Source organism: Variovorax endophyticus (assembly GCF_025376855.1).
Classification (GTDB): domain Bacteria; phylum Pseudomonadota; class Gammaproteobacteria; order Burkholderiales; family Burkholderiaceae_C; genus Variovorax.
Genome location: NZ_JAHUTH010000016.1, coordinates 1 through 109,524, shown reverse-complemented (window position 1 = coordinate 109,524; position 109,524 = coordinate 1). Strand labels below are relative to the sequence as shown.

The following is a 109,524-nucleotide window of genomic DNA, read 5'->3' as shown; positions in this document are numbered from 1 at the left end:
GCTCGAAATGCGCGTGAAGGGCGTGTCGGTGTTCCCCGGCTACCGTGGCGCGCCGCGCGAGACCGCGCAGGCCTTCGACGAAGAGGGCTACTACCGGCTCGGCGACGCGGGCTTCCTGGCCGACCCCGCCGATCCGGTGCGCGGCGTGATCTTCAACGGCCGCGTGGCCGAGGACTTCAAGCTCTCGACCGGCACCTGGGTCTCGGTGGGCACGCTGCGCGTGAAGCTGGTGTCGCTGCTGGCGCCGCATGCGCAGGACGTGGTGCTCACGGGCCACGACCGCGACGAGATCGGCATGCTGGTGTTCGCGAGCCCGCAGGGCGCGGCGCTCGCGCCCGAGGCGATGGCCGAGCGCATCGCGGGCGTGCTGCGCACCTTGCGCGCGGAGGGCGCGGGCTCCTCGCAATGCCCGGCCTGCGCGCTGGTGCTGAGCGAGCCGCCGAGCCTCGATGCGGGCGAGATCACCGACAAGGGCTACATCAACCAGCGCGCGGTGTTGGTGCGGCGCGCGGCCGAGGTGCAGCGGCTGCATGCGCGCGTTGCGGGAGATGCGCAGGTGGTGCGGTTGAGCTGAAACGGGATCGGACAGCCGAACGCAGAGGGCGCGAAGGTTTCGCAGAGGTCGCAGAAGGAACAGCCAAATTTTGGAGTTCTCCTTCTGCGACCTCTGCGCGCTTTGGTCTTCCTTCTGCGTTCGGCTGTCCGATCCCGATCCTCAAGACAGCGCCAGCCACTGCCGCCACAGCTGCCGCGCCGTGTCCTGGTAGCGGCGCGTGACCGCGAGCAGCTCGGCGCGCGGCTCGGGTGGCATCAGCTCGGCCGGCAGCAGCGGGTCGCGGATCAGGTGCGCGATGACCGCGCGGCCCAGCAGCAGCGACTCGCGCACCGCCGTTTCGAGCGGCCGCGTGCGCAGCCGCTGCTCGCTGCGCTCGAGGCCGGCCTGCAGGCGGCGGCATTGCGCGGCCAGCGCGCGCACGTCCCACAGCCGGCGCGCGCTCGCCTGCGCCACCTCGTCGAGGTCGGCGAGCCGGAACACCGGCGCGCCCGGCGAGAGCCCCAGTTCCTTGAGCTTGCGGCGCTCGGCCTCGAGGCCGCCCGCGAGGTTGTCGGGCCGGATCTGCAGGCCGGGCCGCAGCGGCGCGAAGCCGCGCAGCGAGAGCGCGAGGCCGTGGCGGCGCCAGGCGGTCTTGTCGGCGCGCGCCACGCCGGCGTCGTGCACGGCCAGCCAGTCGCCGCGCCAGCCGACGGCCTGCGCCTGCTTGTGCAGCCAGCCGTCGACCGCGCGCGACAGCGCCGGGCCCTCGCGCTCGAGCCGGTAGTTGCCGCGCTCGCCGCGCGCGATCTTGCCCTCGGCCGCGAGCCGCGTGAGGCCCACGCGCATCGTGGTCTCGCCGATGCCCAGCAACGCGCCCGCGCGGCACAGCGCCTGCGAACTCAGCGTGCCGCCGTCGGCCACCAGCAGGTCGAGGATCAGGTCGGGCGCGCTCGGCAGGCTGACGGAGACATTACATATCTTGTCCATGTTTGCGAAATGATGAAATGTTTCCTACGATGACCGGGACCGATCCATTCCGTAATTTTGTGTCCGAAGGAGCCCGTCCATGGCATCCGAACAAACCCCCTGTGTACGCGCCGAATCCGATGGCGCCATCCTGACCGTCACCATCGACCGGCCTGCTCGGCGCAACGCGGTCGACGGCGCGGTGGCCGCCGAGCTGCGCGCGGCCTTCGAGCGCTTCGAGGCCGACGACGCCCTGCGCGTGGCGGTGCTGACCGGCGCGGGCGGCCACTTCTGCGCCGGCGCCGACCTCACTGCCGTCGGCGACCCCGCGCGGCGCAACGAGCTCGACCCCGCGGGCGGCGGCAGCGGCCCGATGGGGCCCACGCGCATGGCGCTGTCCAAGCCGCTGATCGCCGCGATCAACGGCTACGCGGTGGCCGGCGGGCTCGAGCTGGCGCTGCTGGCCGACCTGCGCGTGGCCGACGAGGACGCGGTGTTCGGCGTGTTCTGCCGCCGCTGGGGCGTGCCGCTGATCGACGGCGGCACGGTGCGGCTGCCGCGGCTGGTGGGCATGGGCCGCGCGCTCGACATGATCCTGACCGGCCGCCCCGTGGGCGCGGCCGAGGCGCTGGCCATGGGCCTCGCGAACCGCGTCGTGCCGCCCGGCGGCGCGCTGGCCGCGGCGCAGGAACTGGCGCGCCAGATCGCCGCCTTCCCGCAGCAATGCATGCTGGCCGACCGCCGCTCGGCCTTCGAGCAATGGGACCTGCCGCTGGCCGAGGCGCTGCGCCGCGAGGGCGCGCGCGGCGTGCCGATCGTCGCGGCCGAGGGCGAGGCGGGCGCCGCGCGCTTCGCGGGCGGCGCGGGCCGGCACGGCGAGTTCGGGCGCTGAGCGCGCCCCCACCCGAAGAACACACAGGAGACACGGACTTGCACCAAACCACCTACCTCGAACTGATCCGCCGCGGCGCGCTGCAGCACGGCCCGCGCACCGCCATCGTGTTCGGCGAACGCAGCCTGAGCTTCACCGAGGTCGACCAGCTCAGCAGCCGGCTCGCGCAGGCGCTGCACGCGGCCGGCGCGGCGCCGCGCACGCGCGTGGCGCTGCTGCTCAACAACGGCCTGCACAGCGTGCCGCTGGACTTCGCCTGCGTGAAGGCCGGCATCAACCGCGTGCCGCTCAATGCGCGGCTCTCGCTGGCCGAGCATGCGCGCATGCTGGCCGACACCGGCTGCACCCACCTGGTGTTCGGCCCCGACCTGGCCGAGCGCGCGGCGGCGCTGCGCGACGCGGCACCGGGCCTGGCCTGCCTGGGCATCGGCGCGGCGCTCGAGGGCGCGCCCGACCTGCTGGCGCGGGCGGCGACGCTGCCCGCCACGGCGCCCGACTTCGAGCCTTCGCCCGACGACGTGGTGCTCACGCTCTTCACCTCGGGCACCACCGGCACGCTGAAGGCCGCGCAGCACACGCAGGCCTCGTACGCGGCGATCTGCCGCAACGTGCTGCTGAACCTGCTGAACGCCACGCCCGAGGACGCGATGCTGCACGCGGCCTCGCTGATCCATGCCAGCGGCGTGTTCGTGCTGCCGTTCTGGCTGCGCGGCGGCCGCACCGTGATCCTGCCGGGCTTCGAGCCGGGCCTGTTCCTGCGCACGCTGCAGGCCGAGCGCATCACGGCGATCAACCTGGTGCCGACCATGCTGCAGATGCTGTTCGAGCACCCGGAGCTGGCGGCCACCGACGTGAGCGCGCTGCGCTACGTGATCTACGGCGCCTCGCCGATGCCGCGCAGCGTGATCCAGCGCGCGATGGCGGCCTGGGGCCGGCACCGCTTCTGGCAGTACTACGGCCAGACCGAGGTGCCGCTGTGCCTCGCGGTGCTGCGGCCCGAGGACCATGTCGACGAACTGCTGGGCGCCTGCGGCCAGCCCGCGCTCGAGGTCGAGATGCGCCTGGTCGACGAGGCCGGCAACGAGGTACCCGCCGGCACGCCGGGCGAGATCGCGGTGCGCGCGCCCTCGGCCGTGGCGGGCTACCACGATGCACCCGCGCTCAATGCCGAGACCTTCGTCGCGGGCGGCTGGGTGCGCACGCGCGACGTCGGCGTGTTCGACGCGCGCGGCTTCCTGCACCTGAAGGACCGCACCTCCGACATGATCATCAGCGGCGGCTACAACGTCTACCCGCGCGAGGTCGAGGATGCGCTGATGACGCACCCCGCGGTGCGCGAATGCGCGGTGATCGGCCTGCCGCACGAGAAGTGGGTGGAGGTGGTCACGGCGGTGGTGGTGCCGCGCGCGGGCCAGGCCGTCGACGAGGCGGCGCTGATCGCGCACGTGGCCGGGCGGCTCGCCTCGTACAAGAAGCCGCAGCGCGTGATCTTCGCCGAGGAGATTCCGAAGACAGCGGTCGGCAAGCTCAATCGGCGCGCGCTGCGCCAGCGCCACCGGGGCTGATCAGCCGCCCACGCGCTTGAGCGTGGCGCGCATCGCCTTCGCGAAGCGCGGGTCGGCCATGGCGCCGACGTTGAAGCGCGACCAGCGCGAGAGCTGCGTCGAGTCGACGCTGAAGATGCGGCCCGGCGCCATCACGATGCGCCGCGGCAGCAGCTCCCTGGCGAAGGCCAGCGAGTCGGCCACGCCCGGCAGCGCGGCCCAGACATAGAGCGACTGCGGGCTGCGCGCGAACACCTCGGCGCCCACCGCATCGAAGAAGCGCAGTGCCTCGCGCGTGGCCTCGCCCAGGCGGTTCTGCAGCCGGTTCAGGTGGCGCTGGTAGTGGCCCTCGCTGAGGATCACGTCGACCGTGCGCTCGGCGTATTCGGAACTGCTCACGTGGATCAGCGCCTTGAGGTCGGCGAGGTCGCTCGCGAGGTCGGCGCCGCAGGCGACGAAGCCCACGCGCAGCGCGGCCGAGAAGGACTTGGAGAAGCTGCCGATGTAGATGGTGCGCTCGAGCTGGTCGAGCGCCGCCAGGCGCGGCAGCGCGGTGGGCTTGAAGTCGGCCAGCGGGTCGTTCTCGACGATCAGCAGGTCGTGCTTCTGCGCCAGCTGCAGCACGCGGAAGGCCTTGGCCGGCGAGATGTCGGAGCCGGTCGGGTTGTGGGCCAGCGACTGCGTGAAGAACAGGCGCGGCCGCTCGGCCACCAGCAGCTGCTCGAGCACCTCGAGGTCGGGCCCGTCGGCCAGCCGCGGCACCGCGAGCATCTGCGCGCCCGCGAGCTTGAGCTTGCCGAACAGCGGGTAGTAGCCGGGATCGTCGACCAGCACCTTGCCGCCGGGCGGCACGAAGTAGCGGATGACGATGTCCATGGCCTCGTTGGCGCCGTGCGTGAGCACGATCTGCCGCGGCTCGGCGCCGATGCCGAAGTCGGCCAGCTTGCGCACCAGGTGCTCGCGCAGCGGGCCATAGCCGAAGCGGCTGCCGTAGCGGAACAGCGCGCCGAGCCCCGTGCGCACCACCTTCGGGTGGTACTTGTCCAGCCGCACGTCGGCCAGCCATTCGACCGGCGGGAAGCCGTCGCCCACGGCCACCGCGTCGGGTTCGGTCTTGAGCTGCTCGCGCATCAGCCACACGATGTCCATCGCGCGGCCCAGGCTGCCGGCATCGTCCTCGGGCGGCTTCGCGCCCGCGGGCTTCGGCTGCGCGCGCACGAAGTAGCCCGAGCCCCGGCGCGGCTCGACCAGGCCGCGCGAGACCAGGTTCTCGAAGGCCGCCACCACGGTGTTCTTGGCATAGCCGTGCAGCTGCGCGAGCTCGCGCAGCGAGGGCAGCTTGTCGCCGGCCTTGTAGGCGCCGCTGGCGATCTGGCGCGCGAGGGCCTCGGCGAGCGAATCGGCGATGGGGGCGGCGCGCGGGCCGCTTCGAGAGAGTGCGCTCATGACCGGCGACTGTGACACAGCGGGCACTGGACGCGCCGCACTGTCCCGACTGTCCCGCGAAACTGTGCCTGCCGAGGCTGGTACAGCGGGCCTAGATTCGCACGCTTCCGAATCCACCCCTTGCACGAACCGAAGCACGAACGATGGTCGCCGACGCCCGCCTCCCCAATTTCCGAGCCCTGACACCCGCGCAGCGCCTCGATCACATCGCGCAGGCCGCTGCGCTCACGCCCGAGGAGAAGGCGCTGCTCGCCGCGCCCGGCGCGCTCGGCATCGAGCGCGCCAACGGCATGGTCGAGAACGTGATCGGCACCTTCGAGCTGCCGCTGGGCGTGGCCGGCAACTTCACGGTCAACGGCCGCGAGTACCTGGTGCCGATGGCGGTGGAGGAGCCCTCGGTGGTGGCCGCCGCCTCCTTCATGGCCAAGCTGGCGCGCGAGGGCGGCGGCTTCGAGGCCTCGAGCAGCGAGCCGCTGATGCGCGCGCAGGTCCAGCTGCTGGGCCTGGGCGATCCGCACGGCGCTCGGCTGGCGCTGCTGCGCGCGCGCGATCGCATCCTCGAGGTGGCGAACAGCCGCGACAAGGTGCTGATCGGCCTGGGCGGCGGTTGCCGCGACATCGAGGTGCAGGTGTTCGAGGACACGCCGCGCGGTGCGATGGTGGTGCTGCACCTGGTGGTCGACGTGCGCGACGCGATGGGCGCGAACACGGTCAACACCATGGCCGAGGCGGTGTCGCCGCTGGTCGAGCAGCTCACGGGCGGCACGGTGCGGCTGCGCATCCTCTCGAACCTGGCCGACCTGCGGCTGGCGCGCGCCCGCGTGCGGCTCACTCCCGCGGTGCTGAAGACCGCGGAGCGCAGCGGCGAGGAGATCGTCGAGGGCGTGCTCGACGCCTACACCTTCGCGGCCGTCGACCCCTACCGCGCGGCCACGCACAACAAGGGGATCATGAACGGCATCGACCCGGTGATCGTCGCCACCGGCAACGACTGGCGCGCGGTCGAGGCGGGCGCGCATGCCTATGCCTGCCGCCATGGCCGCTACGGCTCGCTCACCACCTGGGAGAAGGACAAGAGCGGCGCGCTGGTCGGCACCATCGAGATGCCGATGCCCGTGGGGCTGGTCGGCGGCGCCACCAAGACCCATCCGCTCGCGCGGCTGGCGCTCAGGATCCTCGGCGTGCAGTCGGCGCAGGAGCTCGGCGAGGTGGCGGTGGCCGTGGGCCTGGCGCAGAACCTCGGCGCGCTGCGCGCGCTCGCCACCGAGGGCATCCAGCGCGGCCACATGGCGCTGCATGCGCGAAACATCGCGCTGGTGGCAGGTGCCACGGGCGACGAGATCGATGCGGTCGCCAAACAGATGGCCACCGAGCACGACGTGCGCACCGATCGCGCGGTGGCGCTGCTCGAAGCCCTGCGCGCCAAAAACTGAATCTCACGGATCGCGGGAAGGTCCCGCACCACGGACCGCGGCCGATACCGCGGCGGCACGCGGGGCGCGTGCCGTCACACCAGCAAGAACGGAGACAAGCAATGAACCCGAACGGCACGACGCAGGCGCGATGGCGCCTGGTGGAAATCTGGGGCGACACGGCGGACCTGCGCCATCTCGCGGGCGCGATCGCGATCGGCATCGCCGTGAGCCTGGCCGGCTTCCTGCTGGCCAACCGCCTGCTCGCGGGCGCCGTGCGCTCGCCCGAGCTGGCGCGCGCCTACGCGATGCTCGCGGGCCTCGCGGGCTGCGTGATCGCGGGCCTGATCTGCGCGCTGCTGTTCGCGCCCAAGCGCGAGGTGGTCGAAGGCGGCGCGGCCGATCCGCGCTGGCGCGAGGAGGTGCTGGCCGAACTGGCCGGCGAGCACGGCGAACTTGGCGCGATGAGCGACCTGCCGCCCGCCGCGCTGCGCGAGCTCCAGGAGCTGGGCCTGCACGACCTGTTCGCCAACCACCGCCCGCGCACCCGCGCCGCCGCCGAAGGAGCCGCCTCGTGATCGACGCCGCACTGCTGAACCAGATCCTCGTCGCCACCGGCATGGGCCTCGTGGGCGCCGTGGTGTTCGCCGCCATCGGCCTCGTGTCGGGCACCGACGAGACCACCACGCTCGCGCCGCTGACCCTGCTGGTGGTGCTGCTGGGCGTGCCGCCCGCGGGCGTGTTCACCTTCTTCCTCGCGGCCGCGGTGGCCAAGCACATGACGCACGCGGTGCCGACCGCGCTGCTGGGCATTCCGGGCGACACCATGGCCACGCCGCTGCTGCAGGACGCCAACATGCTGCGCAACCTCGGCGTGCCGCACATCGCGCTGCGCAAGATGGTGTCGGGCGCGATCATCGCGGCCTTCGTCGCGGTGCCGCTGGCCGTGCTGTTCGCGGTGCTGCTCGCGCCCTACGGCGCGGCCATCACCAAGGCGGCGCCGTGGATCTTCGTGGTGGCGGCGGTCGCCATCGCCTGGTTCTCGAGCGGGCGCTGGGCCTCGGTGGCGACGCTGGTGCCGTTCGTGATCGTGATCGTGGCGCTGCAGTCGCTGACCGCCAAGTACGGCGTGAAGCTCAGCATCAGCTACTTCCTCGGCATCGCGATCGGGCCGCTCGTGGCCGACCTGTTCTCGGTGCTGTCGCCGACGGCCAGGGCGCGCATGGCGCGCGAGAAGGTGCGCACCTTCTCGCTGGCGCCCGACGTGAAGGGCTGGAGCGGCTACTTCCCGAACCCCTTCAAGGTGCTCGACCGCGGCCAGGTGAAGTGGACGCTGGCCACCGCCACCATTTCGAGCGCCACCTTCGTGTTCAGCCCGGTCGCGATGACGGTGGTGCTCGGCGAGCTGGTCGGCTCGCGCATCAAGCATGCCTACCACCGGCTCACCACCACGCTGGCCGCGCGCAACGGCGTGACCGAGGCCACCTACGTGGCCGAGGCGCTGATCCCGCTGATCGCGATCGGCCTGCCGCTGAGCCCGGTGGCCGCGGGGCCGGCCGCGCCGCTGTTCAACGCACCGCCGGTGTTCACCATCGACGCCGCCACCGGCCAGACCCACAACCTGCACAACCTGCTGAGCCACTGGGAGTTCCTGGGCTACGGCATGCTGGCGGTGGTCCTCGCGGCGCTGGTGGCCTATCCCTTCACCATGAACTTCGCGCGCCGCGCGGCGCTGTTCGTCTCGCGCAAGGTCAGCCACGAGGCGATCATCGCCACCTTCGTCGGCCTGATCGTGGTGATCAGCGTCTGGGAAGGGCAGCTGCTGGGGCTGTTCGTGATCCTCACCATGGGCCTGCTCGGCGGGCTGCTGTCGCGCGCCATCGGCTTCAACACCGGGGTGCAGTTCATGGGCTACTACACGGCGGTGCTGACGGTGCCGGCGGTGCTGAAGGCGATCGGCTAGGGTTTCGGTTTCTTCTTCGAGCCGGGCGGCTCGTCGAGCCCGAACAGCCGCTCCACCTGCTGCCCCACGCGCGCGCCGATCGCGGTGCCCACGCCCGGCAGCACCGCGCTGCCGACGGCCGCGCCCGCGAGCGCGCCGCCGGTCAGCGAGAGCTCGGGATCGCTCATGGTGCCGCCGATCTTGAGCGGCACGCCGACCACGCCGTCGACGATGTCGACCGCGGCATCGCCCTGGATGCGCCGGTTGAACAGCCGCACGTTGCCGCTGGCGGTGAGCACGCCCGAGCGCGCCTTGAGGCCGGTGTAGCGCAGCACGGTGCCGTCGGGCGTGGCCTCGGTGTCGAGCGTGCCGCTGAGCTCGTCGAGCACGGTGCGCCCGCCGCGGCTGATGCCGGCGGTGCTCACGGCCTTGGCGAGGTCGAGCTTGGTCAGGGTGGCCGGGCTGACCGAGAACACGGTGCGCGTGCGCAGGCCGCGCATCAGGGCGCCGGCCTTGTCGGCCTCGGCCGTCAGCGTGGTCTGGCCGTGCAGCTTGCCGGCGACGAAGGTGCGGCGCCCGAAGGTCTGGACCAGCGCCTCGATGTCGACATCGCGCGGCACGAGCTCGGCCGACACGCGCAGGCGGCCGTTGTCCAGCGACTCGAAGCGGCTGACGCCGTTCCAGCTGCCGCCCGCCACGTCGATGCGGGTCTGCCAGCGGTCGTTGCGGCCCTCGCGGTCCAGCCGCAGCCGGGCCGGCGGCGAGGCACCCGCGCGCTCGGCCAGCGCATGGCGCGGGCGCCAGCCGGGGTCGAAGTCGATCTGGCCGTCGTAGGCGAGCTCGATGTCGCGCCGGTCGATCCAGCGCACGTCGCGCCAGCGCAGCCGCTCGAGCGGCGTCTCGGCCAGCGTCCAAGGCGCGGGCAGGGCGATCCGGCCTTTCTCGATGGTCTCGGGCGCGCGGCCGCGGAAGGCCCGGATCGCCTCGCCCGGCAGCACCGCGCCCTCGACCTCGAGCGAGTCGGCCGCGACCACGCGCTTCCACAGCGGCGCGAGCTGCAGCCGCAGCGCGATGCGGTGCACGGTGACCGGGCGCGGCTGGTCGGTGGCGACGTCGGTCAGCACCAGCACCGGCATCGGCAGCAGCGACCAATGGGCGCCGCCGATCCTGAGGCCGATGCCGTAGTGCTTCTCGAAGCCCTCGGCGATGCGCTGCGACACCTCGGCATCGCTGGGCAGCAGCCAGCGCGCCGCCCCCCACAGCGCGAGGGCGCCCGCCAGCAGCACCAGGGCCGAGCCGGCGAGCCAGAACCGGACGCGCCGGGAGGGGGATTTCATGGGCCCAACGTAGCACGCCTGGGCGACTACCGATGTCAGCCGCCGTCGCCAGGGCCTGTTAACTCTATAGAAGGGGTCGCGCTGCTTCGCCAAGGGGCTGGATGCAAGGCGCCCGCGCGCAGCAAGGCGTCCGCCTTGCAAGCGCGGGCAACGCCGCAGACGGCCCCTTTGCGGGGCAACCCGGAGGGAAGCTCGCCAAAGCCCGCCCCTCGGCGTTGCGCTCCTAGCGTGTGCGGACGCACACGCGTCGTCGCGCGCCTTGATGGGCGGGCTATGGCAAGCTTCGCGACCCCTTCTATAGAGTTAACAGGCCCTAGTTTCCGCCACCCTTTTCGAAGCACACCAAGACGAAAGACGAGCACGCCATGCGCATCTGGAAGAAAGACATCTCGGTCGAAGCCCTGACCCAAAGCCACGTCGGCACCACCGTGGAACACCTGGGCATCGAATTCCTCGAGGTCGGCGACGACTTCATCCGCGCACGTTGCCCGGTCGACAACCGCACGCGCCAGCCCTACGGCATCCTGCACGGCGGCGTGTCGGTGGTGCTGGCCGAGACGCTGGGCTCGTGCGGCGCCCACTATTCGGCGCCCGAGGGCGACCGCGCCGTGGGCCTGGACATCAACGCCAACCACATCCGCTCGGCCTCGAGCGGCTGGGTGATCGGCACGGCCCGCCCGGTGCACCGCGGGCGCAGCACCCAGGTCTGGCAGATCGACCTGACCAACGAGACGGGCGAGCTGACCTGCGTTTCGCGCATCACAATGGCGGTGCTCCAGCCCAAGGGCTGAGCACGACCGGCAGCCTACAAGCCTGGACCACGACACGAGGAGACAAGCCATGAGCAATCCATTCACCTGGCGCGAAGTCGCCGCCACCGAGGGGCGCGTGGTCGCGCCCGACGAACGCCTGCCCTGGGTCCAGACCGGTTTCATGGGCGTGCAGCACGTGATCGCGATGTTCGGCGCCACCGTGCTGGCACCGATCCTGATGGGCTTCAGCCCCAACATCGCGATCCTGATGAGCGGGATCGGCACGCTGATCTTCTTCCTGATCACCGGCGGCAAGGTGCCCAGCTACCTGGGCTCGAGCTTCGCCTTCATCGGCGTGGTGATCGCGGCCAGCGGCTACGCCGGCAAGGGGCCCAACGCCAACATCGCGGTGGCGCTGGGCGGCATCGTGGCCTGCGGCGTGGTCTACATCCTGATCGGCGCGATCGTGCAGGCCGTGGGCACGGGCTGGATCGAGCGCTTCATGCCGCCGGTGGTGACCGGCGCGGTGGTGGCGGTGATCGGGCTCAACCTCGCGAACGTGCCGATCAAGAACATGGCGGCCGGCAACTTCGACGCCTGGATGCAGGCGCTGACCTTCCTCTGCGTGGGCCTGGTGGCGGTGTTCACGCGCGGCATGGTGCAGCGGCTGCTGATCCTGGTGGGGCTGATCCTGGCCACCGTCGTCTATGCCGTGCTGACCAACGGCATGGGCCTGGGCAAGCCGGTGGACCTCGGCGGCATCGCCGCCGCGGCCTGGTTCGGCGCACCGGCCTTCACCGCGCCGGTGTTCACGGCCAACGCGATGCTGCTGATCGCCCCGGTGGCGATCATCCTGGTGGCCGAGAACCTGGGCCACCTGAAGGCGGTGACGGCCATGACCGGGCGCAACCTCGACGGCTACATGGGCCGCGCCTTCATCGGCGACGGCATCGCCACGGTGGTCAGCGGCGCGGCCGGCGGCACCGGCGTGACCACCTATGCCGAGAACATCGGCGTGATGGCCGCCACCCGCATCTACTCGACGGCGGTGTTCGTGGTGGCGGCGGTGATCGCGCTGGTGCTGGGCTTCAGCCCCAAGTTCGGCGCGCTGATCCAGGCCATCCCGCTGCCGGTGATGGGCGGCGTGAGCATCGTGGTGTTCGGCCTGATCGCGGTGGCGGGCGCCAAGATCTGGGTCGACAACAAGGTCGACTTCTCGCAGAACAAGAACCTGATCGTGGCGGCGATCACGCTGATCATCGGCACCGGCGACTTCACGCTGAAGTTCGGCGACTTCGCGCTCGGCGGCATCGGCACCGCCACCTTCGGCGCCATCATTCTTTACGCACTGCTGGGCCGCACGAAGAACTGAGCCGCTTCCGGGGGCCTGTGCAAGCCCCCAAAGTGAAACCTCGTGCAATAAATGTGCTTCCAGGGCGGCCCGGGCCGCGGCGCACCACCGCCGCGCGGCCCGCGCCCGTTAGACTCCCAGGCTTTTCGCACCGACGTTTTCCAGACGTTTCCCCAATGGCCGATGTCTCCGCCGCGCGCACCAAGGCGGTATTCGAATTCAAGAGCGCCACGCTGCCGCTGATCGCGGTCATCCTCAAGACGACCGATCTGGGCGTGCTGGCCGAGGCGCTCGACGCCCAGCTGGCGGATTCCCCCGATTTCTTCGAGCAGGAACCGGTGGTCATCGATCTCTCGCAACTGCCGGAAGCCTCCGCCGAGGCCGGGGCACTCGATTTCGAGGCGCTGCGCGGCCTGCTGGCGCGCCACCAGACCCAGCCGATCGCGGTGCGCGGCGGCAGCGAGGCCCAGCACGCCGCGGCCCGCGCCGCCGGCCTGGTGGTGACCGACATGCCCGCCGCCCCGGCCCCGCGCCCGGCCGAGCCGCCGCCGGCGGCCCCGTCGCCCGCGCCGCAGATCGTGCGCGAGGTGCCGGTGCCGGCCAACGGCACGCTCCTGATCGACCGGCCGCTGCGCTCGGGCCAGCAGGTCTATGCCCGCGGCGGCGACGTGATCGTGACGGCCGTGGTGAGCCATGGCGCGGAGGTCATCGCCGACGGCAACGTGCACGTGTACGCGCCGCTGCGCGGCAAGGCGATCGCCGGCGCGCGCGGCAACACCGAGGCGCGGATCTTCTCGACCTGCCTCGAAGCCCAGCTGGTGGCGGTGGCCGGCATCTACCGGACCTCGGAAGTGCCGCTGCCCGACACGGTGCTCGCGAAGGCAGCCCAGATCCGGCTCGATGGCAAGAAAATCGTGATCGAGCCCATTGCCTGACGGCAAGCCGGGACAACGCGGCAGCGATCCAGCAACAACCGAATCGAAACAAGAAGGAATGGCCATGGCCAAGATAGTGGTGGTGACCTCGGGCAAGGGCGGCGTCGGCAAGACGACCACGAGCGCCAGTTTCTCCTCGGGCCTCGCGCTCGCGGGCAAGAAGACGGCCGTGATCGACTTCGACGTGGGCCTGCGCAACCTCGACCTGATCATGGGCTGCGAACGCCGCGTGGTGTACGACCTGATCAACGTGATCCAGGGCGAGGCCAACCTGAGCCAGGCCCTGATCAAGGACAAGCAGTGCGAGAACCTGTTCGTTCTCGCCGCCTCGCAGACGCGCGACAAGGAAGCGCTGACGCAGGAAGGCGTGGAGAAGGTGCTGGCCGACCTGGCCGCGATGGACTTCGACTACATCGTCTGCGACTCGCCCGCGGGCATCGAGACCGGCGCGATGATGGCCATGCACTTCGCCGACGAGGCGCTGGTGGTGACCAATCCCGAGGTCTCGTCGGTGCGCGACTCGGACCGCATCCTGGGCATGCTCAGCAGCAAGACCAAGCGCGCCAAGGACGGCGGCGACCCGGTCAAGGAACACCTGCTGATCACGCGCTACAACCCGAACCGGGTGGCGGGCGGCCAGATGCTCTCGCTGGAGGACATCCAGGACATCCTGCGCATTCCGCTGATCGGCGTGATCCCCGAGTCGGAGAGCGTGCTGCATGCCTCCAACCAGGGCGTGCCCGCGATCCACGACAAGGACACGGACGTGGCCCAGGCCTACAGCGACGTGGTGGCGCGCTTCCTCGGCGAGGACAAGCCGATGCGTTTCGTCGAGGCCGAGAAGCCGGGCTTCTTCAAGCGGATTTTCGGAGGCAGATAAGGCATGTCGTTCCTCTCGTTCCTCCTTGGCGAGAAGAAGAAGACTGCAAGCGTTGCCAAGGAGCGCCTGCAGATCATCCTCGCCCACGAGCGTTCCAGCCTCAGCGGCAAGAAGCGGCCCGACTACCTGCCCGAGCTCCAGCGCGAGCTGGTGGCGGTGATCTCGAAGTACGTGGCCATCAATCCCGACGACATCAAGGTCCACCTGGAAACCCAGGACAACCTCGAAGTGCTCGACATCAAGATCGAGCTGCCCGACCCGGCACCCACGCCGGCGCGCTGAGTCAGCGCTCGAAGAAGCGGAAGCGGACCGTCGGGTCCGCGACCACGCGCGCCGACAGGGCGCGCTCCCACGCCAGGTAGTCGGCCCAGGTCGGGTCGCGCCGCGGCCCGAACACGCGCATCACCGAGCCCCAGTCGTCGTCGAACGGGGTCAGCAGGCGCGCCGGATCGAGCGTGGTCGACAGCGGCCGCCCCGAGGCCTTCCAGGCCTGGGTGCCGCCCGCGAGCCAGCCGAAGCGCGCGCCGGCCCCGGGCCAGCGGCGTTGCGCATCGCGCGCCACGCGGCTCGCCGCGATGCCGTCGGGCGAGGTGAAGACCAGCGTGCGGCCCGGCACGATCCATGGAGAGAGCGGCGCCAGCGAGGCCGGCAGCAGGTAGAGCGCGCACTGCAGGTGGCCGCGCTCGTAGTCGAGGCTCGGACCGACGTCGACCACCGTGGCGCCTTCGAGCGCCTCGGCATCGATGGCGGGCGGGGCATCGGCGATCGCGGCCGAAGGGGCCGGCGGCAGGCCCTGGGAGGGCAGCGGGCCATCGAACACATGCACCTCGGCCTGGCCGAGCTGCGTGAGCCAGAAGCTCGTGATGGCGGCGCGCAGCCGGTGCGCCGGATCGTCGATGAGCACGATGCGCGCGCCGCGCGTGCCCACGAGGTTCTCGAAATGCATCAGCAGTTGACCGCCCGGCACTTGCTGCACGGCCGTGCCCGCGAAGGCCGGGTCGGGCTGCGGGCGCACGTCGAACAGGTAGAGGCTGCGCCGCGGGTCTGCCTGCCAGCGCGCGAGCTGCGCGGCATCGGCCAGCGGCAGGCGGTGGCGCGCGATCAGGCCGTCGGCCAGTTCGCGCAGCCGCTCGGGCGACTCGGCCGGCAGCAGGTCGGCCGGCGCGGCGTTCTGCACCACGGGGCCGCCGTGCAGGCCCCAGTCCATCACGCCGTCCTCGACGAACACCGCGTCGCGCGCGCGGCCCAGCAGCCGCAGGGTGGTGGCGCCGACGATGCCGCGCGTGCGACTGAAGCAGTTGATGGCCCAGAGATGGTCGGCAGCGGCGGGCGCCTCGAAGCGCCGCAATGCGAGCTCGGTGCCGGGGTGATTGCGCGCGCCGGGCAAGGAGAGGAACTCGAATTCGGCGCGCGGCCGCGCATCGACCAGGGTGGTGGGCCGGCCGTCGCGCAGCCGCTCGCGCAGCGCCTCGACGCCGACCGAGGGCGTGCCGAAATGCAGCCGCGCGCGGTCGCCGAAGGCCTTGACCAGCGTGCCGTAGCCGTCGATGACGGGCAGCCCCTGCGCGGCCCAGGCCTCGATGCCGCCGGCCAGCAGGCGCACATCGGTGTAGCCCAGCCGTTCGAGCACGGCCGCGGCCTCGTGCGCGGGGCCACCGGGCGCGGCGCGGTCGTCGTAGAGCACGATCGCCGTGGAACGGCGCGGCACCAGCGTGACGACCTGCGGCTCGAGGCCGCTCAGCGGCGCATTGCGCGCGAGGTTCGGATGCCGCGCGACGTAGTGGCGGGTCTCGCGCACGTCGAGCAGCGCGAGCTCGGGGCCGTCGGCGGCCAGCAGCAGCGCATGCAGCGCCGCGGCGTCGAGGGTGGGGCGGTCGTGCGCGCTCATCGTCAGTTCGGCTGGATGCCGGCCTGCTTCACCACCGCGGTCCACTTGACGGTCTCGGCCTGGATGAAGCGCGCGAACTCCTCGGGCGAGCTGCCGACGGTGAAGGCGCCGATGTCGTCGTAGCGCTTGCGGAAGTCGGCCGACTGCACGATCTCGCGCAGCTCGCGCGAGAGGCGCTGCACCAGCGGCGCGGGCGTGCCGCTGCGCACCACCACGCCGTACCACGAGGTGACCTCGAAGTCGCCGAGGCCGGCCTCGGCGGCGGTGGGCACCTCGGGCAGCCAGGGCGCGCGGCTGCGGTAGGCCACGGCCAGCGGCTTGAGCGTGCCGGCCTTGACGAAGGGGATCGCGGTCACGACCTCGTTGAAGATGAACTGGGTCTGGCCCGCGAGCAGGTCGTTGAGGGCGGGCGCGCTGCCCTGGTAGGGGATGGGCGTGAAGTCGGCGCCGGTCCGGGACTTGAGCAGCTCGCCCGCGAGGTGCGAATAGGCACCCACGCTGATGCCGTAGTTGACCTTGCCGGGGTTCTTCTTCGAGTAGTCGATGAGCTCGCGCGGGCTGTCGACCGGCACCTTGGGATTGACCAGCAGCAGCTGCGGCGTCTGCACCAGCAGCGACACCGGCGTGAAGTCGCGCGCGAGGTCGTAGCTCAGCTGCCTGAACAGCGCGGGCTGCACCGTGAGGTTGGAGGCCGGCGCGAGCAGCAGCGTGTAGCCGTCGGCCGGCTGGCGCGCCACGTAGTCGAAGCCGATGTTGCCGGCCGCGCCGCTGCGGTTCTCGACCACCACGGGCTGTTTCAGGCGCTGCTGCAGCTGCTCGGCAACCTCGCGGCCGATCTTGTCGGCGATGCCGCCCGCGGGGTAGGGCACGACCACGCGGACCGTGCGCTGCGGATAGTCGTCGGGCGCGGCGGCCCGGGCCGGCAGCACGGTCGACAGGGCGAGCAGCAAGGCGGCGAGGCCGCGCGAGGGGAGGGTGTTCATGGGACGACGCAAAAAGCCAGCGAGCCTAGGGCGCGAGGGCGGCGGCGCGAACGAAGTTTCGCACCCTTGCTTATGCGGAATGGGCGCATGCGATGCGGCCGGGGCTTCCTAGCATCGCAGGCCGGACCGCCTCCTCATGAACACCGCCGCCCGCACCTCCACCCAGCCGCTGCAACCCCCGCCCGCCGTTGCGGTGGCCCCCGCGCGGGGCCGCCGCCACTGGTGGTGGCACTACGAGGTGCCCACCCTGCTGCTCGCGGGCGTGCTCTACCTGGCCTGGGCCGCGCTGGTCTGGTGGCATGCGGCGCTGCCGGGCTGGGCGCTGTTCGTCGCGGGCGGCTACCTCGCGCAGCTGCACTTCTCGCTGCAGCACGAGAGCATCCACGCGATGCGCCAGTTGCCGCAGTGGCTGCGCTGGGCCGTGGTGTGGCCGCCGCTCAACCTGTGGCTGCCGTACCCGTTCTACAACCGCGGCCACAGCGCGCACCACGTCAACTTCCACCTCACGCATCCCGAGCGCGACACCGAGAGCGCCTACCACTCGGCACCGGCCTGGGCCGGCTACGGACGCTTCTGGCGCTGGATCTACCTGGCGAACCAGACGGTGGCCTTCCGCGTCGTGCTGGGGCCCTTCCTGCGGCTGTGGAAGCTGGTGCGCTTCGAGACCGGCCGGGTCGCGGCCGGCGACTTCTCGCGCTTGCCGACCTGGGGCTGGCATGCGCTGAGCGTGGCGCCGGTGCTGTACTTCGTGATCGGCGTGGCCGGCATGAGCCTGGGCGAGTACCTGCTGTGCTTCGTCTATCCGGGGATGATGCTGGGCTCGCTGCGCACCTTCACCGAGCACCGCTGGGCCGACACGCCGCACGAGCGCGTGGCGATCGTCGAATCGAACGCGGTGTTCGGCCTGCTCTACCTCTTCAACAACCTGCACCACGTGCACCACCGCGCGCCGACCATGCCCTGGTACGAGATCCCGGTGTACTTCCGGCGCCACCGCGCGGCGGTGCTGGCGGCCAACGGCCACTTCTACTACCGCGGCTATGGGCAGATCGTGCGGCGGCACCTGTTCCGGCCGGTGTTCGTGCCGGTGCATCCGGCTTGGTAACGGGCCCTAGCCTGCGACGAAGCCCAGCACGCGCTCGATCACCTCGGCCTCCTTGAGGATGCGGCGGTGCCCCAGCCCCTGCGTGGCGACGAGCCGCGCGCCCGGGATCGCATCGCGGTAGGCCTCGCTGTCGGCGAAGCGGTTCACGCGGTCGTCGCGGTCGTGCACGATCAGGGTCGGCCGTGCGATGCGCGGACCGACGGCGGGCGGCTCGAATTGCGGCATCAGGATGCCCTCGCGCGATTCGATGCGCCGCTGCATCGCGGCGCGCGTGCGTTCGCGCAGGCCGAACACGTGGGCGAAGTAGCGCGTGTATTCGCGCGGCGAGGCGGGCGGCGCCAGCAGCACCAGCCGGTCGGCCGGCAGTCCGCGCGCCGCCGCGTAGGCCAGTGCATTGCCGCCCATCGAGTGCGCGATGGCCGCGCGCAGCACATGGCCCTCGGCCGCGAGCCGCGCCGCGACGTACTCGAGCGCGCGCGCGAACTGCGGCAGGTTGCTGGCCCAGCCCGCGCTGCGGCCGTGCGCCGGCAGCTCAAGCAGCACCGGCCGCAGGCCCGCCGCGGCGATGGCCTGGGCCAGCGGCAGCATCTGGCCCGCATGGCCGCCCCAGCCGTGCATCAGCAGCACCACGGGCGTCTCGTCGACGGCCGAGGCCTGCGAGGCGAGGTGGTAGAGGCCGAGGCTGCCCTGCTCGAAGGCCCAGGTCTCGCGCCGCCACTCGGCGCCCGGCCCCTGGCCGCGGTAGAGCCACTTGGGCGGCAGCGGCGTGCGGAACACGCGGCTGGCCGCGCGCACGCCGAGCGCGGGCCAGAGGCGCTCGATGGCGCCGAGCGTCCAGCGCACGGCACGCAGCCGGAGGCTGGCGCCGTAGTAGCCGGAACGCGCGGCATGGGTGGAGGCCGAAGGCGTGGCGCTGCTCGTCATGCGCTGCGCTCCTTCAGTACCAGACCCAGTCCTGGTTGCTGCCGGGCAGCGCACGCAGGGCTTCGCGCAGGGTTTCGATGCCGAGGGCCAGCGCGTAGACGGCCAGGCAGAGGACGAGGATCAGCATGGTGTTTCTCCTTTTTTATCGCACGACTGTGCGAAATATGAACGAGCAAAGACGAAGGGCATGCACCTGGGACCTGCCTCAGGCGCGGTAGTCGGAAAGGATGCGCCGCCAGCTACGCGCGGCATGCTCGCCGGCCAGCGGATCGCGCAGGAAGCGCGCGTCGTGCAGCAGGGTCATCACGAGGCCGTTGAGCTCGCTCACCAGCAGCGCGGCATCGGTGCCGGCCTTGAGCTCGCCGCTGTCCACCGCCTGCAACACGGTGCGGCGCAAGGCGGCGCGCCAGCGCGTGATCTCGGCGAGCAGCAGCTCGCGCAGCTCGCCCTCGCGGTCGTCGTACTCGAAGGCACCGGCCATGTAGAGGCAGCCGGTCTGGCTCTCGACGTCGCGCGTGCGCGCGATCCAGCGCTCGACGATATCGGTCAGCCGTGCCAGGCCCTTGGGCTTCTGCATCGCGGGCACGAACACGTCGGCCAGGAAGCGGCGGCCGTACTCCTCGATGACGGCCTTCTGCAGCGCCTCGCGCGATCCCACGCGCGAGAACACGCCGCTCTTGGACAGGGCCAGCCGGCTCGCGATCGCCTGCAGCGTGATCGCCTCCAGGCCCTCGGCCAGCGCGAGATCCATCGCCGCGCCGACGATGGCGGCGCGGGTCAGTTCGCTCTTCTGGGTCTTGGCGTCCATGCGGCGCACTTTAGCACAATCGTGCGAAATGACAATCCACGCGGGAACGGCCTTGTCGGAGGCTCCAAAGATGATTTGCTCATGTGAAACCAACAAACGCATCGTTCCCCGCATAAGCCGTTGTGCAGAGAATTCGCGGTCCGTCCCGCTCCGGGACATGACCCTTTCCGCGCCAGATGAACTTCCAACAACTGCGCTCGGTACGCGAGGCCGTTCGTTGCGGCTTCAACCTGACCGAGGTCGCCCATACCCTCCACACCTCGCAGCCCGGCGTGAGCCGGCAGATCCGCGAACTCGAGGAAGAGCTCGGCATCGAGCTCTTCGTGCGGGCCGGCAAGCGGCTCACCGGCCTCACCGAGCCCGGCGGCCACGTGCTGCCGATCATCGAGCGCATGCTGCTCGAGAGCAGCAACCTGCGCCATGCCGGCCAGGAATTCGTCGCGCAGCAGAGCGGCCTGCTGTCGGTGACGGCCACGCACTCGCAGGCGCGCTATGCGATGCCGGTGGCGGTGCAGGAATTCCGCGCCCAGTTTCCCAACGTGAAGCTGCACCTGCACCAGGGCTCGCCCAAGCAGATCGCGCAGATGCTGATCGACGGCGAGGCCGACGTGGGCATCGCCACCGAGGCGCTGGGCGACTATCCGCAGCTGGTCGCGCTGCCCTGCTACCGCTGGACCCATTCGGTGATCGTGCCGCCGGGCCATCCGCTGCTCGACGCGCCGCTCACGCTCGATGCGCTCACGCGCTATCCGCTGATCACCTACGACACCGGCTTCACGGGCCGCTCGCGCATCGACGAGGCCTTCGCGCAGCGCGGCCTCACGCCCAACATCGTGCTGGCCGCGATGGATGCCGACGTGATCAAGACCTACGTGCAGCTGGGCATGGGCGTGGGCATCGTGGCCGGCGTGGCCTACGAGGCCGAGCGCGACACGCAGCTGCGCGCGATCGACGCGGGGCGCCACTTCGGCATCAACCTCACGAAGCTCGCGGTGCGGCGCGGCAACTACCTGCGCAAGTACGTCTACGCCTTCATCGAGTCCTTCGCGCCGACCCTCACGCGCGCTGTGGTGGAAAAGGCACTGACCGACGAAACCCGGGCTTCGCACTACGAAATCTGAAAAGCGTGGCCCGACAAGGGCTTGGCGCATGGACTTCGCACGGCGGATGCGAGGCTTTGGTCACGATGTCGACCAAAGCAGCAAGACTTCCGTACGAAAGCATGAAAAAGCTGCCAGTTGCTTCACACAAGGAGCGTACATTCGCATTCATCCCAGCTTTCCGGAACGGATCAGCAATGGCATCGATTTCGCAGCAGCAGAATTCCATGGCGAAAGCCAAGGCCCTCAGGGCCGCCGAAGCCAGCGAACAACGCGAACGCCTGCGACGCGCGCTGCCCGCCACGGTGGAACTGCTGCAGCAACGCCATGCCGACCGCATCGACGACAGCGACATCGACGCCTACGTGAACCTCAACTGGCTCGAATGGCACGGCGGCGGCCTGCGGCTCACGATCACGGGCCGCAACGTCTGCGCGCAGCTCGCGCCCACCGCGCTCGTCTGAAGCCCCTCAACGAAAAAGCCGCCGCGGCCTGAGCCTGCGGCGGCTTTTGCGCGGGCTGCTCGCGCAACCCACTGGCAGTGGGCACTTATTGGCCAGCGATGATCTGCGCGATCACGCCCGTGGCGATCGCGGCCAGCACGAAGTCGCCGCCCACGCCCATCCACTGGTAGCCACGCGGCGGCGGCTGCAGGCGGTAGGCGCGGTAGTCGTTGACCACGTAGTTGCGCGTGCGGTACTCGCTCGGCACGCGGCCACCGCGGCGCCATTCGGCGTGCGGCTGCGGGAAGCCGCGGCGATCGAACTGGCGTCCGTCGCGGAAGTCCTGGTTGCCCCAGTGGCCGGGCGGCGGGCCGCGATGATCCATCCGATGGCCGGGGGGGCCGCCGCGATGATCGTCATGACCACGGCCCTGCGCGAAGGCGCTGCCTGCCGCCATGCACATCGCGAGCGCCGCGGCGGCCACGGCCATGCCCTTCGTCTTGTTGATGAACATCTGGAACTCCTTCGTTTGTTGTGATGACGAGTCCATTGTGTGCGGCCCGTGTGTCGGTCAGCCGGTGCTCAGGTAGGCGCGAAGTGAAACAAGGTAAGCGGTGGTATCCGCGTCTCCTGTGCTCCTACAGCCGCGCGGCGCCATGGTGCCGTTTCAGGGCAGGCCCGGCACGTAGCGGTTGACGACGATGCCGCATTCGTAGGCATCGGAGCGCAGCAGCGCGAGCCGGTGGCCCTTGCTGCGATCGTTGAACACCGAGAGCCCGCCGCCCACCGCGGCCGGATTGACGAAGAACTGGAACTCGTCGACCACGCCGGCCTCGACCAGCGCCGAGGCGAAGCCCACGCCGCCGATCGAGAGGATGTCGCCGCCCTCCTCGCGCTTGAGCGTCTCGACCGCCTCGGCGAGGTCGCCATGGACCACCGCCGTGCGCTCCCAGCGCGAAGCCTCGAGCTTGTTCGACAGCACCACTTTGTCGGCGTTGACGATCTTCTGCGCGAAGGCGTAGTGGCGGTCGGCGGGAAAGCGCATCGCGGCGCGGCCCCAGTGGTCGATATAGCCCTCCTCCGCGATCTTGCGGCTCAAGAGGATGGTGCCCACGCTGTCGAACACGGTGTTGAAGTCCTGCTTGAGCCGCTCGTCCCAGGGCCAGGGATCGCCCCAGCCCCAGAGCTGCCAGCGCAGGTCGGCGTGGGCCGCCGCCACGTAGCCGTCGACGGACATCTGCATCTGAAGGATCAGCTTTCTCATGCGCGTTCTCCGGGTGGGTCGTGAAGGAATCGAGGCGCCAGACTGCTTGTGAATCGCAATCGGTTTTGGCGCGCGGTTGCAGTGTCTTCCGACCGGTGCAAGAATGCAAGCGGTTTCGAAAGAGAAGCGTAGGAGAGCGCGCCATGGCATCCCAGGAAAAATCCCTCTGCCCGATCAACCTCGCGCTGGAAGTCTTCGGCGACCGCTGGAGCCTGCTGATCGTGCGGGACATGATGTTCGCGGGCAAGCGCCACTTCCGCGAGTTCCTGCAGTCCGACGAAGGCATCTCCACCAACATCCTCACCGAGCGGCTCGGCAAGCTCGTCGAGCAGGGAGTGCTGCGCAAGAGCGACGATCCCACGCACCGGCAGAAGGCGCTCTACAGCCTCACGCCGATGGGCATCGACCTGCTGCCGGTGGTGGCGCAGATCGGCATCTGGGGCCGCAAGCACACGCCGGTCACGAAGGACAGCGCGGCCGACGCCGCCGCGCTCGAGAAAGGCGGCCCCACGCTCTGGAAGAAGCTGCAGGCGGAACTGCGCCGCGCGCATGCCGAGGGCCGTGCGGCCTGAAGCACGGCCGTCACCTCCGGTCACCGGCGGTGCGCAGGGTCGCTGGCAGAATGCCGCCCCAACGCAGCAACCAGCACCGAGGGGATCCGGATGAGCGAACACACCGTCGCGGCAGCCGTCGTCTACGCCAAGGACGTGACACGGCTGAGCAGCTTCTACACCCATGTCGCGGGGCTCTCGCTCGCCCACGCCGAAGGCGGCTTCCACACGCTCGAGTCGCCCGCGCTGCAGCTGTTCGTGGTCGCGATGCATGGCGACATCGCGGCCCGGGTCCATGTGACGCAGCCGCCGGCACGGCGCGAGAACACGGCGCTGAAGTTCGTCTTTCCGGTCCCGAGCCTGCACGATGCGCGGCGCGCGGCGGCCGAGCGCGGCGGGGCCTTGAAGCCAGCCGAGGCCGAATGGGCCTTCGGCGGCCATCGCTATTGCGACGGGCACGACACCGAGGGCAATGTGTTCCAGCTGCGCGAGCGCACGGTGGCCACGGGCGGCGAGGCGAACGATTGAACGGGCGCGGCAAGCGCCGCATGCCGCGGGCGCAAGCCCTGTACGGTCTTTCGCCCATCGATGGAAACGGCCGCTAAGCTGGCGCCCGCCTCAACGCGCCCTCCTCCTGCCTTCATCCACGCACCCATGAACCGACGCCACCTGCTGCAGCTCCTCGCCGGCGGCATCGCCGCCTCCACGCTCGCGGCCTGCGGCCGGCGCAAGGCCTCGGAGCCGGCGCTCAAGGCCGATGCCAGGCTGCTCGCGCTGGGCGACAGCCTGACCTTCGGGTACGGTGCCCCGCCCGGCGAGGATTGGCCCGCGAGGCTCGCGGCGCTCACGGGCTGGCAGGTTGTCAACGAGGGCGTCAACGGCGACACCTCGGCCGGTGCGCTGAAGCGGCTCGATGCGCTGCTCGCGGCCGACAGCTATGACGCGGTGCTGGTGGGCATCGGCGGCAACGACATGCTGCGCGGCGTGCCGCTGCAGACCACGCGCGACAACATCGCGGCGATCGTGCGGCAGGCGCGCACGCACACGCCGCGCGTGGCGCTGATCGCCACGCCCGCGCCCGAACTGCTGCGCGCGACCATCGGCGCGCTCGGCGACGCGCCGCTCTACGAAGAAGTCGCGACCGCCGAGCAGGCGCTGCTGATTCCGGCGGTGTATGCGGGCGTGCTGTCCGATCCGGCGCTGCGCTCCGACCGCATCCATGCGAATGCGCAGGGCTACGAGAAGATCGCGCAGCAGATCGCCGACCAGTTGCAGAAAGCCGGCTGGCGCTGAGCGCCGCGGCCGATCAGGGTGCGTTGCCCTGCGGGCCGACCGGCGGCGGCGCGGCGCGGCCGCTGGAGCCCGGCGCGAGCTTGCGGCCGAAGGCCTCGCCCACGTTGCGCACCGGGCGGCTCGCGCGCTGCGACACCTTGTCGACACCGCGCCGCGTGGCATCGTCCGCGCGATCGATGCCACGGCCCGCGGCGTTGGTGCCGCGCTGCACGCCGCCGATCACCTTGCTGTCGCGCGGCGGCGGCTTGAGCGTGTGGGCGCGCTGCGCGCGCGGCGGGTTGTCGGCGCTCTGCGCCTGCACCGAAGCGGCCGGCAGCAGCATCAGCGCGGCCAACGACGCGGCGGCCGCGAGACGGAGTCGGGGACGAAGGGTCATCGGAGATCTCCTCGAAGCATCGGGTTCGTCATCAAGCGGGCTCGTCGCCCGCGGCCGCGGCGCGCGCCATGCGCTCGCTCTTCCAGTAGACGTCGTCGCCGCCATCGACACGGTTGAGCACGCGCGCGAGCACGAACAGCAGGTCGCTCAGGCGGTTGAGGTACTGGCGCAGCGTGTCGTTGAGCGTGGCCGAGGCGCCGAGCGCGACCACGGCCCGTTCCGCGCGGCGCGCGATGGTGCGGCACACATGGGCCTGCGAAGCGCCGCGGGTGCCGGCCGGCAGGATGAATTCGGCCAGCCGCGGCAGCGTGGTGTTGTGGTCGGCCAGCGCGTTGTCGAGCTGCAGCAGGGCTTCGGGCTTGAGCAGCGCATAGCCGGGCATCGAGAGCTCGCCGCCGAGGTTGAACAGCTGGTGCTGCACGTCCACCAGCAGCTCGCGCACCGCCTCGGGCAGCGGCTCGCACAGCAGCAGGCCGATGTGCGAGTTGAGCTCGTCGACGTCGCCCATGGCGTGCACGCGCAGGTGGTCCTTGGGCACGCGCGTGTTGTCGCCGAGGCCGGTGGTGCCGTCGTCGCCGGTGCGCGTGGCGATCTGCGAGAGTCGGTTGCCCATGGTGTGTTCGTTCCTATGCCGAGGGGGTGGAGGCGGCCTGCGCCTCGATCTTGCCGCGCAGCCATTGCAGGCCCGCGAGGTGCTGCTGGTCGTGGCTGCACAGATAGTGCACCAGGCTGCGCAGCGTGAGCGGACCATAGCCTTCGAACACCGCGGTGCGCGCGAGCTGCGCGGCATCGAGCGTGCCCAGCAGCGCCAGCGTGTGGGCGCGCGCGGCGCGGAACTCGGCCAGCGCGCGCTCGGCATCGGCCGCGCCGTAGGGGCGCTGCGCATTCACGGCCTCGCTGTCGATCGAGGCCAGCAGCGGTTGCTCCTCGTCGAGCGTGCGGCGAAAGCGCAGGTGGTAGCCCTCGACCTCGATGTCGCGCACATGGCAGACCTGCTGCAGCGGCGTGAAGGGCTCGCTCGGCACGCCCTCCCACGAGGCCGGCGCGAAGTCGCGCGCGGCGGCGGGAATCGCGGCGTAGTGGGCTTCGAGCTGGGCCGGAAAGGCGGCCAGTGCCTGCAGGGTCGTGGGATCGATGGTCATCGCGGCACGCGGCCCGTGCTTCGCGGGCCGCGGAGAAAGGCGGGAGCAGGATTTTGCGGCATCGGCATCCAGGTCAGGGCCGCTTAACCCCCTCGCCCGACTGCCGTACGGGGATCGGCCCGATGCCGGTTCGCGCCCCGCTTCGTAGAATGGTCCGTTCGCCCCCGCCCCTCTTTTCCCCTCTTCCACAGCCAGGAGACCTCCGATGAACGCCCCGACCTCGACCTCGCATCTGCTGCCGGAGCTTCATCTGCGCGAGGTGCCGGCAGTGCTGATCGATGCGCTCAAGGCCCGCTTCGGCGAACGGTGTTCCACGGCGCTCGCGGTGCGCACGCAGCACGGTCGCGACGAATCCTCGTTCGATGCGCCGCCGCCCTCGGCCGTGGTGTTCGCCGAGAGCACGCAGGACGTGGCCGATGCCGTGAAGCTCGCGAGCGAGCACAGCGTGCCGGTCATCCCCTTCGGCGTGGGCTCCTCGCTCGAAGGCCACCTGCTCGCGGTGCAGGGCGGCATCAGCATCGACGTGTCGCGCATGAACCGGGTGCTGTCGGTCAATGCCGACGACCTCACGGTCACGGTGCAGCCGGGCGTCACGCGCAAGCAGCTCAACGAGGAGATCAAGAGCACCGGCCTGTTCTTCCCGATCGACCCGGGCGCCGACGCCTCCATCGGCGGCATGACGGCCACGCGCGCCAGCGGCACGAACGCGGTGCGCTACGGCACGATGCGCGAGAACGTGCTGGCGCTCGAAGTGGTGACGGCCGCGGGCGACACGATCCGCACCGGCACGCGCGCGAAGAAGTCCTCGGCCGGCTACGACCTCACGCGCCTGATGGTGGGCAGCGAAGGCACGCTGGGCGTGGTCACCGAGATCACGCTGCGCATCTATCCGCTGCCCGAGGCGGTGTCGGCCGCGATCTGCTCGTTCCCGAGCATCGAGGCCGCGGTGCGCACCACCATCGAGACCATCCAGCTCGGCGTGCCGATCGCGCGCGTGGAGCTGATCGACGTGAACACGGTGCGCATGGTGAATGCCTACGCCAAGCTGAACCTGCGCGAGGAACCGATGCTGCTGATGGAGTTCCACGGCTCGCCGGCGGGCGTGAAGGAACAGGCCGAGACGGTGCAGGAGATCGCGAGCGGCCACGGCGGCAATGCCTTCGAATGGGCCAGCACGCCGGAAGAACGCACGCGCCTGTGGACCGCGCGGCACAACAGCTACTTCGCCGCGGTGCAGTCGCGCCCGGGCTGCCGCGTGATCTCGACCGACACCTGCGTGCCGATCTCGCGCCTGGCCGACTGCCTGCTCGACTCGGTGGCCGAGGCCGATGCCAGCGGCATCCCCTACTTCCTCGTCGGCCACGTGGGCGACGGCAACTTCCACTTCGGCTACCTGCTCGATCCCAACGTGCCCGAGGAGCGCGTGAAGGCCGAGGCGCTCAACCACGCGCTGGTGAGCCGCGCGCTCGCGCTCGAGGGCACCTGCACCGGCGAGCACGGCGTGGGCCTGCACAAGATGGACTTCCTGGTGACCGAGGCCGGTGCCGGCGCGATCGACATGATGCGCACGATCAAGCGCGCGCTCGATCCGAAGAACATCATGAACCCGGGCAAGATCTTCCAGCTCTGAGCGCACGCCGCGCATCCGGCGAAAAGCCCGGCGGCTTCGAAGGAAGCCCCGGGCTTTTTTGCTGGGCGGGGCCCGAAGGCCCTGCGTCCGATTACTTGCGGCGGCGCGCCGGCTGCTGCGGCTGCTCGGCCGGCACGTAGGTCTGCGACGGCGCCGCGCCGCCATCCACGCCGAGCCGGCCACCGCCGCCCAGGCCCTGGCCGCGCACGGTCTGGGCCTTGTAGTTGCGCAGCGAACGGACCATCTGGTTGAAGGCGTCCATGAAGGCCGCCGCGATCACCTTGCCCTGCGCGGTGTTGGTGTAGCCGCCGAGGCCACCGCCGGCGCTGCGGCCGACGATGGAGCCGAAGGCGCCGAAGTCGGTCTTGGAGGCGCTGCCTTCGGAGGCCGCGACCTGCACGCCCGAACGGTTGTCGATCAGCGTCAGCAGCGCCGAGGCTTCCTTGGTCTGCATGCTGCCGCCGATCGCGGCCAGCGCGCGGCCGCGGTTGCCGCCCACCAGGCCGCCGAGCGAACCGCCGAGGCCGCCCGCGTCGCTGTTGCTGAACACGATCTCGGGCGACAGGCCGTAGTCCGACGCGACCATCTGGCCGCGGCCGAAGTTGCTGCCGCCACGCATCTCGCCCGACTGCTGCAGCGCGCGCTCGCGCGTCATCGCGTTCATGCCGGCCGCGCCGCGCTCGACCACCACGAAGCAGTTCGACTGCTGCACCAGCAAACGCAACAGGTTTGCAGTAGGCGGCAGGCGGTATTCGCCCGTGAGGATGGTGTACCAGCCAGCGTTGACGTTCTCGATCAGCGAGACGGTGCCCAGCGGCGATTCGCAGCGCTCGAGCTGGCTGCTCTCGCCCGAGGTGGCGCCGCCGGCGGCGCTGCCGGTGGCCATGGTCTTGGCCGACTGGCTGCCCATCTGCATGTCGGTGGTGGCGCAGCCCGTGAGCAGCAGCGCGCCCACGGCCACGGCCGCGAGCGGGAAACGGGTGGTGAAGAACTTCATGGCGGGCTCCCTCTCTCGAGATCGTCGGGTGGAAAAAAGCTGCGGCGAGGATACGCGCAATGGATGACCGGAACAATCAAGCGGACGTCGGAGGACGCCGCGACACGGCTTAGGCCGTTCGGCGGATGCGCTCGATGAGGCCGTTGAGCGCGTCGATCGAGCCGAAATGGATCGCGAGCTCGCCGCTCTCCTCGATCTTGCCGCCGCGCTTGCTGCGCTTCTTGATCCGCACCTCGACCTCGGCGGTCAGCAGGTCGGCCAGTTCCTCCTCGACCCGCTCGAGGTCGCGCGATTTCTCGCCGTTCTGGCCGCTGCGCCGCGGCGCGGCCGTGAGGCTGAATTCGGCCGCGAGCTTCTTCACCAGCGCCTCGGCCTCGCGCACCGACATCTTCTTGGCGGCGATCTGGTTGGCCGCCGTGATCTGGGTGCCGCGGTCGAGCGCCAGCAGCGCGCGCGCATGGCCCATGTCGATGTCGCCGGCCATCAGCATGGCCTGCGCGGGCTCGGCCAGGTTGAGCAGGCGCAGCAGGTTGCTGGCGGCGCTGCGCGAGCGGCCCACGGCCTGGGCGGCGGCCTCGTGCGTGAGGCCGAACTCGCTGACCAGGCGCTGCAGGCCCTGGGCCTCTTCGAGCGGGTTCAGGTCCTCGCGCTGGATGTTCTCGATCAGCGACATCGCCGCGGCGGCCTCGTTGGGCACGTCGCGCACCAGCACCGGCACGCTCTCGAGACCGGCCAGCCTGGCGGCACGGAAGCGGCGTTCGCCCGCGATGATCTCGAACTCGGCGTTCTTGGCGGCGGCGGACTCCTCGTCGAGCCGGCGCACCAGGATCGGCTGCATGATCCCCTGCGCCTTGATGCTCTCGGCCAGCTCGTAGAGCGCGCCCTCGTCCATGCGGGTGCGCGGCTGGTAGACGCCGGCCACCATCTGGTCGAGCCGCAGGCTGCTCGGGTTCTGCGGCGCTCCGTTCTCGCCGGAGCCGCCGTCGCCGGCGTTGTCGCTGGAAGGGGCGGCCGTCGGGCCGAGCAGCGCTTCGAGGCCGCGGCCCAGGCCCTTGGGTTTCTTGGTCGCCATCAGTTCTTTTCTTTCGACACGTCGTTCAGGAGTTGCCGGCCCTCGGGCCAGTCGCCCAGGCCGGATTCGGCATTCAGGTGGCCACGCGCGCCCGCGTCGACGAAGCGCGCCCCCCAGTCGCTCGCCATCTGGCGCGAGCGGGCGGCCTCGCAGTACGGGTCGTCGTTGGCGGCGATCAGCACGGCGGGAAAAGGCAGCGGCCGGCGCACGATGGGCGCCCAGCCCGGGATCATCTGGCGCACGTCCTCGCGCTCGAGGTCGCCGGGCGCGACCAGCAGCGCGCCGCGTACCCGCGCGGTGTGGCGCGAATGGGCGGCCCAGGCGGCCACCAGGATGCAGCCCAGGCTGTGGGCGGCGAAGACCACGTCGCCGGGCGAAGCCAGCACTTCCTCCTCCAGCCGCACCGACCAGTCGCCGCGCAGAGGCCGCATCCATTCATGCTGTTCCACGCGGTGGTCGTGGTGCTTTTCTTCCCAGAGGGTCTGCCAGTGGCCGGGGCCGCTGTTCTGCCAGCCTGGCAGCAAAAGGACACGAGGTTCAGTGCTCATTTGCTATTATTTTTATAGCTAACTATATAAGCTGTATCAGGGTCAGGCGTTGTTTTCGCTGCTGGACTTGGGCTCGCCCACCGGTGCCAGCACGTCCTCGGGAATCGGCAGGTCGGGCGAAGTGCGGCCCGGTGCCGGCGGCGTGCTGGGCGCCACCGCGCCCGAGGCGAAAGCGCTCGCCGGGGGCATCTTCGCGATCAGCTCCTCGGCGAAGGCGATGAAGGCCTGGCTGCCGCGCGCCGCCGGATCGAAGACCACGCCCGGCAGTCCGTAGCTCGGCGCCTCGGCCAGGCGCACATTGCGCGGGATCACGGTGTCGAACACCTTGTCGCCGAAGTGGGCCTTGAGCTGCTCGCTGACCTGCTGCTGCAGCGTGATGCGCGGATCGAACATCACGCGCAGCAGGCCGATGATCTGCAGGTTCTTGTTGAGATTGGCGTGCACCTGCTTGATGGTGTTGACCAGGTCGGTCAGGCCCTCGAGCGCGAAGTACTCGCACTGCATCGGCACGATCACGCCATGCGCCGCGCACAGGCCGTTGAGCGTCAGCAGGCTCAGGCTCGGCGGGCAGTCGATCAGCACGAAGTCGTACTCGGCACCGACCGCGGCCAGCGCGGTGCGCAGGCGCTTCTCGCGGCGGTCGAGCGCAACCATCTCGACCTCGGCACCGGCCAGCTCACGGTTGGCGCCCAACACATCGTAGGCGTAGCCGCCCTCCGCCAGCTTGTCGGCCCTGACCCGCGCCTCGGCCACCGAAGCCGATTCGAGCAGCACGTCGTACACCGTGGTTTCGAGCTGGCGCTTGTCGATGCCCGAACCCATGGTGGCATTGCCCTGCGGGTCGAGGTCGATCATCAGCACCCGCTGGCCCACCTTGGCCAGGCCGGCGGCGAGGTTGACGGTGGTGGTGGTCTTGCCGACGCCGCCCTTCTGGTTGGCGATGCAGAAAATCTTGGCCATGGAGGAGGATCAGTTCGAGGCGGCGAGCTTGACGCCGAAGGCGATCAGGAAGACACCGGCCAGCTTCTCGAGCACGGCCGAGATCCGCGGATTGGCGCGGATGCGCTCGGCCAGGAAGTGGGTCAGCAAGGTGGAGGTCAGGCCGTAGAGGAAGGTCAGCGCCGCGATCGTGACCGCCATCGCGCCGAAGGTGACCAGGCCCTGGTGGCGGGCCGGATCGACGAACAGCGGGAAGAAAGCCATGTAGAACACGATCGCCTTGGGGTTCAGCAAGGTGATCATCAGCGCCTGCCGCATGAAGTGGCTCGGGCGGATGTTGAGGATAGGCGCCGAGCCGGGCTTGGCGCGCAGCATCTTGAAGCCCAGCCAGGCCAGGTAGCCGGCGCCGAGCCACTGCACCGCCTTGAAGGCGGCCGGATAAGCGGCCAGCACGGCCGACACGCCGGCCACCGCGGCCCACATCAGCACCTGGTCGCCGGCAATCACGCCCAGGGTCGCCGCCAGGCCGCCGCGAATTCCGCCTTTGCTGGTCGACGTGATCAGTGCCAGGTTGCCCGGGCCGGGAATCAGGAGGAACAGGATGATGGCGGCGACGAACGCGCCGTAGTCAGCGATGCCGAACATGGGAATTGCCTCGTGGAAAGAGGGAAAGGGGAGCCGTCGAGTCTAAGCGAGGCAGGTGGCGCGGCGATTGGCCGAACGGCCGGTTTTGCGCGGCCCGCGCGTTTCTTTTGGCAAGACGGCGGGCGCGGCCGTCTTGCCGGGCACGGATCAGGCCTGCTTTCGTGCCCAGACGATGCAACGCTCGGCGTCGAGGCCGGGCACCGTCAGTTGTTCCACGTGAAACACCGCGACTTCGGCCGGCAGTCCGGCGAGCTCATCGGCCGGATTCTTGCCCTTCATCGCGAGCCATTTGCCGCCGTCGGCCAGCAAGTGCGAGGAGCCCGAGAAGAAATCGGGCAGCGACGCGAAGGCGCGCGAGCTGATCAGGTCGAAACGGCCTTCGAGCTTTTCGACCCGGGCGTGAAGCCCGCGCAAGTTCGGCAGCACCAGTTCGCCGGCCACCTGCTGCACGAAAGCCATCTTCTTCGCGACCGCATCGAGACAGGTGACGTCGAGATCGGGCCGCAGGATCGCAATGACCACCCCCGGTAATCCAGCCCCCGATCCCACGTCGAGCAGCTTGCCCTGCCCTGCCCACTCGCGCTGCAGCGGCGGAATCACGGCGAGGCTGTCGAGCAGGTGGTGGGTCAGCACGCTGTCGGGATCGCGCAGCGCCGTGAGGTTGTAGACCTTGTTCCACTTGAGCATCAGCGCGCCATAGGCCGTGAGCTGCTCGGCCTGGCGTTCGGACAAAGCCACGCCCAGCGTCTCTGCGCCCGCGCGCAGCCGTTCGATCGTCGCCGTCATTCGGCCGACTGCGGCTCGGTGGCTGCTTCCTTGGTCGCGGAAAAGGCCTTGTGGCCGCCCTTGCGCAGGTGGATCAACAGCAGCGAGATGGCCGCCGGCGTCACGCCCGAGATGCGCGAGGCCAGGCCCAAGGTCTCGGGCTTGTGCTTCGCAAGCTTCTGCCGCACCTCGAAACTCAGGGCCTTGACCTGGCCATAGTCGAAATCGGCCGGCATCTTGAGGCTCTCGAAGTGGGCGGCGCGCTCCACCTCGTCGTTCTGGCGCTCGATGTAGCCCGAATACTTGGCCGAGATTTCGATCTGCTCGATCTCGGTCTCGCTGAGCGGGGCCTCGGCGCCGTACTTGCCGCCGTCCAGCGACATCAGGGTCTGGTAGTTCACATCGGGCCGGCGCAGCAGGTCGGCCAGGTTGTACTCGTGCTCGATCGCCTTGCCGAGCACCCGCACCGACTCGGTCGCCGGCAGGTTGCGCGGGTTCACCCAGATCGACTTGAGCCGCTCTGTTTCACGTGAAACAGCGTCGCGCTTGCGGCTGAAAGCATCCCAGCGCACGTCGTCGACCAGGCCCAGCTTGCGCCCTGCTTCCGTCAGGCGCATGTCGGCGTTGTCCTCGCGCAGCTGCAGCCGGAACTCGGCGCGACTCGTGAACATGCGGTAGGGCTCGGTCACGCCCTTGGTGATCAGGTCGTCGACCAGCACGCCGAGGTAGGCCTCGTCGCGGCGCGGCAGCCAGGCGTCTTCGCCCCGGCATTGCAGCGCGGCGTTGATGCCGGCGAACAGGCCCTGGGCCGCCGCCTCTTCGTAGCCCGTGGTGCCGTTGATCTGCCCGGCGAAGAACAGGCCCTGGATCGCGCGGGATTCGAAGCTGCTCTTGAGTTCGCGCGGATCGAAGTAGTCGTACTCGATCGCGTAGCCGGGACGCAGGATGTGGGCGTTCTCCAGCCCGGGCATCGAGCGCACCAGCTGGTACTGGATGTCGAAAGGCAGGCTGGTCGAGATGCCGTTCGGGTAGTACTCGTTGGTGGTCAGGCCCTCGGGCTCGAGGAAGATCTGGTGGCTGTCCTTGTCGGCGAAGCGGTTGATCTTGTCCTCGACGCTCGGGCAGTAGCGCGGACCGACGCCGTCGATCTTGCCGGTGAACATCGGGCTGCGGTCGAAGCCCGAGCGGATGATCTCGTGCGTGCGCGCGTTGGTATGCGTGATCCAGCACGGCATCTGTTGCGGATGCATCTCGACCTTGCCGAGGAAGCTGAACACCGGCATCGGCCCTGCCCCGCCGGGCATGCCGTCGCCGGGCTGCTCGGTGCACTTCGAGAAGTCGATGCTGCGGCCGTCGAGCCGCGGCGGCGTGCCGGTCTTGAGCCGGCCCTGCGGCAGCTTGAGTTCCTTGAGGCGCGCCGACAGGCTCACGGCCGGCGGATCGCCCGCGCGGCCGGCCTGGTAGTTGTCGAGGCCGACATGGATACGGCCGTCGAGGAAGGTGCCCGCGGTCAGCACCACGGTGCGCGCGCGGAAGGCGATGCCGACCTGCGTGACCGCGCCCACCACGCGGTCGCCCTCGACCATCAGGTCGTCGACCGCCTGCTGGAACAGGCTCAGGTTCGGCTGGTTCTCGAGGCGGCGGCGGATCGCCGCCTTGTAGAGCACGCGGTCGGCCTGGGCGCGCGTGGCGCGCACGGCCGGGCCCTTGCTCGAGTTGAGGATGCGGAACTGGATGCCGGCCTCGTCGGTGGCGATCGCCATCGCGCCACCGAGCGCGTCGACCTCCTTCACCAGGTGACCCTTGCCGATGCCGCCGATCGAGGGGTTGCAGCTCATCTGGCCCAAGGTCTCGATGTTGTGGGACAGCAGCAGCGTCTTCGCGCCCATGCGGGCGGCAGCGAGCGCGGCTTCGGTGCCGGCATGGCCGCCACCGACGACGATCACGTCGAATTCTTCGGGATAAAGCATGAGAGGGGGCGCACTGACGCGTGCGCGGCGCAAAGGAGGGCCATGATTTTAATCGGCCCTCCCTGCTCGCGCCCACTGTGGGGACAAGCTGGTCGTGCAACTCTAAAAGTCCGCCAAGCCTCTATGGGACTCGATAGTTTGCTATGTTTTTAATAGCAAACCATCCACGGAATCAAGCGGAGGTGGCGAGCTCCACCACCGGCACCGGCTTCTCGATGCCCACGAGCGCCCCGCTGGCTGGCGGTTCCACGGGCGGTGCCACGCTCTGGTCCTGCAGCTCGGTCACCACGATCTGCTTGTCCCGCATGCTCACGCTGCCGAAGATGGTGCAGAAAGCCACGTCCTTCGCGTCGCGCCCCGTGCCCACGCGCACGAGGCGGTCGACCGGCGCCATGCGCGTGGCGTCGAACAGCACCCAGCGCCCGCCGAGCCAGGCCTCGAACACGGCATGGAAATCCTGCGGCGGTTCCTCGAAGGCCACGTAGCCCACGACCAGCCGCGCCGGGATGTTGAGCGCGCGGCAGAAGGTGATGCCCAGGTGCGCGAAGTCGCGGCACACGCCGGCGCGCTGCACGAAGACCTCGCGCGCCGTGGTGGTCGAGTCGGTGCTGCCCGACTCGTAGGTGATGCTGTCGTGGATCCAGTCCACGATCGCCTGCACGCGGCCGATGCCCGGCGGCAGGTCGCCGAAGAGCTGGAAGGCGCAGCGCGCCATCAGATCCGACTCGCAGTAGCGCGTCGGCATCATGTAGTGCAGCACCTCGTCGGGCACTTCGTTGACCGGCACTTCGGGCAGGTCGTGCGGCACGTCGACCTGGGTGCGCTGCACGGTCGCGGTGTAGGCGATCTTCAGCGGCCCCGGCGCCGCGTCGAAGCGCAGGAAGCGGTTGCCGCTGGCCTCGTCGCAGAACACCTGCACCTCGGCCGCCGGCTCGATCGTGAGCGTTTCGCGGATCACCGCCTGCGCGCCTGCGCGGGCCGCCTCGATGTTCAGCAGCAGATGGGCCGGCGCGCCGACTTCGTAGTCCAGCTGCGCCTCGATGTGCGAGATGTGCATGTGGCTCCCCTTCCCTTCTTCGCCTGGCTCAGGCGCGCCTTCGGCGCGAACGGTGCTCGGGCAGCTGCCAGTGCGCCTGCGTCACCAGCAGCACCCGCAGCACGCAATGCGCGGGGCTCTGCAGCAGCTGGCCCAGCGAGCGCGTGCGCGGCCAGCGCACCGACCGGTGCCGGTGCATCAGTCGAGCGCCTTCTTCACCGCGCCCACGCCCAGCGCGGCGAGCACGATGAAGATCACGGCCAGGATCAGGAACAGGCCGAACAGCACCTTGGCAATGCCCGCGGCACCGGCCGCGATGCCGCCGAAACCCAGCAGGCCGGCCACCAGGGAGATGACCGCGAAAATGATGGCGTACTTCAACATCGAGTGACTCCTTTGCCGCGGGTCGCAGCCCTCGGTGCCCGAAGAATAGAAAGCGGTGCTCGACGCCCCGATAGTCAGCGAGCCCAAGCACCCGTAGGACAAACCCGCGCAGCCCAAACCCGCTAGCATCCGGTGCGTTCCAAAGAACCATTTCAACGATCGATTGGAGTTTTTCGCATGAAGCTGTACTACTCGCCGGGCGCCTGCTCGCTCTCGCCGCACATCGCGATGCACGAAGCCGGCCTCGCCTTCGAACCGGTGCTCGCCAGCACCAAGAGCCACAAGCTGCAGGACGGCACCGACTACTACGGCATCAACCCGCTGGGTTACGTGCCGATGCTCGAGCTCGACGACGGCACGCGCCTGCGCGAAGGCCCCGCGATCCTGCAGTACATCGCCGACCTCGTGCCGACCAAGAACCTCGCGCCCGCCGCCGGCACCATGCAGCGCTACCGCCTGCAGGAGTGGCTGACCTTCATCGGCACCGAGATCCACAAGGGCTTCAGCCCGCTGTTCAACCCGGCCATGCCCGAGGAAGCCAAGACCATCGCGCGCGACAAGCTCACTTCGCGCTTCACCTGGCTCGACGGCGAACTCGCGAACAAGCAGTACCTGATGGGCGACCAGTTCAGTGTGGCCGACGGCTACCTGTTCACCGTGACCAACTGGGCCAAGCCCACCGGCGTGGACCTCGCGGGCTTCGCGAACCTCCAGGCCTGGCGCGCGCGCGTGAGCGAGCGTCCCGCCGTGCAGGAAGCGATGAAGGCAGAGGGTTTGCTGAAGTAACTCCGCACCGCCGGAGCGCAACACCGCGCTTCGCCCTTCAACGGCCGGCAACTCGCCGGCCGTTCGCTTTCTGGCGGGCCGCCCGTGCAATGCCACCCGATTGCATTTGCAGCGCCGCAACGCCTAGCACCAAGACTACAACCCCGTGGCAGCAGGGTTGAGGCCCCGCCCCTACCCTTGCGCTTCCTTCCGCTGTTCACACCTTCCTTCTCCCACCATGTCCACCCTTTTCGACCCCGTCCAAGCCGGCGACCTGAAGCTCGCCAACCGCATCGTGATGGCGCCGCTCACGCGCAACCGCTCGCCCAATGCCATCCCGACCGCGCTCGCGCCCACCTACTACGCGCAGCGCGCGAGCGCCGGCCTGCTGATCACCGAGGCCACCGCCATCAGCCAGCAGGGCCAGGGCTACGCCGACGTGCCCGGCCTCTACGGCACCGAGCAGCTCGACGGCTGGAAGAAGGTGACCGACGCCGTGCACGCCCAGGGCGGAAAGATCGTGGTGCAGCTGTGGCACGTGGGCCGCGTCTCGCACACCAGCCTGCAGCCCGGCAACGGCCAGCCGGTGGCCCCCTCGGCCATCACCGCCAAGACCAAGACCGTGCTGATCCAGGACGGCGTGCCGACCTTCACCGAAACCTCCGAGCCGCGCGCGCTCGATGCCGGCGAGATTCCCGGCATCGTCCACGGCTTCGCCACCGCCGCACGCAATGCAGTCGAGACCGCGGGCTTCGACGGCGTCGAGATCCATGGCGCCAATGGCTACCTGCTCGACCAGTTCCTCAAGGACGGCAGCAACCAGCGCAGCGACGACTACGGCGGCAGCATCGAGAACCGCGCGCGCTTCCTGCTCGAGATCGCGCGCGCCGTGGCCGACGCCGTCGGCGCGCGCCGCACCGGCATCCGCCTGTCGCCGGTCACGCCCGCCAACGACGTGCACGACAGCAACCCGCAGCCGCTGTTCACCTACGTGGTGAAGGAACTGGCGAAGCTCGACCTGGCCTACATCCACATCATCGAAGGCGCCACCGGCGGCCCGCGCGAGATCGCCGACCGGCCCTTCGACTACGAGGCGCTCAAGGCCGCCTACCGCGAGGCCGGCGGCAAGGCCGCCTGGATGGTCAACAACGGCTACGACCGCCCGCTCGCGGAAGAAGCCGTGAAGGAAGGCGACGACCTCGTGGCCTTCGGCAAGCCCTTCATCTCCAACCCCGACCTGGTGCGCCGCCTGCGCGAGCACGCGCCGCTCAACGAGCTCGACAAGGCCACCCTGTACGGCGGCGGCGCCAAGGGCTACACCGACTACCCCGCGCTGGCCTGAGGCTGCCGGCGACCGGCGCACGGTGCTTTCGGGTACCGTTGCGCCATGTCGCAGATCGAGAACCAGCTGGCCGCGCGCGGCCTCGTCCTTCCGCCCGCCGTCCAGCCGCCACCGGGCGTGGTGCTGCCCTTTCGCTTCGTACGCATCGTCGGACGGCGCGCCTTCGTCTCGGGCCACGGCCCGCTCAATGCCGACGGCAGCATCGCCGCGCCGCTGGGCAAGCTCGGGCGCGAGCTCGACGTGGAACAGGGCTACGCGGCCGCGCGCCTCACCGCGCTCGCGATGCTCGGCAGCCTGCAGCGCGCGCTCGGCGATCTCGACCGCATCACGGCCTGGACGCGCGTGTTCGGCATGGTCGCCTCGGCCCCGGGCTTCGACCGCCAGCCCTCGGTCATCAACGGCTTCTCCGACCTCGTGCTCGAGCTCTTCGGGCCCGAGGTCGGCGCGCATGCGCGCAGCGCGGTCGGCATGGCCGAGCTGCCGTTCAACATCCCGGTGGAGATCGAGGCCGAGGTGGAGATCGCCGAATGAGCGAAGCACCGCGCTGGACCCTGCGTCGTGCCGAAGCGGCCGATGCCGAAGCGATCCGCGACTGCGCGATCGCCGCCTTCAGCGTCTATCTGCCGCGCCTGCCGATCGTGCCGCTGCCGATGAGCAAGGACTACGCAAGCGCCATCGAGTTGCAACAGGTGTGGGTCGCCGCTCATGCTCAGGATGCCGCGGATGCCGCCGAGATCGCGGCCGCGCTCGTGCTCGACATCACCGACGAAGGCTTCCTGGTCGACGTGATCGCGGTGCGGCCCAGGCACCAGGGCAGCGGCGCGGGCCGCGCGCTGCTCGAGCTCGCCGAGCGCGAGGCGCTGCGCCAGGGCTTCGATTCGATCTACCTGTTCACCAACGAGAAGATGAGCGAGAACCGCGCGCTCTACGCGCGCATCGGCTATGTCGAATACCGGCGCCTGGTGCTCGAGAACCGCACGCGCGTCTTCCTGCGCAAGGCCTTGCGATGAGCGGCACGCCCGGGCTCGCGCGCATCCACCATGCCGCGATCATCTGTTCCGACTACGCGGTGTCGAAGCGCTTCTACAGCGAGGTGCTGGGCCTGCGCATCGTCGCCGAGCACCTGCGCGCCGAGCGCAACTCGTACAAGCTCGATCTCGCGCTGCCCGACGGCTCGCAGCTCGAGCTGTTCTCCTTTCCCGATCCGCCGCCGCGCGTCTCGCGCCCCGAGGCGCGCGGGCTGCGCCACCTGGCGTTCGAGGTGCCCGACGTGCGTGCCGCGGCCGAGGCGCTCGAGGCGCACGGCGTTGCCGTCGAGCCGATCCGCGTCGACGAGTACACGGGCCGGCGCTTCACCTTCTTCGCCGATCCCGACGGACTGCCGCTCGAGCTCTACGAAGCTAGCCCTTGCGCGTGAAGTCCACGCTGACCTTCAGGCCCGTCGGCTCGGCCGCCGCGAGCCGAAGCTCGGCCCCGAGCAGCTCCGCATAGCGCGCCACGATCGACAGGCCCAGGCCCGAGCCCTGCCCCAGCTTCTGCCCCGCGGGCCCCTGCGCCCAGCGCTGCATCAGCAGGCGCTGCGCGTCGAGCGGAATGCCGGGTCCGTCGTCGATCACGCTGAGCACCTCGCCGCTGACCTCGACCGTGATGGTACGGCCGCCATAACGCAACGCGTTGTCGATCAGGTTGTCGAGGATGCCTTCCACCAGCGCCTCGTTGGCCTGCACCGTCACGCTGTCGTCGAGGCCGCGCGCGCCCAGGTCCACGCCACGCGCATCGGCGCGCGCGAGATGCCGCAGCACCGTCTGCTCGGCCAGTGCATCGAGCCGCACGGGCGCGGTCTCGAGGCTGGTGCTGGCCTCGTCGGCCAATGCGAGCGCGAGCAACTGGTCGATCAGGTGGCTCGCGCGCTCCTGGCTCTTGGCCACCTGTTCGAGCTGCTCGCGCCATACCGAGGGCTTCTGCTGCGCGAGCCCGTAGTCGGCCAGCGCACGGATGCCCGCGAGCGGCGTGCGCAGCTCGTGCGCCACGTTGCCCACGAACTCGCGCTGCCCGCGCACGCTGTGGCCCAGCCGCTCGAACAGTGCGTTGACCGCCTCGCCCAGGTGCTGCAGCTCGCGCGAGGTCCGCACCACCGTCACCGGCGAGAGGTCGCGCACGTCGCGCCGGTCGAGGGCCTGCTGCAGGTCGCCGAGCGGCCGCAGATCGCGGCGGATGCCATGCCAGAGCCACACGGCGAGCAGCATCAGCAGCAGCACCTGTGGCGCCAGCGCATAGCCCAGCAGCTGCCGCACGAGCGCCGTGCGGCTCAGCGTGGTCTGCGCGATCACCACGCGGTAGGGCATCGAGACGCCGGGCTCGGCATCGTGCTCGAGCACCACCGCGCGCATCGGCTTGCCCTGGTAGGTGACGTCCGAGAAGCGGTAGCGCGCGCCGCCCACGGGCAGTGGCGCCTGCAGGTCGTCGGCACCCGAGATCAGGGTGCCGTCGAGCCGCTGCACCGAGAAGTTGACCTTGTCGATCTGGTCGAACAGCACCGTGGCCACCTCGCGCGGCGTGAGCAGCAGCTCGATGCCGCGCTCGCCCGCCTGCACGTTGGCCGACAGCGCATAGGCGTCGTCGAGCATGCCGCGATCGAAGGCCTGCTCGGAGAAGTAGTTCGCGATCACCAGCGCGATCACCGCGCCCACCATCCAGCTCAGCGCGAGCGGCACCAGCACGTTGCGCAGCACGCGCCGCGTGAGCGTGGACACCGCGCGCGGCGGGCTGGGCGTGATCCGCGCTGGCGCTGCTTCGCTGTCGCTCACGGTCGCGGCGCGCTCAGACTTCTGCTTCGAGCAGGTAGCCGATGCCGCGCAGGGTGCGGATGCCCGCGCCCGAGCCGACCAGCTTCTTGCGCAGCCGCGAGATGAAGGCCTCGAGCGCGTTGTCGCCCAGCGATTCGTCGAAGCTCGAGAGCTTGTCGGACAGCGCACGCTTGCTCACCGTGCGGCCCGGCGGGCTCATCAGTTCCCACAGCACCTCGAACTCGCGCGCCGGCAGGTCGAGCGGGCCGCTCGCGGTGGAGAAGCGCCGCGCCTTGCGATCGAGCTTCAGCTGGCCCAGCAGCACGATGTCTTCCGTGCCCTTCGCGCGGCGCACCAGCGCGCGCAGGCGCGCCTCGACCTCGGCCAGGTCGAAGGGCTTGCCGAGGTAGTCGTCGGCGCCCGCGTCGAGGCCCGCGATGCGTTCCTCGGTGCGGCCGCGCGCGGTGAGCACGAGCACCGGCGTGCGGTCGCCGCGCGCGCGTGCCTGTCGCAGCGCGGTGAGTCCGCTCGCGAGACCGCTGGTCGCGCTCGCGGTGGCGGGCAGGTTCAGATCGAGCAGCACCGCATCGAAGGGCTGCACGCGCCACAGGTGGTCGGCGTCCTCGACGTTGGTGGAGACATCGACGCGGTGACCAGCGTCCGCGAGGCTGCGAAGCATCACGTCGCGCAGCACGGCATCGTCTTCGACTAGCAGGATTCGCATGATTTTCGAGTGGGTTGAAGTGCCTATTCTTGCTCGCGGGAGGGTCAGCAGGCGGTCAGTACGACACGCGATAAACACGGCATGAGCATACGACAGCCCATCGCCGCACGGGCCCTTTTCATCGGGGCCGCATCGTCATGAGCGCACGCGAACCTTCCAGCCTGCTGAGCTTCGTGCACCCCGCCGTGCAACGCACCGCGGTCGTGCTGCTGCATGGTTTGTGCAGCACACCTGACGAACTGCTGACCGTGCAGTCCGCGCTGCGCGACGGCGGCTACGCGGTGCACCCGATGTCGATCCCCGGCTACTCCTTCGACGCCAATGCGCCGATGCAGCAGGCCGCGCCCTTCCAGCAGTGGCTCGACAGCATCGAGGCCCAGGTCGCGGCCCTGCGCGAGACGCACGAGCGCGTGCTGCTCGTGGGCATCTCGGCCGGCTCCTCGCTCGCGCTCGGCGCCGCCATCCGCTGCGGCGACGCGGTCGATGCGCTGGTGCTGATGTCGACCACGCTGCGCTTCGACGGCTGGGCCATCCCGCGCACGCAGATGCTGCTGCCGCTGGCCTACTACACGCCGCTGGGCCGCCTCTGGCAGTACCGCGAACGCCCTCCCTACGGCGTGAAGAACGAACGCGTGCGTGCCTGGATCGAGCGCGAGCTGCGCCACCGCAAGGTCTCGCGCGCGGGCAGTTCGGTGATCGGCGTGGGCCACCTGCGCGAGCACCATCGGCTGATCCGCCACGTGCGCGCCAACCTGCATCGCGTGCAATGCGACCGCGTGCTCGCGCTGCATGCGCAGCAGGACGAGGTGGCCAGCGTCGCCAACCTCGAGATCCTCGCGCGCGGCCTGCGCTGCCGGTCGTTCCGCAGCGTGGTGGTGAGCAACAGCTACCACATGATCACCATCGACAACGACCGCCAGCAGGTGGTGCGCGAGACCGTCGCCTTCGCCGACGAGGTCGCGCACGGCACGGGCGCCGATGCCCCGTCCTTCTCTCTGAAGGCTTCCTGAAAAGGAACGCGTTCGCCATCGCGATGCCCTCGATCCCACCCCACAATGAACCGTGCAAGGCGGTGTCGCGACGCTCGCCTTCCCCGCAACTGCCGCGCCGACCGATGGCACTCCCGCACGACGATCGTGCACCACGCTTCGCCTGAAAGGAACCAGCCCCATGTCCACCTCGCCCACCTTCAACAGCATCGCGCGCATCCTCGAGAACGACTTCCGCGTCGAGGCCAGCCTGGTCTCGCCGCAGACCGCGCTCGCCGACCTGGGCCTCGACTCGCTCGCGCTGATGGAGTTCGTCTTCGCGGTCGAGGATGCCTTCCACCTGCGCATTCCCGAGGACCGTCTCGATCCGCGAGAAGCGGGCATCACGCTGCAGCGCCTGTGCGAAGTGATCGATGCGGAGAGCGCTGCCGCGATGGCGAACACCGCGAACGCGCCTGAGGCGGCTCACGCATGAGCAGCGGTGTCGAACACGCGGTGATCGCTGCTTCGGCGCAGCGCATCGCGGCGCCGCCGGTGCGCGTCAGCGGCGTCGGTTTCGTCACGCCGATCGGCCGCACGCTCGAGGCCTTCGACGATGCGCTGTTCCATGGCCGCTCGGCCGTGCGCTCGCACACGCTCGCGATCCCCGGCATGGACAGCGTCGAGATTCCCGTGGCCGCCTGCGACTTCGATTCGAACGGCGTGCGCAGCATCTCGCGCCTGCCGCTGGACCGCGGCACCGCGATGGCCCTCGCGGCCGCGCAGGATGCCGCGGCGCAGGCCGGACTGGCGCGCGACAGCGTCGACCCCGAACGGCTGGGCATCTTCTGGGGCAGCGGCCTCGCGGGCGCGGGCAGCTTCGACAACACCACGCAGGCGCTCTATGCCGAGCAGCGCCGCATGCGGCCGACCACCGTGCTCACCGTGATGCCCAATGCGGCGGTGGCCGAGCTCGCGCTGCACTTCGGCGCGCACGGCGCGGCCATCGCCTATGCCTGCGCCTGCGCCTCCTCGGCAGTGGCGATCGGCGAGGCGATGCGCGCCATTCGCGGCGGCTGGATCGATGTCGCCATCGTCGGCGGCCACGACGCCATGCTCACGCCCGGGGTGATGGCGAGCTGGCAGGCGATGCGCGTGATGGCCGCGCCGCCGGCCGGCGCGCCCGAGACCGCATGCCGTCCCTTCTCGGGCGACCGCGCGGGCTTCGCGCTCGGCGAAGGCGCCGCGGCGCTGGTGCTCGAATCGGAAGCGCATGCGCGTTCGCGCGGCGCACTCGACACGGGCGATGGTGCGTCCTATGTGCTCGCCGGCTATGCCACCAACTGCGACGGCACGCACATCACGAACCCCGACAGCGCGGGCCAGGTGCGCGCGATGCGCGCAGCCCTGCGCGACGCGGGCATCGATGCCGCGCAGATCGGCCATGTGAACGCCCACGGCACCGCCACCATGGCCGGCGACGCGGCCGAGGCGGCCTCGGTGCGCGAGGTGTTCGGCAGCGCGATGCCGGTGTGCGCCACCAAGGCGATCCACGGCCATGTGCTCGGCGGCGGCGGCGCGATCGAACTGGTCGCGACCTTGCGCGCGCTGGCGCACGAGGCCGTGCCGCCGATCGCCAACCTGCGCGAGCCCGACGCGGCCTTCGAGCTGGACTTCGTGCGCGGCGAGGCGCGCGCCGTGCCCGGCATGCGCTGGGCGATGTCGAATTCCTTCGCCTTCGGCGGCACCAACGCCGTGCTGGTCGCTGGACGCATCGACGCCCCATCCCGCTGAGACTTCGCTGAAGTTTTTTCGCGCGCAGGAAGGCTCAAGGCAGGCAGTGCATCGGCTGGTGGTTCTCGTCGTGCCGGTGTTCGTGCTGCTGATGGCCTGGGAATTCGCCTGGGGCTGGCTCAAACAGCGCAACACCTACCGCTTCGCCGACACCGTCGCGAGCCTGAGCCAGGGTCTCTTGAGCCAGGCGCTCGCGGTCTGCACGCAGCTGTTCCAGATCGGCCTCTACGCGCTCGTCTATCCGCATGTCGCGCTGTGCACCGACGCGGGCTTCTGGAACAGCGCGCTCGGCTGGATCGCCGCGGTGCTGCTGTTCGACTTCTGCGACTACTGGCTGCATCGCGCGGGCCACGAGTCGGCGCTGTTCTGGGCCGCGCACGCGGTGCACCACCAGAGCCGGCGCTTCAATTTCTCGACCGCGCTGCGGCAGGAGAGCATGGTCGCCTTCCTCGGCTGGGCCTTCTACCTGCCGATGGCCGTGGTGGGCGTGCCGCCCGAGCAGTTCGGGCTCGCGGGGCTGATCGTGCTGGTCTACCAGTTCTGGATCCACACCGAGCACATCGGCAAGCTCGGCTGGTTCGACCGCGTGTTCTCCTCGCCCTCGAACCATCGCGTGCACCATGCCGTCAACGACGGCTACCTCGACCGCAACTACGGCGGCATGCTGGTGGTGTGGGATCGCCTGTTCGGCACCTTCGCCGAGGAGAGCGAGCGCTGCGTCTACGGCACGCGCAAGCCGCTCGCGGGCTTCGATCCGCTGCGCGCCGTGCTCGGCCCCTATGCGCCGCTCGCGCGCGATGCCTGGCACACACGGCGCTGGCGCGACAAGCTCGGCGTGTTCTGGCGATCGCCGGGCTGGCGGCCGGCCGACGTGGCGGCGCGCTTTCCCGAACCCGACTTCTCGCTCGAGGCGGCCGCCGCCCTCGACGATCCACCGGCCGGCCGTGCGCGCGCGATCGCGGCCACGCTGCATTTCGCGGGCTGGGTCGGCATGACGCTGGCCTTTCTCTGGCGCGCGGACGACATGGCTTTTCGCACCGGGCTCGAACTGCTGGCGCTGACGATCGCGGGTTTCTGGGCCGTGGGCGCGGTGCTCGATGCGCGGCTGCGCTTGCGCTGGGCCTGGCTCGCGCAGGTGCTGCTGCTGGCGCTCGCCGGCGCCCTCGTGTTCGCGGCCGGTTGAGCGGCTGCGCGGGATTGCTATCCTGCGGGCCCCTGATTGACCTCGACCATGGAGCCGCCGTGCGCCGACTTGCCACTTCCCACGACCTCGCCGCCGTCCATGCCCTCTACATGCACGAGAAGGTGGTGCGCTTCCTCGGCTACGACCCGATGCCGCTCTCGGACTTCCGGCCGATCCACGAGGAGCTGGTGCGCAGCGGCTGCTTCCACATCTGGGAAATCGAGGGCCGCATGGCCGGCTTCTACCGCGCCACGCGCTATCCGGGCCGCGTGGCGCACGTCGCCTGCCTTGGCACGCTCGCGGTGGACCCGGCCTTCCATGGCCGCGGCGTGGCGCTGGCCATGGTGAGCGATGCCATCGAGCAACTGCGCACGGCCGGCGTCAAGCGCATCGAGCTCTATGCCGAGAGCGACAACGCGCCCGCGCTGCGCTTCTACGAGAAGCTGGGCTTCGTGCGCGAGGGCACGTTGCGCAAGTTCTACAAGCGCGCCGGCGAGGCCGACTACATCGACGATCACCTGATGGCGCTGCTGCTCGACTGACAGGGTCTTAGGAACCCTTCCAGCGCCGCAGCAGCAAGGCATTGGCCATCACGCTCACGCTCGACAGCGCCATCGCCGCCCCGGCCACCACCGGGCTCAGCAGTCCGAAGGCCGCCAACGGAATCCCCGCCACGTTGTAGGCGAAGGCCCAGAACAGGTTCTGCCGGATCTTGGCCACGGTGCGTCCCGAGAGGTCGAGCGCCTGCGCCACCAGCGCGAGATCGCCGCGCATCAGCGTGATGCCCGCGGCCTCCATCGCCACGTCGGTGCCGCCATCGGCCGGTGCCATCGCGATGCCCACGTCGGCGGCCGCGAGCGCGGGCGCGTCGTTGGCGCCGTCGCCCACCATCGCGACCACGTGGCCGTCGCGGCGCAGCGCGCTCACCTGTTGCGCCTTGTCGGCCGGCAGCACCTCGGCGCGCACGTCCTCGGCCGCGATGCCCAGCCGCGCCGCCATGGCGCGCGCGGCGCGCAGGTTGTCGCCCGAGATCATCACCACGCGCAGGCCGCGCGCGCGCAGCGCGGCGACGGTCTCGGCGGCCTGCGGCTTGGGCTCGTCGGCAAAGGCCAGCAGGGCCAGTGCCTCGGCCGCGCCGGCGGCATCGAAGCGCAGCAGCGCCGACACCGTGGCGCCCTGCGCCTGCAGCCGGTCGACCTCGGCCGCGTCGACCTCGGCATCGAGCTCACGGCACCAGCGCAGGCTCGCGAGGGCCCAGGCACCGGCGAATTCGCCCTCGACCTCTCCGCGCACGCCGCGGCCGGGCATGGCCTGCATCGAACGCAGCGCCGGCACCGCCAGTTTCTTGTCGGCGGCGGCCACGAGCACGGCGCGCGCCAGCGGATGTTCGCTGCCGCTCTGCAGGCTCGCGGCCACGGCCAGCAACCGGTCGGCCTCGCCGCCATCGGCCAGCGGCACGAGCGCGGTCAGCACCGGCCGGCCCAGCGTCAGCGTGCCGGTCTTGTCGAAGGCCACGGTGTCGACGCGGTGCGCGAGTTCGAGCGAACGCGCGTCCTTGATGAGGATGCCGCGCCGTGCCGCCACGCCCGTGCCCGCCATCACCGCCACCGGCGTGGCCAGGCCCAGCGCGCAGGGGCAGGCGATGACCAGCACGGCCACCGCGTGGATCAGCGCGGTCTCGATGTCGGCGCCGCCGAGCAGCATCCAGCCGCCGAAGGTGAGCAGCGCGATCACCAGCACCACCGGCACGAAGATGGCCGCCACCTTGTCGACCAGCCGCTGGATGGGTGCCTTCGCGGCCTGCGCATCCTCGACCAGCCGGATGATGCGCGCGAGCACGCTCTCGGCACCGACCGCGCGCACCTCGACCACCAGCCGGCCGTCGCCGTTGACGGCACCGCCGGTCAGCGGGTCGCCCGGTCCCTTGGGCACGGGCAGCGGCTCGCCGGTCAGCATCGACTCGTTGACCTCCGATTCGCCCTCGACCACGCGCGCATCGGCCGGCACGCGTTCGCCGGGACGCACCGCGAGGCGGTCGCCCACCATCACCTCGGCCAGCGGCACGTCGCTCTCGCCGCGCGGGCCGACCAGGTGCGCCACCTCGGGCCGCAACTGCTGCAGCGCGCGGATCGCCGAGGTCGCCTGGCGCTTGGCGCGCGCCTCGAGCCACTTGCCCAGCAGCACCAGCGTGATGACCACCGACGAGGCCTCGAAGTACAGGTGCGGCACCATCCCGTGGCCCGCGTGCTCGCCGGTGGCCGAACGCCACCAGAGCCACAGCGAGAGTCCGTAGGCCGCGCTGGTGCCGAGCGCGACCAGCAGGTCCATGTTGCCGGTGAGCGCACGCGCCGCATGCCAGCCCGCGCGGTAGAAGCGCGCGCCGAGCCAGAACTGCACCGGCGTCGCGAGCAGCAGTTGCAGCCAGGGATCGAGCATCCAGTCGCGGCCGAAGAACTCGCCGACCATCGGCAGCATCAGCGGCGCCGACAGCGCGAGGCCGACCGCCACCGGGCCGAAGCCGTGCCAGGGCGACAGCGCCGCGGCTTCCTCCTGCGCATCGGCCGCGGCGCGCGGCTCGTAGCCGGCGGAGCGCACCGCGCGGCGCAGCCTCGCATCGATGTCCTCGCCGCCCTGCGCCTGCGCCACCACGCGCGCCGATTCGGTCGCGAGGTTCACGCTGACGTCCTGGACGCCGGGCACGCCCTTGAGCGCGCGCTCCACGCGCATCACGCAGGACGCGCAGGTCATGCCGCCGACCGAGAGGTCGAGCGTGAGATTCGGCAGAGGCCGTGCTTGTACGTTTTCCATGCTGCGAAGGCTAAAGCTTCACACCATGGCAAGGTCAAGCGCGGCAGGAAGAGTCCCTGGACTGGACATTGACATCGTGGCAAGGTTCAGACTTCGGTTTCCGAACGGGCCAACGCCCACCTTGTCATCCACGAAGGAGCAGAAACGATGAGCCAGAAATTCCAGGTCGCGGGCATGAGCTGCGGACATTGCGTGAACGCCGTGCAGAACGCGGTGCAGACGGTCGACCCCGAGGCCCAGGTCACGGTCGACCTCGAGACCGGCCATGTGGACGTGCTGAGCCAGCAGCCGCGCCAGGACCTGGTGGCGGCGATCGAGAACGCCGGCTACCGGGTGCAGTGACGGTGCCGGTCACGCACGGCCCCGTGGCGATCGGCGAGGCCGCCCGGCTGTCGGGCGTGTCCGCGCGCATGGTGCGCCACTACGAGGGCCTGGGCCTGCTGAGCGCGGTGGCGCGCACCGACAGCGGCTACCGCCAGTACGGCGATGCCGACATCCACACGCTGCGCTTCATCAAGCGCTCGCGCGACCTCGGCTTCTCGATGGAGGAGATCGCCGAGCTCGTGGGCCTGTGGCACGACCGCCGGCGCACGAGTTCGAGCGTGAAGCGCATCGCGCAGAAGCACCTCGAGGAACTGGAGCAGCGCATCGCCGACATGCAATCGATGCGCAGCACCCTGGCCCACCTGGTGCACTGCTGCCACGGGGATGCGCGGCCCGAGTGCCCGATCCTCGACGACCTGTCGAAGACCGCCTGACGGCTCAGGCGCCCCGGACCAGCGACAGCACCTTGCCCGCATCGAGCGTGCGGGCCTTCTCCTGGATCGCCGGCAGGTAGCGCGACTGCAGGCCCTGGCCTTCCTGCACCACGCCCGAGAAGGCGTCCTTGAGCATCTGCGTCGACAGCGTGCGGCCGCCCGCGTAGTAGCGCTTGGCGACATGGCCCAGCGCATAGGTGGTCGCGAAGCTCATGCCCGAACTCACGGCCTGCTTGCCGACGCCGCGCAGCAGGCCGCCGCCCACCTTGCCGAGCAGCCCGCCCAGCAGCTTGCGCCCGGCCTGCTCGAGGTACTGCGAGGTCAGGCCCACACCCACGGTGGCGATGAAATCCTTGACGTGGCCGCTGTCGAGCTCGTAGCCATGCGCCTTGCCGATGCGGTAGACCAGCTTCATCTGCAGCGGAATGATCGCCATGGTCGACAGCGTCTCGGGCAGCAGCTCGAGCGCGCCGTTGAGGATGGCGGCATTGAGGATCGACTTGTCGAGCTCGGCGCTGTCGGGCGTGAGCGGCGACGCGCCCGCCGCGACGGCCGGTACCGGCGCCGCGGCCACCACGGCTCCCGCGGAGGCACCGGCCACCGCCCCGGCCGCCGCGATCTCCTCGGCCTGGTTCGAGAACTGCGCCGCCGAGGCATCGAGCCCGAGCGAGGTGCGCACGTCGGCCAGGAACATCCGCTCGGCCTGCGACTGCGCGCCGTCGGCATCGCACACGCACACCGCCATCTCGTAGGCGAGCTGCTTCGCCTCGGTGCTCTGCAGCTGCGCCGCCACCGACGGCAGCGAGACGCGCTTCATCAACACGTCCTGGTAGAGCGTCGGCAGGTTCAGGCCGTCGGTTTGCGACAGCCCTTCGGCGATGCGCTTGATCTCGGCGCGCTCGCGTTCGTGCTTTTCGCCGTCGACGAAGGCGGCCAGCAGGCTGAGGGTCACGATGGCCTGGGTTTCGGAAGGTGTCACGGCTGGAATTTCCACAAGGTGAAGGACGAAGTTCGGTCGGATGACCGGGGGAAGGTTCCGCCGCGCGTTCTCCCCACAAAGCGGGTGCAACTCTGTGGATAACCACAGAACTACTTTGTAGGGGCGCGGCAAGTTATTGATTTTTATGAGGAATCTACAGACCGCTTAAAAATTAGGCAATGAATTTCCTCACCCGAAAAACGCCTTTCGCAGATTTCCGGAGGGCTGTCAAAGGACAACTCTGGGGAGAGTTCTGGCACAAGCAGGTGGTTATCCACAGCGCCGGACGGATGCGCCAGGTTGTCCCTTTGGCCGCGACAGCACAAAAGCACGGCTGCGCACAGTGACCGCTGTATGACAAGTGCTTGTCACATAACGAAAAAATCGGCCTGTCCACAGAAGGGGCGGACCCTTATCTACTACTACTAATTTGAATAAGAAGAATAAGAAATAGAGAGAGACCAAAGGTCGCGCCCGAAAAAAAGTCCGAAGGCCGCGCCTCGTTGCAACGCCGTCGACGTGGCTGGCGTCCGCCCCGTGGCGCTCGCTACCATCGCCGGATGAGCTTCAAACCGCGGATCCTGATCGCCGAAGACGAATCGGGCATCGCCGACACCCTTCAGTACGTGCTCAAGAGCGACGGCTTCACGCCCGTCTGGTGCGCCACCGCGGAAGACGCGCTGGCCCAGTTCGCGCAGGAAGCGCCGGCGCTCGCGATACTGGATGTGGGATTGCCCGATATGAACGGCTTCGAGCTGTTCAAGCGGCTGCGCACGCTGAACCAGGCCATGGGCGGACCGGAGGTGCCGATGCTGTTCCTCACGGCGCGCAGCGACGAGATCGACCGCGTGGTGGGGCTGGAGCTCGGCGCCGACGACTACGTCGCCAAGCCGTTCTCGCCACGCGAACTGGTGGCGCGCGTGCGAACCATCCTGCGGCGCAGTGCGCGTGGAGGCTCGCCAGGAGGCACAGGAGCGTCCGCGGGCGGCGGGCAGGGGGTCCCCCATGCGCTCGCCCCCCAGACGTCGCCTGCGCCCGCTCAACCGCCCGCAGCGCCACCATTGCCCTTCATGCTCGACCAGGAGCGCATGCAGATCCGCTACTACGGCCGCCTGCTCGAACTCTCGCGCTACGAATACGGCCTGCTGCGCCTGCTGGTGCAGCGCCCGGGACGCGTGTTCACGCGCGACGAGCTGCTCGAGCGGGTCTGGGACGATGCCAGCGAGAGCTTCGACCGCACCGTCGATGCCCACATCAAGACCCTGCGCGCCAAGCTCAAGGCGATCGCGCCCGAGGTCGAGCCGATCCGCACCCTGCGCGGCACCGGCTACGCCCTCAACGAAGAACTGCCCGCCAGGATCTCGTGACCCGGCGCACGCGCATCTTCATCGGCATCCTGCTGATCTACACGGCCGGCATCGCCTTCCTGCTGTACCGCGTCGTCTCCGACATCGATCCGCGCTACCGCGAGTCGGCCGAGGAATCGCTGGTCGAGACCTCGCAGCTGGTGGCCAGCCTGGTCGAGCAGGACGTGATCGCGGGCGCCATCAACACGGCGCGGCTCGAGCCGCTGTTCCGCACGCTCTATGCGCGCGAGTTCTCGGCCCAGATCTACAACCTGCACAAGAACCGGGTCGAGTTGCGCGTCTACGTGACCGACCGGGGCGGGCGCGTGATGTTCGATTCGCTCGGCCGGCACCTGGGTGCCGACTATTCGAAATGGAGCGACGTGAGCCGTACGCTGGCCGGGCTCTACGGCGCGCGCACCTCGCGCGACGTCGACGTGGATCCGCGCACTTCGGTGATGTACGTGGGGGCGCCGATCCGCTGGAACAACGAGATCGTCGGCATGGTCAGCGTGGGCAAGCCGGTGCAGAGCTTCGGCCAGTTCGTGGAGGATGCGCGGGCGCGCACGATCTGGGTCGGCGTGGGTTCGGCGCTGGCGCTGCTGCTGCTCGCGGTGATCGTCTCGGTCTGGCTGGTGCGGCCCTTCGGGCTGATCCGCGACTACTGGGGCTGGGTGCGCGCGCAACGCAGCCTGAGCCTGCGGCGCATGGCGCGGCGCGCGGTCGATGCGGTGCGCAGCGGCTTCAGCGAGATGCGCGACACGCTGACCGGCCGCAACTACGTCGCCGACTACGTGCAGACCTTCACCCACGAGGTGAAGAGCCCGCTGTCGGCGATCCGCGGCGCGGCCGAGCTGCTGCAGGAACCCTCGATGCCGCACGAGGAGCGCGAGCGCTTCCTCGCCAACATCGCGCGCGAGACCCAGCGCATCCAGGAGATCGTCGACCGCATGATGGAGCTGACCGCGCTCGAAACCCGGCACGCGCTCGAGCGCACCCAGCCGGTGGCGCTGGCGCCGCTGATCGAGGACATCGCGACCGGCGCGCAGAGCGCGGCGGCCCAGCGCAACATCCGGGTGCAGGTGCACGTGCGCGAAGGCACGGGCGCGAACGCTTCGGTCGAGGGCGATCCTTTCCTGCTGCGCCGCGCGATCAGCAACCTGCTGGACAACGCCATCGATTTCTCGCCCACCGGCAGCGAGGTGCTGATCAACCTGGAAACCACCTCGCGGCTCGCGCGCGTGAGCGTGCGCGACCGCGGGCCGGGCATTCCCGACTACGCGCAGGAGAAGGTCTTCCAGAAGTTCTATTCGCTGGCGCGGCCGCACAGCCAGAAGAAGAGCACCGGGCTGGGCCTGGCCTTCGTCAAGGAGATCGCCGCGCTGCACCACGGCCGCATCGAGCTCGGCAACGCGACGCGCGGCGGCGCGGTGGCCACGCTCACGCTGCCGCTGCTGCCGGCCTGAGCTACTGGCGCCCGATCAGCGCGAGGTAGTCGCGGCGCGTGCCTTCGCTGACCGAGGCGATCAGCTGTTCGTACGGGGTCTTGTGGCGCGCCAGCATGCGCGCCGAGGCCACCATCTTCGACTTGCAGAACCAGTGGCAGGTGTGCTGCATCAGGAACAGTTCGGCCGAGAGCATGTAGGCCTTGTCCTTGGGACTGCGGCCGGCGCGGTTGTGCATCACCTCGTCGATGCCGCGCGCATGGATCGCGAAGGCCGCGCGCAGGTCGAAGGTCTCGCGCGGAAACAGCAGGTGCGCATAGGGCAGGGTCGCCAGCGGCGAGGTGCTCACGCGCGCCTGCGCGGCATCGACGCGCGCGAACTCGGCGGCGAAATTGGAGAACTGGGCCGCGAGCCGTGCCTCGGTCGCGTCGAGCACGCCCCAGATCTGCTGGCGCCGCTCGGGATCGTCCTCGCCGAGGCAGCGCAGGTAGCCCTCGGTGAGGTTCTCCATCAGCTTCTCGATCTGGTAGTTGCCCAGGTGGTGCGCCAGCAGCGCGATGCGCCGGCGCTGGTCGTGGGACTTGAGGAAGTAGGCGCCGATGGCGATCAGTGCCACCAGGGTGAGGATTTCCATGGACTTGGGAACGGGCGAACGGGAAGGAAGGGAGTGCGCCGAGTGTAGAGACCCCGGCGCGGCCCTTGTCGCCCGCCGTCCTAGCGGAAGAAGTCCAGGATGCGGTTGCGCTCCTCGGGCTGCGGCGGCGCGCCGATCGGCACGCCGGTCAGCACCTCGACCGGCTGCGGCGCCACCTCGGGCTCGAGGCCCAGGCTCGCGACGCCGCGGCCTGGTGCGTAGTCGTCGAAGTAGAGTTCGCCGTCCACGTGCACCAGGCCGGGCGGCTCGGGCAACTGCGCCACCGGCACGCCGCGCAGCGCGGTCTGCATGTAGCCGGTCCAGATCGGCAGGCTCAGGCTGCCACCGGTCTCGCCGCGCACGCCGAGCTGGCGCGGCGTGTCGTAGCCGATCCAGGTCACGCCGACCATGGTGGGCTGGAAGCCCGCGAACCAAGTGTCGAAGGAATCGTTGGTGGTGCCGGTCTTGCCGAACAGGTCGTCGCGCTTGAGCGCCTGGTAGGCCTTGAAGCCGGTGCCGTTGCGCACCACGCTCTGCAGCAGCGAGTCCATCAGGTAGGCGTTGCGCGCGGGGATCGCGCGGTTGCTTTCGTCGAGCGCCGGCGGCTCGGTTTCCATCAGGACCTTGTCCTTGGCATCGGTCACGCGCGTCACGAGGTAGGGATTGACGCGGTAGCCGCCGTTGGCGAACACCGAATAGCCGGCGGCCATCTGCAGCGGCGTGACCGAGCCCGCGCCGAGCGCCATCGGCAGGTTGGCCGGATGCTTGTCCTTGTCGAAGCCGAAGCGCGTGATCCAGTCCTGCGCGTAGTCGGTGCCGATCGACTGCAGCACGCGGATCGTCACCAGGTTCTTCGATTTCATCAGCGCGGTGCGCAGCGGCATCGGGCCTTCGAAGCCGCCGTCGAAGTTCTTCGGTTCCCAGGGCTGGCCGCCGTTGGCGCCGGGCTCGAAGTACAGCGGCGCGTCGTTCACCACGGTGGCGGGCGTGAAGCCCTTCTCGAGCGCGGCCGAGTAGATGAAGGGCTTGAAGCTCGAGCCGGGCTGGCGCCAGGCCTGCGTCACGTGATTGAACTTGTTCTTGCTGTAGTCGAAGCCGCCGACCAGCGCCTTGATCGCGCCGGTGCGCGGGTCCATGCCGATGAAGGCGCCCTCGACCTCGGGCAGCTGCGTGATCTCCCAGCTGTTCTTGGCCGTGCGCGCCACGCGGATCACCGCGCCGCGGCGGATCTTGATGTTGGGCTGCGCCTTGACCGCCAGGCCCGACTGCGCGGGGCGCAGGCCTTCGCCCGTGATCTCGATCGCCTCGCCGTTCGCGCGCACCGCGCTGACCTGCTTGGACGAGGCATCGAGCACCACGGCCGCGATCACGTCGCCGTTGTCGGGATGCTCGGCCAGCGCGTCGTCGACCGCCTCGTCGACTTCCTTCGGGTCGTCGGGCAGGTCGACGAACTTCTCGGGGCCGCGGTAGGGCTGGCGGCGCTCGTAGTCCATGATGCCGCGGCGCAGCGAGCGGTAGGCCGCCGACTGGTCGGCCGCCACCAGCGAGGTGTAGACCTTCATGCCGCTGGTGTAGATGCTGTCGCCGTACTGCGAATGCATCATCTGGCGCACCGTCTCGGCCACGAATTCGGCATGCAGCCGGTTCGGGTCGGCGGCATCGCGCAGGTGCAGTTCTTCCTTCTTCGCCTCGGCCGCCTGCTCGGCGGTGATGAAGCCGGTCTCCTGCATGCGGTCGATCACGTAGAGCTGGCGCGCGCGGGCGCGGCGCGGATTGGCCACCGGGTTGTTGGTGCCCGGTGCCTTCGGCAGGCCCGCGAGCATCGCGGCCTCGGCGATCGTGATGTTGGCCAGCGGCTTGCCGAAGTAGGCATCCGATGCCGCGGCGAAACCGTAGGCACGGTTGCCGAGGTAGATCTGGTTCATGTAGATCTCGAGGATCTGGTCCTTGCTCAACTGCTGCTCGAGCCGCAGCGACAGCAGGATCTCGTAGGCCTTGCGGCTCAGCGTGCGCTCGGAGCTCAGGTAGACGTTGCGCGCCACCTGCATCGTGATGGTGGAGGCGCCCTGCTTGCGTCCGCCCTTGAGGCTGGCCACCGCCGCGCGCAGGAAGCCCTTGTAATCGACGCCGCCGTGGTCGTAGAAGCGCGCGTCCTCGACCGCGAGCACCGCGTCCTTCATGACCTTGGGGATCGCCGCGAAGGGCGTGAGGTTGCGGCGCTCCTCGCCGAATTCGCCGAGCAGCTCGCCGTCGGACGAAAACACGCGCAGCGGTTGCTTGGGCCGGTAGTCGGCGAGTTCGGAGCTGTCGGGCAGGCGCGGCGAGATCAGGGCGATGGCGACGGCGCCCGCGACCGCGAGCACCAGCACGCCCGAGCCCGCGACGATGGCGCTCCAGACGGCGATGCGCTGCCAGCGCGGTGGTTCGGGGGCGTCGGGTGAGCGGGGCTTGAAGGGATTGAACATGAGGGAGGTCCTGCTATTGAGAGAGTCCGCGCAGGCGCGGGTTCCGGGCCAGCCGCGATGCGCTCGCGGCCAGCATGGCGGCGTCGATGGCGCCGCGGCTCTCGGCCTGCCGCGCGCAGTGCATCGCGTCGAAGTACTTGTCGTGGTCGTAGGCGACCAGCAGCAGGTCCACGCCGGCATTCAGCGCACGCACCGTGGCGTTGCACAGGCCCCGGTCGTAGGCTGCACCCATCGTGAGATCGTCGGTGACGAGCAGGCCGTCGTGCCCCCACGCGCCGCGAATCACGGACTGCACGATTTTGCGCGAGAACGATGCCGGATGGTCGGGGTCGAGTTCTGGAACGGTCACATGGGCGAGCATGACAGCCGCTTGTGTCGAAGCCGACACCTCTTGAAACGGTTTCCAGTCATGTGTTGCAAGTCGGGCCGTGGGTGTGCGGAGGAAGCCGGCTTCGTGGTGCGTGTCCTCGGCCACGCCGGCCAGTCCCGGAAAGTGCTTGAGCGTGCCTTGCACGCCGGCCGCTTCGAGGCCCTGCTCGTAGGCCCGCGCTACCTCGGCGACGAGGGCCGGGTCGGCCGAGATCGCGCGTTCGTCGATGCGGGTGTGCAGGTCCCAGCGGCCCGGCGCGCGGCCGGTGCGCAGGTCGACCACGGGGCTGAAGTTGAGCGTGATGCCCAGCGCGGCGAGCGCCCTGCCCTGCTGCTCGCCATAGGCACGGGCGCGTTGCGCGAGTTCGTTCTCGGGCACGTCGGCATCGATCAGGGTGGCCAGCGAAGGCTGGCGTTCGATCAGCGGCGAGAGCCGCGACACGGCGCCGCCTTCCTGGTCGGTCGCGACGATCAGCGGCGGCAGGCCGGCTTCCGTGCGCAAGTCTTGAAGGCTCGAGATCTCCTCGCGCAGCTGCGTCGCGCTGCGGCCCTTGACGTTGCGGCCGGTCACGAAGATGCCGCCGATCGTGCCGTGGCGCGCGAGCTCGCGCAGCATCGGCATCTCGGCGTTCTCGTAGCCGACGATGAAGTGCGCGCCGAGCCTGCGTGCCTGCGCGTCCGATGCGGCGAGCACTTCCGCGCGGCGCTGGCGGCTCGAGAGCTCGTCGGCTCCGCTGCAGAGCATCACCGCGCACAGCAGCCCGAGCAGCATCGGGCGCAGCGAACGGCGCGCGAAGCGCCAGACGATCGCCACGCCGCTGCCCGCGAGCGCGAGCAGCAGCGGTACTTCCCAGGCGTGCATGAAGCGCAGGTGCGGATCCTTCAGGTGCCAGGCCCAGAAGCAGAGGAAGGCGAGTGCCAGCCAGCCCAGGGCACCGAGCGCGACGCGCAGCGCTTTCATGTGGGATCGATGAGAGCCGCCGGTGCGGCCTCGGGCCGGCGCGACAGCGCATACCAGTCGACCTTGCGCGTCATCAGCATCAGCGCCGAGAGCATGCCGAAGATCAGCAGCGCACCGAGCAGCAGCGCATTGCTCTCGGAGGCCAGCAGTCCATAGAGCGCACCGTACAGCACCGCGACGAAGGCCGCGAAACCGGCGCCGCGCTTCCAGCTGCCGAGCACGGCGGCGAAGTAGATGCCCAGCAGCAGCACGCTCGCGCCGGCCGCGCCTGCATAGGCGAGCCAGAAGGCCAGCTTCTCCGACAGCGCGAGCAGCAGCAGGAAGAAGATCGCGATCGACAGGCCCACCAGGCCGTACTGCACCGGATGCAGCCGCAGCTTGCGGAACAGCTCGAACATGAAGGCGGCCATCAGCACCAGGCCGATGAAGAGCGCGCCGTACTTGCCCGCGCGGGTGCTCATCGAATAGACATTGATCGGCTGCGCGAGCGAGACGTCGAAGCTCTGCGGATGGAAGGGCTGCGGGCCGGCGCGCACGTTGCCGTTGGCCGAGGCCGCCGCCACGTCGCCGCGGCCCGCGAGGTCGGCGCGCACCTGTTCGCGCGCCGAGCTCACGAGCGAGGACACGCGCCAGTGCGCATCGAAGCCCTGCGGCGTGACCTCGCGCTGGGCCGCGAGGAAGCGGCCGCCGAAGCTCGGATGGGCCCAGGGCGACTTCAGGTGCGCGCTGGTCTCCTCGGCGATCGGCACCATCGACAGGGTGTCCTGACCGACCAGCGACAGCTTCATCTCGAAGGGCAAGGGCGCGCGCGTCTGCCAGGCGGCCAGCGCCGCGGCACCGAGCGGCGCGTGGATGCCGTTGGCGAACCAGGAATCGTCGGGCAGGCCGGGCACGCGCTGGCGCAGCCGCAGTTCGGCGCCGTTCACCGTCAGCGCGGGCGATCCGTCGAGGCCGCGCAGATCGCTCACGTTGAAGGCCACGAGCGGCGTCTTGAATTCGATCTTCGAATCGGGCTCGCTGTGCGCGACCGCCTCGGGGTCGAAGGCCGCGAAGCCGCCCGACAGGGTGGCGTCGAGCGTGTAGAACGGGATCTTGAAGATGCCGCGGTAGCGCTGCTGCGGCGTCATCGAGCCCTCGATGTGCAGCTTGTCGGGGAAGACCACGTGCGCCATCTCCTTGCTGCGCGCCTCCTGGCCGATCACCTTGCCCTGCGCGTCGCGCAGCGGCTCCATCCAGCGCTCGACATAGGGCACCAGCAGCAGCGGACCGACCACGGTCTGCGGGCCCGCGTAGGTGGCGGCCAGCTCGGCGGCGGCCTCGCGCTGGCTGTCGCCGCGCTCGTTGTTGATGCGGTCGATCTCGGCCAGCGGAATGCACAGCAGCAGCACCAGGAGCAGCAGCCCTCCCACCTTGGCCAGCATCGAATCCTTCAGAAGTTGCAGCATGTTTTTCTCTCCTCGTTGACGACGGACCGGATGCTCGCCGCGCGATCCGAAGCCCGTGTGAAGCGGGGCGGCGCGGCGACTTCACGCGGACTTCACACAACGCGGCGGACTTCAAGAAGCCTTCCCATTGCCTTCTCGCGGGCTGGCGACAGTGCGGGCCATCCGACAACCGACAAGAGGACCCGACATGCACACCCCCCTAGCCCATCGACCCGGCCGCTGGCTCTGGCTGGCGACACTGAGCCTCGCGATGGCGGGCTTCGTCGCGCTGAGCCTGAATCCCGTGCATGCGCAGGAAGCGGCCGCGCCGCGCCTGAAGACCGAGAGCCCCTATTTCTTCGTGAAGAGCGACGACCCCTCGATCGACCGGCTGCCGCTCAAGGGCACCGAGGTCTCGGTCAAGATTTCGGGCGTGATCGCCGACGTGACGGTGACCCAGACCTACCGCAACGAGGGCCAGCGCCCCATCGAGGCCAAGTACGTGTTCCCGGGCTCGACCCAGGCGGCCGTGAGCGGCCTCAACGTACGCCTGGCCGACCGCCTGATCACCGCGCAGATCCGCGAGAAGCAGCAGGCGAAGATCGAATACGACACCGCCAAGCGAGAAGGCAAGACCGCCGCGCTGCTCGAGCAGCACCTGCCGAACGTGTTCCAGATGAACGTCGCCAACATCCTGCCGGGCGACGACGTGAAGGTGGAACTGCGCTACAGCGAGCTGCTGGTGCCGCAGTCGGGCAACTACGCCTTCGTGTTCCCCACCGTGGTGGGCCCGCGCTACAACAGCCCACAGTCCTCGAATGCGCAGGCGCCCTGGGTCGGCCAGCCCACGCTGCGCGCGGGCGTGGCGGCCGGCACCGCCTTCCAGCTCAAGGCCAGCATCGACACGCCGATGGGCCTAAAGGAGATCCGCTCGGCGACGCATGCCATCGAGGTGAAGAAGAGCGACGAGGACCGCCATGCCGAGATCGTGCTGGCGGCCGACGGCCGCCCGGCGGACAACCGCGACTTCGTGCTCGACTACCGGCTCGCGGGCGAGAAGATCGAATCGGGGCTGATGCTCTACAAGGGCCAGGGCGAGAACGCCGAGAATTTCTTCCTCGCGATGGTCGAGCCGCCCAAGGCCGTGGCCGCCAGCGCCATCTCGCCGCGCGACTACATCTTCGTGGTCGACATCTCGGGCTCGATGCATGGCTTCCCGCTCGACACCGCGAAGGTGGTGCTCGAGCGCCTGATCGGCGGCCTGCGTCCCAGCGACACCTTCAACGTGCTGCTGTTCTCGGGCAGCAACAGGATGCTGTCGCCGACCTCGGTGCCCGCGACCCGCGCCAACATCGAACAGGCGCTGGCCACCATCAAGAACTTCAACGGCAGCGGCAGCACCGAGTTGATCCCGGCACTGAAGCGCGTGTATGCGGAACCGAAGGACGAGAAGGTCTCGCGCACCGTGGTGGTGGTGACCGACGGCTACGTGACGGTGGAGCGCGAGGCCTTCGAACTGGTGCGCAACAACCTCTCGAAGGCCAACGTGTTCGCCTTCGGCATCGGCTCCTCGGTCAACCGCAGCCTGATGGAAGGCATCGCGCGCGCCGGCATGGGCGAGCCCTTCATCATCACCGACCCGGTGCAGGCGCCCGAGCAGGCCGCGCGCTTCCGCCGCATGGTCGAGTCGCCGGTGCTGACCAGCGTGAAGGCCACCTTCGGCGGGCTCGACGTGTACGACGTGGAGCCGCAGGCGCTGCCCGACGTGCTGGGCGAACGTCCGGTGATCGTGTTCGGCAAGTGGCGCGGCGAAGCGCGCGGGCGCGTGATCGTCGAGGGCCAGGGTGCCGAGGGCCCATACCGCCAGGAAGTGCGCATCGATGCGCGCACGCGCCAGGACACGGCCGCGCTGCGCACGCTGTGGGCGCGCCATCGCATCCAGAGCCTCAGCGACCAGGAAGCGCTCGAAGGCAGCGCCGCCTTCAAGGACCGCATCACCGAGCTCGGCCTCAAGTACAGCCTGCTGACCCAGTACACCAGCTTCATCGCGGTCGACAAGGTGGTGCGCAATGCCGCGCCGCAGGACAGCGCCAGCGTGAACCAGCCGCTACCGATGCCACAGGGCGTGAGCGACAGCGCGGTGGACGGCGGCGCGCTCGGCGCCGAGGTGCCGAGCACCCCCGAGCCCGAGACGCTGGGCGCGATCGCGGTCGTGCTCTCGGTGCTGGCGATGCTGCGCCGCCGCGCGCGCCGCCACGATGCGCGCCGCTTCACGGCTTGAGCGGGGGCACGACACCATGTCACTGGCTACGCTGGCCCATCGCCATCCACGCGTCGTGGATTGGGGCATCCGCATCGACCGTTTTCCGGCCGCCGGCTGGCTGGCCCTGCAGTTTGCCGCGCTCGCGCCCACCTGGGCCTGGATGCTGCGGCGCATGATCGACGGGTCGGACGATCCGCTCGGGCTGCTGGCGCTGGTCGCGCTCGCGGCATTGGCCTGGCAATGCCGCGGCGAGTTGCGTGCCGCGCCGCGGCTGGGCTGGCTCGCACTGGCCGGCACCGGCACGCTCGCGGCGACCGTGCTGCGCACCGGCCTCGGCAGCCTGCCCGCGCTGCCGCCGCTCGCGGCCGGCCTGCTGGCGGTGCTGTCGCTGGCGGCGGGCCTCATGGCCTTCCTGCCGCGCCGCGTGGCGGCCGTGCCGGTCGCGGGTCTCGCGGTGCTGGCACTGCCGCTGCTGTCCTCGCTGCAGTTCTACGCCGGCTATCCGCTGCGCGTGGTGACGGCCGAGGCCAGCCGCTGGCTGCTGGCTCCGGGCTTCGAGGTGGTGCGCGAAGGCAGCACCCTGCTGATCGATGGCCGGATGGTGATCGTCGACGCGCCGTGCTCGGGCGTACAGATGGTCTGGCTCGGCTACTTCACGGCCTGCGCCGTCGCGCTGTGGGCGCGGCGCGCCGACCGTGGCTTCCTGGCCCGGCTGCCGCTGGTCGGCCTCGCGGTGCTGGCCGGCAACATCGTGCGCAACAGCGTGCTGATCGCCTGCGAGGGCGCCGGCCATCCGCTGGCGCCGTGGGCGCACAACGCGCTGGGCCTGGCGGTGCTGGCGCTGGTGTGCGGTGCCATCGCGCGGCTGATGGCGCGCGAGCCAAGCGAGGCGGGCCTCGACTTCGTCATGCGGCCCGTTCCAGGCCTGATCACCACCCAGGGAGGCCGCCGTGTCGACACTGCCCATTGAGCACATGTTCGAGCGCTTGTTCGCGAACCATTTCATCAACCGCATGGGCCACAAGACGCTGTTCGCCGCCGCCATGCTGCTGTGCATCCTGTGGTCGACCGCCGCCGCGCTGCGCACGCCGAGGGAAGCCGAGCCGGTGGCGGCCACGATCGAATGGCCGCGCGAATGGGAGGGCGCCGCGCTGCGTCCGCTCGCGCTCAGCGAGGTGGAGCAGCGCTTCGCCGACCGCTTCCCGGGCGCCATCGGCCGCATGACCGACGGCCGCCAGACCCTGGTGATGCGCGAGGTGCGCCAGCCCACGCGCATGCTGCATCCGGCGGCCGACTGCTACCGCGCGCTCGGCTATCGCATCGCGCAGGAGCGGCTGGAGCACCAGGTGCAGGCCGGCGAGCCGAATTTGTGGCGCTGTTTTGTTGCGCAACGGCACGGTGGGCAAAAGTTACGCGTCTGCGAGCGCATCGTCGACGCCGATGGCGCCGCTTTCACCGACACTTCAGCCTGGTACTGGGCGGCAGCCAGCGGCCGGTCGAACGGACCGTGGCAAGCCGTCACCGTGGCGAGACCGATGTGAACCCGTTGCTGAAAAAGACCCTTCGATTCTTCCTCTTCGGCCTGCTGGCCCTGGTGATCACGGCCGGCGTGGCGATCTTCCTGATCGTCAAGCTGGCGCTGGCCCCCGCGCCCGGCGAATGGCGCACCACGGTGAAGGCCGGCCCGTTCGCCTTCGAGACTGGCGTGCCGACCGCGGTGCGCATCGCCACCTCGCCCTGGTTCGCGCCCTGGCTCGACGGCCGCTCGCTCGACACCGGCCACGGCACTGTGCGCTTCGCCTGGAAGGCGGCCGACGAACTGCTCGAGCTGCATTGCGCGCCATGCAGCGTCGAGCTGCCGGCGCTGGGCGCGCAGCCGATCCGCGTGCAGCAGCTGGTGGCCACGGTGCGCCGCGACGGCAACACGCTCAACGGCACGCTCGGCGCCACGCCGCAGGGATCGCCCGCGGGCGATCCCGCCGCCACGCTGCACGGCAAGTGGGAAGGCCGCCTGGCGCCGAAGAACCTGCAGCTCAGCGTCGACATCCAGGACGCGCCGATCGCGCGCTGGTACGCGGTGCTGGTGCCCGGCCTGCCCGAGCTGCAGCGCGCGCGCATCGGCGGCACGCTGGCGCTGCGCGGCCACGTCGTGCTGCCCGAAGCCACCTTCTCGGTGCTGCCCACCATCAGCCAGTTCACGGTCGAAGGCCTGGGCACCGAGGCCATGCTGGGCGCGCGCACCAGCTGCGGCCCCTCGGCCAGGCTGACCAACGACAGCTGGCTCGCGCGCGCGGTCATCGCCGCGGAGGACCAGCGCTTCTTCACCCACGCCGGCTACGACCTGACCGAGATCCTGGCCTCGATCGACAACAACCAGAAGGAAGGCGCGCAGAAGCGCGGTGGCAGCACGCTCACGCAGCAGCTCGCGAAGCTGCTGGCGACCGGCAGCGAACGCACGGCCGAGCGCAAGCTGCGCGAGCTGCTCTACGCGGTCGAGATGGAACAGACGCTGGGCAAGGCGCGCATCCTGCAGCTCTATCTCGACAACGCGCCCTGGGGCGGCAACCTCTGCGGTGCGGAAGCCGCGGCCAAGCGCTATTTCAAGCGTAGCGCGCGCAGCCTCGAGCCCGCGCAGGCGGTCTGGCTCGCGGCCATGCTGCACAAGCCGCAGGCGGTGCTCGAGCAGTGGCGACGCGACGGCGCCATCGATCCCGACCGCGTGAAGTGGGTGGCCGAAGGCGTGCGCGGCATCAGCCGCAACCAGCGCGAGTCGCTGCTCAAGAGCGTGGCCAGCGCGAAGTTCGCGCCGCCGGAGCCCAATCCATGAGCGCCGAGGTCGAAGCGATCGAGCGCGCCACGGTCGCGGCCGTGTCGCCCGATGCGCTTGGCGACATCGAGGGCTGGCTGCTGCCCTTCGACCACGGCACGGTCTCGCGTGCCCGCTCGGCCGTGCCGCTGCGCCATGCGCCGGCGGCCGAGGGCACGCTCGAGCGGATCGAGCAAGGCTACGCCGCGCAGGGGCTCCCGCCCATGTTGCGGCTGGCCGATCTCGCATGCTTCGACGGCCTGCGCGCCGAGCTCGAAGCCCGGCGCTATCGCGGCGCCAAGCCCACGCTGGTGCAGACCACCACCTTGCGCCGGATGCAGGCCGTGGCACCGGCCGGCGCGCTGCCGGCCGAGGTCGACACCGCGCCCGACGAGGCCTGGGCGGCGCTGTTCCTCGGCGAGGGTTTCGATCCCGTGGACGGCGCCCACCGCGTGCGCGTGCTGGCGCGTGCCCAGGGTTCGCTCTATGCGAGCGTGCGCGAGGGCGGCCGCACCGTGGCCGCGGGCGCGATGGCCTTCGGCCATGGCTGGGCCAGCGTGCACGGCATGCGCACCGACGCCGCGCAGCGCGGCCGCGGCCTGGCCGGACGCGTGCTCGCGGGGCTGGCGCGGGTGGCGCTCGAGCGGGGGTTCGACAAAGTGTTCCTGCAGGTCGAGGCGCAGAACGATCCCGCGCTGGCGTTGTACCGGCGCGCCGGTTTCGAGACACGCTGGCAGTACCGCTACTGGCAGCCTTCGACCTGAAGCGGCAGGCTCAGTCGCGCGGCTCGAGCTCCAGCCCGAAACGCACCTCGTCCAGCGCCGCGTCGACCAGCGCCAGCGGATCGTCGAAGCCCGGCGCGAGCTTGAGGATGCCGCGCAGCCGGTGATCGATCAGCAGCACCGCGAGCCCGTGCACATAGCCCCAGGCCGAGGTCATCTGCATGGCTTCGGCATTGCTCAGCGAGGTGGGCGGGCTGTCGGGCAGCCGCGGCGCGCCGCCGATGATCGAGGCCATCACGCGCATCGCCTCGGCGGCCGCGGCGCCCAGCACGGGATGCAGCATGTCGATCTTCTCGGTGCGGAACATCAGCCCGAACAGCGCCGGGTTCCCGTGCGCGAAATGCACGTAGGCGCGGCCGATCGCGTTGCGCCGCGCGCTGGCGTCGGCACCCTCGGGCGCCGAGGTGCGCATCGCGTCGGCCAGGCGATGGAACCCCACGGCGGCGAGCGAACTCAACAGGCCGGTGGTGTCGCCGAAGTGGTGCTTGGGCGCTGTGTGCGACACGCCCGCTTCGCGCGCGATCGCGCGCAGGCCGAGTCCGGCGATGCCGTCGCGCTGCAGCACGGTCTCGGCCGCGGCGAGCAAGGCATCGGGTAGGGCGCCGTGGTGGTAGCGACGGGCCGGCGCGGCGGGTTCGGCCGGTATGGCCGGCGCGGCCGGCGAAGATTCGGCGGTGGCCGGCTCCGTGGAACGGGAACGGCGCGAACGGGAAGCAGCAGGCATCCAAAAATCTTACCACTGGAAAAATGTCTTGACTTCACCGGATGGCTCGACGATATTTCCACTGGAAAGATAAGCCCTCCCCGCTTTTCCACCCCTACACCGGCCCCGGCCGACGATCCGAAGGAACCCCGATGAACGATGCCGTCACCCGCAGCGCCCCGCCTTCCAACCTGGGCCCGATCGGCTTCGAGACCGACGTCGGCCCGCTGCCGCTCCAGGGCACGCTGCCCGCCGGCCTGCGCGGCACGCTGGTGCGCAACGGCCCGAACCCGGTGGCGCCCGACCCGCGCGCCCACTGGTTCGCCGGCGACGGCATGCTGCATGCCTTTCATATCGCCGATGGCGCGGTGCATTACCGCAACCGCTGGGTGCGCACCCAGCGCTGGCAGGCCACGGTCGAAGGACAGGAGCGGCGCCGCGTCGGCTTCCAGAGCACCGAGGGCGAGGCGCCCAAGCGCGAGGACGACGGGACCGGCAACACCAACGTGATCGGCCATGCCGGCCGCATGCTCGCGCTCGAGGAAGCGCACCTGCCGATCGCGATGACGCTGCCCGGGCTCGACACGCTCGGCGCCATCGACCTCGACGGCCGCCTGCACGGCAGCTTCACGGCCCATCCCAAGACCGATCCGCGCACCGGCGAGCTGCTGTTCTTCGGCTACGGCACGCCCGCGCCGCTGTCGGCGGGCATGAGCTTCGGCAGCATCGCGGCCGACGGTCGCGTCACGCGCTTCGAGAGCTTCGAGGCGCCCTATGCCAGCATGGTCCACGACTTCATGGTGACCGAGGGCCACGTGATGTTCCCGATCATGCCGATCACCGCCAGCCTCGAGCGCGCGCAGCAGGGCCGCCCGCCCTATGCCTGGGAGCCCGAGTTCGGCACCCGCGTCGGCCTGATGCCGCGCGGTGGCGGCAGCGCCGACATCGTCTGGTGGCGCGGCCCGGCCTGCTACGTGTTCCACGTGATGAATGCCTGGGAGGCCGACGGCAGCCTGTACGCCGACGTGATGCAGTTCGACACCCCGCCGCTGTTCCCGCGGCCCGACGGCTCGCCGATCGGCGCGGGCGATCCGCCCGCGCGCCTGGTGCGCTGGCAGTTCGAGCTCGCGAACCCGGCGCGCGAGTTCACGCGCACCGTGCTCGATCCGCGCCCCGGCGAATTCCCGCGCATCGACGAGCGCTTCGCCGGCCTGCCCTACCGCCACGGCTGGTACGTGCTGCGCGAGGACGAGGGACCGGCCGAGGCGCGGCGCAACTTCGCGGGCCTCGCGCACGTCGACCATGCCAACGGCGAGCGCGGCATCTACAAGCTGCCCGTTCCCGACACGATGTCGGAGGCCGTGTTCGTGCCGCGCTCGGCGCAGGCCGAGGAAGGCGATGGCTGGCTGCTCGCCACGATCTGGCGCGGCGCCACCAACACCAGCGAGCTCGCCGTCTTCGATGCGCGCGCCGTGGCCAACGGCCCGCTGTGCACCGCCGCGCTGCCGCACCGCGTGCCCGCGGGCTTCCATGGCAACTGGTTCGATGCCGCGGGCAGCGTGCCCGGCGCCGGCGCGCTGGCCGACGCCCAACCCACCGTCCGCTTCGGAGCGTCGTCATGAGCATGCTGCTGGCCTTCGCGCCCTTCATCGTCTTCGCGCTGTGCGACCGCCTGCTCGGCGTGGTGCCAGCGCTCTCGGCCGCGGCGGCGCTGTCGGCGGTGCTGCTGCTGCGCGACTGGCTCACGCCCAAGCGCACGGTCAAGGTGCTCGAGATCGGCACCGTGCTGCTGTTCGGCGGCCTGGCCGTGTTCGCGCTCGCCACCCACACCGAATGGTCGCTGCTCGGCGTGCGGCTGCGCGTCGACGCGGGACTGCTGCTGGTGGTGCTGGCCTCGATGGCCATCGGCCAGCCCTTCACCCTGCAGTACGCGAAGGAGCAGACGCCACCCGAGATCTGGGTGTTGCCGGGTTTCAAGCTGATCAACATGGTCATCACCGCCGCCTGGGCCGTGGCCTTCGCGCTGATGGTGCTGGCCGACGTGGCGATGGTCTACGTGCCCTCGCTGCCGCTGTGGGTGGGCATCGCGGTCACGGTCGCGGCCATCGTCGGTGCGATCCGCTTCACGCAGTGGTACCCCGAGCACATGCGCGCGCGCTTCGAGGCCGCGGCCGGAGGCTGAGCGCCCGCCCCCACGGGTGGCGCGGTCGGGCCATTGGTGCCACCATGGCCGGATGACCCACACGAACCACCATCATCTCCACCATCCCACCGAGCCCGTGGCCGCGCCGCGCGGCATCGACCACATCGTGGCCGGTGTGTCGGCCAGCGATGGCGACGGCGTGAAGCTCACGCGCGTGCTCGGGCAGCCGCTGCAGAAGCGGCTCGATCCCTACCTCATGCTCGATGCCTTCGGCAGCGACAACCCCGGCGACTACGTCGGCGGCTTTCCGAACCATCCGCACCGCGGCTTCGAGACGGTCACCTACATGATCGCCGGCCGCATGCGGCACCGCGACAGCGCGGGCCACGAGGGCCTGCTCGAGAACGGCGGCGTGCAATGGATGACCGCGGGCCGTGGCCTGGTGCACAGCGAGCTGCCCGAGCAGCAGGAGGGCCTGATGGAAGGCTTCCAGCTCTGGCTCAACCTGCCGGCCGACGAGAAGCTGCGCGAGCCCTGGTACCGCGACATCCAGAGTGCCGAGATTCCCGAGTTCACCACCGCCGAGGGCGTGCACGTGCGCGTGATCGCCGGCGCGAGCCACGGCATCGAGGGCGCCGTGCGGCGCGAGCGCACCGAGCCGCTGTACCTCGACATCACGCTGCCGCCGGGCGCCGAGTTCGCCCAGCCGCTGCCGCCGTCGCACAACGCGCTGGTCTACGTGTTCCGCGAATCGCTGTGGATCGCGGGCAGCGAGGTGCCGACGCGGCGCATGGCCATCCTCGCGAACGAGGCCGGCAGCGACGGCGTGCTGCTGCGCGCCGGCTCGACCAACCACAGCCCGGCGCGCGCGCTGCTGATCGCGGGCCACCCGTTGAACGAACCCATCGTGCAGTACGGCCCGTTCGTGATGAACACGCCCGAGCAGATCAAGCAGGCGGTGGACGACTTCCGCCAGGGCCGCTTCGGCTGAGCCGGCGCCGACGCGGCGGTGCGGCCTGCGCCTACCGCGTGTCGGCATGGAAGGCGGCGCGCGGGGCCGGTTGGGGCTTCTATGTTGCCCGCATGCCCCCCACGATCCGAAAAGGACAGGCGCCCGCCACGCTGCAGCGCGCCGAGTTCCAAGAACGCTTCATGCAGGACTTCCAGGACCCGGCCTTCCAGGCCGAGTCCGAATCGCTGCGGCGCATCGAGCTGATCGCCTGGGAGGCCTATCAAGAGGGCCGCAAGGCGCCCGTCACGCGCAAGGCCGGGCCCGGCTATGCCGACCCCGACTACGAGCTCTCGGTCGACTGGCTCGAGGCCAAGGCGCGCATCGACGCGGCGCACGCGAAATGGGCCGATCCGCAGAGTCATTCGCGCGTGCTGCTGGTCAACGGCTCACCGCGCAACGACGGCACCTGCCCCGGCGAGATCTCCAAGACCTGGCGGCTGACGCAGCTCGCGCGCGAGGTGCTCGAGGGCAGCGGCGTGAAGACCGACCTGCTCGACCTGAGCCTCCTGACCTCCGACTACGGCCGCGAGATCCATCCGTGCAAGGGTTGCGTCTCGACCGCGATGCCGCTGTGCCACTGGCCCTGCAGTTGCTATCCCAACCATTCGCTGCGCCAGACCGGCGACTGGATGAACGAGATCTACGAGCGCTGGACCGCCGCGCATGGCGTGATCGTGCTCACGCCGGCCCACTGGTACCAGGCCACGAGCCCGCTCAAGCTGATGATCGACCGGCTGGTGTGCGCCGATGGCGGCAACCCCGACCCCACCAGCACGCACGGCAAGAAGCCCGAGGAGGCCAAGGCGCTCGAGCTCGAGGGCTGGGGTTATCCCAAGCACCTCGATGGCCGGGCCTACGGCGTGGTGGTGCACGGCGACGTGGCCGGCATCGAGAGCGTGCGGCGCAACCTCTGCGACTGGCTCGACTGGATGGGATTGATCGATGCGGGCAACGCAGCGCAGCTCGACCGCTACATCGGCTACTACGAGCCCTATGCCACCAGCCACGACACGCTCGATGCCGATGCCGACGTGCAGGAGGAGGTGCGCAACGTCGCGCGCGCGGTGGCGCAGGCGGTGCGGCAGCTGCGTACCGGCAAGCTCAAGTCGCCTGACCGGGGCCTGAAGAAGCCGCGCCCGAAGTAGCCGGCGGAAGAAATCGGCGAGCCCCGCGGCCGCCCATTCACCATTCTTTACGCAGGCTCACGCAGGGCTCACCGACGGGTTACAGAAGGCTTCCACACTTCGTCTCACCAGCTGCCCATCGGCGGCGGTTCTTCGAAAGGAAGCACTCTCATGATTTCTCTTCGCCAACGCATCCTCTGGGCCGGCCTGCTGGGCTCGGCCGCCCTCGCATCGTCGGGCGCCTTCGCCCAGACGCCGGCGCCCACGGCCGCGGCTCCCACCGCCGCCGTGGCGCAGGCGGACGGCGCGGCACCGCAAGGCAAGGCCCGCGCCGAGCACAAGCGCATGGACCCGGCCAAGCGCTTCGAGCGCATGCAGGAGCACCGTGCCAAGCGCCTCGCGGCCCTCAAGGACAAGTTGAAGCTCAATGCCTCGCAGGAAAGCGCCTGGTCCAGCTACACCAGCGCGACGCAGCCGCCCGGCCCGCGTCCCGATGGCCAGCGCATGACCCGCGCCGACTTCGCCAAGCTGACCACGCCGCAGCGCATCGAACGCATGCAGGCCCGGCAGGCCGAACGCAGCGCGATGTTCGCCAAGCGCGCCGACGCCACGAAGTCCTTCTACGCCGCGCTGACGCCCGAGCAGCAGAAGACCTTCGACGCCGAGACGATGCACTTCGGCGGCCACGGCCACCGTTTCCATCGCGGCGGCCACGACGCGCAACCCGCCAAGGGTTGAGCCGCTCCCGCCGTCATGACCGGTCCTGGCGGCCGGTCGTGAACGAAAAAGGCCCGCAACGCTTCGCGCGTCGCGGGCCTTTGTCGTTGGCGACCCCGTTTACTTGGGCGTGCCGGTCTTCTCGGTCGGGTTGGTCGGCACCGCCGGGCGTTCGCCCGGCTGGCCGAAGTGCGGCTTCACCTTGCGCGTCTGCTGGCTCACTTCCCAGCGCGACTGCTCGCCGGTCGGTGCCATCACCATGTTCGGCTGGCCGTTCATCGTGGTGCTGGCCTCGCCCTTGGGCACCAGCGTGTTGGTGTTGTTGCGGTTGTGGGCGCGCGCCTCGGCCTTCACGGCCTCGCGCGACACCGGCTCGAAGCCGTCGGGGCGCTGGGTGGGGTTGGCCACGCCCGTGGCGGACTGCGTGCTGGCCTGGCCGCCCACCGCCGGATCGGGCGCTGCGGGCATCGAGGAGGTCTGCGCCATCGCGAAGCCGCCCGCGCCCATCAGGCCGGCCAGCAGGGTCGCTCGAAGAAGTCGTTGCTGTGCGTGTTTCATGGTCGGGTCCTTTTCTGTCTCTGGTAGTGAGTAGGTGAGAAATCCCGGACGTCTTTCGTCTTTCGTCTTTCGCGACGCCCTGAGGTCACCGTAGGAGTGGCCCCGCGCGGCCCGTGTGGGGATGAGACAGGCCTGCCTGTAGGAACCGGCCGTCGGGGTGCGCAGGTGTCGCGGGCCCTGCGCGTCGGATGGCCGGACGGCGCCAAGAGAAGGTGGCGCGTTCCTACAGGCGGGGTGGATGCGGCCACGTACAACCGTCATCGATGTCCTCTCCACCGACGATCTTTTCGACCGAAACCGACCCCGCGGCCGCGGCGGCGAACCCGCCTGCCCCCGTGGCGGCCGCCGGCAATGCCGCCGCGCCGGTGTCGCTGAAGGTGATGACGGTGAACACGCACAAGGGCTTCACCGCGCTCAACCGCAAGTTCATCCTGCCCGAGCTGCGCGACGCGGTACGCACCGTGGGCGCCGACGTGGTGTTCCTGCAGGAGGTGCTGGGCACCCACTCGCGCCATTCGCGCCGCGTGAGCAACTGGCCCGAGGCGCCGCACTACGAATTCCTGGCCGACACCATGTGGCCGCAGTTCGCCTACGGGCGCAACGCGGTCTATCCCAAGGGCCACCACGGCAATGCGCTGCTGTCGAAGTTTCCGATCGTGCACCACCGCAACCACGACGTGTCGGTGGCCGGGCCCGAGAAGCGCGGGCTGCTGCACTGCGTGCTGCGCCTGCCGGGCCGCACGGTCGACGTGCATGCGATCTGCGCCCACCTCGGCCTGGCCGAGGCGCACCGGCAGCAGCAGCTCGAGTTGCTGTGCCACATCGTGCGCGACGAGGTGCCGGCCGATGCGCCGCTGATCGTGGCGGGCGACTTCAACGACTGGCGCGGCCGCGCGCATGCGACGCTGGCCGAGGGCGCGTCGTTGCGCGAGGTGTTCGTGCATGCGCACGGCCATGCGGCCAAGACCTTCCCCTCGCGCTTCCCGGTGCTGCCGCTGGACCGCATCTACGTGCGCAATGCCGGCGTGCACGCGCCGGTGGTGCTGCCGCGCCGGCCCTGGTCGCACCTGTCCGACCACGCGCCGCTGGTGGCCGAGATCGATCTCTGAAGGCGCATCCATCCATGAGCAACGGCAATCCCTGGGTCGCGGGCAACCGCATCGAGCTGCTGGAGAACGGCGAGCAGTTCTTTCCGCGCGTGTTCGAGGCGATCCGCGCCGCGCAACGCGAGGTGGTCATCGAGACCTTCATCCTGTTCGAGGACAAGGTGGGTCTGGATCTGCACGCCGCGATGCGCGAGGCGGCACGGCGCGGCGTGAAGGTCGACCTGATGATCGACGGCTTCGGCTCGCCCGATCTCTCGCGCGAGTTCCTCGAGGAACTGAGCCAGGCCGGCGTGAAGGTGCGCGTGTTCGATCCGGGTCATCGCTTCCTCGGCCAGCGCCTGAACGTGTTCCGCCGCATGCACCGCAAGATCGTGGTGATCGACGGCGAGCGCGCCTTCGTCGGCGGCATCAACTATTCGGCCGACCACTTGATGGACTTCGGCCCCAAGGCCAAGCAGGACTACGCGGTCGAGCTCGCCGGGCCGATCGTGGCGCAGATCCACCATTTCGCGCTGCGCGCGATCGCGGTCGGCGGCAAGGGGCCTGGCTGGTTCCGGCGCCGGCTCAGGCAGGCGCCGCCCGTGGGCGACACGGTGGCCGGCGATGTGGAAGCGATGTTCGTCACGCGCGACAACCGCCACCACACCAACGACATCGAGCGTCACTACCGCGCCGCGATCCGCAGCGCGCGCGAGCGCATCGTGATCGCCAACGCCTACTTCTTCCCGGGCTACCGGCTCATCAAGGAGCTGCGGCGCGCGGCGCGGCGCGGCGTCGACGTGCGGCTCATCCTGCAGGGCGAGCCCGACATGCCGATCGTGAAGACGGCCGCGAGCATGCTCTACCACCACCTGCTGCACGCGGGCGTGCGCATCTACGAATACTGCGAGCGGCCGCTGCACGGCAAGGTCGCGCTGATGGACGACCGCTGGAGCACCGTGGGCTCGAGCAACCTCGATCCGTTGAGCCTGTCGCTCAACCTCGAGGCCAACGTGGTGGTGCGCGACACGGCCTTCAACGCGCTGCTGCACGAACGGCTCGACCACCTGATGCAGCACAGTTGCAAGCAGATCGACACGGCCGACCTCGCGAGCGAATGGAGCGGCTGGCGGCTGGTGCGCAGCTTCTTCATCTTCCACCTGATGCGCTGGTATCCCTCGCTGCTCGGCTGGCTGCCGCGCCACGTGCCGCGGCTCAAGCCGGTGGAAGTCACCGACATGGGCGACCGGCGGCGCCGTGACCACGGCGACGGGGTCGAGGGCGCGCCCGCGTCGACGGAGGCCGCATGACGGCGGCGGCTGGCGGCCGCCTGCATGCGTTGCCCGCCAGCGGCTGGCGCCGCGCCTGGCCCTGGGCCAAGCGAACGCTGGTGTGGGGCTTCTTCGGGCTCGTGGCCTGGCTGCTGGTGAACCAGGCGCGTTCCATCGACTGGCACGAGGTCGGCGACGCGATCGCCGCGCTGCCTTTGCCGACGCTGCTCGGCGCCGGTCTGCTCGCGGCCTGCAGCTTTGCGCTCTACAGCACCTACGACCTGCTGGGGCGCCACCTCACGGGCCACCCCTTGCGTGCCGGCACGGTGATGGGCGTGACCTTCATCAGCTACGCCTTCAACCTCAACCTCGGTTCGCTGGTCGGCGGCGTGGCCTTCCGCTACCGGCTCTATTCGCGGCTGGGCTTGCGCAACGAGACCATCACGCGCGTGCTGGGCTTCAGCATGCTCACCAACTGGATCGGCTACCTCGTGGTGGCCGGTGCCGCCTTCTTCTTCTGGCCGCTGGGCCTGCCGCCGGCATGGAAGGTGGATGGCGAGGAGTTGCGGCTGCTGGGCGCGGCGCTGCTGGTGCTGGCCGCGGTCTATCTGCTGGTGTGCGCCTTCGCGCACGAGAAGCGCTGGCATGTGCGCGGGCACGTGCTGCGCACGCCGACCCTGCGCATGGCACTGCTGCAGTTCCTGCTGTCGTGCGCCAACTGGTCGCTGATCGGTGGCGTGATCTGGCTGCTGCTGCAGGGCCAGGTGGCCTATCCGCAGGTGCTGGCCGTACTGCTGGTGGCCGCGGTGGCCGGCGTGATCACCCACGTGCCGGCGGGGCTCGGCGTGCTGGAAGCGGTGTTCGTCGCGCTGCTCGCGCACCAGGTGGCCGAGGCGCAGCTGCTGGCCGCCCTGCTCGCCTACCGCGGCCTCTACTACCTGCTGCCGCTGGTGGTGGCCACGCTGGCCTATTTCGCGACCGAGCTGCGGGCGCGGCGCGGGCGCCGGGCCCGCATCGCGCATCAGAAGTGATAGGTGTAGCGCACCCGCACGAAGTTCTCGCCGGGGTTGGGCTTCTTGATGCCGCCGTTGGAGAAGTGCTGCACGCGCAGCGACAGGTCGTGTTCCCCATGCTCGCCGAAGCTGCGGCCCACGCCGAGCACTTCGGTGAACTGGAAGGCGGTGCTGAAGCTGCGGTCGGGCGTCCGGTAGACATGGTCCATCACGCTGCCGCCCACGCCGCCTTCGACGTACCAGGGCGATCCGCCGTGCGCGAAGCGCCAGCGCCAGGTGTAGATGGCGCCGATCTGCGCGTAGTCGCGCCGGCCGTTGTCGAGCGCGGGCGCGTGCCAGTCGCTGAGGAAGACGTCCCAGTAGGTGGTGAGCGCGCCTTCCTGCACCGGCTGTCGCGGTGACCAAGGCAGCGTCATCCCGACGGTGAAGGAATTGGTGCTGCCCATCTGGCTGTGGGGGGCGCGTCCGCCTTCCACGTAGAAGCCGCGCTGGCTGTCCTCGAAGGCGTGGGCGCTGGCGCCCAGCAAGCCCAGCAGTCCGGCCAGCGCGGCGGCACGGAGCGGGGCGGGTGTGTTGAATCTCATGATCCGGATCGCCAAAGCGAATGATGAAAACCGAGAGGCCATATTCACTTTGCGTTCAGTTTTGTGTCGTGCCGATGCGCGATTTCCACCTCGAGGAGTAGGACTTCGCCAACAACACGTGCGAAACGCCACGGAATGCGCTCAGGTTCTTGTTGCACTGCAGCATTCGCAACGCGCGAAGCCTATAGTGGGCCGATCTCCCTCGCAGGCATTACGCCGCTCTCCACGATGTCGTCCACTTCTTCCCTTCCCTCCTTCAGCGTTTCGTCGTGGCCGCTGTGGCCGCTGCGCGAATGGACCGAGCTCGCGCTCAAGACGCAGGAGATGCTGCTGTCGTCGGGCACCGTGATCCGCCTGCGCACCGAGCGCATCGCGCAGGCGGGGCTCGCGCCGAGTGCCGACGACCTGGCCGAATTCCGGCGCATGGGCGACGAGAAGCTCGAGGCGGCGCATGCCTCGGGTTTCGCGATGGCGCGGCAATGGCACAGCAGCCAGATCGGCCTCGCGAGCCGCATCTGCCAGCAATGCCTGCATGGCGCCGCGGCCTTCCTCTCGCTGGCCGGCAGCGTCACGCCGGCGCAGGCGGCCGAGCATGGCGATGCGCTGATCCGTGCGGCCTCGCGCGCCGCGAACGCGGCCCAGCGCTGGCCGAACAGCACGGCGCGCATCGCGAGCGAAGGATTGAAGCCGATCCACGCGGTGGCCACCGCCAACGCGCGGCGGCTCGGCGCGCAGGCCGAAGGCTGAGCGCCGCGCTCAGCCGCGCGCGGGCATCAGCGTCAGCAGCGTGATCTCGGACGGCGCGCCGAAGCGCTTGGGCGGGCCCCAGTAGCCGGTGCCGCGGCTCACGTAGATCCACATGTCCTGCAGCCGGTGCAGGCCCGCCGTGAAGGGCTGCTGCATCGGCACGAACAGGTTCCACGGGAAGAACTGGCCGCCATGCGTGTGGCCCGAGAGCTGCAGCTGGAAGCCGGCCGCGGCCGCCTTCGGCGCGCTGCGCGGCTGGTGCGCGAGCAGCACGCGCGTATGGACCAGCGGCGGCGCGTCGTCGAGCGCGCGCTGCGGATCGCTCTCGTGCGAGGCGTCGAAGTGGCCCGCCGTGTAGTCGGTCACGCCGGCCAGCACCAGCTGGCTCTCGAAGGTTTCCTCGTCGTTCTGCGCGCCGCGCACGTTGCGCGTCTGCAGCACCACGTGCTCGTTGAGCAGCACCTGCAGCCCGAGGCGGCGCAGCTCGTCGATCCAGGCATGGGCGCCCGCGTAGTACTCGTGGTTGCCGGTCACCACGAAGGTGCCGTGGCGCGCGCGCAGCCCCGCCAGCGGCGCGATGTGCTCGCGCAACTCGGGCACGGTGCCGTCGACGAGATCGCCGGTGATCGCGATCGCGTCGGCGCCGAGCCGGTTCACCGCGTCGACGATGCGCTGGATGTAGCTGTTGCGGATGGTCGGGCCGACGTGGATGTCGCTGAGCTGCACGATCGTGAAGCCCTTGAGCGCGGCCGGCAGCCCGCGGATCGGCACGTCGACGTGCTTCACGTCCGCGGTGCGGCGCGCATTGACGAAGCCGATCAGCGAGACCAGCGTGGCCAGCCCGAACACGGCCAGCGCGCTCCAGGGCCGCAGCGTGTCCCACGGCACCGCGAGGCCGGCCACGCGCTGCGCGACCCAGGCCAGCAGCAGGCCGGCGTCGCGCGCCAGCGTCAGCACGAACAGCGACGAGAACCAGCCCATGCTCAGCAGGCCGGTCCATTGCAGTGCGACGTGCAGCGGCTTCTTGCGCGGCGCGTGCCGCGACAGGAAGGGCAGCGGGATGGTCAGCGCCGACACCGCCAGCGCCAGCAGGCCGATCGGCCAGGCCGGCGTGAGCCCCGCGGCCGCGGGCAGCAGACGCAGGGCGATATAGGCATGCAGGAGCGCGGTCAGCACGCTCAGGGGACGGATCGGCATCGGGGCAATGGGTTCGGGCACTGCCCGGGACACGCCATCTGCAAGGCGCATGCCGTGCATTCAAGTCGACGTAACGCTATTTTTTCAATAGCGCAGCATGCCCGGATAGCGGGTGCCGTGCCGCCCGCGGCGAGGTGAGCGCATGCATCCGGCGCCCGAGCCGCCGTGGCTGCGTGCGCTTACTGCACCGCGCGCGTGCCGGCCGCGGCCATGTCGGTGCCCGCCGGCCAGAGGAAAGTGGCCTTGGTGGGTTCGCCGAAGACCACGTGCAACGGCTGCTTGAGCGTCTGGCCGCGCAGCGTGGCCTCGACCTGGTAGCTGCCGGGCTCGAGGCGCGCCACCATGAACGGTCCGCCGGCCACCACGTTGTCGAGCAGGGCCACGCCACGGCCATCGCGCACCGTGACGTGGACGTCGGCCGCGAAGTCCGCGCCCTGGTGATCCTTGATCGCGAATTCGAAGCTCGCCGGCCAGCGCGGCAGGACCGTTTCCATCAGCTTCGCCTCGTCGCTGCCGATGCCGCCGCTCATGTACTCGATGCCATGCGACATGCGGATCGGCGGGTTGAACGCAGCCTGGGCCGAGGAGGCGAGCGCGCCGAACGCGAGGGCGCCGCACAGCAGGGCGGCGGCCAGGGGCCGCGCGCGCGGTGAAATCAGGGGGGTCATGGTGAGTCCTTTCTTTCCTTGCTCTCGTGGCGAAAAACCACGGCGCCACTGTGCGGCGCACGGCTTAGACAGGACTTAACGGGAACGGCGCGGCGGGTGGCCGCCGGCCGTGGACGCGGCTCGGTGGCGACTCAGCGCGCGGCGCTGGTCTGCGCCATCGCCTGGGTTTCGGGCTGCGGCGGCAGCACCGAGGCCATGTCGAAATTCGACGGCCACATGAAGGTCGCCTTCGACGGGATGCCCGCGAACACCACCAGCGGCTGCGTCAGCGTGAGGCCGCCGAGCGTGACGTTGACCTCGTAGGCGCCCGGGTCGAGCCGCGCGAGCATGTACGGGCCCTGCGACAGCGCTTCCATGATCGCTCGGCCGGTGTAGCGCTCGCGCACCTCGACCTTGGCGCGGGCCGGGAAGCTCGCGCGCTGCGCGGGGCTGCCGTTGATGCCCAGTTCAATGGTGGCGGCCCAGCGCGGCGACACCATCTGCATGAACGCGGCTTCGTCCTTGTTGCTGCCGCCGCACATGTATTCGACGCCCTGAGCGGTCTGGATGGGCGGATTCGGGGCAGCGTGGGCCGGAAGGGTCGCGCCGAGGAAGGCGACCGTGCCGCACGTTGCGATGGCGGCCAGGGACCGGCTGAGACGCATGGATTTCATTGCTTCGGTGTCCTCGATCAGGGGTGACGCGGAATTCGTCGAGGATTTTGCTTAGCAAGACTCGGGCTAGATATAGCGTTTACGAGGAACGATCCTCGCCGAGGCTTTGAACGCTATTGTTTTAATAGCTGGTGACGGGCTTGTGACAAGCGTTTACAGAGTCTGTGGTCATTCACCCTCAGACAAACCCTTGGTCGCCCGCGCGAACCGCCCGCGTTGCGTGTGCGCACTCCGCCTGGAAGCGGCATGGGAATGGTGCGCGGACTTCGGGCGTCCATGAAAAACGCCGCCGGGTGCGAACCACGGCGGCGTGACGGCGAGGGCGGAATCGACTCAGACGTCGATGTTCGCCGCCCGCAGCGCGTTCTGCTCGATGAACTCGCGGCGCGGCTCCACCTCGTCGCCCATCAGCATCGTGAACACGCGGTCGGCCTCGATCGCGTCGTCGATCTGCACCTTGAGCAGGCGGCGCACGTTCGGGTCCATGGTGGTTTCCCACAGCTGCTCGGGGTTCATCTCGCCCAGGCCCTTGTAGCGCTGGCGCGCGGTGGCGCGCTCGGCTTCGCCGATCAGCCACAGCATGGCCTGGCGGAAATCGAGCACCTTTTCTTCCTTGGCGCGCTCGCCCTCGCCGCGGCGCACCACCGCGCCCTCGGGGCTCAGCAGGTTGCGGAAGGTGTCGGCGGCGCCGGCCAGCGCGGCGTAGTCGGCGCCGTGCACGAAGTCCTGCGTGATCACGCTGCTCTTGATGTTGCCGTGGTGGCGGCGGCTGATGCGCAACAGCGGCTTGTCGGTGCGCGCGTCGAACTCGTTGCTGACCTCGGCCGGCACGCCGGTGGTGTTGAGCTCGCGCAGCTTGGCCTGCAGCGCCACGGCCGAGGCCTCGGCCGCGGGCGTGGTGTCGAGGTCGAGCGCCACGCCGTCGGCGATGGCGCGCAGGGCCTCGGCGTCCATGAAGTTGCGCAGCCGGTGGATCACGGCCTCGGCCACCTGGTGCTTGCGCGCCAGTTCGGCCAGCGTGTCGCCGCCGAGCGTGGTGGAGTTGGCGCCGCCGGTCTGGATGCTGGCGTCCTTCAGCGCGACCTTGAGCAGGAACGCGTCGAGCGCATTGCCGTCCTTCAGGTACTGCTCTTCCTTGCCGACCTTGACCTTGTACAGCGGCGGCTGCGCGATGTAGATGTGGCCGCGCTCGACCAGCTCGGGCATCTGGCGGTAGAAGAAGGTGAGCAGCAGCGTGCGGATGTGCGCGCCGTCCACGTCGGCGTCGGTCATGATGATGATGCGGTGGTAGCGCAGCTTGGCGACGTTGAAGTCGTCCGCGCCGCCGCCCGGCGTGCTCGCGCCCGCGCGGCCGATGCCGGTACCCAGCGCGGTGATCATCGTGAGGATTTCGTTGCTCGTCAGCAGCTTCTCGTAGCGCGCCTTCTCGACGTTGAGGATCTTGCCGCGCAGCGGCAGGATGGCCTGGAACTTCCGGTCGCGGCCCTGCTTGGCGGAGCCGCCGGCGGAGTCGCCCTCCACCAGGTAGACCTCGCACAGCGCCGGGTCCTTCTCCTGGCAGTCGGCCAGCTTGCCCGGCAGGCCCATGCCGTCGAGCACGCCCTTGCGCCGGGTCATCTCGCGCGCCTTGCGCGCCGCTTCACGGGCACGCGCGGCTTCGATGATCTTGCCGCAGATGATCTTGGCGTCGTTCGGACGCTCCTGCAGGTAGTCGGTCAGCAGGCGGCCGACGATGTCCTCCACCGGCGCGCGCACTTCGCTGGAGACCAGCTTGTCCTTGGTCTGGCTCGAGAACTTGGGCTCGGGCACCTTCACGCTGAGCACGCAGCACAGGCCCTCGCGCATGTCGTCGCCCGAGACCTCGACCTTCGCCTTCTTGGCGAGCTCGTTCTCCTCGATGTACTTGTTGATCACGCGCGTCATCGCGGCGCGCAAGCCCGTGAGGTGGGTGCCGCCGTCGCGCTGCGGGATGTTGTTGGTGAAGCACAGCACCTGCTCGTTGTAGCCGCTGTTCCACTGCATCGCCACTTCGACGCCGATGTGCGTGCCGGGGATGCCGCCGTAGGTGTCGGCCGGCTTCTCGCCCTCCGCATAGAACGAGTTCGGATGCAGGACGGTCTTGCCCTTGTTGATGAACTCGACGAAGCCGCGCACGCCGCCGGCGCCCGAGAAGTCGTCTTCCTTGCCGCTGCGCTCGTCCTTCAGGCGGATGCGCACGCCGTTGTTGAGGAAGCTCAGCTCGCGCAGGCGCTTGGAGAGGATCTCGTAGTGGAAATCGTTGTTCTCCTTGAAGATCTCGGTGTCGGGCAGGAAGTGCACCTCGGTGCCGCGCTTGTCGGTGTCGCCGATGATCTTCATCGGCGAAACCTCGACGCCGTTGACCGTCTCGAGCAGGCGGTCCTGCACGAAGCCGCGGCTGAACTCGAGCTCGTGGATCTTGCCTTCGCGCCGCACCACCAGGCGCAGCATCACGCTCAGCGCGTTCACGCAACTCACGCCCACGCCGTGCAGGCCGCCCGAGACCTTGTAGCTGTTCTGGTTGAACTTGCCGCCCGCGTGCAGCTCGGTCAGCGCGATCTCGGCGGCCGAGCGCTTGGGCTCGTGCTTGTCGTCCATCTTCACGCCGGTCGGGATGCCTCGGCCGTTGTCGGTCACCGAGATCGAGTTGTCGGAATGGATGGTCACGACGATGTCGTCGCAGTGGCCGGCGAGTGCTTCGTCGATGGAGTTGTCGACCACCTCGAACACCAGGTGGTGCAGACCGGTGCCGTCGGAGGTGTCGCCGATGTACATGCCGGGGCGCTTGCGCACGGCCTCGAGGCCTTCGAGGATCGTGATCGAACCTTCGCCGTAGGAGTTGTCGGGCGTGATCTCGATCGGCACCGCGTTGTCGATCTCGGGTGTGTAGACCGGTTCGGTGTGCGGCACTTCCGGCTTGTTCTCTTCTGCGCTCATTCGGATATTCCTCTATCTCTCACGGGATTCACGGGGTCGCACCGGCTCTGGGGCACCCGGTTTTTCAGGCCTCTTGAAAGAGCAAACCCGCGGGGCTGCCGCGGGCTGTCTGCGCAAGGCGCTGTGGTGATGCGGGGTGACTAGATCCGCATCGGCATCACGACGTACTTGAAGGAAGCGTTGTCGGGGATGGTCAACAGCGCGGAGCTGTTGGAATCGGCCAGGTCCAGCTTCACCATGTCCTGGCCCATGTTGGCCAGCGCGTCGATCAGGTAGGTGACGTTGAAGCCGATCTCGATGGTGTCGCCGCCGTAGTCGATGTCGAGCTCGTCCTGGGCTTCTTCCTGCTCGGCGTTGTTCGAGGCGATGCGCAAGGTGCCGGGCTCGATGTTCAGGCGCACGCCCTTGAACTTCTCGCTGGTCAGGATCGCGGTGCGCTGCAGGCTGGCCAGGAGCGGCGCGCGGCCCAGCGTGACCGAGTTCTTGTGATTCTTCGGGATCACGCGGTTGTAGTCGGGGAACTTGCCCTCGACCAGCTTGGTGACGAACTCCATGCCGCCGAAGCTGAACTTGGCCTGGTTGTTGGCGAACTGCATCTCGATCGCGCCCTCGGCGTCGGACAGGAGGCGCTGCATCTCGAGCACGGTCTTGCGCGGCAGGATCACTTCCTGGCGCGGCACTTCCACGTCGAGCGTGGCCGAGGAGAAGGCCAGGCGGTGGCCGTCGGTGGCCACCAGGCTCAGCTGCTTGCCCTCGGCGACGAACAGGATGCCGTTGAGGTAGTAGCGGATGTCGTGCACGGCCATCGCGAACGAGACCTGCGAGAGCAGGTCCTTCAGCGTCTTCTGCGGCACGCTGAACACCGGGCCGAAGTTGGCGGCTTCCTGCACCAGCGGGAAGTCTTCCGCGGGCAGCGACTGCAGCGTGAAGCGGCTCTTGCCGCCCTTGAGCACCAGCTTGCTCGCGCTCGATTCGAGGCTCACGGTCTGGTCGGCCGGCATGGTGCGCAGGATGTCGATCAGCTTGCGCGCGCCGATGGTGGTGGTGAAGTTGCCTTCGTCGCCGCCGAGCTCGGCGGTGGTGCGGATCTGGATCTCGAGGTCGCTGGTGGTCAGCTGGATCTGGCCACCGGTCTTGCGGATCAGCACGTTGGCGAGGATCGGCAGGGTGTGGCGCCGCTCCACGATGCCCGCCACCGACTGCAGCGCGGCGAGGACTTTGTCTTGTGTTGCCTTCAGGACGATCATGTCTTCTACCTCTTCTCTTATCTCTTTGAATCAGCTTGGTCGATCAGGGCCCCACCGCCCCGCGCAGACCGCCATTCTCCGCTGTCGCGGCGTCCGGCCTGGTTGACTTTGGTTTTCAGTTTCAACCCTTGAGCGTCTGCTCGAGCACGTGAAGCTGCTGGTTGAGCTCGGTGAGCTGCTGGCGCTCGCCCGAAATCTTGCGCACCGCGTGCAGCACGGTCGTGTGGTCGCGGCCGCCGAACAGCTCGCCGATCTCGGGCAGGCTCTTCTGCGTCAGCTCCTTGGCCAGGTACATCGCGATCTGCCGCGGCCGCGCGATCGAGGCCGGGCGCTTCTTGCTGTACATGTCGGCGACCTTGATCTTGTAGTAGTCGGCCACCGTCTTCTGGATGTTTTCCACCGAGATCTGCCGGTTCTGGATCGACAGCAGGTCGCGCAGCGCCTCGCGCGCCAGGGCGATCGAGATCTCCTTCTGGTTGAAGCGCGAATAGGCCAGGATCTTGCGCAGCGCGCCCTCGAGCTCGCGCACGTTGGAGCGCACGTTCTTGGCCACGAAGAAGGCGACTTCCTCGGGCATCTCGGCGCCCTCGACGCGGGCCTTGTTGATCAGGATCGCCACGCGCATCTCGAGCTCGGGCGGCTCGATCGCCACCGTGAGGCCCGAGTCGAAGCGCGAGACCAGCCGCTCGTGGATGTCCGCGAGGCCCTTGGGATAGGTGTCGCTGGTCATCACGATGTGCGACTTCTTGGCCAGCAGGGCTTCGAAGGCGTTGAAGAATTCTTCCTGCGTGCGGTCCTTGTTGGCGAAGAACTGCACGTCGTCGATCAAGAGCAGATCGAGCGAGTGGTAACGCTCCTTGAATTCGTCGAAGGTCTTGCGCTGATAGGCCTTGACCACATCCGAGACGAACTGTTCGGCGTGGATGTAGAGAACTTTGGAGTCGACCCGGTCGGCCAGCAGCCGGTTGCCCACGGCGTGCATGAGGTGGGTCTTGCCCAGGCCCACGCCACCGTAGATGAAAAGCGGGTTGTACAGGTGCCCGGGCATGCCCGCCACGTGCATCGCCGCGGCGCGCGCCATGCGGTTGGCCGTGCCCTCGACCAGGGTGTCGAAGGTGAGGCCCGAATTGAGGCGGTTCTTGAAGCCGGCGGCCGGCGGTTCCTCGCCCGGGCCGGCCACGTCGCGCGGCACGTCGGTTTCGGTCATGACCGCCACGGGCGCAGCGCGCACGGGGATTTCCCGAGGAGCAAGCGCTAACTCGATGGCGACGGGCTGGCCGTAGATCTTCTCGGCCATGCCGGCGATCTTGCCGGCGTACTGGGCCCGGATCCAGTCGAGCTTGAAGCGGTTGGCGACGAACACCGTCATGCGCGAGAGGTCGTCGGCGACCTCGGCGGTGAGGGGCTTGATCCAGGTGTTGAACTGTTGCTCGGACAGCTCCTGCGCGAGCTGGTCGACGCAGGCCTGCCAGAGGCTTTCGCCGATGCCGTCAGTCGACATGGGCGCTCGGATTTTGGATGGTTCCCTCTGCCATTTTTTGCTATTTGTATTGTGGATATTCTCTGCTGGAAGGCGCCGCGCATTCTAACTTGTCAAAACCTTATCCACATACCCTGGACGGCTGGGGAAAGGCCCGCAAAGTCGCTCGAAGATTGTTGTGGGGCCGAATGTTTGCGATAATTGCGGGTTTCCCTGAAAACCTCTTTGCGTCTTTCGGGGTCCGACCGAAACCACCGGCTGAGCCCAGCGAGGCCGGAACCAACCGCACCCAGCGCCTTTCGCGCATTCCTCGCCTGTCGAGCCCATGGATTCCCCATGGTCCGACGACCGCGGAACTGCCGAAGAAACAGGGGAATCAGGAAATCTCATCATGAAACGCACCTACCAAGCATCCAAAGTCCGCCGCGCCCGTACCCACGGCTTCCTGGTCCGCATGAAGACCCGTGGCGGCCGTGCCGTCATCAACGCACGCCGCGCCAAGGGCCGCAAGCGCCTGGCCGTCTGACGCCCGACCCACGGCAGTTGCCAGCAGCAGGAACGCCCGGGCCAGCTTCGACGGCTCGCGCCAGCGGCGTGTCCAGCCCGGCTCCCATGCAGCGGCTCAAGACCCGCGCGCAGTTCCAGGCCGTTCTCGCAGGTGCCACCGTGGCCCGCACTGCCCATTTCGCATTGCATCGCTGCGCGCTCGATTCCGAATCGAGCGCGCAGCTTTTTGCGTCCGACGATGTCTGGCTGGGCGCGATGGTGCCCAAGCGCTGGGCGCGCCGCGCGGTCACGCGCAATGCGATCAAGCGCCAGATCTACAGCGTGAGCGCCCTGCCCCACGCGGGTCTGCCGCGCGCGGCGCACGTGGTTCGCCTGAAGTCGGCCTTCGACCGCAAGGAATTCGTGAGCGCCTCGTCCGAGCGGCTCAAGCGAGCCGTGCGGGCCGAGCTCGAACTGTTGCTGGAGCGCGCCGCGCGCCCGGCACCGGCGCGCGCGCCCGCCGCGCCACCCGCACGGTCTTCGCCATGAAACGCCTGCTGATCGGCCTCGTCAAAGGCTACCGCCTGCTGCTGAGCCCCTGGCTCGGCCAGTCGTGCCGTTTCGAGCCGACCTGCTCGGTCTATTCGATCGAGGCGCTCGAGGTGCATGGCGCCCTCAAGGGCAGCTACCTCACGCTGCACCGCATCGCGCGCTGCCAGCCCTGGTGCCAGGGCGGGCACGATCCGGTCCCACCGAAATCACAGCGTCGCACGGACCGGTCAGGCTCGCTGTTTTCGTCTCTTCTCTCCTCCGACAAGAAGTCTTCGTCATGAACGATATACGCCGCACGATCCTGTGGGTGATTTTTGGGTTCTCGCTGGTGCTGCTGTGGGACCAATGGCAGGTCTTCAACGGCAACAAGCCGACCTTCCTGCCCTCGACCAAGCCCGCCGCCACGGCGCCCGCGCCCACCACCGGCGCCGCCGCCGGCAGCAGCGTGCCCAGCGCCAGTGCCGCACCGGGCGCCAGCGCCGGTGCCGTGCCCACGCAGGCCGCGGCCGCCGCGCCGAAGGAACAGGTCACGGTCACCACCGACCTGTTCAAGGCGACCATCGACAGCGAAGGCGGCACGGTCAACTACCTCGAGCTGCTGAAGTACGACGAGAACGACCGCACCAAGCACGTGGTGCTGTTCGAGAACGGCTCGCCCGCCACGCGCTACCTCGCGCAGACCGGCCTGCTGAACCAGGTCGATACCGGCGAGCGCTTCCCGAACCACCTGACGCCGATGGCGCCCAAGGCCGGTCCGCGCGAAATGGCCGCCGGCCAGAACACCCTCGAGGTCGGCTTCGAGAGCGCCCCCGTCGGCGGCCTCAAGTACGTCAAGACCTATGTGTTCCACCGCGGCGACTACGCCATCGGCGTGCGCCATGAAGTCGTCAACGTGAGCGACCAGCCGCGCGACGCGCAGCTCTACATGCAGCTGCTGCGCCACGGCACCGTGGCCTCGAGCACCATGTTCGGCACCAACACCTTCACCGGCCCGGCCGCGTACACGAACGAAAAGAAGTTCCACAAGCTCGCGTTCACGGACATCACCAAGGGCAAGGTCGAGCCCCCGCCGGCCGCCAACGACGGCTGGATCGCCATGGTCCAGCACTACTTCGTGTCGGCCTGGCTGCTGCGCGGCGACCCGGCGAGCGAAGGCCTGAAGCGCGAATTCCGCGTGAAGGACCTGGGCGACAACCTCTACACCATCGCCATGGTGGCCACGCTGCCGAAGATCGCCCCGGGCGCGACGCAGACGGTCAACAGCACGCTGTTCGCCGGTCCCGAGGAAGAGAAGAAGCTCGAAGCCATCGCGCCGGGCCTCGACCTGGTCAAGGACTACGGCATCTTCGCGATCATCTCGAAGCCGCTGTACTGGCTGCTCAACCAGCTGCACGGCCTGATCGGCAACTGGGGCTGGTCGATCGTGGCGCTGGTGGTGCTGCTCAAGGCCGCCTTCTACTGGCTCAACGCCAAGGCCTACGCGAGCATGGCCAAGATGAAGGCCATCAACCCGAAGATCATGGAGATGCGCGAGCGGCTCAAGGACAAGCCGCAGGAAATGCAGCAGGAGATGATGCGGATCTACAAGACCGAGAAGGTCAATCCGATGGGCGGCTGCTTCCCGATCCTGATCCAGATCCCGGTGTTCATCGCGCTGTACTGGGTGCTGCTGTCGTCGGTCGAGATGCGCCACGCGCCCTGGATCGGCTGGATCACCGACCTGTCGGCACCCGATCCCTGGTACATCCTGCCGATCGTGATGACGGCCACCTCGCTGCTGCAGACCTGGCTGAACCCGACGCCGCCCGATCCGATGCAGGCCAAGCTGATGTGGATCATGCCGCTGGCCTTCAGCGTGATGTTCATCTTCTTCCCGGCCGGCCTGGTGCTGTACTGGATCACGAACAACATCCTGTCGATCGCCCAGCAGTGGGTGATCAACAAGCGGCTCGGCGTGCTCGGCAAGTAGGCCGGCGCGACGTCACCGTTTTCCCCGAGGGGCCGCGCGAGCGGCCCTTTGTCGTTTTTGCTGAAAGAATCCGCCCATGCTCGCCCGCGCCTCCGATCCCATCGTCGCCATCGCCACCGCTTCCGGCCGCGGCGCGGTCGGCATCGTGCGGGTGTCGGGCGTTCGGCTCGCCCCGCTGATCGAGGCGCTGTGCGCGCGGCCGCTCAAGCCGCGCGAGGCTACCTACCTGCCCTTTCGCGATGCCGCGGGCGAGGCGGTCGACCATGGGCTGGCGATCCATTTCCCCGCGCCCCATTCGTTCACGGGCGAGGACGTGCTCGAGCTCCAGGCCCATGGCGGCGCGGTCGTGCTGCAACTGCTGCTGGCGCGCTGCCTCGAGGCCGCGGGCGAGCTCGATGCCGTCACCGGCCGTCCCCGGCTGCCGGGCCTGCGCGTGGCCGAGCCCGGCGAGTTCAGCCAGCGCGCCTTCCTCAACGGCAAGATCGATCTGGCCCAGGCCGAGGCGATTGCCGACCTGATCGATGCCAGCACCGAGGCCGCCGCGCGCAGCGCGGGGCGCTCGCTGTCGGGCGCCTTCTCGCGCGAGATCCACACGCTGCGCGATGCGCTGATCCACCTGCGCATGCTGGTCGAGGCCACGCTCGACTTTCCCGAGGAGGAGATCGATTTCCTGCAGAAGGCCGATGCCGCGGGCCAGCTGGCGCGGCTGCAGGGCCAGCTCGCGGCCGTGCAGCAGCGCGCGCGCCAGGGCGCCCTGCTGCGCGAGGGCATCAAGGTGGTGATCGCGGGCCAGCCCAATGCCGGCAAGAGCTCGCTGCTCAACGCGCTGGCCGGTGCCGAGCTCGCGATCGTGAGCGCGGTGGCCGGCACCACGCGCGACGTGGTGTCGCAGACCATCCAGATCCATGGCGTGCCGCTGCACGTGGCCGATACCGCGGGCCTGCGCGAGAGCAGCGACGAGGTGGAGCAGATCGGCGTGGCGCGCGCCTGGGGCCAGATCGAGAGCGCCGACGCGGTGCTGTTCCTGCACGACCTGACGCGCGCCGCCGCGCCCGACTACGCCGCGGCCGACGCAGGGATCCTGCGCGGCCTGCGCGAGAAGCTGCCCGCGGGCGTGCCGGTGCTCGACGTGTGGAACAAGCTCGACGCGGCCGGCTCGGCGTCCGCGCCGGCCGAAGGCATCGCGCTGTCGGCCAAGACCGGTGCCGGCATCGAGGCGCTGCGCGAGCAGCTGCTGGCCATGGCCGGCTGGCAGGCCGTGCCCGAGGGCGTGTACCTGGCGCGCGCGCGCCATGTGCAGGCGCTGGGGCAGGTCGAGATGCACCTGGCGCTGGCGGCCGAGCACCTGGCGGCCCATGCCCAGTCGCTCGACCTGCTGGCCGAGGAACTGCGGCTGGCGCAGAACGCGCTCAACGAGATCACCGGCGAATTCGGCGCCGACGACCTGCTGGGTGTCATCTTTTCGCGTTTCTGTATCGGCAAATAGCGACACTCCGCGCGGCCGGCGCCGTCATCGCGTAAACATTTGTAGCCGAAATGTGGGCCGTTCGCGGATACTCCGGCTGAACTGCCCGGGGGCGAGTGAGAGCAGCATGTCCATCCAGAACCTGAGCCGCGCGATCGCGGACAACACCAGCAACGATGCCTTTGCGCTGATCCTCAATGTTCAGCAGTGGGACACGCTGGCCGGGTATCTGCAGCCGCAGGACGTCACCGTCGGCGACGTGCTGATCGCCCAGGGCGCGCAGGACCGTTCGGTCTTCTTCCTCGAGAGCGGCGCGATCAGCGTGCACCGCGTGAGCAGCAAGGAGCAGATGCGCCTGGCGGTGCTCACCGCGGGCTCGGTGGTCGGCGAAGGTTCGTTCTTCTCGCGCCAGCCGCACGCGGCCAACGTGGTGGTCACCGGTGCCGGACGGGTCTGGCGCCTCACGACCACCCGCTTCTCGGAAATGTCGAACCGCCAGCCGAACCTCGCGCTCGAGCTCACGATGGCGCTCGGCGCGGTCATCGCCAAGCGCATGGCGCACCGCTCCAAGCGTGTCGCGGTGACCTGAGGCGCCGCCACCAGACGACGAGCCCCCATGCGGCCCCTGCCAGCCAGCATGCCTTTCCTCGATTGCCTCACTTCGCCATGGCCTTGATCTGTCCCGTCTGCAGCGCGGAGAACCGCGAGGGCGCGAACTTCTGCATGCGCTGCGGCGAGCGGCTGACGCCGGCTTCCGCGCCGCCGGTTCCGCCCGCGCCCACGCCCAATCCGAGCACGCGCTTCGAGCGCGAATGGGCCGCGACCGCGCCCGCGCAGCTGCGCGCTCCGACCATTCCCGGCGAGCTCTACGACGCGGCCGCCCTCACGCCGCGCGGCGGCAAGGGCCAGCCGCAGGATGGCGATGCCGACCGGACCGTGCTGGTCGGCACCGGCAAGCCGAAGCGCGCGCCGAAGCCGGAAGCCTCGTCCGACGAATCCGCCGAGGCCCGGCGTGCGCGCCGCCGCGAGCGCGCGCAGGCCCAGGCAGCCCAGCCGGCGGTCGGCCGCAGCGGCATGTGGCTCTGGATCGGCCTGCTGGTGCTGGGCGTGGCGATGATCGCGGCGGGCTGGTATGGCTTCGGCAGCCGCGGTGCCGCGCCTGCGGCACCCACGCCGGCCGTCGTGGCGCCCGCGCCGCAACCGGTGCCGGCCCCGCCGCCCGCGCCCGTCGAGCCGGCTCCTGCTCCGGCGGCGGAAGCGCCCCCGGCCCCCGTGGCACCCGCCGCGCCGGCCGTGGAGGAATCCCCCGCGCCCGTAACCAAGCCCACCGTGGCCGCTCCGCCGAAGGCCGCGCGCAAGGCGGCGACTCCCGCCGCAGCGCCGGCCGTGGCCGAGGCACCCGCGGCAGCCCCACCCCCCGCGGCCCCCGCGCCGGCACCGGCGGCCGCGCCGGCCGATCCGCAATCGCAGTGCGGCGACCGCAACTTCATCGCCAGGGCCCAGTGCATGGCCGCGCAATGCGCCAAGCCCGAGTTCCGCGGCCACGCGCAGTGCGAGGCGGTGCGGCGCCAGCAGCAGCTCGAGGAAGAGAAGCGCAACCCGACGCTGGCGAACTGAGCCTGGCCGGGCTCAGCCTTTCTGCAGCCGGTCGATCGCCATCGCCAGCGCGGCCGGCTTGCCCGACAGCACCAGCGTGTCGCCGTCCGAGAGCACCGTGTCGTCGGCCGGCACGCGCGCCTGGCCGTCCTGGCGCCGCAGGCTCGCCACCCGCACGCCCAGGCCCTGCAGCGACAGCCGTTCCAGCGTCTGGCCGATGGCGCGCGCGCCTTCCGTGAGCGTGAAGGTGTTCAGGCGTTCATGGTCGAGTTCGTCGGCGTTGTCGTCGTCGGCGCCGTGGAAGTAGCCGCGCAGCAGGTTGTAGCGCGCGTCGCGCTGGTCCTGCACCACGCGGATCACGCGCCGCATCGGCACGCCGACCAGCGCCAGCGCATGGCTGGCGAGCATCAGCGAGCCCTCGATCGCCTCGGGGACCACCTCGGTCGCGCCGGCGGCCTGCAGCTTCTCGAGGTCATGGTCGTCCTGGGTGCGCACGATCACCGGCACCTGCGGCGCATGGGCACGGGTGTTGGCCAGCACCTTCATCGCGCCGGGCACGTCGAGGTAGGTCACGACCACCGCGCTGGCACGCGCCAGGCCCGCGGCCATCAGCGCCTGCAGCCGCGCGGCGTCGCCGAACACCACCGAGTCGCCGGCCGCGGCGGCCTGCCGCACGCGGTCGGGGTCGAGGTCGAGCGCCATGTAGGGAATGCCTTCGCGCTCGAGGATGCGCGCGAGGTTCTGGCCGCAGCGGCCATAGCCGCAGATGATCACGTGGCGCGCCGTGTTGATGGTCTTGCGCGCGATGGTCGTCATCTGCAGCGACTGCTGCAGCCAGTCGCTGGCCACCAGCTTGCGCACGATCGCGTTGCTGTACATCACGATGAAGGGCGTCGCCAGCATCGACAGCACCATCGAGGCCAGCACCGGGTTGGCCAGCCAGGGCGGCAGCAGGCTGCGTTCCTGGGCCAGCGTCAGCAGCACGAAGCCGAACTCGCCGGCCTGCGCGAGGTAGAGGCCGGTGCGCAGCGACACGCCCGAGGTCGCGCCCAACCCGCGCGCGAGCAAGGTCACGAGGCCCAGCTTGAACAGCAGCGGCACCAGCAGCAGCACCGCCACCAGCAGCCAGCGCTCGACCACGATGTGCCAGTCGAGCGACATGCCCACGGTGATGAAGAACAGGCCCAGCAGCACGTCGTGGAAGGGGCGGATGTCGGTCTCGACCTGGTGCTTGTACTCGGTCTCCGAGACCAGCATGCCCGCGATGAAGGCGCCCAGCGCCAGGCTCAGGCCCGCGAATTCGGTGAGCCACGCCAGCCCCAGCGTGACCAGCAGCACGTTGAGGATGAACAGCTCCTCGCTGCGCCGCCGCGCCACCAGGGTGAGCCACCAGCGCATCACGCGCGGCCCGCCATACAGCAGCACGCCGATCAGCAGGCAGGCCTTGAGCAGCGCGAAGCCCAGCGCCTTGGCCAGCGCCTCGGGCGGCGCGCCCAGCGCGGGGATCAGCACCAGCAGCGGCACCACCGCCAAGTCCTGGAACAGCAGCACGCCCATCACGCGCTTGCCGTGCTCGCTTTCGAGCTCGAGCCGCTCGGCCATCAGCTTGACCACGATGGCGGTGCTGCTCATGGTGAGCGCGCCCGAGAGCGCGAGCGCGGTCTGCCAGCCCAGGCGCCAGTCGGGCGGCAGGAAGGAGGCGATCAGCAGCGCGCCCACGGTGGCGATCGCCATCGTCAGCAGCACCTGCAGCAGCCCGAGCCCGAACACGTGCTTGCGCATCGCGCGCAGCTTGGGCAGGCTGAACTCGAGCCCGATCACGAACATCAGGAACACCACGCCGAATTCGCCCAGGTGCCGGATGCCTTCGGAGTTCTGCGCCAGCGCCAGCGCATGCGGGCCGATCAGCACGCCGGCCGTCAGGTAGCCGAGCATCGGCGGCAGCTTGAGGAAGCGGCATGCCACCACGCCGATCACCGCGGCCACCAGATACAAGAGCGTGAGATCGAACGAAGACATGGTGGGCGATGCTAGAGCAAGAGCCGTGCGCGCGTGGCGAGGGGCTTACGGGGGGCCGAGGCGCCGCCGGGCCCCGCGCGGTGCGGCTTTCGGGCCCATTCCGGGTCGCGGCGTAGGGGCTCGCCGGGAACCGCGGGGCGGCGGGGCGCGGCCCGTAAAATCCGCCGATGCCCTCCAGCTCCCCCACGCCCCCCGTGGTCGATCCCGCCGCGATGCTCGCGCGGGCACGCGCCACCTTCGACATCGAAGCCGAAGCCGTGCTCGGCCTCAAGGCGCGCGTGGGCGACAGCTTCGTCGATGCCGTGCGCAAGATCCTCGAGGTGCGCGGCCGCGTGGTCGTGATGGGCATGGGCAAGAGCGGCCACGTCGGCCGCAAGATCGCCGCCACCCTGGCATCGACCGGCACGCCCGCGATGTTCGTGCACCCTGCCGAGGCCAGCCACGGCGACCTCGGCATGATCAAGGCGGTCGACCTCGTGCTCGCCATCTCCAACAGCGGCGAGGTCGAGGAGCTCACGGTGATCCTGCCGGTGGTCAAGCGCCAGGGCGTGCCGCTGATCGCGATCACGGGCCGCGCCGATTCCACGCTCGCCCGGCACGCCGACATCGTGCTCGACGCCGGCGTTGCCAAGGAAGCCTGCCCGTTGAACCTCGCGCCCACCGCGAGCACCACCGCCCAGATGGCGATGGGCGACGCACTGGCCGTGGCGCTGCTCGATGCGCGCGGCTTCGGCTCGGAGGACTTCGCGCGCTCGCATCCGGGCGGGGCGCTGGGGCGCAAGCTGCTCACGCATGTGAGTGACCTCATGCGCACCGGCGCCGACGTGCCGCGCGTGGCGCCGGGCGCCAGCTTCAGCGAGCTGATGCGCGAGATGAGTTCCAAGGGCCTGGGCGCCACCGCGGTGGTCGATGCCGAGGGCCGCGCCATCGGCATCTTCACCGACGGCGACCTGCGCCGGAGGGTCGAGACCGGCGGTGACCTGCGCGGCCTCACCGCGGCCGACGTCATGCACCGCGGTCCGCGCACCTTGCGCGCCGACGCGCTGGGCGTCGAGGCGGCCGAGCTGATGGAACAGCATCGCATCACCAGCGTGCTGGTGGTCGACGCCGAGGGCCTGCTGATCGGCGCCCTCAGCATCAACGACCTGATGCGCGCGAAGGTCATCTGATGCCCTTCGAATTCCAGCCAGAGACATTGCTCGCCGCGCAGGACATCCGCATCGCCTTCTTCGACATCGATGGCGTGCTGACCGACGGCGGCGTCTACTTCACCGAGCATGGCGAGACCCTCAAGCGCTTCAGCATCCTCGACGGCTACGGCCTGAAGCTGCTGCGCAAGGCCGGCATCCTGCCCGCGGTGATCACCGGGCGCGACTCCAAGCCGCTGCGCGTGCGGCTCGAGGCGCTCGGCATCGAGCACGTGCGCTATGGCACCGAGGACAAGCTGCCGGCCGCCGAGGCCATGCTGCAGTCGCTGGGCTTCGGCTGGCCGCAGGCCGCGGCCATCGGCGACGACTGGCCCGACCTGCCGGTGCTGGGGCGCGTGGGCTTCGCGGCGGCGCCGGCCAATGCCCACGTCGAGGTGCGCGACGCCGTGCGCTACGTGACCCGCGCGCGCGGCGGCGAAGGTGCGGCGCGCGAATTCTGCGATCTGCTGGTCACGGCCAGCGGACAGTACCGGCGCCTGCTCGACGTCGCACGGAACACCGCCCTATGAAGCAGGCCTGGAACCTCCTGCGCGACGTCCTCGATCGCGTCACCATCTACCTGCCGATCATCCTGACGGCCGCGGTCGCGCTCGGCACCTACTGGCTGGTGCGCAATGCGCCCAAGCTGCTCGAGCCGACCGCCAAGGTCGCGCCCACCCACGAGCCCGACTACTTCATGCGCGGCTTCGTCATCAAGAACTTCCTGCCCAGCGGCGACCTGCGCAGCGAGCTGTTCGGCAAGGAAGGCCGGCACTACCCCGACACCGACACCATCGAGGTCGACGAGGTGCGCATGCGCTCGGTGTCGCCGCAGGGCTTCACCACCCACGCCACCGCCAACCGCGGGCTGTCGAACTCCGACGGCAGCGAGATCCAGCTGTTCGGCAACGCGGTCGTCATCCGCGACGCGGCCGTCGGTGCCAACGGCAAGACCTCGCCGCGCCTGGAGTTCCGCGGCGACTTCCTGCATGCCTTCCTCGACACCGAGCGCGTGCAGTCGAACAAGCCCGTCACGCTGATCCGCGGCACCGACCAGTTCACCGCCGACACGATGGACTACGACAACCTGACCGGCATCGCCAACCTCAACGGCCGCGTGCGCGGCACGATGGTGCCCTCGGCCAAGGCGGCCGGCACCGCGGGCAAGCGCTGAGCGCCGCGCCATGACCGCCGCGCCGTCGCCCCTCGTCTTCATCACCGGCGCCTCCAGCGGCATCGGCCAGGCGCTGGCCGCGCGCTTCTACGACGCGGGCTACCGGCTGGCGCTGGTCGCGCGCCGCACCGGCGAGATCGAAGCCTGGGCCACCGCGCGCGGCCTCGACCGCGGCCGCTACCTGATCTACAGCGCCGACGTGGCGCGCACCGACAGCATCGTGGCGGCCGGCGTCGCCTGCATCGAGCGCCAGGGCGTGCCCGACGTGGTGATCGCCAATGCAGGCATCAGCGTGGGCATCGACACCGCGGAGCGCGAGGACCTCGACGTGCTGACGCAGACCTTCGCCACCAACAACGTCGGGCTGGCCGCCACCTTTCACCCGTTCGTGCGCGCGATGAGACAGCGCGGCAGCGGGCGGCTGGTCGGCATCGCGAGCGTCGCGGCCATCCGTGGACTGCCGGGGCACGGCGCCTACTGCGCGAGCAAGGCCGGCGTGGTCGCCTACTGCGAGAGCCTGCGCGGCGAGCTGCACGGCAGCGGCGTCAAGGTCGTGACCCTGCTGCCCGGCTACATCGACACCCCGCTCACGCAGGGCAACCGCTACGGCATGCCGTTCCTGATGAAGCCCGAGGCCTTCGCCGACCGGGCGCTGGGCGCGATCGAGAGCGGCGCCAGCTATCGCGTGATTCCCTGGCAGATGGGCGTGATCGCCAAGATCATGCGCATGCTGCCCAATGCGCTGCTCGACCGCGCGGTGCAGGGACGCGGACGGAAGAAGCGGCGCGGCGAAGACTGAACCCGGGCCGCGCCGGCCGCGGCAACGAAAAAGGCTCCCGAAGGAGCCTTTTGTCTTTGTTGGAAAGCGATCAGTAGCCGCTGTTGCCGCCGCCACCGTAGCCGCCGCGACCACCGCCGCCGCCGCCACGCGGGCCGGCGCCGTAGGGGCTGCGGAAACCGCCATCACCACCACCGCCGCCGCCACCACTGCGGCCACCGCCGCCGTAGCCACCACCGCCGCCGCTGCGACCCCCGCCACCACCGCCGTAGCCGCCACCACCGCCGCCGCCGCCGCCGTAGCCACCGCCACCACCGCCGCCATAACCACCGCCGCCGCCGCCGTAGCCGCCGCCACCACCGCTGCGCGGGGGACGTGCTTCCATCGGACGGGCTTCGTTGACGACCACGCTGCGGCCGCCCAGGGGTTGGCCGTTCATGCCGTTGATGGCGGCCTGTGCTTCCGCTTCACTGCCCATCTCGACGAAGCCGAAGCCCTTCGAGCGGCCGGTATCGCGTTCCATCATGACCTTGGCGCTGGTCACAGCACCGAACTGACCGAATGCCTGCTCCAGATCACCGTCGCGCACCGAGTAAGGCAGGTTGCCGACGTACAGTTTGTTGCCCATCAAGGGACTCCTATAAACACATCAAGAAAAGCGATGGAGTCCCGATTAGCATCACTCAAACGAGAGCCGCCGAGTCGCGCGAAACTGTCCGATCACCCAGTGCCTCCAGCCCGAAATGAAAAGGGAGGCTCGTGCATTATGGGTGAAATACAAGAAATGCAAGCAGGAATTTGCTTCTTGCGGTAGCACGGATTTTGCCTATTGGAGTTAGCGCACGCTTACCAACCAAGCCCCGCACCGGGCCTTTGACACTTAAGGGTTAGAATTCGTCCGTCATTGGGGAGTAGCCGCCTTCCGTCTACGAGAAGGGCCCGTGTCAACAGACTTGTCCTGCCCCACACAGGACATGGCGCGGGCAGTGAAGAACAACACCTGGCGAGACCATTGACCGTGCAACTTCGGGAAATTTGGCCGAAGGTGTTGCACGGTCAATTGCGTCCCTTCGGCCAAGGAACCGTTTTTTCATGGAAGCTTTTCTCGTCGCGACCGGTGTCGTCGCGCTCGCCGAAATGGGCGACAAGACCCAGTTGCTCGCCCTCCTGCTGGCAGCCCGTTTCAGAAAACCCTGGCCGATCGTGGCGGGCATCTTCGCCGCCACCGTCATCAACCATGCGCTCGCGGGCGCGGTCGGCAACTGGATCACCCACTGGCTCGGCCCCGACATCCTGCGCTGGATCCTCGGCGGCTCCTTCATCGCGATGGCGATCTGGATGCTGATCCCCGACAAGCTCGACGACGACGATGCCCCGCGCTCCTCGCACTTCGGCGTCTTCGGCACCACGGTGGTCGCCTTCTTCCTCGCCGAGATGGGCGACAAGACGCAGATCGCCACCGTGATGCTCGCGGCGCGCTTCACCGAGGCCTATTTCTGGGTCGTGGTCGGCACCACCTTCGGGATGATGCTGGCCAACGCGCCGGTGGTCTGGCTCGGCGACCGCATCGTCAAGCGGGTGCCGATCAAGCTCGTGCACTCGATCTCGGCTGTCATCTTCCTGGTGCTGGGCGTGGTCGCGCTGATCGGCTGGTAGCGCCGCCGTCCAAAGCCCGGGGCCTGCCGTCCCGGGCCCGCGGCGATATACTGCCGCTCGCGCCGATTTGCTCCAGCTTGCGGGCGCTTGATAAATACAGCTAAAGACGGATGCCGTGACCCGGCTCGTTTTTGGCGAGGCCGGGTTTTTCATTTCATGTCCTCGTTGGTCGTCACTCCCCAGTCGATGCAGTTCGCGGGCCCGCTGGCCCTGCGCAGCGGCGCGACCATCGGCAGCTACACGCTCGCCTACGAAACCTACGGCACGCTCAATGCCGAGCGCAGCAATGCGGTGCTCGTGTGCCACGCCCTCAATGCCTCGCACCACGTCGCGGGCGTCTACGAGGGCCAGGCCCGCTCCGCGGGCTGGTGGGACAACATGGTCGGGCCCGGCAAGCCGCTGGACACTGACCGCTTCTTCGTCATCGGCGTCAACAACCTCGGCTCCTGCTTCGGCTCCACCGGGCCGATGCACGTGAACCCCGCGACCGGCCGCGTCTATGGCGCCGACTTCCCGGTGGTCACGGTCGAGGACTGGGTCGACGCCCAGGCCGCGCTGCTCGACGCGCTCGGCATCCGCACGCTCGCGGCGGTGATGGGCGGCAGCCTCGGCGGCATGCAGGCGCTGTCGTGGACGCTGCAGTACCCCGAGCGCGTACGCCACGCGGTGGTGGTCGCGAGCGCGCCCAACCTCACGGCCGAGAACATCGCCTTCAACGAGGTGGCGCGCCGCGCCATCGTGACCGACCCCGATTTCCACGGCGGCCACTTCTACGAGCACGGCGTGATCCCCAAGCGCGGCCTGCGCATCGCCCGCATGATCGGCCACATCACCTACCTCAGCGACGACGTCATGAACGCGAAGTTCGGCCGCCTGCTGCGCAACGCGGTCGAAGGCGAGTCCGGCGGCGACGACGCGGCCTATCGCTACTCCACGCAGGAGATCGAGTTCCAGATCGAGAGCTACCTGCGCTACCAGGGCGACAAGTTCAGCGAGTACTTCGACGCCAACACCTACCTGCTGATCACGCGCGCGCTCGACTACTTCGACCCCGCGCGCGAACACGGCGGCAACCTCACGGCCGCGTTCGCGCGCGCCAGCGCCAAGTTCCTGCTCGTGAGCTTCAAGACCGACTGGCGCTTCTCGCCCGCGCGCAGCCGCGAGCTGGTGAAGGCGCTGCTCGACAACCGCCGCAACGTGAGCTACGCCGAGATCGACGCCCCGCACGGCCACGACGCCTTCCTGCTCGACGACGTGCGCTACATGGGCGTGGTGCGTTCCTATTTCGAGCGCGTGGCCCAGGAGACAGCATCGTGAGCGACAACGACATCCAGCGCCACATCGCCGCGCTCGTGCCCGAGGGCTCGCGCGTGCTCGACCTCGGCTGCGGCGACGGCGCCCTGCTCGCGCTGCTGCAGCGCGAGCGCGGCTGCACCGGCTACGGCGTCGAGATCGCCGACGGCAACGTGCTGCAGTGCATCCGCCGCGGCGTCGACGTGATCCAGCTCAACCTCGACGAAGGCCTGGCGATGTTCGACGACGCCACCTTCGACGTGGTGCTGCAGATCGACACCCTGCAGCACCTGCGCAATGCCGAGGTGATGCTGCGCGAGACCGCGCGCGTGGGCCGCTTCGGCATCGTGGCCTTCCCCAACTTCGCGCACTGGCCCAACCGCATCAGCGTGGCGCGCGGCCGCATGCCGGTCACGCGGCGGCTGCCCTACCAGTGGTACGACACGCCCAACATCCGCGTGGGCACCTTCAAGGACTTCGAGGTGCTCGCGCGCAAGAACGACCTGCGCGTGCTCGATGCCTTCGGCCTGCAGGACGGCCGCGACGTGCGCTGGCTGCCCAATGCGCGCGCCAGCACCGCCGTGTTCAAGTTCGAGCACGGGGGCTGAAGGCGCCCCGCCGCCCATGGCGTTCACGCTCGCCCAGCCGGCCCACAGCGAACTGCTGATCAAGAAGAGCCGCTTCATCGGCTGCGTGCAGTCCGTGCCCGACCGCGAGGCGGCGCTGGCCGTGGTCGCCGCGCTGCGCGCCGCGCACCCGGGCGCGGCCCACGTGTGCTGGGCGCTGATGGCCGGCGGGCAGTCGGCGGCCAACGACGACGGCGAGCCGGGCGGCACCGCGGGCCGGCCGATGCTCGAGGTGCTGCGCCACCAGCAGATCGAGGGCGCGCTCGCGACCGTGGTGCGCTACTTCGGCGGCGTGAAGCTCGGCGCGGGCGGCCTGGTGCGCGCCTACACCGACAGCATCGCGCAGGCGCTGGCCGGCGCGACCCTGGTGCCGCTGGTGCGCCAGCGCACCCTGCGCTGCGAGGTGCCCTATGCGCTCGAGGGCCTGGTGCGGCGCGAACTGGCCGCGGCCGGCGCGGTGCTCGAATCGGTGGCGCACGCCAGCACGGTGGCCTTCGTCTTCGCGCTGCCCGAGACCGCGGCCGAGGCCTTCATCGCGCGCCTCGACGATGCTGCCCAAGGGCGCGTCGCCTGGCCGCGGGCGTGAGTCGCTTGCGCGGCACGGCGGGCGCGGCTGCTTCGTCGGGCGCCAGCGCCGTCATCGCGAGCACGCCGCGCGGCGCCAGCGGCAAGGCCGCCGCAGTGCCTTCGTCGTCGTAGGGGCGGCGCGCCATCTCGGCCGTCACGATGCCGGTGGGCACCGCGAGCACGCCCCAGCCCAGCAGCATCATCACCGAGGCGATCGCGCGGCCCAGGTCGGTCTTGGGCACGAGGTCGCCGAAGCCCACCGTGGCCATGGTCGAGATCGCCCAGTACACCGCCACCGGGATGCTGGTGAAGCCGTGCTGCGGGCCCTCGACCACGTACATCAGCGTGCCCATCACCAGCACCACCAGCATCACGAAGCCGACGAACACGATGATCTTGCGGCGGCTGGCCGCCACCGCCGAGACCAGCGCGCGGTACTCGGCCGAATAGCGCGAGAGCTTGAAGATGCGGAACACGCGCAAAAGCCGCAGGATGCGCACGTCGATCAGGTAGGCGAGTTCGGGCGTGAGCACGGCCAGGAAGGTCGGCAGCAGCGCCAGCAGGTCGATCACGCCGTAGAAGCTCAGCGCATAGCGCAGCGGCCGCTTCACGCAGGCCAGGCGGCCCAGGTACTCGAGCGTGAAGAGCGCGGTGAAGCACCATTCGAGCACGCCGAAGACCGAGCCCCAGCGCAGGTGGATGGCCTGCACGCTGTCGAGGATCACCACCGCCACGCTGGTCACGATCACCGCGATCAGCACCAGGTCGAACAGCCGGCCCGCGCGCGACTCGGATTCGAAGATCACCGAGAACAGCGAGCGGCGCCAGCCATGCTCGGGCTTGCCGAAGCGCGCGTCGCCGGCCGCGGCCTCGGCCGTGAGGGAAGCGATGGTGTCTCTCGAGAGGAAGGTCGTCATGGTGGCGGATTGTCCGATGCGCCCATGGTTGGCACCGTCGCCGAATCGGGCGATGATGGCGGGCGATCGATTTATTCGGTTACGCCTCTTGCGCAATGAAGTGCAAGAGGTACCGGGTGCATTCTTACGATAGTCGTTTTCATGAGGAGCTCTCTTTTGGCCACTTCTTCCTCCCCTTTCTTCGGCAAGCGCGACCGCGAAAACGATGCATTGACCTCCAGGCCCGCGCCGCTCGTGGGCTCGGGCACCAACCTCTCGGGCTCCCCCGTCAATCCCTCCTCGTTGACCGCCCAGGCCGGCCTCAATGCCGCCTCGGCCGCCGCACCCGCAGCCAAGGAAGGCGGCAGCAAGCTCACCGTCGGTCCCAACATCAAGCTCAAGGGCGTCGAGATCACCGACTGCGACACGCTCGTGGTCGAAGGCCTGGTCGAGGCCACGATGGATTCGCGCCTGATGCAGATCGCCGAGCAGGGCGAGTTCAAGGGCTCGGCCGAGATCGACATCGCCGAAATCCGCGGCGTGTTCGACGGCAACCTCACGGTGCGCGAGAAGCTCGTGATCCATTCGACCGGCAAGGTCACGGGCAAGATCCGCTACGGCAAGATCGTGATCGAGGAAGGCGGCCAGATCTCGGGCGAGATCAGCTTCGGCGCGAAGCCCGCGGGGCAAGCCGCGGCCTGATCAGGCTTTCTTCGAAGCCGTTCCGGTCTTCGCTTTCTTGGCCGCCGTGCCAGCCGCCTTCTTCGCGGCAGCCGGCGGCTTCGGCGTTCTGGGCGTCTTCGGTGCCGCTGCCGGTTCTTCCGCCGGCGCCGGCGGTTCCCAGCCCAGGCGCTTGAGCAATTCCGCCGCCGCCGCCGGTGCGCGCTCCTTCGCGCCGTTGATGAAGTAGACGAACACCTCGCGCGGCTTCGCGGCCGTTCCGGCCCAGCCCTGCGCGCGCTCGGCCCAGTCGTCGAGCGCCTTCGGCGCATAGCCGGTCTTCTGCTTCGCGTCGGCCATCATGAGCCGCGCATAGGCGAACTCGCCCTCGGGCTCCTCGAAGGACGGGAACTTGTCCGCGTCGGTGAAGACGGTCGACACCTTGTGCTTCTTCGCGAGCGCCTTGTAGGCCGGCACGATGAAGCTCTCGTGGCGCACGTCCATCACGTGGCGCAGCGGCGTGCTGCCCTCCTTCTTCGGCAGCAGCTCGAGGAAGGCCTCGAAATCCTCGGCATCGAACTGCTTGGTCGGCATGAACTGCCAGACGATCGGCCCGAGCTTGGGGCCGAGCTCGGTCACGCCGCTGTCGATGAAGCGCCGGATCGATTCGCCCGCGGTGGAAAGCAGCTTGCGGTTGGTCGCGAAGCGCGAGGCCTTCATCGAGAACACGAAGCCCTCGGGCGTGTCGTCGCGCCACTTGCGGAAGTTGTCGGGCTTGAACGTGCTGTAGTAGGTGCCGTTGATCTCGATCGCGCTGACGTGGCGGCTCGCGTAGTTCAGTTCCTTCGCGTGCGCGAGCCCCTTGGGGTAGAAGTTGTCGCGCCAGGGCTCGTAGGTCCAGCCGCCGATGCCCACCTTGATCCGAGTCGTCGATGCCTTGCTCACGTCGCCCTCCAGGTTGATCGACCGCACTCTACGCGCCCGCGGCCATGGGCGCAAAATGCGGCTTTTGTCTCGCCACCCCACCGCGGAGAACCCCGATGAACGCTCCCCTGCACCGCGAAATTCCCGCCGGCCTGCTCGACGCCGAGCGGGCCCTGTCCGACGTCACCGCCCAGTGGGACGGCGACATCGTGCGCCAGCTCACCGACTACATCGCCATTCCGGCCAAGTCGCCGGGCTTCGACAAGGACTGGTCGGCCCACGGCCACCTCGAGACCGTGCTGCGCAATGCCGCCGCCTGGGTCGAGGCGCAGAAGGTCGAGGGCCTGAAGCTGGAGATCGTGCGCCTCGAGGGCCGCACGCCGGTGCTGTTCTTCGAGGTGCCCGCCACCGGCACCGACATGCGCGAGACCGTGCTGATGTACGGCCACCTCGACAAGCAGCCCGAGTTCACCGGCTGGCGCAACGACCTCGGCCCCTGGACGCCCAAGTACGAGAACGGCCTGCTCTACGGCCGCGGCGGCGCCGACGACGGCTACGCGGTCTACGCCAGCATCGCGGCGCTGCAGGCCATCAAGCGCCAGGGCACGGCCCATCCGCGCATCGTCGGCCTGATCGAGACCTGCGAGGAGAGCGGCTCCTACGACCTGCTGCCCTACGTCGACGCGCTGCGTCCGCGCCTGGGCGAGGTCGAACTGGTGATCTGCCTCGATTCGGGCGCCGGCAACTACGACCAGCTGTGGCTCACCACCTCGCTGCGCGGCATGGCCAGCGGCACGCTCAAGGTCGAGGTGCTGACCGAGGGCATCCACTCGGGCGATGCCTCGGGGCTCGTGCCCTCGAGCTTCCGCATCATGCGCCAGGTGCTCGACCGCCTCGAGGACAGCGCCACCGGCCGCCTGCTGCCCGCGAGCTTCCATTGCGAGGTGCCGCCCGACCGGCTGGCGCAGGCCAAGGCCACGGCCGCGATCCTCGGCGAGGAGGTCTACAAGCGCTTCCCGTGGGCGCACTACGACTGCGGCGGCTCCACCATGTTCGCGCTGCCGACCACCACCGACCCGGTCGAGGCGCTGCTCAACCGCACCTGGAAGCCCACGCTGTCGGTGACCGGCGCCGAGGGCTTCCCGGCGCTGAAGGATGCCGGTAACGTGCTGCGTCCCTACACCGCCTTCAAGCTCTCGCTGCGGCTGCCGCCGCTGGTCGACGCGGCCGAGGCGGTCGCCAGCCTCAAGACGCTGCTCGAGGACAACGCGCCCTACCAGGCGCGCGTCACCTTCGAAAGCCACGGCGGCGCCACCGGCTGGAACGCGCCCACCATCACGCCCTGGTTCGAAGACGCGCTCAACAAGGCCTCGCGCGCCCACTTCGGCGCCTCCTGCGGCTACATCGGCCAGGGCGGCACGATCCCGCTGATGAACATGCTGAGCGCCGGCTTCCCGACCGCGCAGATGATGGTCTGCGGCGTGCTCGGCCCGAAGAGCAACGCCCACGGCCCGAACGAGTTCCTGCACGTGCCCTACGCCAAGAAGCTCACGGCCGCCGTGGCCGAGGTGATCGCGGCGCTGCCGGCCGCGCACCGCGCCGCGCAGGAAGCACCGGCGGCCGCGTGAGCCCGCGGGCCGCGTTGCCCGAGCCGCAGCGCGTGTCGCTCGCCGCGCCCGGCGGCGAAACGCTGGTGCTGCGCCGCCTGCCCGCGCCGGGCCCGGCACGCGCCGTGGTGGTGCTGGTGCACGGTCTCGGCGAGCATGCCGGCCGCTACCACGCGCTGGCCGAGCGGCTGCATGGCTGGGGCTTCGCCGTCTGGGCTCACGACCACCATGGCCACGGCGCCTCGAGCGGCGCGCGCGGCGGCCTGCCGAGCGAGCTGCGGCTGGTCGACGACCTCGCGCTGGTGATCGACGATGCGCGCGCCGCCAACCCGGGCCTGCCGCTGGTGCTGCTCGGGCATAGCCTGGGCGGACTGGTCGCGGCGAGCCTGGTGGCGCGCGGCGTGCGGCCGGTCGATGGGCTGGTGCTCTCGTCGCCGGGGTTCGACCCGGGCTTGAGCGGCGTCCAGAAGCTGCTGCTCGCGGTGCTGCCGCGCATCGCGCCCAACCTGCGCGTGGGCAACGGGCTCGACGACAACTTCCTCTCGCACGACCGCGCCGTGGTCCAGGCCTACCGCGACGATCCGCTGACCCACGACCGCATCGGCAGCCGGCTCGCGCGCTTCCTGGCCTACGAAGGCGAGACCGTGCTGCGCCAGGCGCCGCAATGGCCGGTGCCCACGCTGCTGCTGTACGCGGGCGACGACCGGCTCGTGAAGCCGGCCGCGAGCCGGGCCTTCGCGCAGGCCGCCGCGGCCAGCGGGCAGGTCGAGGCGCATGGCTTCGAGACGCTCTATCACGAGCTCTTCAACGAACTCGAGGCAGAGCCGGTGTTCGATGCGCTCGAGCGCTGGCTGGAGCGGCGCTTTCCCGCGGCGGCCTGAGCGCGGGCGTTCAGGCCGCCGGCGCCCACACCGCGCGCTGCAGGTCCCGCTCGACCTCGCTCCACGCGATCGGCGCCACGTCGCCGAGGCAGCGGCCCTCGGCGCCCTCGAGCGCGACGCTCGCCACCGTCTGCTGCGTTTTCGGATCGACCGCGCCCTGCACGTACCAGCCCTCCTCGACCTGCAGCCAGATCGCCAGGCCCTCGCCCACCGGCTTGCCGAAGCGATGGACCATTCCGCCGTCGCCGACCGCGCGCTGCCAGCCACGCGCTTCCAGGCCGAGCAGGCCGGCATTCGTCACCGTGCGGCCGGTCCACTGCGGCAGCGCGCGTTGCGCGCGCAGCGCCGGGTCGAGCGCGAAGTGCGCCCGCGCGAGCTGCTCGAAGGGCTGCACGATCTCGTAGTCGGCCAGCACCGAGGCCCAGGCGGTGGCCAGCGCGGGGTCGCGCGCCGCGAACTCGAGCGGATGCGCGATGCCGATGCGCGCGCCCTCGTCGTCGGGCAGCGCGAAGGGATCGTCGTGCGGATCGACCAGCTCGCCCTCGGCGCTCACGCGGAAGCTCGCTGCGAGTTCACCGCTCTCGTCGAACAGCCCCCACACCAGCTGCCGAACGAACACGCGCATCACCGGATGCCGCACCAGGAAGGCCATGAACTCGCCGTGCGTCCAGCGCCGCTGCTCGCACATCGCGGTCTCGAGCCGGCGCAACTGCGTGGCCGCGACGGTCTTCGCCAGCTTGCGCAGTTCCTTGAGCTGCTCGGTCGCGGCGGCGGCCAGCGCCGCATCGTCGGCGGCATTGGGCTTGGGCAGCGCCTTCAGCGGCTTGCCCGCGGCGTCGCGCAGCAGGGGTTGCAGGCGGTCGTCCATCCGCAGCGTGAAGCGCCGCGGGCCGAAGTCCAGCGCCAGGCCCGCGCGCGCATCGAGCCCGAGCTCGGGCACCGTGCGGTCGGCCAGCTGCGCCAGGCTCAGGCCGCGCTGCGCCGCCACCTCGTCGAGCAGCGCGGAGGCCCGCGCGTTGAGGTCGGCGTAGCGCGTCTGGCGCGCGAGCTCGCCCAGGTGCATCAGCGCGGCGTCGCTGCCGATCTCGCCGAGCATCGCGAGCGCGTCGTAGGCGCGCACGCGGTCGAGCGCCGCGCGCCACTGGCGCAGCAGGCTCGCGAGCTGGCGCGCAGTCTCGTCGTCGCCGAGGCGGCCCTGCAGCGCGAACATCCAGCGCTCCTTGCTTGGCCGGCCATTGCCGATCCACCAGGCCAGCAGCGCGCGTGCGAAACGCGCCAGCGCCTCGGGCGCGACCGCGGCCTGCAGCGCCGCGAGGCCGGGGTACGGCGTCTCGGGCTGGCCGAGCGCCATCGTCATCAGCACGTCGGGCAGCAGCGACAGGGGCAGCGCCCGCGTGGCGTCCTCGGCGAGCACCAGGCGCGGCAGGGTCGACAGCGGCAGTGACTTCGGCAGCACCGGCAGCGTCTCGGGCAGCAGGTGTTCGGGTGCGATGGCGAGCAGTTGCGACACGGCCTCGGCCGCGGCCGGGCCGTAGGCCATAGCTTGCGCATGGACCGCATCGGCATGGCCGGCTTCGTGCAGCCAGCGCAGCGCGGCCTGCGCCGCATCGCGTGCGATGCCCGGTGCGCCGAGCGCGTCGGGCACCAAGCCGCGCGCAGCGGTCGCGGGATAGCGGCCGAGCCAGGCGCAGGCTTCCTGCCGCACCCAGCGGTTGCCGTGGAAGCCCTTGGCGATCCAGGGCGCGAGCCGGTCCCATTCGATCGCCGCGGCCAGCTCGAACATGGCGCGCGAGCCCTGCTTCAGATAGGGCGGCAGGCCCGGCAGCGCGGCCGTGCCGAAGCGATGCAGCAGCGGCCGCAGATAGCCCGCGTCGCCCATGGAGTGGCTCGCGGGTGGCAGCCGCGCGAACACCGCCATCGCCAGCGGTTCGGGCAACTGCCAGAGCTGGTCGCCGCAGCTCCACGAGTCGCCGGGCGGCTTGCCGAAGTCGTCCGCCGACAGGCTGGCGCCGTGGTCGCGGATCGCGTCCTCGATGCGCTCGGCCTTCAGGCCCAGCATCCACAGCGCCTTGCGCGGGCGGTCCCAGGCCCGGGCCTCGGGCGGCGGCTGCGTCGCGTGGTGCGGGCGCGGGTATTCGGCCAACTGGCGTTCGCCGCGCTGCCGAGCCTCGCGCACTTCATCGGCCAGCCACTGCGCGGGTTCGCCGCTGACCGGGGGATGGCGCCGCGGCACCGCGTGCTGCCAGTGCAGCCGAGCGGGCTGTTCAATGGCATCGAGCGCCAGCACCGGGATCGCGGGCAGCGCCTGCCTGTCCTTCCAGGGCGGTGCGCGCAGGAAGGCCGGCCACTGCGCGGCTTCGGCATCGGCCAGTCCACCGCCGTCGTCGGCCTGCAGCCGCGCGAGCGCCTTGCGCCGGGGCTCGTCGCAGGCCGCTTCGAGCGGCGCCTGCCATTCGGGATGCGCGGCCAGCAGCTCGAGCACCAGCGCCGCGCCGGCCTGGTGGCGCGCCGGGTTGGCGGCCAGCAGTTCGCGCAGCACCAGCAGCGGCCAGCGCTCGGCCTGCTTCGCGAGCGCCGTCTTGCATTCGGGATGCCGGACCTGGCCCGCGAGGAAGCGCACCGCGTCGACGTGATGGATCGCGAGCAGGTCGGCCAGCGCCTCCTTGCGCGGCGCGGGCTCGAGGAACAGCGGCAACGCGTCGGCGCCATGCAGCTCGAGCACGCGCAGCCGCGCCGGCCGCTGCTGCCAGGCGGGCTGCGGATGACGGCCGAGGTGGTCGAGCTGCTCGTGCAGCGGCTGGTTGTCGGACAGCGTGGCGCCGCACTGGCGGCAGGGCGTGTTGCGGAATTCGGCGAGCGCGCCGCGCATCGCCGCCGTCCAGCGGACCGTGCCATCGGGCAAGCCGCCTGGATCGTCGCGCTGCTTCTTCGCGCGGCCGGTCGCCATCGTCGGTCCCCGTCGTGGCTCAGGCCACGCCGCGGGCACGGCGGCGCGTGTGCGCGAGCCACAGCAGCGCGGCGCCGGTCAGCGCCACCGGCACCAGCGAGCCGAGGTTCAGCAGCTGCCAGCCCTGGGTCGTCACCAGCACGCCCGAGGCGAAGGAGGTCAGTGCCAGCGTCGCGAACACGCAGAAGTTGAGCGCGCCCTGGGCCCGGTCGCGCTCCTCGGCCGTGTAGGCGGTCAGCGACAGCGTGGTGCTGCCGGTGAAGAGGAAATTCCAGCCCACGCCGAGCAGGCACAGAGCGATCGCGAAGTGCCGCAGCTCCACGCCCGACAGCGCGACCGCGATGCAGGCCAGGTTCAGCAGCAGCCCCGCGCCCATCACCGGCAGCGCGCCGAAGCGGCGGATCAGGTGGCCGGTGAAGAAGCCCGGCGCGAACATGCCGATCACATGCCATTCGAGTACCAGCGCTGCGTCCTCGAACGGCAGGCTGCAGATCTGCATCGCGATCGGCGTCGCGGCCATCAGCAGGTTCATCACGCCGTAGCCGAGCGCGCCCGCGGCGGCGGCCACGATGAACACCGGCTGCCGCGCGATCTCGGCCAGCGGCCGTCCGCCGCCCTGCGCGCGCGCGGGCGGCGCCGGGAAGTCGATGAAGCGCATGAGCGCCATCGACAGCAGCGCCACCAGCGCGAGCGCGAGGTAGGCGCCCGCGAAGGGCACGGCGAACATCTGGCGCGTGGCGGCCGCGAGGTTCGGGCCGGCCACCGCGCCGATCAGCCCGCCGGCCATCACCAGCGAGACCGCCTTCTCGCGCCAGTCGGGCGCCGCGAGCTCGGCCGCCGCGAAGCGGTAGAGCCCCGCGTTGGCGTTGTAGTAACCCGCGACCACGGTCGCGAAGCACAGCAGCCAGAAGTTCTTCGAGAAGGCCGCGTAGGCGCACAGCAGCGCCGAGCCCAGCGCCACGGCCAGGCCGATCTGGAACGCGCCGCGGCGGCCGAAACGGCGCTGGCTGCGCACCACCAGCCCGGTGGCGAGCGCGCTGCCGACCACGTAGCCCATCACGGGCAGCGTCGCCATCCAGCCGCGCGGCGCGATGGCGAGGCCGACCAGCCCGTTGATCGCGATGAAGGTGACGTTGTTGGTCAGGAACAGGCCCTGGCAGATGGCGAGCAGCCAGAGGTTGCGATTCATGGAGGAAGCGGCACGGGGGTTGCGGACGATGGGCGAGCCCGCGGTTCTACGCGAACTCGCCGTGCCGCGCCAGCGGAGCAAAAAAAAGCGCCCTCGCGGGCGCCGAATCATTGCGTTGTTCTTCGCGGCTCAGGACTGGCGGCCTTGCAGCAGGCCGCTGAGCGAGCCCAGCAGATCCTCGTGGTTGCCGAGCCCCTGCTCGGGCACCTTGCCGTGCGGCGTGAGCTGGTCGATCAGGGCCGGCAGCATGGTGGCGAGCATCGGCAGCAGGGTTTGCGCATTGATGCCGAGCTTCGAGGCGATGCTGGCGATCGTGTCGCTGCCCAGCGCATCCTGCAGCTGACCGCCCGAGACCGGCAGGTTCTCCCCCTTGCCGACCCACGAGCCGATCACCTCGCCCAGGCCCGCCTGCTCGAACTTCGAAACCAGGCCGCCGAGGCCGCCCGTGCTTCCGTTGTTGGCGAGTAGGCCGCCCAGCGCGCCGGCCAGGCCTCCCAGGTCGCCCAAGCCGCCGAGCCCCCCGCCCTGGGGCTGCTGTTGCGCAGCGCCTCCGAGCACCTGACCGAGTACCGAGTCGAGCAATCCCATGGCTTTTTCCTTGGTGTGTGACAGAACCGCGGGATTTTCCCAGGCGGTGGAATGTTGCCGAAATCTTGCTTGCTGACTTTCGGCTTACGACGTGACAAATTACTTGGTACGCGCCGCGCGTTTGGGCAGCAAGGCCGGGCTCAGGCCCTGAACGCCCACCAGCCCCAGCACGGTGACCAGCGAATTCTGCGCGCCTTTCCAGCCGTCTGTCACGTCGATCCACTCGTTGAGCGAATGGGATCCGCCCGACTTGCCGCCGCCGCCGATGATGATCGCCGGGATGCCCAGCGAGATCGGCACGTTGGCGTCGGTGCTGCCGCCGCGCAGCAGCGTCTTGTGGCCGAAGGCGCTGTTCGAGCGCACCGCGGCCTCCACGATCACCGAGTCGGTCGGCGTGCGGCCACCGGGCCGGTCGCCGATCAGCCTGGTGCTCACGCTCAGCGTGTTCACGTTCCAGCGCTTGTTCTCCTCGGCCACCGCTTCGTCGAGCGTGGCGAGGATCTTCTTCTCGGTCTCGAGCAGCGAGCCCATGTCGTCCGAGCGGATGTCGATCGCCATGCGCGCATCGGGCGCGATGGTGTTGACCGAAGTGCCGCCGCCGACCGTGCCGACCGTGAAGGTGGTCTTGGGGAAACTGGGCGTGCGTACCTCGGCGATCTTGGCGATCGCGCGGCCCATGCCGTGGATCGCGCTCGGCACCTGGCCAAAGGCGCCGAAGCTGTGGCCGCCCGGGCCCTTGAAGTTCACCTCGTAGCGGTGGCTCGCGGTGCCCAGCACCAGCACGTGGCCCTCGGGCGAAGGCTCGAGGCCGACCATGCCGTCGATGTCGAGGTGGTCGCGGAAGATCGCC

Annotated in this window: 110 protein-coding genes, 1 pseudogene and 1 riboswitch (1 of these 112 only partly in view); of the genes and pseudogenes, 64 read left to right on the top strand and 47 right to left on the bottom strand. The window is 69.9% G+C overall.

Annotation, left to right across the window (positions count from 1 at the left end; all coding sequences use genetic code 11):
• Window positions 1–574 carry the end of a feruloyl-CoA synthase gene (locus tag KV106_RS21400; protein WP_261212184.1) on the top strand. It extends 1,235 nt beyond the left edge of the window, so 574 of the gene's 1,809 nt are visible here — the last part of the coding sequence; the start codon falls outside the window, past its left edge; the stop codon is at window positions 572–574.
• A 141-nt stretch (window positions 575–715) separates the two neighbouring features.
• Here the strand turns inward: KV106_RS21400 and KV106_RS21395 are convergent, their stop codons facing one another.
• On the bottom strand, window positions 716–1,522 hold the full coding sequence (locus KV106_RS21395) for a PaaX family transcriptional regulator (protein ID WP_261212182.1): 807 nt from the start codon (window positions 1,520–1,522) through the stop codon (window positions 716–718).
• Between the two features lie 79 nt (window positions 1,523–1,601).
• Between KV106_RS21395 and KV106_RS21390 the strand changes: the two genes are divergently transcribed.
• Together KV106_RS21390 and KV106_RS21385 are read left to right on the top strand one after the other, a co-directional pair.
• The gene (locus KV106_RS21390; protein ID WP_261212181.1) at window positions 1,602–2,393 is read left to right on the top strand and encodes a crotonase/enoyl-CoA hydratase family protein; all 792 of its coding nucleotides are present in this window, start codon (window positions 1,602–1,604) and stop codon (window positions 2,391–2,393) included.
• A gap of 38 nt (window positions 2,394–2,431) precedes the next feature.
• Window positions 2,432–3,958 carry a class I adenylate-forming enzyme family protein gene (locus KV106_RS21385; RefSeq protein WP_261212179.1) on the top strand — a complete coding sequence of 509 codons (1,527 nt, stop codon included), beginning with the start codon at window positions 2,432–2,434 and terminating at the stop codon, window positions 3,956–3,958.
• Here the strand turns inward: KV106_RS21385 and KV106_RS21380 are convergent, their stop codons facing one another.
• Window positions 3,959–5,383: an aminotransferase-like domain-containing protein gene (locus KV106_RS21380; protein ID WP_261212177.1), complete on the bottom strand. Its 1,425-nt coding sequence runs from the start codon at window positions 5,381–5,383 to the stop codon at window positions 3,959–3,961.
• 143 nt (window positions 5,384–5,526) lie between these two features.
• On the opposite strand from KV106_RS21380, the gene KV106_RS21375 reads away from it, so the two are divergent.
• The 3 genes from KV106_RS21375 (at window position 5,527) to KV106_RS21365 (ending at window position 8,758) form a co-directional block, all read left to right on the top strand.
• Window positions 5,527–6,816 carry a hydroxymethylglutaryl-CoA reductase, degradative gene (locus KV106_RS21375; protein ID WP_261212175.1) on the top strand — a complete coding sequence of 430 codons (1,290 nt, stop codon included), beginning with the start codon at window positions 5,527–5,529 and terminating at the stop codon, window positions 6,814–6,816.
• A gap of 101 nt (window positions 6,817–6,917) precedes the next feature.
• Window positions 6,918–7,373, top strand: a complete 456-nt coding sequence (locus tag KV106_RS21370; RefSeq protein WP_057591784.1) for a hypothetical protein — start codon at window positions 6,918–6,920, stop codon at window positions 7,371–7,373.
• Window positions 7,370–8,758 (top strand): tripartite tricarboxylate transporter permease, encoded by a 1,389-nt coding sequence (locus tag KV106_RS21365; protein WP_261212173.1) that lies wholly within the window; start codon window positions 7,370–7,372, stop codon window positions 8,756–8,758. Before KV106_RS21370 ends, KV106_RS21365 begins: the two co-directional genes overlap by 4 nt.
• Here the strand turns inward: KV106_RS21365 and KV106_RS21360 are convergent.
• Entirely contained in the window at window positions 8,755–10,074 is a 1,320-nt protein-coding gene (locus KV106_RS21360) for an AsmA family protein (RefSeq protein ID WP_261212171.1), read from the bottom strand. The two genes, KV106_RS21365 and KV106_RS21360, sit on opposite strands and share 4 nt — an antisense overlap.
• Window positions 10,075–10,439: 365 nt before the next feature.
• Here KV106_RS21360 and KV106_RS21355 point away from each other — a divergent pair, with 365 nt between their 5' ends.
• From KV106_RS21355 to minE, 5 genes are all read left to right on the top strand, one after another.
• Window positions 10,440–10,865: a hotdog fold thioesterase gene (locus KV106_RS21355; RefSeq protein ID WP_057591786.1), complete on the top strand. Its 426-nt coding sequence runs from the start codon at window positions 10,440–10,442 to the stop codon at window positions 10,863–10,865.
• Between the two features lie 49 nt (window positions 10,866–10,914).
• Complete coding sequence (locus KV106_RS21350) at window positions 10,915–12,198, top strand: solute carrier family 23 protein (RefSeq protein WP_261212169.1); 1,284 nt, start codon at window positions 10,915–10,917, stop codon at window positions 12,196–12,198.
• Window positions 12,199–12,353: 155 nt separating this feature from the next.
• Entirely contained in the window at window positions 12,354–13,112 is a 759-nt protein-coding gene (gene minC, locus KV106_RS21345; protein ID WP_261212167.1) for a septum site-determining protein MinC, read from the top strand.
• A gap of 64 nt (window positions 13,113–13,176) precedes the next feature.
• On the top strand, window positions 13,177–13,992 hold the full coding sequence (gene minD / locus KV106_RS21340; protein ID WP_057591862.1) for a septum site-determining protein MinD: 816 nt from the start codon (window positions 13,177–13,179) through the stop codon (window positions 13,990–13,992).
• Window positions 13,993–13,995: 3 nt separating this feature from the next.
• On the top strand, window positions 13,996–14,274 hold the full coding sequence (minE, locus tag KV106_RS21335; protein WP_057591789.1) for a cell division topological specificity factor MinE: 279 nt from the start codon (window positions 13,996–13,998) through the stop codon (window positions 14,272–14,274).
• Window position 14,275: 1 nt separating this feature from the next.
• Here minE and KV106_RS21330 read toward each other — a convergent pair whose 3' ends face one another.
• Window positions 14,276–15,880: a rhodanese-like domain-containing protein gene (locus KV106_RS21330; protein ID WP_261212165.1), complete on the bottom strand. Its 1,605-nt coding sequence runs from the start codon at window positions 15,878–15,880 to the stop codon at window positions 14,276–14,278.
• A 2-nt stretch (window positions 15,881–15,882) separates the two neighbouring features.
• Entirely contained in the window at window positions 15,883–16,863 is a 981-nt protein-coding gene (locus tag KV106_RS21325) for a Bug family tripartite tricarboxylate transporter substrate binding protein (RefSeq protein ID WP_261212163.1), read from the bottom strand.
• Window positions 16,864–16,999: 136 nt separating this feature from the next.
• Between KV106_RS21325 and KV106_RS21320 the strand changes: the two genes are divergently transcribed.
• Window positions 17,000–17,968, top strand: coding sequence for a fatty acid desaturase (locus KV106_RS21320; RefSeq protein WP_057591792.1), 969 nt, complete (start codon window positions 17,000–17,002; stop codon window positions 17,966–17,968).
• Window positions 17,969–17,974: 6 nt separating this feature from the next.
• Here KV106_RS21320 and KV106_RS21315 read toward each other — a convergent pair whose 3' ends face one another.
• Both KV106_RS21315 and KV106_RS21310 read right to left on the bottom strand, forming a co-directional pair.
• Window positions 17,975–18,892 carry an alpha/beta hydrolase gene (locus KV106_RS21315; protein WP_057591793.1) on the bottom strand — a complete coding sequence of 306 codons (918 nt, stop codon included), beginning with the start codon at window positions 18,890–18,892 and terminating at the stop codon, window positions 17,975–17,977.
• 205 nt (window positions 18,893–19,097) lie between these two features.
• Window positions 19,098–19,700, bottom strand: coding sequence for a TetR/AcrR family transcriptional regulator (locus tag KV106_RS21310; RefSeq protein ID WP_057591794.1), 603 nt, complete (start codon window positions 19,698–19,700; stop codon window positions 19,098–19,100).
• Between the two features lie 176 nt (window positions 19,701–19,876).
• Here KV106_RS21310 and KV106_RS21305 point away from each other — a divergent pair, with 176 nt between their 5' ends.
• Both KV106_RS21305 and KV106_RS21300 read left to right on the top strand, forming a co-directional pair.
• Window positions 19,877–20,821 (top strand): CysB family HTH-type transcriptional regulator, encoded by a 945-nt coding sequence (locus KV106_RS21305; protein ID WP_057591795.1) that lies wholly within the window; start codon window positions 19,877–19,879, stop codon window positions 20,819–20,821.
• A 206-nt stretch (window positions 20,822–21,027) separates the two neighbouring features.
• Complete coding sequence (locus tag KV106_RS21300) at window positions 21,028–21,264, top strand: hypothetical protein (RefSeq protein ID WP_261212161.1); 237 nt, start codon at window positions 21,028–21,030, stop codon at window positions 21,262–21,264.
• An 85-nt stretch (window positions 21,265–21,349) separates the two neighbouring features.
• Here KV106_RS21300 and KV106_RS21295 read toward each other — a convergent pair whose 3' ends face one another.
• Window positions 21,350–21,757 (bottom strand): RcnB family protein, encoded by a 408-nt coding sequence (locus KV106_RS21295; protein WP_057591797.1) that lies wholly within the window; start codon window positions 21,755–21,757, stop codon window positions 21,350–21,352.
• A 153-nt stretch (window positions 21,758–21,910) separates the two neighbouring features.
• Window positions 21,911–22,507 carry a dihydrofolate reductase family protein gene (locus KV106_RS21290; RefSeq protein ID WP_057591798.1) on the bottom strand — a complete coding sequence of 199 codons (597 nt, stop codon included), beginning with the start codon at window positions 22,505–22,507 and terminating at the stop codon, window positions 21,911–21,913.
• A gap of 143 nt (window positions 22,508–22,650) precedes the next feature.
• Between KV106_RS21290 and KV106_RS21285 the strand changes: the two genes are divergently transcribed.
• From KV106_RS21285 to KV106_RS21275, 3 genes are all read left to right on the top strand, one after another.
• Window positions 22,651–23,079, top strand: a complete 429-nt coding sequence (locus KV106_RS21285) for a winged helix-turn-helix transcriptional regulator (RefSeq protein WP_057591799.1) — start codon at window positions 22,651–22,653, stop codon at window positions 23,077–23,079.
• A gap of 90 nt (window positions 23,080–23,169) precedes the next feature.
• The gene (locus tag KV106_RS21280; RefSeq protein WP_057591800.1) at window positions 23,170–23,586 is read left to right on the top strand and encodes a VOC family protein; all 417 of its coding nucleotides are present in this window, start codon (window positions 23,170–23,172) and stop codon (window positions 23,584–23,586) included.
• A gap of 126 nt (window positions 23,587–23,712) precedes the next feature.
• Window positions 23,713–24,351, top strand: a complete 639-nt coding sequence (locus KV106_RS21275; protein WP_261212157.1) for a GDSL-type esterase/lipase family protein — start codon at window positions 23,713–23,715, stop codon at window positions 24,349–24,351.
• Between the two features lie 13 nt (window positions 24,352–24,364).
• On the opposite strand, the gene KV106_RS21270 is transcribed toward KV106_RS21275, so the two are convergent.
• Genes KV106_RS21270 through KV106_RS21260 form a run of 3 tightly spaced genes read right to left on the bottom strand, consistent with a single transcriptional unit; the run spans window position 24,365 to window position 25,863 of the window.
• A complete protein-coding gene (locus tag KV106_RS21270; protein ID WP_261212155.1) occupies window positions 24,365–24,727 on the bottom strand; it encodes a hypothetical protein in 363 nt (120 codons plus the stop codon).
• Between the two features lie 31 nt (window positions 24,728–24,758).
• On the bottom strand, window positions 24,759–25,340 hold the full coding sequence (locus tag KV106_RS21265) for a cob(I)yrinic acid a,c-diamide adenosyltransferase (protein WP_261212154.1): 582 nt from the start codon (window positions 25,338–25,340) through the stop codon (window positions 24,759–24,761).
• Between the two features lie 13 nt (window positions 25,341–25,353).
• Window positions 25,354–25,863 carry a DinB family protein gene (locus KV106_RS21260; protein WP_057591863.1) on the bottom strand — a complete coding sequence of 170 codons (510 nt, stop codon included), beginning with the start codon at window positions 25,861–25,863 and terminating at the stop codon, window positions 25,354–25,356.
• A gap of 211 nt (window positions 25,864–26,074) precedes the next feature.
• Between KV106_RS21260 and KV106_RS21255 the strand changes: the two genes are divergently transcribed.
• Window positions 26,075–27,499 carry an FAD-binding oxidoreductase gene (locus KV106_RS21255; protein WP_057591804.1) on the top strand — a complete coding sequence of 475 codons (1,425 nt, stop codon included), beginning with the start codon at window positions 26,075–26,077 and terminating at the stop codon, window positions 27,497–27,499.
• 91 nt (window positions 27,500–27,590) lie between these two features.
• On the opposite strand, the gene KV106_RS21250 is transcribed toward KV106_RS21255, so the two are convergent.
• From KV106_RS21250 to KV106_RS21205, 10 genes are all read right to left on the bottom strand, one after another.
• Window positions 27,591–28,496, bottom strand: coding sequence for a CsgG/HfaB family protein (locus tag KV106_RS21250; RefSeq protein ID WP_057591805.1), 906 nt, complete (start codon window positions 28,494–28,496; stop codon window positions 27,591–27,593).
• 109 nt (window positions 28,497–28,605) lie between these two features.
• Window positions 28,606–29,568, bottom strand: coding sequence for a ParB/RepB/Spo0J family partition protein (locus KV106_RS21245; RefSeq protein ID WP_057591806.1), 963 nt, complete (start codon window positions 29,566–29,568; stop codon window positions 28,606–28,608).
• Window positions 29,568–30,116, bottom strand: coding sequence for an RBBP9/YdeN family alpha/beta hydrolase (locus KV106_RS21240; protein WP_261212152.1), 549 nt, complete (start codon window positions 30,114–30,116; stop codon window positions 29,568–29,570). Before KV106_RS21240 ends, KV106_RS21245 begins: the two co-directional genes overlap by 1 nt.
• Before the next feature lie 42 nt (window positions 30,117–30,158).
• Window positions 30,159–31,076 carry a ParA family protein gene (locus KV106_RS21235; protein ID WP_057591808.1) on the bottom strand — a complete coding sequence of 306 codons (918 nt, stop codon included), beginning with the start codon at window positions 31,074–31,076 and terminating at the stop codon, window positions 30,159–30,161.
• 9 nt (window positions 31,077–31,085) lie between these two features.
• Window positions 31,086–31,700 (bottom strand): LysE family transporter, encoded by a 615-nt coding sequence (locus KV106_RS21230; RefSeq protein ID WP_057591809.1) that lies wholly within the window; start codon window positions 31,698–31,700, stop codon window positions 31,086–31,088.
• A 147-nt stretch (window positions 31,701–31,847) separates the two neighbouring features.
• Window positions 31,848–32,486, bottom strand: coding sequence for a 16S rRNA (guanine(527)-N(7))-methyltransferase RsmG (gene rsmG, locus KV106_RS21225; RefSeq protein WP_261212151.1), 639 nt, complete (start codon window positions 32,484–32,486; stop codon window positions 31,848–31,850).
• A complete protein-coding gene (gene mnmG, locus KV106_RS21220) occupies window positions 32,483–34,435 on the bottom strand; it encodes a tRNA uridine-5-carboxymethylaminomethyl(34) synthesis enzyme MnmG (protein ID WP_057591811.1) in 1,953 nt (650 codons plus the stop codon). The genes rsmG and mnmG overlap by 4 nt, the downstream gene beginning before the upstream one ends.
• Window positions 34,436–34,607: 172 nt before the next feature.
• Window positions 34,608–35,492, bottom strand: a complete 885-nt coding sequence (locus KV106_RS21215; protein ID WP_261212150.1) for a transglutaminase-like domain-containing protein — start codon at window positions 35,490–35,492, stop codon at window positions 34,608–34,610.
• A gap of 28 nt (window positions 35,493–35,520) precedes the next feature.
• Window positions 35,521–35,670 (bottom strand): hypothetical protein, encoded by a 150-nt coding sequence (locus KV106_RS21210; protein WP_172705369.1) that lies wholly within the window; start codon window positions 35,668–35,670, stop codon window positions 35,521–35,523.
• Window positions 35,670–35,855, bottom strand: a complete 186-nt coding sequence (locus tag KV106_RS21205) for a DUF1328 domain-containing protein (RefSeq protein ID WP_057591813.1) — start codon at window positions 35,853–35,855, stop codon at window positions 35,670–35,672. Before KV106_RS21205 ends, KV106_RS21210 begins: the two co-directional genes overlap by 1 nt.
• Before the next feature lie 177 nt (window positions 35,856–36,032).
• On the opposite strand from KV106_RS21205, the gene gstA reads away from it, so the two are divergent.
• The 5 genes from gstA to gloA2 all read left to right on the top strand — a co-directional run bounded on the left by gstA (window position 36,033) and on the right by gloA2 (window position 39,379).
• Complete coding sequence (gstA, locus tag KV106_RS21200) at window positions 36,033–36,641, top strand: glutathione transferase GstA (RefSeq protein ID WP_057591814.1); 609 nt, start codon at window positions 36,033–36,035, stop codon at window positions 36,639–36,641.
• Window positions 36,642–36,858: 217 nt separating this feature from the next.
• Window positions 36,859–37,962, top strand: coding sequence for an alkene reductase (locus KV106_RS21195; protein ID WP_261212149.1), 1,104 nt, complete (start codon window positions 36,859–36,861; stop codon window positions 37,960–37,962).
• Window positions 37,963–38,007: 45 nt separating this feature from the next.
• Window positions 38,008–38,493, top strand: coding sequence for a RidA family protein (locus tag KV106_RS21190; protein WP_093343645.1), 486 nt, complete (start codon window positions 38,008–38,010; stop codon window positions 38,491–38,493).
• Entirely contained in the window at window positions 38,490–38,972 is a 483-nt protein-coding gene (locus KV106_RS21185; protein ID WP_261212145.1) for a GNAT family N-acetyltransferase, read from the top strand. Before KV106_RS21190 ends, KV106_RS21185 begins: the two co-directional genes overlap by 4 nt.
• Window positions 38,969–39,379: an SMU1112c/YaeR family gloxylase I-like metalloprotein gene (gene gloA2, locus KV106_RS21180; protein WP_261212144.1), complete on the top strand. Its 411-nt coding sequence runs from the start codon at window positions 38,969–38,971 to the stop codon at window positions 39,377–39,379. The genes KV106_RS21185 and gloA2 overlap by 4 nt, the downstream gene beginning before the upstream one ends.
• On the opposite strand, the gene KV106_RS21175 is transcribed toward gloA2, so the two are convergent.
• Window positions 39,363–40,769 carry a sensor histidine kinase gene (locus tag KV106_RS21175; RefSeq protein ID WP_057591819.1) on the bottom strand — a complete coding sequence of 469 codons (1,407 nt, stop codon included), beginning with the start codon at window positions 40,767–40,769 and terminating at the stop codon, window positions 39,363–39,365. The genes gloA2 and KV106_RS21175 overlap by 17 nt on opposite strands.
• 13 nt (window positions 40,770–40,782) lie before the next feature.
• Complete coding sequence (locus KV106_RS21170) at window positions 40,783–41,472, bottom strand: response regulator transcription factor (RefSeq protein WP_057591820.1); 690 nt, start codon at window positions 41,470–41,472, stop codon at window positions 40,783–40,785.
• 137 nt (window positions 41,473–41,609) lie between these two features.
• On the opposite strand from KV106_RS21170, the gene KV106_RS21165 reads away from it, so the two are divergent.
• From KV106_RS21165 to KV106_RS21145, 5 genes are all read left to right on the top strand, one after another.
• Window positions 41,610–42,482: an alpha/beta hydrolase gene (locus KV106_RS21165; protein WP_261212143.1), complete on the top strand. Its 873-nt coding sequence runs from the start codon at window positions 41,610–41,612 to the stop codon at window positions 42,480–42,482.
• A 160-nt stretch (window positions 42,483–42,642) separates the two neighbouring features.
• Window positions 42,643–42,936, top strand: coding sequence for an acyl carrier protein (locus KV106_RS21160; protein WP_057591822.1), 294 nt, complete (start codon window positions 42,643–42,645; stop codon window positions 42,934–42,936).
• A complete protein-coding gene (locus KV106_RS21155) occupies window positions 42,933–44,234 on the top strand; it encodes a beta-ketoacyl-[acyl-carrier-protein] synthase family protein (RefSeq protein WP_261212142.1) in 1,302 nt (433 codons plus the stop codon). Before KV106_RS21160 ends, KV106_RS21155 begins: the two co-directional genes overlap by 4 nt.
• Window positions 44,235–44,280: 46 nt before the next feature.
• Complete coding sequence (locus KV106_RS21150) at window positions 44,281–45,417, top strand: sterol desaturase family protein (protein ID WP_261212141.1); 1,137 nt, start codon at window positions 44,281–44,283, stop codon at window positions 45,415–45,417.
• Window positions 45,418–45,476: 59 nt separating this feature from the next.
• Complete coding sequence (locus KV106_RS21145) at window positions 45,477–45,959, top strand: GNAT family N-acetyltransferase (RefSeq protein ID WP_261212140.1); 483 nt, start codon at window positions 45,477–45,479, stop codon at window positions 45,957–45,959.
• 7 nt (window positions 45,960–45,966) lie between these two features.
• On the opposite strand, the gene KV106_RS21140 is transcribed toward KV106_RS21145, so the two are convergent.
• Window positions 45,967–48,225 carry a heavy metal translocating P-type ATPase gene (locus tag KV106_RS21140; protein WP_261212139.1) on the bottom strand — a complete coding sequence of 753 codons (2,259 nt, stop codon included), beginning with the start codon at window positions 48,223–48,225 and terminating at the stop codon, window positions 45,967–45,969.
• A gap of 147 nt (window positions 48,226–48,372) precedes the next feature.
• Between KV106_RS21140 and KV106_RS21135 the strand changes: the two genes are divergently transcribed.
• Together KV106_RS21135 and cueR are read left to right on the top strand one after the other, a co-directional pair.
• On the top strand, window positions 48,373–48,567 hold the full coding sequence (locus KV106_RS21135) for a heavy-metal-associated domain-containing protein (protein ID WP_057591827.1): 195 nt from the start codon (window positions 48,373–48,375) through the stop codon (window positions 48,565–48,567).
• A 68-nt stretch (window positions 48,568–48,635) separates the two neighbouring features.
• Window positions 48,636–48,983 (top strand): Cu(I)-responsive transcriptional regulator, encoded by a 348-nt coding sequence (gene cueR / locus KV106_RS21130; protein WP_409976546.1) that lies wholly within the window; start codon window positions 48,636–48,638, stop codon window positions 48,981–48,983.
• A gap of 4 nt (window positions 48,984–48,987) precedes the next feature.
• Here cueR and KV106_RS21125 read toward each other — a convergent pair whose 3' ends face one another.
• Window positions 48,988–49,962, bottom strand: a complete 975-nt coding sequence (locus tag KV106_RS21125; protein WP_057591829.1) for a YcjF family protein — start codon at window positions 49,960–49,962, stop codon at window positions 48,988–48,990.
• A gap of 560 nt (window positions 49,963–50,522) precedes the next feature.
• Here KV106_RS21125 and KV106_RS21120 point away from each other — a divergent pair.
• Both KV106_RS21120 and creC read left to right on the top strand, forming a co-directional pair.
• Window positions 50,523–51,329 (top strand): response regulator, encoded by an 807-nt coding sequence (locus KV106_RS21120; RefSeq protein WP_261212135.1) that lies wholly within the window; start codon window positions 50,523–50,525, stop codon window positions 51,327–51,329.
• Window positions 51,326–52,774 carry a two-component system sensor histidine kinase CreC gene (creC, locus tag KV106_RS21115; protein ID WP_261212134.1) on the top strand — a complete coding sequence of 483 codons (1,449 nt, stop codon included), beginning with the start codon at window positions 51,326–51,328 and terminating at the stop codon, window positions 52,772–52,774. The genes KV106_RS21120 and creC overlap by 4 nt, the downstream gene beginning before the upstream one ends.
• Before the next feature lies 1 nt (window position 52,775).
• Here creC and KV106_RS21110 read toward each other — a convergent pair whose 3' ends face one another.
• The 4 genes from KV106_RS21110 to creD all read right to left on the bottom strand — a co-directional run bounded on the left by KV106_RS21110 (window position 52,776) and on the right by creD (window position 58,627).
• Window positions 52,776–53,387 carry a hypothetical protein gene (locus KV106_RS21110; RefSeq protein WP_261212132.1) on the bottom strand — a complete coding sequence of 204 codons (612 nt, stop codon included), beginning with the start codon at window positions 53,385–53,387 and terminating at the stop codon, window positions 52,776–52,778.
• Window positions 53,388–53,467: 80 nt separating this feature from the next.
• Window positions 53,468–55,852, bottom strand: a complete 2,385-nt coding sequence (locus KV106_RS21105; RefSeq protein ID WP_261212131.1) for a penicillin-binding protein 1A — start codon at window positions 55,850–55,852, stop codon at window positions 53,468–53,470.
• Between the two features lie 13 nt (window positions 55,853–55,865).
• A complete protein-coding gene (locus tag KV106_RS21100) occupies window positions 55,866–57,182 on the bottom strand; it encodes a glycoside hydrolase family 3 N-terminal domain-containing protein (RefSeq protein ID WP_261212129.1) in 1,317 nt (438 codons plus the stop codon).
• Entirely contained in the window at window positions 57,179–58,627 is a 1,449-nt protein-coding gene (gene creD / locus KV106_RS21095) for a cell envelope integrity protein CreD (protein ID WP_057591835.1), read from the bottom strand. The genes KV106_RS21100 and creD overlap by 4 nt, the downstream gene beginning before the upstream one ends.
• Before the next feature lie 187 nt (window positions 58,628–58,814).
• Between creD and KV106_RS21090 the strand changes: the two genes are divergently transcribed.
• From KV106_RS21090 to KV106_RS21070, 5 genes are read left to right on the top strand one after another with little or no spacing between them, the layout of a single operon-like run.
• Complete coding sequence (locus KV106_RS21090) at window positions 58,815–60,887, top strand: VIT and vWA domain-containing protein (RefSeq protein ID WP_261212127.1); 2,073 nt, start codon at window positions 58,815–58,817, stop codon at window positions 60,885–60,887.
• A 16-nt stretch (window positions 60,888–60,903) separates the two neighbouring features.
• The gene (gene xrtQ / locus KV106_RS21085; RefSeq protein WP_261212123.1) at window positions 60,904–61,839 is read left to right on the top strand and encodes an exosortase Q; all 936 of its coding nucleotides are present in this window, start codon (window positions 60,904–60,906) and stop codon (window positions 61,837–61,839) included.
• Window positions 61,840–61,843: 4 nt separating this feature from the next.
• Window positions 61,844–62,410, top strand: coding sequence for a hypothetical protein (locus tag KV106_RS21080; RefSeq protein ID WP_057591838.1), 567 nt, complete (start codon window positions 61,844–61,846; stop codon window positions 62,408–62,410).
• Window positions 62,407–63,696, top strand: coding sequence for a biosynthetic peptidoglycan transglycosylase (locus KV106_RS21075; RefSeq protein WP_261212120.1), 1,290 nt, complete (start codon window positions 62,407–62,409; stop codon window positions 63,694–63,696). The genes KV106_RS21080 and KV106_RS21075 overlap by 4 nt, the downstream gene beginning before the upstream one ends.
• Entirely contained in the window at window positions 63,693–64,439 is a 747-nt protein-coding gene (locus tag KV106_RS21070; RefSeq protein WP_261212118.1) for a GNAT family N-acetyltransferase, read from the top strand. Before KV106_RS21075 ends, KV106_RS21070 begins: the two co-directional genes overlap by 4 nt.
• A gap of 10 nt (window positions 64,440–64,449) precedes the next feature.
• Here the strand turns inward: KV106_RS21070 and KV106_RS21065 are convergent, their stop codons facing one another.
• A complete protein-coding gene (locus tag KV106_RS21065) occupies window positions 64,450–65,181 on the bottom strand; it encodes a TetR/AcrR family transcriptional regulator (protein ID WP_261212117.1) in 732 nt (243 codons plus the stop codon).
• Window positions 65,182–65,312: 131 nt separating this feature from the next.
• Here KV106_RS21065 and KV106_RS21060 point away from each other — a divergent pair, with 131 nt between their 5' ends.
• The 5 genes from KV106_RS21060 (at window position 65,313) to KV106_RS21040 (ending at window position 70,177) form a co-directional block, all read left to right on the top strand.
• Window positions 65,313–66,782, top strand: a complete 1,470-nt coding sequence (locus tag KV106_RS21060) for a carotenoid oxygenase family protein (RefSeq protein WP_261212116.1) — start codon at window positions 65,313–65,315, stop codon at window positions 66,780–66,782.
• Entirely contained in the window at window positions 66,779–67,342 is a 564-nt protein-coding gene (locus KV106_RS21055; RefSeq protein ID WP_057591841.1) for a hypothetical protein, read from the top strand. The genes KV106_RS21060 and KV106_RS21055 overlap by 4 nt, the downstream gene beginning before the upstream one ends.
• A 52-nt stretch (window positions 67,343–67,394) precedes the next feature.
• A complete protein-coding gene (locus tag KV106_RS21050) occupies window positions 67,395–68,294 on the top strand; it encodes a pirin family protein (protein ID WP_057591842.1) in 900 nt (299 codons plus the stop codon).
• A 92-nt stretch (window positions 68,295–68,386) separates the two neighbouring features.
• Window positions 68,387–69,460: a flavodoxin family protein gene (locus tag KV106_RS21045; protein WP_261212114.1), complete on the top strand. Its 1,074-nt coding sequence runs from the start codon at window positions 68,387–68,389 to the stop codon at window positions 69,458–69,460.
• 150 nt (window positions 69,461–69,610) lie between these two features.
• Window positions 69,611–70,177: a Spy/CpxP family protein refolding chaperone gene (locus KV106_RS21040; RefSeq protein ID WP_057591844.1), complete on the top strand. Its 567-nt coding sequence runs from the start codon at window positions 69,611–69,613 to the stop codon at window positions 70,175–70,177.
• A gap of 99 nt (window positions 70,178–70,276) precedes the next feature.
• Here the strand turns inward: KV106_RS21040 and KV106_RS21035 are convergent, their stop codons facing one another.
• On the bottom strand, window positions 70,277–70,714 hold the full coding sequence (locus KV106_RS21035; RefSeq protein ID WP_057591845.1) for a hypothetical protein: 438 nt from the start codon (window positions 70,712–70,714) through the stop codon (window positions 70,277–70,279).
• A 263-nt stretch (window positions 70,715–70,977) separates the two neighbouring features.
• Between KV106_RS21035 and KV106_RS21030 the strand changes: the two genes are divergently transcribed.
• Genes KV106_RS21030 through KV106_RS21020 form a run of 3 tightly spaced genes read left to right on the top strand, consistent with a single transcriptional unit; the run spans window position 70,978 to window position 74,101 of the window.
• Window positions 70,978–71,823, top strand: coding sequence for an endonuclease/exonuclease/phosphatase family protein (locus tag KV106_RS21030; protein WP_057591846.1), 846 nt, complete (start codon window positions 70,978–70,980; stop codon window positions 71,821–71,823).
• A 14-nt stretch (window positions 71,824–71,837) separates the two neighbouring features.
• Window positions 71,838–73,109 (top strand): cardiolipin synthase ClsB, encoded by a 1,272-nt coding sequence (gene clsB / locus KV106_RS21025; protein WP_261212111.1) that lies wholly within the window; start codon window positions 71,838–71,840, stop codon window positions 73,107–73,109.
• A complete protein-coding gene (locus KV106_RS21020) occupies window positions 73,106–74,101 on the top strand; it encodes a lysylphosphatidylglycerol synthase domain-containing protein (protein ID WP_261212109.1) in 996 nt (331 codons plus the stop codon). Before clsB ends, KV106_RS21020 begins: the two co-directional genes overlap by 4 nt.
• Here KV106_RS21020 and KV106_RS21015 read toward each other — a convergent pair.
• Window positions 74,092–74,667 (bottom strand): acyloxyacyl hydrolase, encoded by a 576-nt coding sequence (locus tag KV106_RS21015; RefSeq protein WP_261212108.1) that lies wholly within the window; start codon window positions 74,665–74,667, stop codon window positions 74,092–74,094. The two genes, KV106_RS21020 and KV106_RS21015, sit on opposite strands and share 10 nt — an antisense overlap.
• Before the next feature lie 228 nt (window positions 74,668–74,895).
• Between KV106_RS21015 and KV106_RS21010 the strand changes: the two genes are divergently transcribed.
• Window positions 74,896–75,414 carry a polyhydroxyalkanoate granule-associated phasin gene (locus KV106_RS21010; RefSeq protein WP_261212106.1) on the top strand — a complete coding sequence of 173 codons (519 nt, stop codon included), beginning with the start codon at window positions 74,896–74,898 and terminating at the stop codon, window positions 75,412–75,414.
• A gap of 9 nt (window positions 75,415–75,423) precedes the next feature.
• Here the strand turns inward: KV106_RS21010 and KV106_RS21005 are convergent, their stop codons facing one another.
• The 6 genes and pseudogenes from KV106_RS21005 to dnaA all read right to left on the bottom strand — a co-directional run bounded on the left by KV106_RS21005 (window position 75,424) and on the right by dnaA (window position 83,635).
• Window positions 75,424–76,671, bottom strand: a complete 1,248-nt coding sequence (locus KV106_RS21005; protein ID WP_261212104.1) for a metallophosphoesterase — start codon at window positions 76,669–76,671, stop codon at window positions 75,424–75,426.
• Window positions 76,672–76,790: 119 nt separating this feature from the next.
• Window positions 76,791–77,279, bottom strand: coding sequence for a hypothetical protein (locus tag KV106_RS21000; RefSeq protein WP_057591851.1), 489 nt, complete (start codon window positions 77,277–77,279; stop codon window positions 76,791–76,793).
• Between the two features lie 131 nt (window positions 77,280–77,410).
• Window positions 77,411–77,932: a hypothetical protein gene (locus KV106_RS20995; RefSeq protein ID WP_261212101.1), complete on the bottom strand. Its 522-nt coding sequence runs from the start codon at window positions 77,930–77,932 to the stop codon at window positions 77,411–77,413.
• A gap of 333 nt (window positions 77,933–78,265) precedes the next feature.
• Window positions 78,266–80,785, bottom strand: a pseudogene (gyrB, locus tag KV106_RS20990) (DNA topoisomerase (ATP-hydrolyzing) subunit B); the annotation flags it as partial.
• A gap of 242 nt (window positions 80,786–81,027) precedes the next feature.
• Complete coding sequence (dnaN, locus tag KV106_RS20985) at window positions 81,028–82,134, bottom strand: DNA polymerase III subunit beta (RefSeq protein ID WP_057591854.1); 1,107 nt, start codon at window positions 82,132–82,134, stop codon at window positions 81,028–81,030.
• 121 nt (window positions 82,135–82,255) lie between these two features.
• Entirely contained in the window at window positions 82,256–83,635 is a 1,380-nt protein-coding gene (dnaA, locus tag KV106_RS20980; protein WP_057591855.1) for a chromosomal replication initiator protein DnaA, read from the bottom strand.
• Window positions 83,636–84,005: 370 nt separating this feature from the next.
• Between dnaA and rpmH the strand changes: the two genes are divergently transcribed.
• From rpmH to KV106_RS20945, 7 genes are all read left to right on the top strand, one after another.
• Entirely contained in the window at window positions 84,006–84,140 is a 135-nt protein-coding gene (rpmH, locus tag KV106_RS20975; protein ID WP_007834827.1) for a 50S ribosomal protein L34, read from the top strand.
• A gap of 86 nt (window positions 84,141–84,226) precedes the next feature.
• Window positions 84,227–84,649, top strand: a complete 423-nt coding sequence (locus tag KV106_RS20970; RefSeq protein ID WP_057591856.1) for a ribonuclease P protein component — start codon at window positions 84,227–84,229, stop codon at window positions 84,647–84,649.
• Window positions 84,646–84,933, top strand: coding sequence for a membrane protein insertion efficiency factor YidD (yidD, locus tag KV106_RS20965; protein WP_057591857.1), 288 nt, complete (start codon window positions 84,646–84,648; stop codon window positions 84,931–84,933). The genes KV106_RS20970 and yidD overlap by 4 nt, the downstream gene beginning before the upstream one ends.
• Window positions 84,930–86,621, top strand: a complete 1,692-nt coding sequence (yidC, locus tag KV106_RS20960) for a membrane protein insertase YidC (protein WP_261212099.1) — start codon at window positions 84,930–84,932, stop codon at window positions 86,619–86,621. Before yidD ends, yidC begins: the two co-directional genes overlap by 4 nt.
• 76 nt (window positions 86,622–86,697) lie before the next feature.
• The gene (mnmE, locus tag KV106_RS20955) at window positions 86,698–88,107 is read left to right on the top strand and encodes a tRNA uridine-5-carboxymethylaminomethyl(34) synthesis GTPase MnmE (protein ID WP_261212098.1); all 1,410 of its coding nucleotides are present in this window, start codon (window positions 86,698–86,700) and stop codon (window positions 88,105–88,107) included.
• 106 nt (window positions 88,108–88,213) lie between these two features.
• Window positions 88,214–88,675, top strand: a complete 462-nt coding sequence (locus KV106_RS20950) for a Crp/Fnr family transcriptional regulator (protein ID WP_093343587.1) — start codon at window positions 88,214–88,216, stop codon at window positions 88,673–88,675.
• Window positions 88,676–88,752: 77 nt separating this feature from the next.
• Window positions 88,753–89,703, top strand: coding sequence for a zinc-ribbon domain-containing protein (locus tag KV106_RS20945; RefSeq protein ID WP_261212097.1), 951 nt, complete (start codon window positions 88,753–88,755; stop codon window positions 89,701–89,703).
• Window positions 89,704–89,715: 12 nt separating this feature from the next.
• Here the strand turns inward: KV106_RS20945 and KV106_RS20940 are convergent, their stop codons facing one another.
• Window positions 89,716–91,701, bottom strand: coding sequence for a monovalent cation:proton antiporter family protein (locus tag KV106_RS20940; RefSeq protein ID WP_057597735.1), 1,986 nt, complete (start codon window positions 91,699–91,701; stop codon window positions 89,716–89,718).
• A 167-nt stretch (window positions 91,702–91,868) separates the two neighbouring features.
• On the opposite strand from KV106_RS20940, the gene KV106_RS20935 reads away from it, so the two are divergent.
• From KV106_RS20935 to KV106_RS20920, 4 genes are read left to right on the top strand one after another with little or no spacing between them, the layout of a single operon-like run.
• Window positions 91,869–92,870, top strand: a complete 1,002-nt coding sequence (locus KV106_RS20935) for a KpsF/GutQ family sugar-phosphate isomerase (protein ID WP_261212095.1) — start codon at window positions 91,869–91,871, stop codon at window positions 92,868–92,870.
• A complete protein-coding gene (locus tag KV106_RS20930; protein WP_093343582.1) occupies window positions 92,870–93,418 on the top strand; it encodes a KdsC family phosphatase in 549 nt (182 codons plus the stop codon). Before KV106_RS20935 ends, KV106_RS20930 begins: the two co-directional genes overlap by 1 nt.
• Entirely contained in the window at window positions 93,415–94,062 is a 648-nt protein-coding gene (gene lptC / locus KV106_RS20925) for an LPS export ABC transporter periplasmic protein LptC (RefSeq protein WP_057597890.1), read from the top strand. The genes KV106_RS20930 and lptC overlap by 4 nt, the downstream gene beginning before the upstream one ends.
• 10 nt (window positions 94,063–94,072) lie before the next feature.
• Window positions 94,073–94,861: an SDR family oxidoreductase gene (locus KV106_RS20920; protein WP_057597891.1), complete on the top strand. Its 789-nt coding sequence runs from the start codon at window positions 94,073–94,075 to the stop codon at window positions 94,859–94,861.
• A 70-nt stretch (window positions 94,862–94,931) separates the two neighbouring features.
• Here KV106_RS20920 and KV106_RS20915 read toward each other — a convergent pair whose 3' ends face one another.
• Window positions 94,932–95,468 (bottom strand): RNA recognition motif domain-containing protein, encoded by a 537-nt coding sequence (locus KV106_RS20915; RefSeq protein ID WP_261212091.1) that lies wholly within the window; start codon window positions 95,466–95,468, stop codon window positions 94,932–94,934.
• A gap of 266 nt (window positions 95,469–95,734) precedes the next feature.
• A riboswitch (yybP-ykoY riboswitch) is annotated at window positions 95,735–95,842 on the top strand.
• A gap of 90 nt (window positions 95,843–95,932) precedes the next feature.
• Here KV106_RS20915 and KV106_RS20910 point away from each other — a divergent pair.
• The 4 genes from KV106_RS20910 to KV106_RS20895 all read left to right on the top strand — a co-directional run bounded on the left by KV106_RS20910 (window position 95,933) and on the right by KV106_RS20895 (window position 99,001).
• A complete protein-coding gene (locus KV106_RS20910; RefSeq protein ID WP_057597363.1) occupies window positions 95,933–96,496 on the top strand; it encodes a TMEM165/GDT1 family protein in 564 nt (187 codons plus the stop codon).
• Window positions 96,497–96,652: 156 nt separating this feature from the next.
• Window positions 96,653–97,813, top strand: a complete 1,161-nt coding sequence (gene metX / locus KV106_RS20905; RefSeq protein ID WP_057597362.1) for a homoserine O-succinyltransferase MetX — start codon at window positions 96,653–96,655, stop codon at window positions 97,811–97,813.
• Entirely contained in the window at window positions 97,810–98,397 is a 588-nt protein-coding gene (gene metW / locus KV106_RS20900; protein ID WP_261212088.1) for a methionine biosynthesis protein MetW, read from the top strand. The genes metX and metW overlap by 4 nt, the downstream gene beginning before the upstream one ends.
• Before the next feature lie 16 nt (window positions 98,398–98,413).
• On the top strand, window positions 98,414–99,001 hold the full coding sequence (locus KV106_RS20895; protein WP_261212086.1) for an IMPACT family protein: 588 nt from the start codon (window positions 98,414–98,416) through the stop codon (window positions 98,999–99,001).
• On the opposite strand, the gene KV106_RS20890 is transcribed toward KV106_RS20895, so the two are convergent.
• Entirely contained in the window at window positions 98,946–99,899 is a 954-nt protein-coding gene (locus tag KV106_RS20890; RefSeq protein ID WP_057597359.1) for an ion transporter, read from the bottom strand. The two genes, KV106_RS20895 and KV106_RS20890, sit on opposite strands and share 56 nt — an antisense overlap.
• A gap of 156 nt (window positions 99,900–100,055) precedes the next feature.
• On the opposite strand from KV106_RS20890, the gene KV106_RS20885 reads away from it, so the two are divergent.
• Window positions 100,056–100,580 (top strand): bactofilin family protein, encoded by a 525-nt coding sequence (locus tag KV106_RS20885; RefSeq protein ID WP_261212084.1) that lies wholly within the window; start codon window positions 100,056–100,058, stop codon window positions 100,578–100,580.
• On the opposite strand, the gene KV106_RS20880 is transcribed toward KV106_RS20885, so the two are convergent.
• Window positions 100,581–101,483 (bottom strand): DUF72 domain-containing protein, encoded by a 903-nt coding sequence (locus KV106_RS20880; RefSeq protein ID WP_261212082.1) that lies wholly within the window; start codon window positions 101,481–101,483, stop codon window positions 100,581–100,583.
• Window positions 101,484–101,578: 95 nt separating this feature from the next.
• On the opposite strand from KV106_RS20880, the gene KV106_RS20875 reads away from it, so the two are divergent.
• Both KV106_RS20875 and KV106_RS20870 read left to right on the top strand, forming a co-directional pair.
• Window positions 101,579–103,090 (top strand): M20 family metallopeptidase, encoded by a 1,512-nt coding sequence (locus tag KV106_RS20875; RefSeq protein ID WP_261212080.1) that lies wholly within the window; start codon window positions 101,579–101,581, stop codon window positions 103,088–103,090.
• Window positions 103,087–103,950 carry an alpha/beta hydrolase gene (locus KV106_RS20870; RefSeq protein WP_261212079.1) on the top strand — a complete coding sequence of 288 codons (864 nt, stop codon included), beginning with the start codon at window positions 103,087–103,089 and terminating at the stop codon, window positions 103,948–103,950. The genes KV106_RS20875 and KV106_RS20870 overlap by 4 nt, the downstream gene beginning before the upstream one ends.
• 10 nt (window positions 103,951–103,960) lie before the next feature.
• Here the strand turns inward: KV106_RS20870 and KV106_RS20865 are convergent, their stop codons facing one another.
• The 4 genes from KV106_RS20865 to KV106_RS20850 form a co-directional block, all read right to left on the bottom strand.
• On the bottom strand, window positions 103,961–106,897 hold the full coding sequence (locus KV106_RS20865) for a DUF4132 domain-containing protein (protein ID WP_261212078.1): 2,937 nt from the start codon (window positions 106,895–106,897) through the stop codon (window positions 103,961–103,963).
• 19 nt (window positions 106,898–106,916) lie between these two features.
• Window positions 106,917–108,086, bottom strand: a complete 1,170-nt coding sequence (locus tag KV106_RS20860) for an MFS transporter (protein WP_261212076.1) — start codon at window positions 108,084–108,086, stop codon at window positions 106,917–106,919.
• 129 nt (window positions 108,087–108,215) lie between these two features.
• On the bottom strand, window positions 108,216–108,674 hold the full coding sequence (locus tag KV106_RS20855; protein WP_057597353.1) for a YidB family protein: 459 nt from the start codon (window positions 108,672–108,674) through the stop codon (window positions 108,216–108,218).
• A 99-nt stretch (window positions 108,675–108,773) separates the two neighbouring features.
• The coding region (locus KV106_RS20850) for a peptidase dimerization domain-containing protein (protein ID WP_261212074.1) at window positions 108,774–109,524 on the bottom strand (751 nt) is incomplete at its 5' end.

Excerpts from the sequence above, each read along its gene's own strand:
- KV106_RS21395 (WP_261212182.1), bottom strand. The coding sequence starts at position 1,522 with ATGGACAAGATATGTAATGTCTCCGTCAGCCTGCCGAGCGCGCCCGAC.
- KV106_RS21390 (WP_261212181.1), top strand. The coding sequence starts at position 1,602 with ATGGCATCCGAACAAACCCCCTGTGTACGCGCCGAATCCGATGGCGCC.
- KV106_RS21380 (WP_261212177.1), bottom strand. The coding sequence starts at position 5,383 with ATGAGCGCACTCTCTCGAAGCGGCCCGCGCGCCGCCCCCATCGCCGAT.
- KV106_RS21375 (WP_261212175.1), top strand. The coding sequence starts at position 5,527 with ATGGTCGCCGACGCCCGCCTCCCCAATTTCCGAGCCCTGACACCCGCG.
- KV106_RS21370 (WP_057591784.1), top strand. The coding sequence starts at position 6,918 with ATGAACCCGAACGGCACGACGCAGGCGCGATGGCGCCTGGTGGAAATC.
- KV106_RS21360 (WP_261212171.1), bottom strand. The coding sequence starts at position 10,074 with ATGAAATCCCCCTCCCGGCGCGTCCGGTTCTGGCTCGCCGGCTCGGCC.
- KV106_RS21355 (WP_057591786.1), top strand. The coding sequence starts at position 10,440 with ATGCGCATCTGGAAGAAAGACATCTCGGTCGAAGCCCTGACCCAAAGC.
- KV106_RS21350 (WP_261212169.1), top strand. The coding sequence starts at position 10,915 with ATGAGCAATCCATTCACCTGGCGCGAAGTCGCCGCCACCGAGGGGCGC.
- minC (WP_261212167.1), top strand. The coding sequence starts at position 12,354 with ATGGCCGATGTCTCCGCCGCGCGCACCAAGGCGGTATTCGAATTCAAG.
- minD (WP_057591862.1), top strand. The coding sequence starts at position 13,177 with ATGGCCAAGATAGTGGTGGTGACCTCGGGCAAGGGCGGCGTCGGCAAG.
- minE (WP_057591789.1), top strand. The coding sequence starts at position 13,996 with ATGTCGTTCCTCTCGTTCCTCCTTGGCGAGAAGAAGAAGACTGCAAGC.
- KV106_RS21330 (WP_261212165.1), bottom strand. The coding sequence starts at position 15,880 with ATGAGCGCGCACGACCGCCCCACCCTCGACGCCGCGGCGCTGCATGCG.
- KV106_RS21325 (WP_261212163.1), bottom strand. The coding sequence starts at position 16,863 with ATGAACACCCTCCCCTCGCGCGGCCTCGCCGCCTTGCTGCTCGCCCTG.
- KV106_RS21320 (WP_057591792.1), top strand. The coding sequence starts at position 17,000 with ATGAACACCGCCGCCCGCACCTCCACCCAGCCGCTGCAACCCCCGCCC.
- KV106_RS21315 (WP_057591793.1), bottom strand. The coding sequence starts at position 18,892 with ATGACGAGCAGCGCCACGCCTTCGGCCTCCACCCATGCCGCGCGTTCC.
- KV106_RS21310 (WP_057591794.1), bottom strand. The coding sequence starts at position 19,700 with ATGGACGCCAAGACCCAGAAGAGCGAACTGACCCGCGCCGCCATCGTC.
- KV106_RS21305 (WP_057591795.1), top strand. The coding sequence starts at position 19,877 with ATGAACTTCCAACAACTGCGCTCGGTACGCGAGGCCGTTCGTTGCGGC.
- KV106_RS21300 (WP_261212161.1), top strand. The coding sequence starts at position 21,028 with ATGGCGAAAGCCAAGGCCCTCAGGGCCGCCGAAGCCAGCGAACAACGC.
- KV106_RS21295 (WP_057591797.1), bottom strand. The coding sequence starts at position 21,757 with ATGTTCATCAACAAGACGAAGGGCATGGCCGTGGCCGCCGCGGCGCTC.
- KV106_RS21290 (WP_057591798.1), bottom strand. The coding sequence starts at position 22,507 with ATGAGAAAGCTGATCCTTCAGATGCAGATGTCCGTCGACGGCTACGTG.
- KV106_RS21285 (WP_057591799.1), top strand. The coding sequence starts at position 22,651 with ATGGCATCCCAGGAAAAATCCCTCTGCCCGATCAACCTCGCGCTGGAA.
- KV106_RS21280 (WP_057591800.1), top strand. The coding sequence starts at position 23,170 with ATGAGCGAACACACCGTCGCGGCAGCCGTCGTCTACGCCAAGGACGTG.
- KV106_RS21275 (WP_261212157.1), top strand. The coding sequence starts at position 23,713 with ATGAACCGACGCCACCTGCTGCAGCTCCTCGCCGGCGGCATCGCCGCC.
- KV106_RS21270 (WP_261212155.1), bottom strand. The coding sequence starts at position 24,727 with ATGACCCTTCGTCCCCGACTCCGTCTCGCGGCCGCCGCGTCGTTGGCC.
- KV106_RS21265 (WP_261212154.1), bottom strand. The coding sequence starts at position 25,340 with ATGGGCAACCGACTCTCGCAGATCGCCACGCGCACCGGCGACGACGGC.
- KV106_RS21255 (WP_057591804.1), top strand. The coding sequence starts at position 26,075 with ATGAACGCCCCGACCTCGACCTCGCATCTGCTGCCGGAGCTTCATCTG.
- KV106_RS21250 (WP_057591805.1), bottom strand. The coding sequence starts at position 28,496 with ATGAAGTTCTTCACCACCCGTTTCCCGCTCGCGGCCGTGGCCGTGGGC.
- KV106_RS21245 (WP_057591806.1), bottom strand. The coding sequence starts at position 29,568 with ATGGCGACCAAGAAACCCAAGGGCCTGGGCCGCGGCCTCGAAGCGCTG.
- KV106_RS21240 (WP_261212152.1), bottom strand. The coding sequence starts at position 30,116 with ATGAGCACTGAACCTCGTGTCCTTTTGCTGCCAGGCTGGCAGAACAGC.
- KV106_RS21235 (WP_057591808.1), bottom strand. The coding sequence starts at position 31,076 with ATGGCCAAGATTTTCTGCATCGCCAACCAGAAGGGCGGCGTCGGCAAG.
- KV106_RS21230 (WP_057591809.1), bottom strand. The coding sequence starts at position 31,700 with ATGTTCGGCATCGCTGACTACGGCGCGTTCGTCGCCGCCATCATCCTG.
- rsmG (WP_261212151.1), bottom strand. The coding sequence starts at position 32,486 with ATGACGGCGACGATCGAACGGCTGCGCGCGGGCGCAGAGACGCTGGGC.
- mnmG (WP_057591811.1), bottom strand. The coding sequence starts at position 34,435 with ATGCTTTATCCCGAAGAATTCGACGTGATCGTCGTCGGTGGCGGCCAT.
- KV106_RS21215 (WP_261212150.1), bottom strand. The coding sequence starts at position 35,492 with ATGCACATCTCGCACATCGAGGCGCAGCTGGACTACGAAGTCGGCGCG.
- KV106_RS21210 (WP_172705369.1), bottom strand. The coding sequence starts at position 35,670 with ATGCACCGGCACCGGTCGGTGCGCTGGCCGCGCACGCGCTCGCTGGGC.
- KV106_RS21205 (WP_057591813.1), bottom strand. The coding sequence starts at position 35,855 with ATGTTGAAGTACGCCATCATTTTCGCGGTCATCTCCCTGGTGGCCGGC.
- gstA (WP_057591814.1), top strand. The coding sequence starts at position 36,033 with ATGAAGCTGTACTACTCGCCGGGCGCCTGCTCGCTCTCGCCGCACATC.
- KV106_RS21195 (WP_261212149.1), top strand. The coding sequence starts at position 36,859 with ATGTCCACCCTTTTCGACCCCGTCCAAGCCGGCGACCTGAAGCTCGCC.
- KV106_RS21190 (WP_093343645.1), top strand. The coding sequence starts at position 38,008 with ATGTCGCAGATCGAGAACCAGCTGGCCGCGCGCGGCCTCGTCCTTCCG.
- KV106_RS21185 (WP_261212145.1), top strand. The coding sequence starts at position 38,490 with ATGAGCGAAGCACCGCGCTGGACCCTGCGTCGTGCCGAAGCGGCCGAT.
- gloA2 (WP_261212144.1), top strand. The coding sequence starts at position 38,969 with ATGAGCGGCACGCCCGGGCTCGCGCGCATCCACCATGCCGCGATCATC.
- KV106_RS21170 (WP_057591820.1), bottom strand. The coding sequence starts at position 41,472 with ATGCGAATCCTGCTAGTCGAAGACGATGCCGTGCTGCGCGACGTGATG.
- KV106_RS21165 (WP_261212143.1), top strand. The coding sequence starts at position 41,610 with ATGAGCGCACGCGAACCTTCCAGCCTGCTGAGCTTCGTGCACCCCGCC.
- KV106_RS21160 (WP_057591822.1), top strand. The coding sequence starts at position 42,643 with ATGTCCACCTCGCCCACCTTCAACAGCATCGCGCGCATCCTCGAGAAC.
- KV106_RS21155 (WP_261212142.1), top strand. The coding sequence starts at position 42,933 with ATGAGCAGCGGTGTCGAACACGCGGTGATCGCTGCTTCGGCGCAGCGC.
- KV106_RS21140 (WP_261212139.1), bottom strand. The coding sequence starts at position 48,225 with ATGGAAAACGTACAAGCACGGCCTCTGCCGAATCTCACGCTCGACCTC.
- KV106_RS21135 (WP_057591827.1), top strand. The coding sequence starts at position 48,373 with ATGAGCCAGAAATTCCAGGTCGCGGGCATGAGCTGCGGACATTGCGTG.
- cueR (WP_409976546.1), top strand. The coding sequence starts at position 48,636 with ATGGTGCGCCACTACGAGGGCCTGGGCCTGCTGAGCGCGGTGGCGCGC.
- KV106_RS21120 (WP_261212135.1), top strand. The coding sequence starts at position 50,523 with ATGAGCTTCAAACCGCGGATCCTGATCGCCGAAGACGAATCGGGCATC.
- KV106_RS21110 (WP_261212132.1), bottom strand. The coding sequence starts at position 53,387 with ATGGAAATCCTCACCCTGGTGGCACTGATCGCCATCGGCGCCTACTTC.
- KV106_RS21105 (WP_261212131.1), bottom strand. The coding sequence starts at position 55,852 with ATGTTCAATCCCTTCAAGCCCCGCTCACCCGACGCCCCCGAACCACCG.
- KV106_RS21100 (WP_261212129.1), bottom strand. The coding sequence starts at position 57,182 with ATGAAAGCGCTGCGCGTCGCGCTCGGTGCCCTGGGCTGGCTGGCACTC.
- creD (WP_057591835.1), bottom strand. The coding sequence starts at position 58,627 with ATGCTGCAACTTCTGAAGGATTCGATGCTGGCCAAGGTGGGAGGGCTG.
- KV106_RS21090 (WP_261212127.1), top strand. The coding sequence starts at position 58,815 with ATGCACACCCCCCTAGCCCATCGACCCGGCCGCTGGCTCTGGCTGGCG.
- xrtQ (WP_261212123.1), top strand. The coding sequence starts at position 60,904 with ATGTCACTGGCTACGCTGGCCCATCGCCATCCACGCGTCGTGGATTGG.
- KV106_RS21080 (WP_057591838.1), top strand. The coding sequence starts at position 61,844 with ATGTTCGAGCGCTTGTTCGCGAACCATTTCATCAACCGCATGGGCCAC.
- KV106_RS21070 (WP_261212118.1), top strand. The coding sequence starts at position 63,693 with ATGAGCGCCGAGGTCGAAGCGATCGAGCGCGCCACGGTCGCGGCCGTG.
- KV106_RS21065 (WP_261212117.1), bottom strand. The coding sequence starts at position 65,181 with ATGCCTGCTGCTTCCCGTTCGCGCCGTTCCCGTTCCACGGAGCCGGCC.
- KV106_RS21060 (WP_261212116.1), top strand. The coding sequence starts at position 65,313 with ATGAACGATGCCGTCACCCGCAGCGCCCCGCCTTCCAACCTGGGCCCG.
- KV106_RS21055 (WP_057591841.1), top strand. The coding sequence starts at position 66,779 with ATGAGCATGCTGCTGGCCTTCGCGCCCTTCATCGTCTTCGCGCTGTGC.
- KV106_RS21050 (WP_057591842.1), top strand. The coding sequence starts at position 67,395 with ATGACCCACACGAACCACCATCATCTCCACCATCCCACCGAGCCCGTG.
- KV106_RS21045 (WP_261212114.1), top strand. The coding sequence starts at position 68,387 with ATGCCCCCCACGATCCGAAAAGGACAGGCGCCCGCCACGCTGCAGCGC.
- KV106_RS21040 (WP_057591844.1), top strand. The coding sequence starts at position 69,611 with ATGATTTCTCTTCGCCAACGCATCCTCTGGGCCGGCCTGCTGGGCTCG.
- KV106_RS21035 (WP_057591845.1), bottom strand. The coding sequence starts at position 70,714 with ATGAAACACGCACAGCAACGACTTCTTCGAGCGACCCTGCTGGCCGGC.
- KV106_RS21030 (WP_057591846.1), top strand. The coding sequence starts at position 70,978 with ATGTCCTCTCCACCGACGATCTTTTCGACCGAAACCGACCCCGCGGCC.
- clsB (WP_261212111.1), top strand. The coding sequence starts at position 71,838 with ATGAGCAACGGCAATCCCTGGGTCGCGGGCAACCGCATCGAGCTGCTG.
- KV106_RS21020 (WP_261212109.1), top strand. The coding sequence starts at position 73,106 with ATGACGGCGGCGGCTGGCGGCCGCCTGCATGCGTTGCCCGCCAGCGGC.
- KV106_RS21015 (WP_261212108.1), bottom strand. The coding sequence starts at position 74,667 with ATGAGATTCAACACACCCGCCCCGCTCCGTGCCGCCGCGCTGGCCGGA.
- KV106_RS21010 (WP_261212106.1), top strand. The coding sequence starts at position 74,896 with ATGTCGTCCACTTCTTCCCTTCCCTCCTTCAGCGTTTCGTCGTGGCCG.
- KV106_RS21005 (WP_261212104.1), bottom strand. The coding sequence starts at position 76,671 with ATGCACGGCATGCGCCTTGCAGATGGCGTGTCCCGGGCAGTGCCCGAA.
- KV106_RS21000 (WP_057591851.1), bottom strand. The coding sequence starts at position 77,279 with ATGACCCCCCTGATTTCACCGCGCGCGCGGCCCCTGGCCGCCGCCCTG.
- KV106_RS20995 (WP_261212101.1), bottom strand. The coding sequence starts at position 77,932 with ATGAAATCCATGCGTCTCAGCCGGTCCCTGGCCGCCATCGCAACGTGC.
- dnaN (WP_057591854.1), bottom strand. The coding sequence starts at position 82,134 with ATGATCGTCCTGAAGGCAACACAAGACAAAGTCCTCGCCGCGCTGCAG.
- dnaA (WP_057591855.1), bottom strand. The coding sequence starts at position 83,635 with ATGTCGACTGACGGCATCGGCGAAAGCCTCTGGCAGGCCTGCGTCGAC.
- rpmH (WP_007834827.1), top strand. The coding sequence starts at position 84,006 with ATGAAACGCACCTACCAAGCATCCAAAGTCCGCCGCGCCCGTACCCAC.
- KV106_RS20970 (WP_057591856.1), top strand. The coding sequence starts at position 84,227 with ATGCAGCGGCTCAAGACCCGCGCGCAGTTCCAGGCCGTTCTCGCAGGT.
- yidD (WP_057591857.1), top strand. The coding sequence starts at position 84,646 with ATGAAACGCCTGCTGATCGGCCTCGTCAAAGGCTACCGCCTGCTGCTG.
- yidC (WP_261212099.1), top strand. The coding sequence starts at position 84,930 with ATGAACGATATACGCCGCACGATCCTGTGGGTGATTTTTGGGTTCTCG.
- mnmE (WP_261212098.1), top strand. The coding sequence starts at position 86,698 with ATGCTCGCCCGCGCCTCCGATCCCATCGTCGCCATCGCCACCGCTTCC.
- KV106_RS20950 (WP_093343587.1), top strand. The coding sequence starts at position 88,214 with ATGTCCATCCAGAACCTGAGCCGCGCGATCGCGGACAACACCAGCAAC.
- KV106_RS20945 (WP_261212097.1), top strand. The coding sequence starts at position 88,753 with ATGGCCTTGATCTGTCCCGTCTGCAGCGCGGAGAACCGCGAGGGCGCG.
- KV106_RS20940 (WP_057597735.1), bottom strand. The coding sequence starts at position 91,701 with ATGTCTTCGTTCGATCTCACGCTCTTGTATCTGGTGGCCGCGGTGATC.
- KV106_RS20935 (WP_261212095.1), top strand. The coding sequence starts at position 91,869 with ATGCCCTCCAGCTCCCCCACGCCCCCCGTGGTCGATCCCGCCGCGATG.
- KV106_RS20930 (WP_093343582.1), top strand. The coding sequence starts at position 92,870 with ATGCCCTTCGAATTCCAGCCAGAGACATTGCTCGCCGCGCAGGACATC.
- lptC (WP_057597890.1), top strand. The coding sequence starts at position 93,415 with ATGAAGCAGGCCTGGAACCTCCTGCGCGACGTCCTCGATCGCGTCACC.
- KV106_RS20920 (WP_057597891.1), top strand. The coding sequence starts at position 94,073 with ATGACCGCCGCGCCGTCGCCCCTCGTCTTCATCACCGGCGCCTCCAGC.
- KV106_RS20915 (WP_261212091.1), bottom strand. The coding sequence starts at position 95,468 with ATGGGCAACAAACTGTACGTCGGCAACCTGCCTTACTCGGTGCGCGAC.
- KV106_RS20910 (WP_057597363.1), top strand. The coding sequence starts at position 95,933 with ATGGAAGCTTTTCTCGTCGCGACCGGTGTCGTCGCGCTCGCCGAAATG.
- metX (WP_057597362.1), top strand. The coding sequence starts at position 96,653 with ATGTCCTCGTTGGTCGTCACTCCCCAGTCGATGCAGTTCGCGGGCCCG.
- KV106_RS20895 (WP_261212086.1), top strand. The coding sequence starts at position 98,414 with ATGGCGTTCACGCTCGCCCAGCCGGCCCACAGCGAACTGCTGATCAAG.
- KV106_RS20890 (WP_057597359.1), bottom strand. The coding sequence starts at position 99,899 with ATGACGACCTTCCTCTCGAGAGACACCATCGCTTCCCTCACGGCCGAG.
- KV106_RS20875 (WP_261212080.1), top strand. The coding sequence starts at position 101,579 with ATGAACGCTCCCCTGCACCGCGAAATTCCCGCCGGCCTGCTCGACGCC.
- KV106_RS20865 (WP_261212078.1), bottom strand. The coding sequence starts at position 106,897 with ATGGCGACCGGCCGCGCGAAGAAGCAGCGCGACGATCCAGGCGGCTTG.
- KV106_RS20860 (WP_261212076.1), bottom strand. The coding sequence starts at position 108,086 with ATGAATCGCAACCTCTGGCTGCTCGCCATCTGCCAGGGCCTGTTCCTG.
- KV106_RS20855 (WP_057597353.1), bottom strand. The coding sequence starts at position 108,674 with ATGGGATTGCTCGACTCGGTACTCGGTCAGGTGCTCGGAGGCGCTGCG.